This window comes from Agromyces fucosus, assembly GCF_004134865.1.
Classification (GTDB): Bacteria; Actinomycetota; Actinomycetes; order Actinomycetales; family Microbacteriaceae; genus Agromyces; species Agromyces fucosus.
The window spans coordinates 855,833-969,317 of sequence record NZ_SDPO01000001.1 but is presented as its reverse complement, the minus strand read 5'-3'; the positions used below and the strand labels follow the sequence as shown (position 1 = coordinate 969,317).

At 68.8% G+C, this 113,485-nt stretch carries 108 protein-coding genes, 2 tRNA genes and 1 other RNA gene (2 of these 111 cut by a window edge); 66 read left to right on the top strand and 45 right to left on the bottom strand.

Annotation, left to right across the window (positions count from 1 at the left end):
- The 4 genes in view from ESP57_RS04470 to ESP57_RS04455 are tightly spaced (at most 2 nt apart) and all read left to right on the top strand, a layout consistent with a single transcriptional unit that may run on beyond the window.
- A protein-coding gene (locus ESP57_RS04470; RefSeq protein ID WP_129230672.1) for a class I SAM-dependent RNA methyltransferase crosses the window boundary here: on the top strand, positions 1-987 show its 3' portion. Its footprint begins 354 nt before the window's first position; only the last 987 of its 1,341 coding nucleotides appear in the window; its start codon lies beyond the left edge, outside the window; the stop codon is at positions 985-987.
- A 2-nt stretch (positions 988-989) separates the two neighbouring features.
- Positions 990-1,697 carry a response regulator transcription factor gene (locus ESP57_RS04465; protein ID WP_115958411.1) on the top strand — a complete coding sequence of 236 codons (708 nt, stop codon included), beginning with the start codon at positions 990-992 and terminating at the stop codon, positions 1,695-1,697.
- Positions 1,684-2,916 carry a sensor histidine kinase gene (locus tag ESP57_RS04460; protein ID WP_129230671.1) on the top strand — a complete coding sequence of 411 codons (1,233 nt, stop codon included), beginning with the start codon at positions 1,684-1,686 and terminating at the stop codon, positions 2,914-2,916. Before ESP57_RS04465 ends, ESP57_RS04460 begins: the two co-directional genes overlap by 14 nt.
- Positions 2,913-3,917 carry a hypothetical protein gene (locus tag ESP57_RS04455; protein ID WP_056012906.1) on the top strand — a complete coding sequence of 335 codons (1,005 nt, stop codon included), beginning with the start codon at positions 2,913-2,915 and terminating at the stop codon, positions 3,915-3,917. The genes ESP57_RS04460 and ESP57_RS04455 overlap by 4 nt, the downstream gene beginning before the upstream one ends.
- Before the next feature lie 391 nt (positions 3,918-4,308).
- Here ESP57_RS04455 and ESP57_RS04450 read toward each other — a convergent pair whose 3' ends face one another.
- Positions 4,309-4,536 (bottom strand): acyl-CoA carboxylase epsilon subunit, encoded by a 228-nt coding sequence (locus tag ESP57_RS04450; RefSeq protein WP_129230670.1) that lies wholly within the window; start codon positions 4,534-4,536, stop codon positions 4,309-4,311.
- Between the two features lie 11 nt (positions 4,537-4,547).
- Positions 4,548-6,146, bottom strand: a complete 1,599-nt coding sequence (locus ESP57_RS04445) for an acyl-CoA carboxylase subunit beta (RefSeq protein ID WP_056012903.1) — start codon at positions 6,144-6,146, stop codon at positions 4,548-4,550.
- Between the two features lie 122 nt (positions 6,147-6,268).
- Here ESP57_RS04445 and ESP57_RS04440 point away from each other — a divergent pair, with 122 nt between their 5' ends.
- From ESP57_RS04440 to ESP57_RS04430, 3 genes are all read left to right on the top strand, one after another.
- Entirely contained in the window at positions 6,269-7,201 is a 933-nt protein-coding gene (locus ESP57_RS04440; RefSeq protein WP_129230669.1) for a biotin--[acetyl-CoA-carboxylase] ligase, read from the top strand.
- 6 nt (positions 7,202-7,207) lie between these two features.
- A complete protein-coding gene (locus ESP57_RS04435; protein WP_115957326.1) occupies positions 7,208-7,771 on the top strand; it encodes a PH domain-containing protein in 564 nt (187 codons plus the stop codon).
- Between the two features lie 190 nt (positions 7,772-7,961).
- Positions 7,962-8,708, top strand: coding sequence for a DarT ssDNA thymidine ADP-ribosyltransferase family protein (locus tag ESP57_RS04430; protein ID WP_129230668.1), 747 nt, complete (start codon positions 7,962-7,964; stop codon positions 8,706-8,708).
- Positions 8,709-8,715: 7 nt separating this feature from the next.
- On the opposite strand, the gene ESP57_RS04425 is transcribed toward ESP57_RS04430, so the two are convergent.
- A complete protein-coding gene (locus tag ESP57_RS04425; protein WP_243648394.1) occupies positions 8,716-9,294 on the bottom strand; it encodes a GtrA family protein in 579 nt (192 codons plus the stop codon).
- Between the two features lie 60 nt (positions 9,295-9,354).
- On the opposite strand from ESP57_RS04425, the gene ESP57_RS04420 reads away from it, so the two are divergent.
- From ESP57_RS04420 to ESP57_RS04405, 4 genes are all read left to right on the top strand, one after another.
- Positions 9,355-10,512 (top strand): 5-(carboxyamino)imidazole ribonucleotide synthase, encoded by a 1,158-nt coding sequence (locus ESP57_RS04420; protein WP_129230667.1) that lies wholly within the window; start codon positions 9,355-9,357, stop codon positions 10,510-10,512.
- 103 nt (positions 10,513-10,615) lie between these two features.
- Positions 10,616-11,083: a 5-(carboxyamino)imidazole ribonucleotide mutase gene (gene purE, locus ESP57_RS04415; RefSeq protein ID WP_199470589.1), complete on the top strand. Its 468-nt coding sequence runs from the start codon at positions 10,616-10,618 to the stop codon at positions 11,081-11,083.
- Positions 11,080-12,450 (top strand): LCP family protein, encoded by a 1,371-nt coding sequence (locus ESP57_RS04410; RefSeq protein ID WP_129230666.1) that lies wholly within the window; start codon positions 11,080-11,082, stop codon positions 12,448-12,450. Before purE ends, ESP57_RS04410 begins: the two co-directional genes overlap by 4 nt.
- Positions 12,451-12,715: 265 nt before the next feature.
- Complete coding sequence (locus ESP57_RS04405; RefSeq protein WP_129230665.1) at positions 12,716-13,312, top strand: hypothetical protein; 597 nt, start codon at positions 12,716-12,718, stop codon at positions 13,310-13,312.
- Between the two features lie 81 nt (positions 13,313-13,393).
- On the opposite strand, the gene ESP57_RS04400 is transcribed toward ESP57_RS04405, so the two are convergent.
- Positions 13,394-14,542 carry a glycosyltransferase family 4 protein gene (locus ESP57_RS04400; RefSeq protein WP_129230664.1) on the bottom strand — a complete coding sequence of 383 codons (1,149 nt, stop codon included), beginning with the start codon at positions 14,540-14,542 and terminating at the stop codon, positions 13,394-13,396.
- Between the two features lie 218 nt (positions 14,543-14,760).
- Here ESP57_RS04400 and ESP57_RS04395 point away from each other — a divergent pair, with 218 nt between their 5' ends.
- The 3 genes from ESP57_RS04395 (at position 14,761) to ESP57_RS04385 (ending at position 18,667) form a co-directional block, all read left to right on the top strand.
- Complete coding sequence (locus tag ESP57_RS04395) at positions 14,761-16,737, top strand: DUF6541 family protein (RefSeq protein WP_341539071.1); 1,977 nt, start codon at positions 14,761-14,763, stop codon at positions 16,735-16,737.
- Between the two features lie 125 nt (positions 16,738-16,862).
- The gene (locus ESP57_RS04390; RefSeq protein WP_129230662.1) at positions 16,863-17,813 is read left to right on the top strand and encodes a glycosyltransferase; all 951 of its coding nucleotides are present in this window, start codon (positions 16,863-16,865) and stop codon (positions 17,811-17,813) included.
- Positions 17,813-18,667, top strand: a complete 855-nt coding sequence (locus tag ESP57_RS04385; protein WP_341539070.1) for a glycosyltransferase — start codon at positions 17,813-17,815, stop codon at positions 18,665-18,667. The genes ESP57_RS04390 and ESP57_RS04385 overlap by 1 nt, the downstream gene beginning before the upstream one ends.
- On the opposite strand, the gene rfbD is transcribed toward ESP57_RS04385, so the two are convergent.
- Together rfbD and rfbB are read right to left on the bottom strand one after the other, a co-directional pair.
- Positions 18,638-19,489: a dTDP-4-dehydrorhamnose reductase gene (rfbD, locus tag ESP57_RS04380; RefSeq protein ID WP_129230660.1), complete on the bottom strand. Its 852-nt coding sequence runs from the start codon at positions 19,487-19,489 to the stop codon at positions 18,638-18,640. The two genes, ESP57_RS04385 and rfbD, sit on opposite strands and share 30 nt — an antisense overlap.
- The gene (gene rfbB, locus ESP57_RS04375; protein WP_129230659.1) at positions 19,489-20,475 is read right to left on the bottom strand and encodes a dTDP-glucose 4,6-dehydratase; all 987 of its coding nucleotides are present in this window, start codon (positions 20,473-20,475) and stop codon (positions 19,489-19,491) included. Before rfbB ends, rfbD begins: the two co-directional genes overlap by 1 nt.
- 71 nt (positions 20,476-20,546) lie before the next feature.
- Here rfbB and rfbC point away from each other — a divergent pair, with 71 nt between their 5' ends.
- Both rfbC and rfbA read left to right on the top strand, forming a co-directional pair.
- Positions 20,547-21,152 carry a dTDP-4-dehydrorhamnose 3,5-epimerase gene (gene rfbC / locus ESP57_RS04370; protein WP_129230658.1) on the top strand — a complete coding sequence of 202 codons (606 nt, stop codon included), beginning with the start codon at positions 20,547-20,549 and terminating at the stop codon, positions 21,150-21,152.
- Between the two features lie 5 nt (positions 21,153-21,157).
- Entirely contained in the window at positions 21,158-22,021 is an 864-nt protein-coding gene (rfbA, locus tag ESP57_RS04365) for a glucose-1-phosphate thymidylyltransferase RfbA (protein ID WP_129230657.1), read from the top strand.
- Here the strand turns inward: rfbA and ESP57_RS04360 are convergent.
- The 3 genes from ESP57_RS04360 to ESP57_RS04350 form a co-directional block, all read right to left on the bottom strand.
- On the bottom strand, positions 22,008-22,970 hold the full coding sequence (locus ESP57_RS04360; protein WP_243648422.1) for an NAD-dependent epimerase/dehydratase family protein: 963 nt from the start codon (positions 22,968-22,970) through the stop codon (positions 22,008-22,010). The two genes, rfbA and ESP57_RS04360, sit on opposite strands and share 14 nt — an antisense overlap.
- Positions 22,971-22,984: 14 nt before the next feature.
- Positions 22,985-23,992 (bottom strand): glycosyltransferase, encoded by a 1,008-nt coding sequence (locus ESP57_RS04355; protein ID WP_207904473.1) that lies wholly within the window; start codon positions 23,990-23,992, stop codon positions 22,985-22,987.
- Positions 23,993-24,053: 61 nt separating this feature from the next.
- On the bottom strand, positions 24,054-24,917 hold the full coding sequence (locus tag ESP57_RS04350; RefSeq protein WP_129230655.1) for a glycosyltransferase family 2 protein: 864 nt from the start codon (positions 24,915-24,917) through the stop codon (positions 24,054-24,056).
- Positions 24,918-25,002: 85 nt separating this feature from the next.
- On the opposite strand from ESP57_RS04350, the gene ESP57_RS04345 reads away from it, so the two are divergent.
- The 5 genes from ESP57_RS04345 to ESP57_RS04325 all read left to right on the top strand — a co-directional run bounded on the left by ESP57_RS04345 (position 25,003) and on the right by ESP57_RS04325 (position 35,028).
- A complete protein-coding gene (locus ESP57_RS04345) occupies positions 25,003-27,231 on the top strand; it encodes a glycosyltransferase family protein (RefSeq protein ID WP_129230654.1) in 2,229 nt (742 codons plus the stop codon).
- A 49-nt stretch (positions 27,232-27,280) separates the two neighbouring features.
- A complete protein-coding gene (gene glf, locus ESP57_RS04340; protein ID WP_129230653.1) occupies positions 27,281-28,438 on the top strand; it encodes a UDP-galactopyranose mutase in 1,158 nt (385 codons plus the stop codon).
- A gap of 43 nt (positions 28,439-28,481) precedes the next feature.
- Positions 28,482-30,464 (top strand): glycosyltransferase, encoded by a 1,983-nt coding sequence (locus ESP57_RS04335; RefSeq protein ID WP_129230652.1) that lies wholly within the window; start codon positions 28,482-28,484, stop codon positions 30,462-30,464.
- 165 nt (positions 30,465-30,629) lie between these two features.
- Complete coding sequence (locus ESP57_RS04330; RefSeq protein ID WP_129230651.1) at positions 30,630-32,978, top strand: hypothetical protein; 2,349 nt, start codon at positions 30,630-30,632, stop codon at positions 32,976-32,978.
- A gap of 94 nt (positions 32,979-33,072) precedes the next feature.
- Positions 33,073-35,028 carry a DUF7657 domain-containing protein gene (locus ESP57_RS04325; RefSeq protein ID WP_129230650.1) on the top strand — a complete coding sequence of 652 codons (1,956 nt, stop codon included), beginning with the start codon at positions 33,073-33,075 and terminating at the stop codon, positions 35,026-35,028.
- Between the two features lie 183 nt (positions 35,029-35,211).
- On the opposite strand, the gene wecB is transcribed toward ESP57_RS04325, so the two are convergent.
- From wecB to ESP57_RS04305, 4 genes are read right to left on the bottom strand one after another with little or no spacing between them, the layout of a single operon-like run.
- The gene (gene wecB, locus ESP57_RS04320) at positions 35,212-36,342 is read right to left on the bottom strand and encodes a non-hydrolyzing UDP-N-acetylglucosamine 2-epimerase (RefSeq protein WP_243648393.1); all 1,131 of its coding nucleotides are present in this window, start codon (positions 36,340-36,342) and stop codon (positions 35,212-35,214) included.
- 2 nt (positions 36,343-36,344) lie between these two features.
- Entirely contained in the window at positions 36,345-37,373 is a 1,029-nt protein-coding gene (locus tag ESP57_RS04315; RefSeq protein WP_129230648.1) for a polysaccharide biosynthesis protein, read from the bottom strand.
- 19 nt (positions 37,374-37,392) lie between these two features.
- The gene (locus tag ESP57_RS04310) at positions 37,393-38,280 is read right to left on the bottom strand and encodes a dTDP-4-dehydrorhamnose reductase family protein (protein WP_165877367.1); all 888 of its coding nucleotides are present in this window, start codon (positions 38,278-38,280) and stop codon (positions 37,393-37,395) included.
- A gap of 10 nt (positions 38,281-38,290) precedes the next feature.
- Positions 38,291-39,412, bottom strand: coding sequence for a glycosyltransferase (locus tag ESP57_RS04305; RefSeq protein ID WP_243648421.1), 1,122 nt, complete (start codon positions 39,410-39,412; stop codon positions 38,291-38,293).
- A 128-nt stretch (positions 39,413-39,540) separates the two neighbouring features.
- Between ESP57_RS04305 and ESP57_RS04300 the strand changes: the two genes are divergently transcribed.
- Together ESP57_RS04300 and ESP57_RS04295 are read left to right on the top strand one after the other, a co-directional pair.
- Complete coding sequence (locus ESP57_RS04300; RefSeq protein WP_207904472.1) at positions 39,541-40,278, top strand: glycosyltransferase family 2 protein; 738 nt, start codon at positions 39,541-39,543, stop codon at positions 40,276-40,278.
- A complete protein-coding gene (locus ESP57_RS04295) occupies positions 40,275-40,646 on the top strand; it encodes a DUF2304 domain-containing protein (protein WP_129230645.1) in 372 nt (123 codons plus the stop codon). Before ESP57_RS04300 ends, ESP57_RS04295 begins: the two co-directional genes overlap by 4 nt.
- An 87-nt stretch (positions 40,647-40,733) precedes the next feature.
- Here the strand turns inward: ESP57_RS04295 and ESP57_RS04290 are convergent, their stop codons facing one another.
- The 3 genes from ESP57_RS04290 to ESP57_RS04280 are packed head-to-tail and all read right to left on the bottom strand — an operon-like array spanning position 40,734 to position 43,618.
- Complete coding sequence (locus tag ESP57_RS04290) at positions 40,734-42,026, bottom strand: lipopolysaccharide biosynthesis protein (RefSeq protein ID WP_129230644.1); 1,293 nt, start codon at positions 42,024-42,026, stop codon at positions 40,734-40,736.
- Positions 42,019-42,771, bottom strand: coding sequence for an ABC transporter ATP-binding protein (locus ESP57_RS04285; protein WP_243648392.1), 753 nt, complete (start codon positions 42,769-42,771; stop codon positions 42,019-42,021). The genes ESP57_RS04290 and ESP57_RS04285 overlap by 8 nt, the downstream gene beginning before the upstream one ends.
- Positions 42,755-43,618, bottom strand: a complete 864-nt coding sequence (locus ESP57_RS04280; protein WP_129230642.1) for an ABC transporter permease — start codon at positions 43,616-43,618, stop codon at positions 42,755-42,757. Before ESP57_RS04280 ends, ESP57_RS04285 begins: the two co-directional genes overlap by 17 nt.
- A 204-nt stretch (positions 43,619-43,822) precedes the next feature.
- Here ESP57_RS04280 and ESP57_RS04275 point away from each other — a divergent pair, with 204 nt between their 5' ends.
- Positions 43,823-44,449, top strand: a complete 627-nt coding sequence (locus tag ESP57_RS04275; protein ID WP_129230641.1) for a class I SAM-dependent methyltransferase — start codon at positions 43,823-43,825, stop codon at positions 44,447-44,449.
- Between the two features lie 20 nt (positions 44,450-44,469).
- On the opposite strand, the gene ESP57_RS04270 is transcribed toward ESP57_RS04275, so the two are convergent.
- The 3 genes from ESP57_RS04270 to ESP57_RS04260 all read right to left on the bottom strand — a co-directional run bounded on the left by ESP57_RS04270 (position 44,470) and on the right by ESP57_RS04260 (position 48,234).
- On the bottom strand, positions 44,470-45,756 hold the full coding sequence (locus ESP57_RS04270; RefSeq protein ID WP_243648391.1) for an O-antigen ligase family protein: 1,287 nt from the start codon (positions 45,754-45,756) through the stop codon (positions 44,470-44,472).
- Between the two features lie 61 nt (positions 45,757-45,817).
- Complete coding sequence (locus ESP57_RS04265; protein WP_129230639.1) at positions 45,818-47,182, bottom strand: O-antigen ligase family protein; 1,365 nt, start codon at positions 47,180-47,182, stop codon at positions 45,818-45,820.
- A gap of 59 nt (positions 47,183-47,241) precedes the next feature.
- Complete coding sequence (locus tag ESP57_RS04260) at positions 47,242-48,234, bottom strand: glycosyltransferase family 2 protein (RefSeq protein WP_129230638.1); 993 nt, start codon at positions 48,232-48,234, stop codon at positions 47,242-47,244.
- 168 nt (positions 48,235-48,402) lie between these two features.
- Here ESP57_RS04260 and manA point away from each other — a divergent pair, with 168 nt between their 5' ends.
- Positions 48,403-49,659 (top strand): mannose-6-phosphate isomerase, class I, encoded by a 1,257-nt coding sequence (gene manA, locus ESP57_RS04255; protein WP_129230637.1) that lies wholly within the window; start codon positions 48,403-48,405, stop codon positions 49,657-49,659.
- Here the strand turns inward: manA and ESP57_RS04250 are convergent.
- Positions 49,656-50,612, bottom strand: a complete 957-nt coding sequence (locus ESP57_RS04250; RefSeq protein ID WP_129230636.1) for a GlxA family transcriptional regulator — start codon at positions 50,610-50,612, stop codon at positions 49,656-49,658. The genes manA and ESP57_RS04250 overlap by 4 nt on opposite strands.
- Before the next feature lie 84 nt (positions 50,613-50,696).
- Between ESP57_RS04250 and ESP57_RS18375 the strand changes: the two genes are divergently transcribed.
- From ESP57_RS18375 to ESP57_RS04230, 5 genes are all read left to right on the top strand, one after another.
- Positions 50,697-50,846 carry a hypothetical protein gene (locus tag ESP57_RS18375; RefSeq protein ID WP_157377055.1) on the top strand — a complete coding sequence of 50 codons (150 nt, stop codon included), beginning with the start codon at positions 50,697-50,699 and terminating at the stop codon, positions 50,844-50,846.
- A gap of 77 nt (positions 50,847-50,923) precedes the next feature.
- On the top strand, positions 50,924-51,892 hold the full coding sequence (gene galE / locus ESP57_RS04245) for a UDP-glucose 4-epimerase GalE (RefSeq protein ID WP_115957378.1): 969 nt from the start codon (positions 50,924-50,926) through the stop codon (positions 51,890-51,892).
- Between the two features lie 154 nt (positions 51,893-52,046).
- Positions 52,047-52,367: a WhiB family transcriptional regulator gene (locus ESP57_RS04240; protein ID WP_082571351.1), complete on the top strand. Its 321-nt coding sequence runs from the start codon at positions 52,047-52,049 to the stop codon at positions 52,365-52,367.
- A gap of 154 nt (positions 52,368-52,521) precedes the next feature.
- On the top strand, positions 52,522-55,647 hold the full coding sequence (locus ESP57_RS04235) for a glycosyltransferase family 2 protein (RefSeq protein WP_129230635.1): 3,126 nt from the start codon (positions 52,522-52,524) through the stop codon (positions 55,645-55,647).
- Positions 55,637-57,109, top strand: coding sequence for a DUF5719 family protein (locus ESP57_RS04230; RefSeq protein ID WP_056009934.1), 1,473 nt, complete (start codon positions 55,637-55,639; stop codon positions 57,107-57,109). The genes ESP57_RS04235 and ESP57_RS04230 overlap by 11 nt, the downstream gene beginning before the upstream one ends.
- Positions 57,110-57,168: 59 nt before the next feature.
- On the opposite strand, the gene ESP57_RS04225 is transcribed toward ESP57_RS04230, so the two are convergent.
- Positions 57,169-57,612 (bottom strand): hypothetical protein, encoded by a 444-nt coding sequence (locus ESP57_RS04225; protein ID WP_056009931.1) that lies wholly within the window; start codon positions 57,610-57,612, stop codon positions 57,169-57,171.
- Positions 57,613-57,674: 62 nt separating this feature from the next.
- Between ESP57_RS04225 and ESP57_RS04220 the strand changes: the two genes are divergently transcribed.
- The 3 genes from ESP57_RS04220 (at position 57,675) to ahcY (ending at position 60,866) form a co-directional block, all read left to right on the top strand.
- Positions 57,675-57,890 carry a DUF3499 family protein gene (locus ESP57_RS04220; protein ID WP_082571350.1) on the top strand — a complete coding sequence of 72 codons (216 nt, stop codon included), beginning with the start codon at positions 57,675-57,677 and terminating at the stop codon, positions 57,888-57,890.
- Positions 57,887-59,320, top strand: coding sequence for a phosphomannomutase/phosphoglucomutase (locus tag ESP57_RS04215; protein WP_056009929.1), 1,434 nt, complete (start codon positions 57,887-57,889; stop codon positions 59,318-59,320). The genes ESP57_RS04220 and ESP57_RS04215 overlap by 4 nt, the downstream gene beginning before the upstream one ends.
- A gap of 64 nt (positions 59,321-59,384) precedes the next feature.
- Positions 59,385-60,866: an adenosylhomocysteinase gene (ahcY, locus tag ESP57_RS04210; protein ID WP_056009927.1), complete on the top strand. Its 1,482-nt coding sequence runs from the start codon at positions 59,385-59,387 to the stop codon at positions 60,864-60,866.
- A gap of 96 nt (positions 60,867-60,962) precedes the next feature.
- Here ahcY and ESP57_RS04205 read toward each other — a convergent pair whose 3' ends face one another.
- On the bottom strand, positions 60,963-61,805 hold the full coding sequence (locus ESP57_RS04205) for an RDD family protein (protein WP_115957388.1): 843 nt from the start codon (positions 61,803-61,805) through the stop codon (positions 60,963-60,965).
- A gap of 17 nt (positions 61,806-61,822) precedes the next feature.
- Between ESP57_RS04205 and ESP57_RS04200 the strand changes: the two genes are divergently transcribed.
- Positions 61,823-62,818: a stage II sporulation protein M gene (locus ESP57_RS04200; RefSeq protein ID WP_129230634.1), complete on the top strand. Its 996-nt coding sequence runs from the start codon at positions 61,823-61,825 to the stop codon at positions 62,816-62,818.
- Positions 62,819-62,893: 75 nt separating this feature from the next.
- Here ESP57_RS04200 and aqpZ read toward each other — a convergent pair whose 3' ends face one another.
- The 6 genes from aqpZ to ESP57_RS18365 all read right to left on the bottom strand — a co-directional run bounded on the left by aqpZ (position 62,894) and on the right by ESP57_RS18365 (position 69,412).
- Positions 62,894-63,649: an aquaporin Z gene (aqpZ, locus tag ESP57_RS04195; protein WP_115957390.1), complete on the bottom strand. Its 756-nt coding sequence runs from the start codon at positions 63,647-63,649 to the stop codon at positions 62,894-62,896.
- 183 nt (positions 63,650-63,832) lie between these two features.
- Complete coding sequence (locus ESP57_RS04190; protein WP_129230633.1) at positions 63,833-65,170, bottom strand: DUF58 domain-containing protein; 1,338 nt, start codon at positions 65,168-65,170, stop codon at positions 63,833-63,835.
- Positions 65,171-65,188: 18 nt separating this feature from the next.
- Positions 65,189-66,178, bottom strand: a complete 990-nt coding sequence (locus ESP57_RS04185) for an AAA family ATPase (protein WP_056009914.1) — start codon at positions 66,176-66,178, stop codon at positions 65,189-65,191.
- Positions 66,175-67,488 (bottom strand): DUF4350 domain-containing protein, encoded by a 1,314-nt coding sequence (locus ESP57_RS04180; RefSeq protein ID WP_129230632.1) that lies wholly within the window; start codon positions 67,486-67,488, stop codon positions 66,175-66,177. The genes ESP57_RS04185 and ESP57_RS04180 overlap by 4 nt, the downstream gene beginning before the upstream one ends.
- Positions 67,485-68,171 carry a DUF4129 domain-containing protein gene (locus tag ESP57_RS18370; protein ID WP_056009910.1) on the bottom strand — a complete coding sequence of 229 codons (687 nt, stop codon included), beginning with the start codon at positions 68,169-68,171 and terminating at the stop codon, positions 67,485-67,487. The genes ESP57_RS04180 and ESP57_RS18370 overlap by 4 nt, the downstream gene beginning before the upstream one ends.
- Positions 68,162-69,412 (bottom strand): hypothetical protein, encoded by a 1,251-nt coding sequence (locus tag ESP57_RS18365; protein ID WP_165877366.1) that lies wholly within the window; start codon positions 69,410-69,412, stop codon positions 68,162-68,164. Before ESP57_RS18365 ends, ESP57_RS18370 begins: the two co-directional genes overlap by 10 nt.
- A gap of 158 nt (positions 69,413-69,570) precedes the next feature.
- Here ESP57_RS18365 and mtrA point away from each other — a divergent pair, with 158 nt between their 5' ends.
- From mtrA to secA, 6 genes are all read left to right on the top strand, one after another.
- Positions 69,571-70,251 carry an MtrAB system response regulator MtrA gene (mtrA, locus tag ESP57_RS04170; RefSeq protein WP_056009906.1) on the top strand — a complete coding sequence of 227 codons (681 nt, stop codon included), beginning with the start codon at positions 69,571-69,573 and terminating at the stop codon, positions 70,249-70,251.
- 8 nt (positions 70,252-70,259) lie between these two features.
- Positions 70,260-72,014, top strand: coding sequence for an MtrAB system histidine kinase MtrB (gene mtrB / locus ESP57_RS04165; protein ID WP_115957399.1), 1,755 nt, complete (start codon positions 70,260-70,262; stop codon positions 72,012-72,014).
- Positions 72,004-73,698, top strand: coding sequence for an LpqB family beta-propeller domain-containing protein (locus ESP57_RS04160; RefSeq protein ID WP_162248739.1), 1,695 nt, complete (start codon positions 72,004-72,006; stop codon positions 73,696-73,698). The genes mtrB and ESP57_RS04160 overlap by 11 nt, the downstream gene beginning before the upstream one ends.
- 94 nt (positions 73,699-73,792) lie before the next feature.
- A complete protein-coding gene (locus ESP57_RS04155; protein WP_165877365.1) occupies positions 73,793-74,644 on the top strand; it encodes a ComF family protein in 852 nt (283 codons plus the stop codon).
- Between the two features lie 23 nt (positions 74,645-74,667).
- The gene (hpf, locus tag ESP57_RS04150; protein WP_056009898.1) at positions 74,668-75,375 is read left to right on the top strand and encodes a ribosome hibernation-promoting factor, HPF/YfiA family; all 708 of its coding nucleotides are present in this window, start codon (positions 74,668-74,670) and stop codon (positions 75,373-75,375) included.
- Positions 75,376-75,564: 189 nt separating this feature from the next.
- The gene (secA, locus tag ESP57_RS04145) at positions 75,565-78,351 is read left to right on the top strand and encodes a preprotein translocase subunit SecA (RefSeq protein WP_056009896.1); all 2,787 of its coding nucleotides are present in this window, start codon (positions 75,565-75,567) and stop codon (positions 78,349-78,351) included.
- Between the two features lie 100 nt (positions 78,352-78,451).
- On the opposite strand, the gene ESP57_RS04140 is transcribed toward secA, so the two are convergent.
- Positions 78,452-78,904, bottom strand: coding sequence for an Rv3235 family protein (locus ESP57_RS04140; protein WP_129230629.1), 453 nt, complete (start codon positions 78,902-78,904; stop codon positions 78,452-78,454).
- Positions 78,905-79,087: 183 nt separating this feature from the next.
- Here ESP57_RS04140 and ESP57_RS04135 point away from each other — a divergent pair, with 183 nt between their 5' ends.
- Complete coding sequence (locus ESP57_RS04135; protein WP_129230628.1) at positions 79,088-79,687, top strand: hypothetical protein; 600 nt, start codon at positions 79,088-79,090, stop codon at positions 79,685-79,687.
- 11 nt (positions 79,688-79,698) lie between these two features.
- On the opposite strand, the gene ESP57_RS04130 is transcribed toward ESP57_RS04135, so the two are convergent.
- Positions 79,699-79,992 (bottom strand): helix-turn-helix domain-containing protein, encoded by a 294-nt coding sequence (locus ESP57_RS04130; RefSeq protein WP_056009892.1) that lies wholly within the window; start codon positions 79,990-79,992, stop codon positions 79,699-79,701.
- A gap of 122 nt (positions 79,993-80,114) precedes the next feature.
- Between ESP57_RS04130 and ESP57_RS04125 the strand changes: the two genes are divergently transcribed.
- Genes ESP57_RS04125 through ESP57_RS04115 form a run of 3 tightly spaced genes read left to right on the top strand, consistent with a single transcriptional unit; the run spans position 80,115 to position 83,512 of the window.
- A complete protein-coding gene (locus ESP57_RS04125) occupies positions 80,115-80,744 on the top strand; it encodes an SAF domain-containing protein (RefSeq protein WP_056009890.1) in 630 nt (209 codons plus the stop codon).
- A 1-nt stretch (position 80,745) separates the two neighbouring features.
- Positions 80,746-81,990 carry a CpaE/TadZ family protein gene (locus ESP57_RS04120; protein WP_129230627.1) on the top strand — a complete coding sequence of 415 codons (1,245 nt, stop codon included), beginning with the start codon at positions 80,746-80,748 and terminating at the stop codon, positions 81,988-81,990.
- A gap of 28 nt (positions 81,991-82,018) precedes the next feature.
- On the top strand, positions 82,019-83,512 hold the full coding sequence (locus ESP57_RS04115; protein ID WP_056009886.1) for a sensor histidine kinase: 1,494 nt from the start codon (positions 82,019-82,021) through the stop codon (positions 83,510-83,512).
- A gap of 73 nt (positions 83,513-83,585) precedes the next feature.
- Here the strand turns inward: ESP57_RS04115 and ESP57_RS04110 are convergent, their stop codons facing one another.
- Positions 83,586-84,503, bottom strand: a complete 918-nt coding sequence (locus ESP57_RS04110; RefSeq protein WP_200941704.1) for an RNA polymerase sigma-70 factor — start codon at positions 84,501-84,503, stop codon at positions 83,586-83,588.
- A 108-nt stretch (positions 84,504-84,611) separates the two neighbouring features.
- Between ESP57_RS04110 and ESP57_RS04105 the strand changes: the two genes are divergently transcribed.
- Both ESP57_RS04105 and ESP57_RS04100 read left to right on the top strand, forming a co-directional pair.
- Positions 84,612-85,547, top strand: a complete 936-nt coding sequence (locus tag ESP57_RS04105; protein WP_129230626.1) for an NAD-dependent epimerase/dehydratase family protein — start codon at positions 84,612-84,614, stop codon at positions 85,545-85,547.
- Positions 85,548-85,685: 138 nt separating this feature from the next.
- Positions 85,686-86,606: a cation diffusion facilitator family transporter gene (locus tag ESP57_RS04100; protein ID WP_056009882.1), complete on the top strand. Its 921-nt coding sequence runs from the start codon at positions 85,686-85,688 to the stop codon at positions 86,604-86,606.
- A 94-nt stretch (positions 86,607-86,700) separates the two neighbouring features.
- Here the strand turns inward: ESP57_RS04100 and ESP57_RS04095 are convergent, their stop codons facing one another.
- Together ESP57_RS04095 and ESP57_RS04090 are read right to left on the bottom strand one after the other, a co-directional pair.
- Entirely contained in the window at positions 86,701-87,441 is a 741-nt protein-coding gene (locus ESP57_RS04095; protein ID WP_199470591.1) for a DedA family protein, read from the bottom strand.
- Positions 87,442-87,615: 174 nt separating this feature from the next.
- On the bottom strand, positions 87,616-88,269 hold the full coding sequence (locus ESP57_RS04090) for a biliverdin-producing heme oxygenase (RefSeq protein ID WP_129230625.1): 654 nt from the start codon (positions 88,267-88,269) through the stop codon (positions 87,616-87,618).
- 122 nt (positions 88,270-88,391) lie between these two features.
- Between ESP57_RS04090 and ESP57_RS04085 the strand changes: the two genes are divergently transcribed.
- Positions 88,392-89,258 (top strand): LLM class flavin-dependent oxidoreductase, encoded by an 867-nt coding sequence (locus tag ESP57_RS04085; RefSeq protein WP_129230624.1) that lies wholly within the window; start codon positions 88,392-88,394, stop codon positions 89,256-89,258.
- An 86-nt stretch (positions 89,259-89,344) separates the two neighbouring features.
- Here the strand turns inward: ESP57_RS04085 and ESP57_RS04080 are convergent, their stop codons facing one another.
- The 4 genes from ESP57_RS04080 to ESP57_RS04070 all read right to left on the bottom strand — a co-directional run bounded on the left by ESP57_RS04080 (position 89,345) and on the right by ESP57_RS04070 (position 91,331).
- On the bottom strand, positions 89,345-89,524 hold the full coding sequence (locus ESP57_RS04080; RefSeq protein ID WP_129230623.1) for a hypothetical protein: 180 nt from the start codon (positions 89,522-89,524) through the stop codon (positions 89,345-89,347).
- Positions 89,525-89,730: 206 nt separating this feature from the next.
- Positions 89,731-89,880, bottom strand: coding sequence for a hypothetical protein (locus tag ESP57_RS18360; protein WP_157377054.1), 150 nt, complete (start codon positions 89,878-89,880; stop codon positions 89,731-89,733).
- 76 nt (positions 89,881-89,956) lie between these two features.
- Positions 89,957-90,038: transfer RNA gene (locus tag ESP57_RS04075), tRNA-Leu, on the bottom strand.
- Between the two features lie 15 nt (positions 90,039-90,053).
- Positions 90,054-91,331, bottom strand: coding sequence for an acyltransferase family protein (locus ESP57_RS04070; protein WP_129230622.1), 1,278 nt, complete (start codon positions 91,329-91,331; stop codon positions 90,054-90,056).
- A gap of 141 nt (positions 91,332-91,472) precedes the next feature.
- On the opposite strand from ESP57_RS04070, the gene ESP57_RS04065 reads away from it, so the two are divergent.
- The 9 genes from ESP57_RS04065 (at position 91,473) to ESP57_RS04030 (ending at position 96,837) form a co-directional block, all read left to right on the top strand.
- On the top strand, positions 91,473-92,705 hold the full coding sequence (locus ESP57_RS04065; RefSeq protein ID WP_424219217.1) for a TadA family conjugal transfer-associated ATPase: 1,233 nt from the start codon (positions 91,473-91,475) through the stop codon (positions 92,703-92,705).
- Entirely contained in the window at positions 92,702-93,571 is an 870-nt protein-coding gene (locus ESP57_RS04060) for a type II secretion system F family protein (RefSeq protein ID WP_129230620.1), read from the top strand. Before ESP57_RS04065 ends, ESP57_RS04060 begins: the two co-directional genes overlap by 4 nt.
- Complete coding sequence (locus ESP57_RS04055) at positions 93,559-94,512, top strand: type II secretion system F family protein (RefSeq protein ID WP_243648390.1); 954 nt, start codon at positions 93,559-93,561, stop codon at positions 94,510-94,512. The genes ESP57_RS04060 and ESP57_RS04055 overlap by 13 nt, the downstream gene beginning before the upstream one ends.
- Before the next feature lie 54 nt (positions 94,513-94,566).
- A complete protein-coding gene (locus ESP57_RS18355) occupies positions 94,567-94,737 on the top strand; it encodes a hypothetical protein (protein ID WP_165877364.1) in 171 nt (56 codons plus the stop codon).
- A gap of 29 nt (positions 94,738-94,766) precedes the next feature.
- Entirely contained in the window at positions 94,767-95,147 is a 381-nt protein-coding gene (locus ESP57_RS04050; protein WP_279387788.1) for a TadE/TadG family type IV pilus assembly protein, read from the top strand.
- A complete protein-coding gene (locus tag ESP57_RS04045) occupies positions 95,122-95,598 on the top strand; it encodes a hypothetical protein (protein WP_056009864.1) in 477 nt (158 codons plus the stop codon). Before ESP57_RS04050 ends, ESP57_RS04045 begins: the two co-directional genes overlap by 26 nt.
- Positions 95,595-96,044 carry a pilus assembly protein TadG-related protein gene (locus tag ESP57_RS04040; protein WP_129230618.1) on the top strand — a complete coding sequence of 150 codons (450 nt, stop codon included), beginning with the start codon at positions 95,595-95,597 and terminating at the stop codon, positions 96,042-96,044. The genes ESP57_RS04045 and ESP57_RS04040 overlap by 4 nt, the downstream gene beginning before the upstream one ends.
- A gap of 95 nt (positions 96,045-96,139) precedes the next feature.
- The gene (locus tag ESP57_RS04035; protein WP_056009859.1) at positions 96,140-96,538 is read left to right on the top strand and encodes a PPOX class F420-dependent oxidoreductase; all 399 of its coding nucleotides are present in this window, start codon (positions 96,140-96,142) and stop codon (positions 96,536-96,538) included.
- Entirely contained in the window at positions 96,535-96,837 is a 303-nt protein-coding gene (locus ESP57_RS04030; protein ID WP_129230617.1) for a hypothetical protein, read from the top strand. Before ESP57_RS04035 ends, ESP57_RS04030 begins: the two co-directional genes overlap by 4 nt.
- Before the next feature lie 37 nt (positions 96,838-96,874).
- On the opposite strand, the gene ESP57_RS04025 is transcribed toward ESP57_RS04030, so the two are convergent.
- Positions 96,875-98,188 carry an MFS transporter gene (locus ESP57_RS04025; RefSeq protein WP_115957454.1) on the bottom strand — a complete coding sequence of 438 codons (1,314 nt, stop codon included), beginning with the start codon at positions 98,186-98,188 and terminating at the stop codon, positions 96,875-96,877.
- A 68-nt stretch (positions 98,189-98,256) separates the two neighbouring features.
- Here ESP57_RS04025 and prfB point away from each other — a divergent pair, with 68 nt between their 5' ends.
- Positions 98,257-99,363: a peptide chain release factor 2 gene (gene prfB / locus ESP57_RS04020; protein ID WP_115957456.1), complete on the top strand. Its 1,107-nt coding sequence runs from the start codon at positions 98,257-98,259 to the stop codon at positions 99,361-99,363.
- Positions 99,364-99,485: 122 nt separating this feature from the next.
- On the opposite strand, the gene ESP57_RS04015 is transcribed toward prfB, so the two are convergent.
- The gene (locus ESP57_RS04015) at positions 99,486-100,178 is read right to left on the bottom strand and encodes a TetR/AcrR family transcriptional regulator (protein WP_056009851.1); all 693 of its coding nucleotides are present in this window, start codon (positions 100,176-100,178) and stop codon (positions 99,486-99,488) included.
- A gap of 121 nt (positions 100,179-100,299) precedes the next feature.
- On the opposite strand from ESP57_RS04015, the gene ESP57_RS04010 reads away from it, so the two are divergent.
- From ESP57_RS04010 to ESP57_RS03985, 6 genes are all read left to right on the top strand, one after another.
- The gene (locus ESP57_RS04010; RefSeq protein WP_129230615.1) at positions 100,300-101,955 is read left to right on the top strand and encodes an amidohydrolase; all 1,656 of its coding nucleotides are present in this window, start codon (positions 100,300-100,302) and stop codon (positions 101,953-101,955) included.
- Positions 101,956-101,978: 23 nt separating this feature from the next.
- The gene (locus ESP57_RS04005) at positions 101,979-103,481 is read left to right on the top strand and encodes a Na+/H+ antiporter NhaC family protein (RefSeq protein WP_129230614.1); all 1,503 of its coding nucleotides are present in this window, start codon (positions 101,979-101,981) and stop codon (positions 103,479-103,481) included.
- Positions 103,482-103,570: 89 nt separating this feature from the next.
- Positions 103,571-104,611, top strand: a complete 1,041-nt coding sequence (ftsE, locus tag ESP57_RS04000) for a cell division ATP-binding protein FtsE (RefSeq protein ID WP_056009845.1) — start codon at positions 103,571-103,573, stop codon at positions 104,609-104,611.
- Positions 104,608-105,519, top strand: a complete 912-nt coding sequence (gene ftsX / locus ESP57_RS03995; protein WP_056009843.1) for a permease-like cell division protein FtsX — start codon at positions 104,608-104,610, stop codon at positions 105,517-105,519. The genes ftsE and ftsX overlap by 4 nt, the downstream gene beginning before the upstream one ends.
- Positions 105,520-105,615: 96 nt before the next feature.
- Positions 105,616-106,092 (top strand): SsrA-binding protein SmpB, encoded by a 477-nt coding sequence (smpB, locus tag ESP57_RS03990; RefSeq protein ID WP_056009841.1) that lies wholly within the window; start codon positions 105,616-105,618, stop codon positions 106,090-106,092.
- A gap of 77 nt (positions 106,093-106,169) precedes the next feature.
- A complete protein-coding gene (locus ESP57_RS03985; RefSeq protein ID WP_056009839.1) occupies positions 106,170-106,907 on the top strand; it encodes a tyrosine-protein phosphatase in 738 nt (245 codons plus the stop codon).
- 32 nt (positions 106,908-106,939) lie between these two features.
- On the opposite strand, the gene ESP57_RS03980 is transcribed toward ESP57_RS03985, so the two are convergent.
- Positions 106,940-107,617: an SIMPL domain-containing protein gene (locus ESP57_RS03980; protein ID WP_165877363.1), complete on the bottom strand. Its 678-nt coding sequence runs from the start codon at positions 107,615-107,617 to the stop codon at positions 106,940-106,942.
- Between the two features lie 193 nt (positions 107,618-107,810).
- Here ESP57_RS03980 and ssrA point away from each other — a divergent pair.
- Positions 107,811-108,181: a transfer-messenger RNA gene (ssrA, locus tag ESP57_RS03975) on the top strand.
- 104 nt (positions 108,182-108,285) lie between these two features.
- On the opposite strand, the gene ESP57_RS03970 is transcribed toward ssrA, so the two are convergent.
- Entirely contained in the window at positions 108,286-109,197 is a 912-nt protein-coding gene (locus ESP57_RS03970; protein WP_129230612.1) for a LysR family transcriptional regulator, read from the bottom strand.
- Between the two features lie 82 nt (positions 109,198-109,279).
- On the opposite strand from ESP57_RS03970, the gene ESP57_RS03965 reads away from it, so the two are divergent.
- On the top strand, positions 109,280-110,203 hold the full coding sequence (locus ESP57_RS03965; RefSeq protein WP_129230611.1) for a DMT family transporter: 924 nt from the start codon (positions 109,280-109,282) through the stop codon (positions 110,201-110,203).
- 46 nt (positions 110,204-110,249) lie between these two features.
- On the opposite strand, the gene ESP57_RS03960 is transcribed toward ESP57_RS03965, so the two are convergent.
- The 3 genes from ESP57_RS03960 to ESP57_RS03950 all read right to left on the bottom strand — a co-directional run bounded on the left by ESP57_RS03960 (position 110,250) and on the right by ESP57_RS03950 (position 112,718).
- Positions 110,250-110,774, bottom strand: a complete 525-nt coding sequence (locus ESP57_RS03960) for a septum formation family protein (RefSeq protein ID WP_115957470.1) — start codon at positions 110,772-110,774, stop codon at positions 110,250-110,252.
- Positions 110,775-110,914: 140 nt separating this feature from the next.
- On the bottom strand, positions 110,915-111,838 hold the full coding sequence (locus tag ESP57_RS03955) for an LLM class F420-dependent oxidoreductase (protein WP_129230610.1): 924 nt from the start codon (positions 111,836-111,838) through the stop codon (positions 110,915-110,917).
- A gap of 10 nt (positions 111,839-111,848) precedes the next feature.
- Entirely contained in the window at positions 111,849-112,718 is an 870-nt protein-coding gene (locus ESP57_RS03950) for an inositol monophosphatase family protein (RefSeq protein WP_129230609.1), read from the bottom strand.
- Positions 112,719-112,865: 147 nt separating this feature from the next.
- Here ESP57_RS03950 and ESP57_RS03945 point away from each other — a divergent pair.
- Positions 112,866-112,938 (top strand) — tRNA-Lys (locus ESP57_RS03945).
- Between the two features lie 94 nt (positions 112,939-113,032).
- Here ESP57_RS03945 and ESP57_RS03940 read toward each other — a convergent pair.
- Positions 113,033-113,485 carry the 3' portion of an energy-coupling factor transporter transmembrane component T family protein gene (locus ESP57_RS03940; protein ID WP_056009825.1) on the bottom strand. 141 nt of this gene lie beyond the right edge of the window, so the window shows 453 of its 594 coding nt (coding positions 142-594); its start codon lies off the right edge, out of view; its stop codon occupies positions 113,033-113,035.

Genomic DNA, 113,485 nt, shown 5'->3' with positions numbered 1-113,485 from the left:
ATCCGCATGGAGCGGCAGCGAGCGCTGAAGGGCGAGGTGCTGCGCGACGCGCTCGCGCGCATGGCGGGCGTCGAGGTCGGTGTCGAGGTCGCCCCGGTCGATCCCGCGCTCGCCGAGGGCGTCTCGGTCGACGACGGCACCGGATGGCGCACGCGGATGCGCCTCCATGTCGGTGCGGACGGCCGTGTGGGACCGTACGCGGCGCGCAGCCACTCGATCGTGCCCGTGACGTCCGTCCCCCTCGCAGTGGCCGAACTGGCGGCGCTCGCGCCCCTCGGCGACCGATTCCCCGGCGCGACCGCCATCGACCTCGTGGCACCGAGCGCGGGCGATCCCGCGATCGTGATGGTCGAGGGCGACCGCCCGGCACGCGGTTCGCGTCCGACGATCGAGGAGCGCGTGGGCGATCGCAGCTTCCGGCTCGACCGGGACGGCTTCTGGCAGGTCCACCGCGGCGCCGCGGCCACGCTCACGCGCGCCGTGCAGGAACTCGTCGACGACGACCTCTTCGACCCCCGTGCAGCCAACCACGACCTCTACGGCGGAGTCGGGCTGCTCGCGGCAGCCGTCGGCGACCGGTTCGGCGAGACCGTGCGCATCACGACGGTCGAGTCCGACGCGCGTGCCACCGAGCACGCGGGGGCGAACCTCTCGGAGTGGCTCGGCGCCCGCGCCGTGACGGCTCGCGTCGACCGGTACCTCGCCGAACTCGAGGCCGGATCGGGTGCCGCTGAACGCGCGCGCCTCCGCGACGCGACGATCGTGCTCGATCCACCGCGTGCCGGAGCCGGCCGAGAGGTCGTCGAACGGCTCGTTGAGCTGCACCCGCGGCAGCTCGTCTACGTCGCCTGCGACCCGGTCGCCTTCGCCCGCGACGTGGGCCTGTTCCGCGAGCGCGGCTACGAGCTCGACGAGCTGCGTGCCTACGACCTGTTCCCGAACACCCATCACGTCGAGGCGGTCGCCCGCCTCCGCGCTATCGTGTGAACGTGAACGAGGGGGACGTCGGAGCTGCAGCACCGACACGAGAAGCGGATGCCGCGGCGACCGTGGCGATCGTCGACGACCACGAAGCCGTGCGACTCGGCCTGCGCGCGGCCTGCCGCGACGCGGGCTACGACGTCGTGGTCGACGCGGCGAGCGTGCCAGAACTGCTCGACGGCCTCGCCGGCCGTGCGTGCGACGTCGTCGTGCTCGACCTCTCACTGGGGGACGGCACGACGGTGACCGACAATGTGCGGGCCGTGCTCGCGACCGGCAGCGCCGTGCTCGTGCACAGCATCGCCGATCGGGTCGCCGCAGTGCGCGAGTCGCTCGCGGCGGGCGCCGCCGGCGTGATCCCGAAGGCCTCGCCGATGTCGGCCGTGATCGCCGCGATCGCCACGGTCGCTCGCGGCGAGGTGCTCAACAACGTCGAATGGGCGAGCGCGATCGAGGCCGATCGCGACTTCGCGAAGGCGCAGCTCGGACGACGCGAGCACGACGTGCTGCACCTCTACGCCTCGGGACTCCCGCTGAAGCTCGTCGCCGCCCAGCTCGGTATCGCCCACTCCACGGCACGCGAGTACCTCGACCGCATCCGCGCGAAGTACATCGAGGTGGGTCGACCCGCGCCGACGAAGGTCGACCTCCTGCGCCGCGCCGTCGAAGACGGGATCCTCCCCGGGCTCGACGATGGCGGAGATGCCCGCCGTTGACTGGCGGGTGACGCGACTCTCGCGTCGCCGCTCAACGGTGACCCGAGCGCAGGTCGAGACCGTCACGGGCCGGGCGCTCGGACTCTTCGGCCTCGTGTTCGGGGCGCAGACCGTGCCGATCGCGCTCGTGCAGGCCGATGCCCTCCTACCCGGCGCCGGTGCCGCGCTCATGGCGGTGCTGTACGGCGCCATCGTGGGCCTCGCAGTCGCCACCGTGACGAAGGTCGCGGTGCGCACGGCGTGCCTCGCCTTCGCGCTGCTGTACGCGCTCGCGCTCGTGGCGTGGCCGTTCCTCGTCGACGACCCCGCAGCCCTCCACGGCGCGGCGCCATGGCTGTACTACCTGTGCACCGTCGCGACGACGGCCGCGGTCGTCGCGGTGCTGCCGGTGTGGGCCGCCGCCTACACGATCGTCGTCCCCGCCGTGTACGGGGTCATCCGCCTGCTCCCGTCCGGCGGGGACGCCGGTCCGCTGCTCGCGGTGCTCGACGCGCTGTACGCCGTCGTGCTCGGTGTCGTCGTGCTCGTCATCGTGACGATGCTGCGGCAGACCGCCGGAGCCGTCGATGCCGCGCAGGAGGCGGCCCTCGAACGCTACGACGTCGCCGCGCGACTCCACGCCAACGAGATCGAGCGCGTCAAGGTCGACGCGCTCGTGCACGACAGCGTGCTCACGACCCTGCTCTCGGCGGCGGCGGCCTCGACGCCCGAGCAGCAGCAGCTCGCGGCCCGCATGGCGCGCGATGCCGTGCAACGCCTCGACGAGGCCGGAGCGACCGGCCCGCGGGCGCTCGACCGGGTGGGCCTTCCGGTGCTCGTGCGGCGGCTGCGGGCAGCCCTCACGACGTTCACCACCCCCTTCACGGTGCGGGTCGTGAACGCCGGCGGCGTCGAGCTGCCCGTCGAGGCGGTCGAGGCGCTCTACGCGGCTGCCGTGCAGGCGATGGTCAACAGCCTCCAGCACGCCGACGAGCCGGGCCTGTCGACGCGACGAGAGCTCCGCATCAGGGGCGTGCGCGCCGGCGGCTGCGTCATCGAGATCGCCGACAACGGCCGAGGGTTCGCGATGGACCGAGTGCCCGCCGAGCGGCTCGGGCTGCGCGTCTCGATCGAGGAGCGCATGGCCAACGCGGGGGGCATGGCGCACATCGAATCGAGGATCGGACACGGCACGACCGTGACGGTGGCATGGCCGCAGGGAGCGGGTGGCGCGGCATGATCTCGATTCCCCGCTGGCTCCTGCTCGTGCTCGGCGCACTGTTCTCGGCGTACCACGTCGTGCTCGGCATCTACTCGCTGGGCCAGGCGGCGTCGCCATGGCCGGCGGTCGTCGCCCTGCTGCTCTACTCGACGGCGACGACGCTCAGCCTGTGGCCCGCCAAGCGAGTGCGCATGCCCGACTGGCTCGCGGCCTTCGACCTCGCCGTGTCGATCGTGCTCCCGCTCCTCGTGACGAGCCAGCTCGACCCCGATGCCGAGAACGGGTACGCCACGTGGTACGTCGCGGCGGTGGGCACGCTCATGACGATCACCGCGGCTCGGCGTCAGCTGACCGCGGCATGGCTCGGCGTCATCGCGCTCGCGGTGCAGAGCGTCGTGTGGGCGGGCCCGTTCTCGCTCGGCGGGCTCGGCGTCATCGGCAGCATCGTCTGGGTCGGCATCGCGCACATGCTGACGACCGCGTTGACGACCGCGGCACGCGAGACGCGTCGCTACGCGCAGGCTGAACGGGAGGCCGCCGCGTGGCAGGCCGCGCAGGACGCGCACCTGTTCGAGGGCCGCATGCGCCTCGCCCACACGAACCGGCTCGCAGCGCCGATGCTGCGCCGCATCGCGGATCGCGGCGGGGCGCTCACCGAGGAGCAGCGGACCGAGTGCCGCATGCTCGAAGCGGCGATCCGCGACGAGATCCGCGGTCGCATGCTCCTGACCGACGCGGTGCGTTTCGAGGTGCAGCGCGCCCGCGCCCGCGGCATCACGGTGACCCTCCTCGACGAGGGCGGCATCGACGATCTCGACGAGGCGACGCGGAACCGAGTGCTCTCACGCCTCGCCGACGCCGTGGCGGAGTCGTCCGCCGATCGCATCATCGTCCGCACCGCCGCGGAGGCATCGCCGGTGGCGGTCACCGTCGTCGGGCTCCGCGAGTCGAGCACTTCGTCGTCGGACTCCGACGAGGCCGAGGTCGAGTTGTGGCTGGAGATCCCGCGCGTGCTCTGAAGCGGCGGGCGACGCCGCACGCGAGCTGCGCTCGAGCGTGACCGGTCGGGATCTCGAGCACCGTCGGTGCCCGACATGAATCGGGGCTCACCTGAATCGGTGCCTGACATGAAGGTGGGGGGTCGATCTGAGATCGACCCCCCATCAAGCCCGAGTCACCGCGACAACCCGAATGTCGCCCTGACTCGCCCCCAACTGCCATCGGTTACCCGACCGATGACGGTGGCGACTCCTGTGGAGCCTGCACTGACAATATTGGTGCACGATCCCACAGAAGCAAAGTCATCATTTCGGGGGACAAGGCGTGTCCCCCTTTCCCGGAATCCGTGGCGTTCCGGGCCGAGCATGCCGAGCGGCGACGCCGTCCCCACGGATTTCGGGGGACATCCGCTCAATTCCCGGCGCGCACCCAGCGGCCGGGCCCGACCTCGAGCGGACGGCGCATCGCCCCGCCGCTGCGGATCCAGGCGCTGCGGCCGGGGTCGACGGATGCCTCGCCCGCCGTCTGCTCGTCGAGTGCTGCGAGCAGCACCGCCGTCACCGCGGCTGCGCCTTCGGGCGTGACCACTCGGGTCTCGAAGCGCAGCGCGGCCGCGCGTTCGTCGATGTCGTCGCTCATGTCGTTCGCCCCTACAGCGGGATGTTCCCGTGCTTCTTGGCGGGCAGGCTCGCCCGCTTCGTGCGGAGCGCGCGAAGCGCCTTCACGACGGCGACCCGGGTCGCTGCCGGCTCGATCACGCCGTCGAGCTCGCCGCGCTCGGCGGCGAGGAACGGGGAGGCCACGTTGTACGTGTACTCGTTCGCGAGCTGAGTGCGCACGGCCGCGACGTCTTCACCTGCCAGCTCGGCGGCCTTGATCTCGGCCCGGTAGAGGATGTTCACCGCACCCTGGCCGCCCATGACGGCGATCTCGGCCGTCGGCCAGGCGAGGTTGATGTCGGCGCCGAGCTGCTTGGAGCCCATGACGATGTACGCGCCGCCATAGGCCTTGCGCGTGATGATCGTGACGAGCGGCACGGTCGCCTCGGCGTAGGCGTAGAGCAGCTTCGCGCCGCGGCGGATGACGCCGGTCCATTCCTGCTCGGTGCCGGGCAGGTAGCCCGGAACATCGACGAGCGTGAGGATCGGGATCGAGAACGCGTCGCAGAAGCGCACGAACCGCGAGGCCTTCTCGCCGGCCGCGATGTTCAGCGTGCCGGCCATCTGGCTCGGCTGGTTGGCGATGATGCCGACGGTTCGCCCGTCGACCCGCGCGAAGCCGACGATGATGTTCGGCGCGAACAGCGGCTGCACCTCGAGGAAGTCGCCGTGGTCGACGATGCCCGCGATGACCGTGTGCATGTCGTAGGGCTGGTTCGGCGAATCGGGGATGACGGTGTTCAGCCGCCGGTCGTCGTCGGTGATCTCGAGTTCGGCCTCGGCGTCGTACACCGGGGCATCCGTCATGTTGTTGTCGGGGAGGAACGAGATGAGCGTGCGCGCGTAGTCGAGCGCATCGGACTCGTCGCTCGCGAGGTAGTGGGCGACACCCGAGACCGAGTTGTGCGTGAGGGCGCCCCCGAGCTCCTCCATGCCGACGTCTTCGCCCGTGACGGTCTTGATGACGTCGGGGCCGGTGACGAACATCTGGCTCGTCTTGTCGACCATGATCACGAAGTCGGTGAGTGCGGGGGAGTACACCGCGCCGCCGGCGGCCGGACCGCACACGATCGAGATCTGCGGGATGACGCCCGAGGCCTGGGTGTTGCGGCGGAAGATCTCGCCGTACTTGCCGAGGGCGACGACGCCCTCCTGGATGCGGGCTCCGCCCGAGTCGAGGATGCCGATGATCGGGACGCCCGTCTTCAGCGCGAGCTCCATGACCTTGATGATCTTCTCGCCGGCGACCTCGCCGAGCGATCCGCCGAAGATCGTGAAGTCCTGGGAGTACACGGCGACCTGGCGACCGTGGATGGTGCCGGTGCCCGTGACGACGGCGTCGCCGTAGGGCCGCTTGCCCTCCATGCCGAACGCGTGGGTGCGGTGCCGCACGAACTCGTCGAGTTCGACGAACGAGCCGGGGTCGAGCAGCTCGGCGATGCGCTCGCGCGCCGTCATCTTGCCTTTGGCGTGCTGCTTCTCGATCGCCGCCTCACCCGACGCCGTCACGGCTTCGTGGTAGCGCAGCTTGAGGTCGGCGAGCTTGCCGGCGGTCGTGGAGAGGTCGGGGCCGTCAGTCGCTTCGGTCACGCCGTTCACTCTACCGCTGAGCTGTTGGCCGACTTCGTTGACGGATTCCTACAAGATCGGACGCGCCACTGGTGGCAATCGCCATGCGAGTGGGCAGGCGCCCGGCTGGATAGGGTGATCGCATGGATTGGGAGCGATCGCGCGCCGCGGTGCCGAGGTTCGAGTTCCGCGACGAGGTCGGGTCGACCAACGACGAGCTCAGGGCGGCGGCGAGCGGTCCGGATGCCGCCGAGTGGGGCCATGGCGCCGTCATCGTCACCGACAACCAGACGCACGGGCGAGGCCGCCTCGGCCGCGTCTGGCTCGCCCCGACGGGCAAGACGCTCGCGATCTCGGTGCTGCTGCGCCCGGAACTCGAGGGTGGCGGCCCGCTGCCGTCCGACGCCTATGGCTGGATCCCCCTCATCGCGGGGGCCGCGATGACCGTCGCCGTGCGGCGTGCGGTCGAACCGCACCTCGCGCAGGCGGCGGAAGCCGAGCCGTCTTCCTCGGCGCTCGACGCGAGCGGCCCCGCGCCATCCGCTCGTCGCAGCCGTCGCCGCTCCCAGGTCGAGGAGGCCGAGGCGCAGGACGACAGCGGCGGGGTCGAAGTGCTGCTCAAGTGGCCGAACGACGTGCTGGTCTCGGGCTACAAGATCTGCGGCATCCTCTCCGAGCTCCTGCCGGAGTCCGGGGCGGTCATCGTCGGCGCGGGCCTCAACCTCACGCTCGACGAGCACGACCTGCCCACGCTGACGTCCACGTCGCTGCTGCTCGTCACGGGCGCCCAGCCCGACGCCGACGCCGTGCTCGCCGACTACCTCGGCACGTTCCTCGAGATGTTCGACGCCTTCGTGCGATCGGGTGCGGATGCCGCGGCGAGCGGCATCTCCGCGAGGGTCGCCGAGCTCTGCGGCACGATCGGCAGCGAGGTGCGCGTGGAACTGCCGGGCGACCGCGAGCTCCTCGGGCGCGCTGATCGGCTCGACGTCGACGGTCGACTCGTCGTGATCGACCGCGAGAACGGCGAGCCGTGGTCTGTCGCCGCAGGAGACGTGACGCACCTGCGGTATTAATGTCGTATGAGGCCTGCCGTGACACCCGAGTCGGCCGTGCCGGCGGCGCAGCCGCCCGAGCGCGTCGTCGCGCGAGTGCGCCGGCACGCCCGCATCCTGATCCTCCCGGCGATCCTGCTCATCCTGGTGGCCGGGGCGACGGCCTACGGCGTCGGCATCGTGCCCGAGACCTGGCAGGTGCTCGCGGTCCTCGGCGGTGCGGTGGTCGTCGTGCTCCTCGGCTCGTTCCTGCCCTTCCTGGCCTGGCTCACGCGCCGCACGACGATCACGACCCGACGGGTCATCGTCCGCAGCGGCGTCGCGATCCGCGTGCGACAGGAGCTGCTGCTGAGTCGAGGCCACGACGTCACGGTGCGGCGCACCTGGGGTCAGAGTGCGTTCGGATCGGGCGATGTGCGCATCGAGACGGGCCATGAGAAGCCGCTCGTGCTGAAGGACGTGCCGAATCCCACGCTCGTGCAGGGTGCTCTGCATGAGCTCATGGGCGAGGAGCAGGCTCGCCTCTCCGAACGCCGACGCGTCGAGCAGACGATGATCGACGGCGACACCGTGGCGTGGGGCGGACGCTGAACCTGAGCGATCGTGCAGCGGGACGTCGATAAAGGACGTAACGTGGACAGGTGGTCTCGCGTCGCCCGAGCGCGAGCCGCACGATGAAGGGTTTCTCTTGGCCGACGAATGCAAACACGGTTTCGATGACGGCCTCTGCGCCATCTGCTTCCCCCCGCCCGAACCCGAGGCGAAGCCTGCGCCCGCCCCGGTGGCACGCTCCGCACGGTCGACGACGACCCGCAGCGGACGGCCTCCGGCGCGCGTTCCCGGCGCCTCCCGGCCGACGATCGCATCGGACGCACCGCGTCTCGACCTGAAGGCGATGCGCATCTACCACGTGACGCACATCGACAACCTGCCGCCGATCCTCGATGCCGGCGCCCTGCTCGCCGACGCAGCCGGCGCAGTTCCGGTCGTCGACCTCGCCGCCCCGCACGCACGCGAGTACCGGCGCGGCGCCGCGATCGACGGCACCGATGCCGTCGTGGCCGACTACGTGCCGTTCCTGCTCACGACCGACGCGCACGTCTGGAACGCGGTGCGCACGGCGACGCCCGACCCTCGCCTCGGCGAGGAGGCCGTGAATCGCGCACCCGCCGATTTCGTCATCTTCGTCAGCTCGCTCACGAGCGCGCAGGCGGGCAAGGCCGAAGTGGCGGGCACCATCGTCGTGACCGAAGCGGATGCAGCGGTCGCCGGCGCGGCCGTCGCGACCGAGTGGGTCGACGTGCAGCGTCTGCTGCAGCGCCTGCACCGCGAAGAGGATGGTGCGGGCCTCGACGGTGCCGAGCTGCTCGTGCGCGAATGCCTGCCGCTCGACGACGTGGCGCTCATCGCGGTCGCCAACGAGCCCGTCCGCGACCGTGTGCGGGCCGAGCTCGCCGGTGCCGGCGTCCGCGCCCGCGTCGCGGTCTACCCGCCCTGGTTCCAGCCGACCGCCGAACCGGCGGAGTAGGCCGCGTTCAGGGGGTGTTCGTCGGCGACGACGCCCCCTCGGGTTCCGCAGGCGCCGCTTCGTCGGGCTCCTCGAACAGGGTTCGCTGCGCCTCTTCGACGCGCGCGAGGTTCGAGAGCCCGTCGGCGCGGTGGTGCCCGAACACCCAGTACCGGTACAGCACGAAGCGGAACGCCGTGCCGAGACCGAGGCCGACCACGTTCGTCGCGACGTTGTCGGCCAGGAGGCTCGTGTACCCGAGCCAGTGATGGCTGAGCCAGAGGCATCCGAGCGCGATCGCCATGCCGCCGAGCGAGACGATCGCATACTCGGCGAACTCGCGCACGTAGTTGCGGCGGCGGTGCTTGCGGAACGTCCAGTAGCGGTTGCCCAGCCAGTTGAAGACGATCGCGACGCTCGTGGAGATCGTCTTCGCGCCGATCGCCGACTGCGCCCAGTGGCCCTCTCCGAAGACGCCGAGTCGCAGCATGTTGAAGAGGGCGACGTCGATCACGAGGCCGATGAGGCCCACGACCCCGAACTTCACCGCGTAGGCGAGCAGGCCGTCCCAGAGTCGTCGGAGGGCGCTCGCGAAGCGGGTGGACACCGGCACATCCTATGCGGTCGGGCGCGGCCTAGACTGAACTGGGCGCCCGCGCGGGCGCCGATGGCGGCGGCGAACGGAGTGCATGGCGTGCGGGTCGGAGTGATCGGTGGAGGGCAGCTCGCCCGGATGATGATCCCCGCGGCGATCGAACTCGGAGTCGACCTCCGAGTGCTCGCCGAGGCCGAGGGCATGTCGGCGGCGATCGCCGCCGACCGCGTCGGCGACTACACCGACACGGCCACCGTGCTCGAGTTCGCGCGAGAGGTCGACGTCGTCACCTTCGATCACGAGCACGTGCCGCAAGACGTGCTGCGCGCCCTCGTCGACGCGGGTGTGCCCGTGCACCCCGGGCCCGACGCGCTGCGCGTCGCGCAGGACAAGCTGGTGATGCGGGAGCGCCTCTCCGAACTCGGCCTGCCCGTGCCCGACTGGGCTCGCGTCGAGACCGTCGCCGACCTCGACGACTTCATCGCCGACCACGGCGGCGTCGCGGTCGTGAAGACCCCGCGCGGCGGCTACGACGGCAAGGGTGTGCGCGTCGTGCGCAGCGCCGCCGAGGTCGCGGAGTGGTTCGCCACGATCGCCGAAGACGGCGGCGCCGGAGCACTCCTCGTCGAGGAACTCGTCGACTTCCGCCGCGAACTCGCCCAGCTCGTGGCTCGTCGCCCGTCGGGCGAGGTCGTCGCCTGGCCCCTCGTCGAGACCGTGCAGGTCGGCGGGGTCTGCAGCGAGGTCATCGCGCCGGCGCCCCGATCGGCGGGCAGGCTCGCGGATGTCGCGGCCGACGTCGCCATCACGATCGCCGAGGGCCTCGGGGTCACCGGGGTGCTCGCCGTCGAGCTCTTCGAGACGAGCGACGAGCGGATCCTCGTCAACGAGCTCGCGATGCGACCGCACAACAGCGGCCACTGGTCGATGGACGGCTCGACCACCGGGCAGTTCGAGCAGCACCTGCGTGCCGTGCTCGACCTGCCGCTCGGCGCCACCGGCAGCCGCGACGACTGGTCGGTCATGGTCAACGTGCTCGGCGGGCCGGCCGAGGGTTCGCTGACGGACCGCTATGCGGCGGCCCTCGCCGACCATCCCACCGTCAAGGTGCACAACTACGGCAAGGCGCCGCGCCCGGGGCGCAAGATCGGACACGTCACCGCGACGGGCGACGATCTCGACGCCGTCGTCTACGAGGCGCGGGCCGCGGCGGCGTTCTTCCAGGACTGACGTCGGCTCCGCCGGCCGCGTGCCCTGCGGTCATCTCACAGCGCACGGCCCTACACTCGATCAAGTGATTGAGACGAACACCGCACCCCTCGTCGGCGTCGTGATGGGTTCCGACTCCGACTGGAACGTCATGCGCGAGGCATCCGCCCTGCTCGACGAGTTCGGCGTCGCCCACGAGGTGGAGGTCGTCTCGGCGCACCGCACGCCCGAGAAGATGATCGCGTACGGCAAGGAGGCGGCCGGACGCGGGCTCAAGGTCATCATCGCCGGCGCCGGTGGCGCAGCCCACCTGCCCGGCATGCTCGCCTCCGTCACGACCCTGCCCGTCGTCGGCGTGCCAGTGCCGCTGTCGCGCCTCGACGGCCTCGACTCGCTGCTCTCGATCGTGCAGATGCCCGGCGGCATCCCCGTCGCGACGATGGCCATCGGCGGCGCCAAGAACGCCGGCCTCTTCGCCGTGCGCGTGCTCGCGGCATCCGACCCCGACCTCGCCGGCGCGCTCGACGCGTATGCGACCGACCTCGCCGCGCTCGTCGAGGAGAAGAACGAACGGCTCAAGCAGAACCGATGACGCTCGCCGCCAGCCCGATCCGCTACCCGGACGTCGCCTCGCGCACGGTCATGACCCGCCGCGCGTGGTGGCTCGTCGTGCTCAACTTCCTGATCCCCGGTGCGCCGCAGGTGCTCGCCGGCAGCCGGAAGCTCGGCAGGTTCGGGCTGGGGTCGACGCTCGTGCTCTGGACCCTCGTCGTCCTGGCGATCGTGGTCTGGTTCGTCTGGCCCGCAACGCTCTTCACGGTCTTCTCGATGTCGATCACGCTCTGGATCGTCGCCATCGTGCTCGCGTTCTACGCGGTGCTCTGGGTGATCCTGACGCTCGACACGCTGCGCCTCGTGCGCCTCGTGAAGACGGCGCCCTCCGCACGCATGTGGGTCGCGGGCCTCACCACCATCGCGATGATCGGGATCTCGGGCACCGCCGCCTACGGCGCCTACTTCGCGACGACCACGAGCGGTTTCATCGCATCCGTCTTCGCCCCGGGGCCGAGCGAGCCGCCCGTCGACGGCCGCTACAACATCCTGCTCCTCGGCGGCGACTCCGGTCCCGATCGGGAGGGCATGCGACCCGACAGCATGACCGTCGTCTCGATCGACGCCGAGACCGGGCAGGCGGTCACGATCGGCCTACCGCGCGACCTCGAGTACGTGCCGTTCCCCGAGGACTCGCCGCTCGCGGCCGTCTACCCTGAGGGCTACGGCGCGATCGACGGCTGCGAGGTCGACGTGTGCCAGCTCAACTCGATCTACACCGAGGTCGAGCTGAAGAGCCCCGAGATGTACCCCGACGCCGTCGCCGAGGGCAGCGAGCCCGGCATCGAGGGCGTCAGGGACGCGGCGGAGGGCATCACCGGCCTCGAGATCCAGTACTACGCGCTCATCGACATGCAGGGCTTCCAGCAGCTCATCGATGCGCTCGGCGGGGTCGACATCAACGTCGACACCCGAATCCCCATCGGCGGCGACGAGAACAACGAGGGCGTCGACGGGTGGATCGAGCCGGGTCAGCAGCACCTCGACGGCTACCACGCGCTCTGGTACGGCCGCGCGCGCTACGGCACCGCCGGCGGCGACTACGAGCGGATGGCGCGCCAGCGCGTACTGCAGGAGGCGGTCCTCCAGCAGTTCACGCCGGCGAACGTGCTCTCGAAGTTCCAGGAGGTCGCGTCGGCGGGCGCCGACACCGTGAAGACCGACATCCCGCAGTCGATGCTCGGCTACTTCGTGAACCTCTCCATGAAGACCAAGGAGCTGCCGATCACGACCGTCGAACTCGTGCCGGCGAACGGCGTCGATCCGACGGATCCCGATTGGGACTACATCCGATCGCTCATCGAGCCGGCCGTCGCCCCCGCCACGGAGGAGCCGGCGACGGAGTGAGGACGCCATGAATCTGATTCAGCGCGCCCGCGTCATGTTGACCCCGTTCGAGAGGGGTGCACGACGTGTGCTGCGGCCCGCCAGACGTGCAGTGCGTGGCGCGGTCGTGCGGTTCTACGCGACCGGCCGGTTCCGTCCGAGGGCGCTGCGCGGCGTCCCCTCCGAGTCGGGACTACCGCTGATCGTCTGCCTCTGGAACCGACCAGGGCGCATCGAGGCGATCCTCGACGAGCTGGTTGCTCAGAGCGGAGTGTCGGACCTGCGAGTGCTCTTCTGGAACAACGCCCGCCGGCAGAGCCGCCACTATCGGAACGCGATCGCCCGGCATCCGCTCGGAGGCGCGATCGGAAGCGTCGAGTTCGTCGACAGCGTGATGAACGTCGGCGGTCTCGCGCGGTTCCTCGTGTTCCGTCGACTCCGTCGTTCAGGTTATGACGGCCCGGTCATCATGCTCGACGATGACCAGGTGATCGGACGAACGTTCCTGGCCGAACTGGTCCGGCGATACAGCGCGCGATCGTACGTGGGGGTGTGGGCCTTCCGCCAGTTGGGTGGTTACTGGCATCGCGAGGAGTTGGGCGACGGGGAGACCGCCACCTATGTGGGGACAGGCGGCTCGATCTGCGATGCGAGCATCGTCGATCGCGCCGATTTCTTCAGCGCGCTCCCTGCGCGCTACCTCTTCATCGAAGACCTCTGGTTGAGCCATCGTGCGCGAGAAGCGGGATGGCGTCTCGAGAAGGCCGACCTGGAATTCCGATTCGTACTGTCGGAAGCCGACCAATACCACGGACTCGGCGACCTGAAGGAAGAGTTCCACCGCTACCTCGCGGAATCTGCGCACACCGCTTCCGAACGCTGAGGCCGGCCGGTGTGGCGGTCGCCTCCGGGTCGAACGTTCCACGGCAACGGCCGTCGACCGATGCGGGCCCGAAGGCCTCGATCAGAGGTCGGCGTGGAGCTGCCAGACGCGCTCCGCCGAGTCGCGCCAGCTGAAGGCATGAGCCCGGTCACTGGCGGTCACCGAGAGCCGCTCGGCCACGCTGGACTGCTCCACGACGGCCGTGACGGCCGCCGCGAGGCGTTCGGTGTAACCGCCGCCGATGCCGATCGGTACGACGAGGCCGCTGTCGGCCGCCACTTCGACATACGCGGCCGTGTCGGAGTGGATGACGGGCAGGCCGAAACTGAATGCTTCGATGAGCGAGGTGCCCGAACCTTCTTCGTGACTCGGGGCGACGAAAGCCGTGGCACGCGAGAGCACCACGGCGAGGTCCGCGGGGTCGTCGACCTCGACGGCGTGCACGCGCCGAGGGTCGACCCCGGACTCGTCCGCGACGGTCGCGAGGTGCAGTTCGCCCCAGGTCGCGGGACCGATGACGACGAGGTCGATGTCGGGCACGCCCGGGCGGCCGAGGGCTTCGAGCAGGTCGACGATTCCCTTGCGCGGTTCGAGGGTTCCCGTGACGACGAGGTAGGCCGGTGGAAGCGCCAGACGCGCGGCCCTCGCGGCGGTCTCGGCCTCATCGGCCGGAATCACGAGCCCCGGTCTCGGCGCCGTGCCGATGACGCGCACGCGGTCACCGAAATCGGCGATGTCCGCGAGACGCTCGGCGAGGGCATGGGTGGGGACGACGACGGAGTCGGCATGCTTGCGTGCGCGCCTCAGCATTCCCTTGTGCCACGCGACGGACGCGGTCGTCAGGGTCTCGGGATGGGTCCAGGGGAGCAGATCGTGCACGGTGACGACGACCTGGTCGCCGCTCTGCGTGCGATCGTGGCGGCGCAATGGAGCGAAGAGACCGGGGGAGTGGATCATGCCGCCGCCGGGCGACGTGGTGAGGCCGAGCTGCCACGCGGCGGCCAGCTCACGGCGAGCGAGCGTCGTCTTGTAGAGGGCCGAGAGACCGGGGAACCTCGCCTCGATTCGTTCGTAGTCGGCGGGTGACGAAGCGGACACGATGCCCTCGACCTCGCAACCGTGGGGAACGCTCTTGAGGAGCGAAGAGGTCAGGGCGTCGGTGTAGACGCCGATGGAGCCGGGCACCGGAGCGATGACCTGATCGAGGATGATCCGGAGGGTTGTGGGCATTGGGCTCCTTCGTGCGGCAGATGCTCGGCAGCGACGGTCGGACAGGAACCTCGTCGCGGTGGAAGGCGGCTCGAGCGCTCTCGGCAGTCTAGTTGGTCTGGGTTTCGTCACCAGCGCGCCACGTGTCTCAGGTCGGATCACGGCCTTGTTGCAGGGTTCTGCCATCCGACGTTGGCTATGGTGGAGGCCGATGTTCTGACGATGTGAGGAGCGCATCGATGAGTTGGGCCGGTGCTGTCCTTCCACTTCTCTTCGGAGCCCTGGTTCTCCTGGCTCCAGGGGCGGCTCTGCTTCTCGTGCTCAGGCAACGGGGAATGGTCGTGGTCGCGGCGGCACCTGCGGTGAGCCTCGGGATGCTCGCGATCGCGACGCTCGCGCTACCGGCGATCGGAATCCAATGGTCGCCGGCATCCGCAGGGATCGTCTGCATTCTCCTCGTCTGCGCGGCGGTCGGCGTTCGAGCCTGGTTCCCCGCGTTCCGGGAGCCGAAGGGAGGACCCGACGGCCGAGCCACGATGTTCGGGTTCGCCGTCGGGGCCGTCATCGCCGCCGTGTCGATCGGCTGGAGGCTCACGGCCGCGATCGGGCAACCCGAGAACCTCTCCCAGACGTTCGACAACGTGTTCCATTTGAACGCCGCCGAGTACATCGTGATGAGCGGGGATGCCTCACCGCTCACGTTGAGCAGCCTGACCTTCGCGGTCGACGGTGGCGGTTCGTTCTATCCCGGCCTCTGGCACGCGATCGTCGCACTCGTCGCGGAGGGCACCGGGGCGAGTATCCCTCTTTCGGCCAATGCCGTGGATGTGCTGCTCGCCGCGCTCGTGTGGCCGCTCTCCGCTGCGCTGCTCGTTCGAATACTGTTCGGGTCCTCATGGGCAGGCCAGGTCGCGACCGGTCTCGTCACCGGGTGCTTCGCGCTGTTCCCGTTCCTCCTGCTGGACTTCGGCATCGTGGCACCGTATGCGCTGTCGGTGGCAGCACTGCCCGCAGCGCTCGCATGGATGGTTGCCCTGTTGGGCCTGGGGAACGCGGCGCCGGCGGAACGACCTGCACTGTGGATCGCCGCCGGTCTCTCGTCGATCGGCGTGGCCTTGGCTCACCCGGGCGGGGTGATTGCCCTGCTCGTCCTCATCGCGCCCGCCGCCGTCGTGGCATTCGGCGCATGGTGGCGGCGAACTCGAATGAGTGGGACTCCGCTCCGCACTCGGGTTCTCGCACTCGTCGGTGCGTTGGTCCTCTTGGTCGGCGCGGCGGCCGTGTTCGTCGTCGTCCGACCCACCCGCGAAGCCGCGTTCTGGGGGCCGCCGATGTCATTCGACGCCGCGTTCACCTCGATCCTGCAGAGCTCCGAGGCGTTTCGCGCGCCGGCGCTGTTCCTGAGCGTCGCGATCGCGGTCGGCCTGATCGCGGTCTGGGCGCTGAAGCAGCAACGGTGGCTCAGCGTCTCCTTCCTGTTGGTCCTCTTCATCTACGTGATCGTCGCCGCTCTCCATGTCGGACGTCTCCGGTACCTGCTCACTGGAACCTGGTACAGCGACATCTATCGAATCGCCGCACTGATCCCGGTCGTCGCCGTACCGCTGCTCGTCGCGGGTTGCCTGTGGGGCGGGCATCTGCTCGGTCTCGGCATCGAACGATGGAAACGGAAGATGCCGTCGCTCGGGCCGATCCGACCGGGCACCGTCTCAGCGGTCACGGCCACCGTGCTCGCCCTCGTGGTCGCAGTGCTCGCGCAGACCGGGGCGGCACTCGCCTCGGCCTCATCGTCGATCACGGCCGTCTACGCGACGACCGATGACTCCGCGCTGCTGTCAGCCGACGAACGTGCGCTCCTCGATCGAATCGCCGACGAGGTGCCAGCCGACGGCGTGGTCGTTGGGAACGCGTGGACCGGTGCATCGCTGAGTTCCGCGATCGGCCAGCGGCGTGCGCTCGTTCCACATATCTTCGCAACGCTCGACCCCGACACTCGACTGATTCTGGACCAGCTGGACACTGCCGAACCGGGCTCGGAGGTCTGCGAGGCGGTGCGGCGGCAGAATGTGACGCACGTGTTGGATTTCGGCGCACGCGAGGTCCACGGTGGTCTGCACGAGATCGGGGGTCTCGACGACCTCGACAGCTCGTCCGCGGTCGAGCTCGTGGATGAACAGGGCGAGGCGAGGCTGTACCGGGTCGTCGGCTGCGGATGAACGCCGAAAGACCGGGTCCACGGAGGTGCTGCGATGCCGAAATGAGTGCTGCAGCTCGTTCGCGGCGTCTCCGCACCGACTGACAAGGCAAGATGGAGTGTTCCTCCCTGAAAAAACGAGAGTCAATGAATTCGCCCACAATCCGTCCCCGCGCCGTCGTCGCCGTCGTCGTTGCCTACAACCGTCGTGAGCTCCTCGCTGAAGTGCTCGAAGCGCTTCGAGCGCAGCGACATCCACTGGCGCGCATCATCGTCGTCGACAACGCTTCGACGGATGGCTCGGGCGAGGTCGCACTCGCGGCCGGCGATGCCGTCGATCTCGTTTCGCTGCCGCGGAACACGGGGGGAGCTGGTGGATTCGCCGCAGGAATGGCCGTTGCGGTCGACCGCTACGAGCCCGAGTGGCTCTGGCTCATGGATGATGACACGGTGCCGACTCCCGACGCTCTTGCCGCTCTGCTCGATTCGGTCGCCGGCACCGACCTCGTGGTGGCCGGTTCACGGGTCGTCTGGACCGACGGCACCGAGCACCCGATGAACACGCCGAGGGCGAAGGCGTTCGCGTCGAAGTCGGAACGCATCGACGCTGCCCGCCATGGCGGCATCGCGATTCGGAGCACTTCCTTCGTCTCGATGCTCGTGCGGTCCGACGTCGTTCGCGAGGTGGGACTGCCCATCGCCGACTATTTCATCTGGAACGATGACTTCGAGTACTCCACCCGGGTACTGCGAGGCCGGCGGGGGATCCATGTGCCGGCATCTGTCGTCGTGCACAAGACGAAGGTGCTCGGTTCGACCGATGCCGACCCGGGGGCGCGGTTCTACTACGAGGTGCGCAACAAACTGTGGATGTTCCGACGCTCGCGGAGCCTGTCCGCCTTCGAGAAGCTGCTCTACGGTGCCTCGAGTGTTCGACGATGGATTCTGACGTTCGCTCGCTCGAGTGACCGTGCCGTACTGAGGGACGGCTGGAAGCGCGGTTACCGAGACGGTACGCGCACCAGGCCCCGCCCCAACGCCATGTCCATGGCCGGACTCGGCGGTGCGAGCGAGGCGATCGCCCGAGTGGATCGCTGATGGCGGATCAGTTCACGCTGCTCATCCCGGTCTACCGAGGCGACGACGCCGCACATTTCACGAAGGCGTTCTCGTCGAGTGTGACGGCCCAGACGCGACGGCCGGATGAAGTGGTGCTGGTGCAGGACGGCCCGGTTCCGGAGGATCTCGCGGCGGCCATCGAACTCGCCATCTCCACTTCGCCGGTACCTGTCGTGCACCACAGGATTCCAGTGAACGCCGGCCTGGCACTGGCCCTCACGGAAGGGCTCGCGGCGTGCAGCCACGACATCGTGGCGCGAATGGACGCCGACGACATCTCGCTGCCTGACCGGTTCGCGAAGCAGGTGCCGCTCGTCGAGAGCGGTCTGGACCTCGTGGGAACCGGCATGCTGGAGTTCCTGGACGAGGTCGGCTCGATCGTCGGGCAGCGGGTGCCCCGCACTGACGCAGCAGACATCGCTAGTTACGCGAGGTTCCACGATCCCTTCAGCCACCCGACGGTCGTCTATCGGAGGTCCGCCGTCGACCGGGCAGGCGGCTATCTTCCGCTCGGCCTCATGGAGGACTACTGGCTGTTCGCGCGCATGATCGACAGCGGCGCCCGAGTTGGCAACCTCGCCGACCCGCTCGTCATGTATCGCGTCGGAGCCGGAGCATACGCTCGAAGAGGAGGCCGCGCACAGTGGCGCAGCGAAGTCGCGCTTCAGCGTGCACTGCGCGGCATCGGCTTCACGAGTCGATGGCAGTACGTCCGCAACGTCGTCGTCCGGGGTGGCTATCGATTCGTACCGGAACCGGTGCGGAAAGCGGCATATCGACGGTTGATCGCTCGGGGCGGCGCGCTACCGGAACGCACCCTGGACGAAGGCTGAACTCAGTCCTTCCCGCCAATGCCGAATCGGTGCGAGGCCGGAACGCTCCCATCCCGCATGCCCGAGCACGGAGTACGCGGGGCGGGGAGCGGGACGGACGAAGCCGCTGCTGTCGGTCTCGGTGATCCGATCGGGGTCGAGGCCGGCCTGCTCGAGGACCGCCCTGGCGAATGTGTACCAGTTCGTCTGGCCGCTGCTCGTGCCATGGTAGATCCCGGCCGGCGCATCCGTGTCGACGAGCTCGACCAGTTTCGCCGCGAGATCTCGCGACCAGGTCGGCTGGCCGACCTGGTCGGTCACCACCGACCAGGTCTCACGCTGCGCGGCGAGAGCGAGCATGGTCTTGGCGAAGTTCGGGCCGTGCTCGCCGTAGAGCCATGCCGTGCGCACGATGTACGAACCAGCAGGATGTGCCGCGCGCACCATCCGCTCACCGGCGGCCTTGGTGCGGCCGTAGGCCGAGATCGGGTGCAGTTCGGAGTCTTCTGCGTACGGCGCCGTGGCGGAGCCGTCGAACACGTAGTCCGTCGACACCTGCACCATTCGCGCGCCGATCGCAGCAGCGGCCGATGCCAGGTTCTCCGCACCCACCGCGTTCACGGCATATGCATCCGCCTCGTGCGTCTCCGCATCGTCGACCCGCGTGTAGGCGGCAGCATTGAACACCACGTCGTGCCCGGCGACAGCAGCGGCGACTGCGGCGGCATCGGTGACATCCAGTTCACTGCGTCCGAGAGCCGTGACCCTCCGACCGTCGAGGGCACTGACCAGGTCGCGGCCGAGCATGCCGGATGCACCTGCGACGAGGTAGCGGGAAGCCATCAGACGAGTGCCGCGCGCGCCTTGAGCGGCTCCCACCAGTCGCGGCGTTCACGGTACCACTGCACCACGTCCGCGAGGCCCTGCTCGAACGGCACCATCGGCTCGTATCCGAGTTCAGTGCGGATCTTCGTGATGTCGACGGAGTAGCGGAGGTCGTGTCCCTTGCGGTCCTCGACGCGGTCGACGGACGACCAGTCCTTTCCGGTCGCATCGAGGAGCAACTGCGTCAGTTCGCGGTTGGTCAGCTCGGTGCCGCCGCCGATGTTGTACACCTCGCCGGCGCGTCCGCCGACGAGCACCATCGCGATTCCGCGAGTGTGGTCGTCGACGTGCAGCCAGTCGCGTACGTTGAGGCCTTCGCCGTACAGCGGCACGTGCTTGTCATCGATGAGGTTCGTCACGAAGAGGGGGATGACCTTTTCGGGGAAGTGGTACCTGCCGTAGTTGTTCGAGCAACGTGTGATCGAGACGTTCAGGCCGTGGGTGCGGTGGTAGCTCCGGGCGAGCAGGTCGCTGCCGGCCTTCGACGCCGAGTAGGGCGAGTTGGGGAGGAGTGGTCGCTCCTCATCCCATGAGCCCTCGGCGATCGAGCCGTACACCTCATCGGTCGAGACATGCACGAACCGGGCAACGTCGTTTCGGAGCGCTGCATCGAGGAGCTGCTGGGTGCCGAGCACGTTGGTCTCGACGAAGATGCTCGCGTCGCGGACGGAACGATCGACATGCGATTCAGCGGCGAAGTGCACCACCGCGTCGACCGAAGGCATGAGTTCGTCGAGAAGGCCCGCGTGCCGGATGTCGCCCTGAACGAAACGGTACCGGCTCGAACCTGCGACCGGGGCGAGGTTCTCGAGGTTGCCCGAATAGGTCAGCGCGTCGAGCACGACCACCTCTGCGCCTTCGAGACCGGGATAGGCATCCTCGAGCGTACGACGAACGAAATTGGAGCCGATGAACCCGGCCCCGCCGGTGACGAGGATCTTCATTCCGTGGATACCATTCCCTTTGCGATCGGACCACGTGATTCTACCGTCATGCGGATTGGTAGACTCTCCGGGTGCAAATCCGCGAACTCGGGATTCCCGACAGCTACGAGATCACCCCACAGCAGTTCGGCGACGATCGCGGAGTCTTCCTCGAGTGGTATCGCCATGACCTCCTCGAAGAGGCCATCGGGCACTCCCTCGATCTTCGGCAGGCGAACCTCTCGTCCTCGCGCCGCGGCGTGGTGCGCGGAATCCACTTCGCGGCGATTCCGCGCGGGCAAGCCAAAGTCGTCACCGCGGTCGGCGGTGCGGTCCTCGACATCGTCGTCGACGTCCGCGTCGGCTCCGAGACGTTCGGTCAATGGGAGGCGGTCAGGCTCGATGACGTCGACCGGAAGGTGCTCTACCTCGCCGAAGGACTCGGACACGCATTCATCGCCCTCACCGACAACGCGACGGTCGCCTACCTGACGAGCGACGTCTACCGCCCTGATCGGGAGTTCGGCATCAATCCGCTCGACCCGGCGCTCGGGATCGTGTTTCCGGAAGAGGCTGGTGAGCCGCTGCTCTCCGCGAAGGACCTGGCGGCCCCTACCCTCGCAGAGGCTCAGGCTGCCGGCATCCTGCCCACGATCGGTGCAGCGCGCGCTTGGTACTCGGAACTCGACAGGAAGTAGTCAACATGCGCGGAATCATCCTCGCCGGCGGATCAGGCACTCGGCTCTGGCCGATCACAAAGGGCATCTCGAAGCAGTTGATGCCGATCTACGACAAGCCGATGATCTACTACCCGCTGTCGACGCTCATGATGGCGGGCGTGCGGGAGATCCTCATCATCACGACGCCGGAGTACAACGCGCAGTTCCGCGCCCTCCTCGGAGACGGCAGCGAACTCGGCATTCGTCTGGAGTACGCCGTGCAGCCGTCCCCCGACGGCCTGGCACAGGCATTCATCATCGGCGAGGAGTTCATCGGGGATGAGAGCGTCGCGCTCGTGCTCGGTGACAACATCTTCCACGGGGTGGGCCTCGGCACGTCCCTCCGGCGCAACGCGGCCGTGGAGGGCGCGTTGATCTTCGCCTATCACGTGTCGAATCCGACGGCGTACGGTGTCGTGGAGTTCGATGCCGAACGTCGCGCGGTCTCGATCGAAGAGAAGCCCACGGCTCCGAAGAGCAACTACGCGGTACCCGGTCTCTACTTCTACGACAATCGAGTCGTCGAGATCGCGAAGACGATCGAGCCGAGTGCGCGGGGCGAGCTCGAGATCAGTACGGTCAACGAGCGCTATCTCGAGCAGGGTGCACTTCGGGTCGAGGTACTCGATCGAGGAACCGCGTGGCTCGACACGGGCACCTTCGAGTCGATGATGCAGGCGAGCGACTACGTGCGGGTCATCGAGGAACGACAGGGTTTCAAGATCGGATGCATCGAGGAGATCTCGTGGCGCGCCGGATGGATCGATGATGCGCAGCTCGCCGAGCTCGCAGCACCGCTGGTCAAGTCCGGCTACGGCGCATATCTGAACCAGCTCACCGCGGACTGACTCGACCGGGTTCCTGCAGTCGGAAACGGATGTCGTCGATGGTCGCGTGTATCCCGACGGGAAGCGGCGTCAGATCTCGCCGGTCGAGATCCGGCCACACTTCGGAACCGAGGCGAAGATCCCGCGCCTGAAGCGACGACGCGGGTGAGTTGCCGAGCATGACGTGCGGGTGGCCCTTGGAGAGCAAGCGGAAGTAGCCGAGAAGGTCGGCGATCGTGACGGCACGACCACTGGCGAGGTTCTTCGTGATGACGAGGCCTCGGCGTTCGGCGGACTCGATTCGGAGACGGTCGAGCGCGTCGAGGATGAGCGCGGCGCAGTCATCGACGTAGATGTAGTCGCGGAGGGTGTCGAGCGAGACGAAAATCGACGCGGGTTGCGGTGAGAGCTGGGCGAGAGCCAGGTGGGAGATGAGTCCTTGCATCTTGTCGAGACGTTGGCCCGGGCCGAACAGGTTTGCGATTCGGCCGTTGAGCACGGCAACACCCGAGGACTCGGCGAACGCTGCGGTCGACGCTTCGCAGGAGAGCTTGTACCAGCCGTACGGGGCGATCGGCGCGGGCACCGTCGACTCGGTAAACGGCGGATGCTCGGATCCGGCATAGATGCCGCCTGCGGAAGACGGGTAGAAGAAGGTGCCGCGCCCGGCGAGACCGAGATCGTTCGCGACTGCCGCGATCGTTGCGAGGACGAGTTCGAGCTGGTGGCGTTCTGACGCGAGCGACTCGGGGCTCGAGGCCGTCACGGATGCACCCGCCGCCCAGATGATCGTCCAATGGTCGTTCTCGCCGACCCGGTCCAGCAGGTCGTGGGTCGAATCGCGTGCGGCGGACACGAGCGATGCGTCGTCGTGCCACGGGAGAGGTGCTGCGCCCGCGTCGGTCCAGCCTCGCCTGCCGTCGATCGCTCGGCGCAACGCGGAACCGAGAAGGCCGCGAGCGCCGATCACGCGCGCGTAGGTCGTCACAGGCGTGACGTCGGTCGCCGCCCGAGTGGACCAGCATCGGGGTCGGATGTGATCAGGTACGGAGGCCGTCCCATGGCCATGTTCACATTGATGCCGATGTACTCGGCGACGATACCGAGGCTGAAGAGCAGGGCACCGATGCCCAGCAGCAGCACCACCATGGTCGACGCCCATCCTTCGATGGCGATGTCGCCGGTGAGGCGCTGGATGATGATGATGATGGCGAACAGCACCCCCATCACTGCGACCGCGATGCCGAGGAATGTGATCAGCCGGAGCCCACGTGTGCCGCTTGTGAGCACCATCCTGAGGAAGTGCGAGATGAGCCTGCGACCGGAATAGCCGGACTGCCGGTCACCTTCCGATCGAAGCTCGACGGGGGAGGTGACGATTCGGCCCGCCACCCACCCGAGGGCGACATCGAGGTAGACGCCCGACCCGGCATACGCCGCAACGCTGCGTGCGACATTGCCGAGGATGAGGCGGTAGCTCTGGAAGTCGCTCGCCCCCTTCGCGCCGGTGAACCGCTCGAGCATGCGCTTGGAGAGCTTCGAGGCGGCGTTCCGTACCGGACCGTGAGGCGCGGGATTCGTCGGCTTCGCGTAGACGAGGGAGGCGTGCTCTCGCATCGCCGTGTCGAGGAGGCCCGCGACCGCCGCGGGATCGTGCTGGCCGTCCTCGTCCATGGTCACCACCCAGTCCGATCCCGCGGACGCCATGCCGGCGAGCGTCGCCGCATGCTGTCCGAAGTTCCGGCTCAGCCAGATCGAGCGGACGAACGGATACCTGCGCGTGAGTTCGCGAATCACGGTGTCTGACCGGTCGGGGCCGTAGTCGTACACGAGCAGTGCCTCTGCGACGACGAACGGATTGCCGTCGGGGGTCACGCCCGGCGAAGTGTACGGCTCGAGTTCCGCGATGAGGGCGTCGAGGGTCTGCTCGCCCTGATAGACCGGGATGACGACGGAGATCGTGTGGGTAGCCGGCTCGGACGTGGTCGGCATGTCGTTCACGGAAGTGGAATCTATCACAGGACCCTCCGGCGGAGTTGGGTTGTCACGCGCCTCACGAGCCCTCGGCGACTGCCGTGGATGTGCGGGACATCCGGCGTCCGAGATAGAGGTAGCTCGCCTGCCGGACACGCGCCATGAGTCGAGCGCGGAGGTCGCCGAGAGAGAGGTCGACTCTCCGCACCACATCGGGTCGTTCAGCACGAAGCGATCGGTTGAATCCGATCGTCTGCGAGGCCTGATCGCGCACCAGGCGCACACTCCACTGGCTTTCGGAGACGCGGAAGGAGGCGAGCGATTCGTCGAGGGCGACCACGTCGCCTTGGAGCATCACCCGAACGTAGCTGGCCACGTCGATGAGATAGGGGAAGCGGTTGTCCCACCAACCAGCGGACTCGAGGGCGTCGCGTCGCATGAGGACGCATGCCGGCTCGCCGAAGATGTTGGTCCCGGCGCGAACGGTTGCGCGTGCCGCCGCCGCGCCTGAGACGCGTCCGCGGAGTCGGCCCAGGCCGCGTCCGCGCACGAATGGCCGCCCATCCGCATCGACGATGTCGCGCTTCGTCGCGGCCAGGACGGAGCCCGGTGCGGCCTCGAGCGCGGCGACCTGACGTTCCACGAGTTCGGGTCGGATGATGTCGTCGCCGCAGACGAGCTTCAGGTACTCGCCGGTCGCAGCCTGGCTGACCCGGTTCCAATTGCGGAGCGCCCCGCCACCGGCTTCGGTCGACAAGAGGGTGACTCGCGGGTCGTTCTCATACCGCTTCATCACGGCGAGGGTCTCGTCCGTCGATGAGTGGTCGGCTACGATGACCTCGATCCGCTCGTACGTCTGGGCGAGGACGGAGCGCATGGTCTCGTCAAGGTACTCGGCATTGTTGTACGCGGGAATCACGATCGAGACGAGGGGCTTCACCATTCGATTGTCCCAGACGGTGGCGGTGCAGCGGTCCACCGCGTCGTGGCCGTGTTCGCCGCCCTTCTGATTGGTGGATAATCCATTGGTGCGTTCCCGTCTCTTCTGGCCAGCCGTCGCCGTGATCTCCACGATCATCGGCGCAGCGATTCCGTTGATCTTCGACATCGGTTTCTACTACGTCGACGACACCCAATCGGGGGCGATCGGCCAATGGTGGAAGATCGGCGAACGCATCCTCGCCTGGGACTGGTCCTTCGTGAACCCGACGGTCTGGCAATCCGGCAACTATCTCGCCGAAGGCGCATGGGGCCTGTTCAGCCCGGTGATCTGGCTCGTCGGAGTGGGCAGCCATGTGTTGCCGAACATGCTGGTCTACGTCGTGCTCGTCAAGTTCGCGTGCTTCGCCGTCGCAAGCTTCGGCGTCTGGCTGCTCGCGCGCACGTTCGGTGCCGATCCTCGATGGGCCGCCGTCATCGCGACCGCATCGACACTGACCGCATTCACCCTGTACATGGACGCGGCATCGTGGGTGAACGGCTTCATGGCGTGGAGTCTCTGGCCCATCGCGTGGGCGCTGATTCGCCGCGCGGTCCGATCGCATCGCTCGCCGCTCCTCGCCGTGGTCGCGAGCTGCCTGGTCGTCGGCATCGGGTACGTGCACGCCACCCTCGCCCTGGCATTCACCCTGCTCGCGACGATCATCGAAGTGATGATCGCGCGAGATCGAGCCGGGATCCTGCGCGCGTGGGGCATCGCCATCGCGGCCGGGTGCTTCGCGATCATCGTCCATATCCCCGGACTCCTGACCGCTCCGGTCTCCGGACGAAGCCTCGGGATGGGCAACACCGGTCTGCTGACCGTGGACCTCTCCGACCTCGCCACCAGTCCCATCGCCCTCGGCGACCCGCAGTTCATGCTCTTCAGCCAGTCGTACCCGAATGAGCCCCTGTTCTACATCAGCTGGTTGCTCCCGCTGTTCGCGCTGATCGACTGGAAGCGCTTCGCCACGCTGCTGAGCCAGCGCACGAGCCTGCTGATCGTCGGGGGCATCGCACTGGCCGCGGTGCTGCTGCCCAGTGATTTCGGCCCGTTGAGGTTCCCGATTCGGGTGCTGCCGTACGTGGCGGTCTCGAGCCTCGTGATTCTCGGACTCGGACTCTCGCTGGCGCGCGCACGGATCTCGCGGCCTCGCTGGGTCGTGACGTTCTCGGTGCTGGGCGCCAGCGCGTTCATCGCCGCGGCTGCGCAACCGACGGCCGTGCTCGGAATCGCGGTGACAGCTCTGGTCGCCGCCGGCGGGCTCTTCGCCGTTCTCTTCCTGCTGGGCAAGCACGACCGCGAGACCACCGAACGTATGCCCTCGACGGGGTCGGCACCAGCGGGTCACGAGGGCGGTCGACGGAGAATGCCGGTCGTCGTCGCCACGGCGATGGCGGTGACCTTCGCCCTGCTCGGGATACAACATTCGGTTGCGAGCTCGCCGGCGCTGCGCGACTACCAGATCCCGACCTGGGTCGATGCACTGAGGTCGCCCCTGTCCGAGACGGTCGGCGACACGATCGTCGTGGGCGTCGTGCCGACGGAAGACGGCATCCAAGAGGAATACTGGGCCGACACCCTCGTCGGCAACCTCTTCTACATGACGGATGCATCGGTGCAGAACGCGTATACCTCGGTGTACTACCCCGAATACCAGAACCGCGTCTGCATGCTGTACAACGGCTACACATGTCCTGAACTGTACGGCGCGCTGTTCACCGAGCAGGCGCAGACAGGTGAGGAACTCGCCACGCTCATGGGCGTGAGCACGATCCAGGTGCTGAAGTCTGCGCTCCCAGCGGGGGAGTGGCGAGATGTCCCGTCAGGCTGGCATGTGATCGAGGACACGCGCCTCACCCGATCGATCGCGCGCGACGAGCCGATTCCGGGCGCCGGCGGCGTCGTGTGGTCGTCCGACGGTCTACGCGTCACCGAAGTTTCGAGGGACGCGAGCAGCGTTCGGATCCGGGTGGACTCGGTGCCAGCCGATGGCGGCACGGTTGCACTCTCCAGGATCGCGTGGCCGGGGTACGCGGTTTCGGGTCCGGCGGCAATCACCGATCCCACCGACGGTTTCCTGATGAGCCTCGAGCTCGAGCCCGGTGCTGAAGGGCAGGAGATCACCGTTTCCTTCGCCGCCCCGGGCTGGCAGCTGCAGGTGCTCGCGGCGATCATCCTGGTCGGCCTCGTCGTCGCGCTCGAGATTCGTCGCCGCCGCACGCGGCCGGATGCCTCCTCCGATGCCTCGCAGATCGCCCACAAGCACACCGACTAGTCTGATGTATCGGTCGCGCTTCGGCGGCCGGAAGTAAGGAGCTTTGCACATGACCAATGCCGACCTCGTGGTGGTCGGGTCCGGATTCTTCGGACTCACAATCGCCGAACGATGCGCGAGCGAGCTCGGGCTACGCGTACTCGTGATCGATCGCCGGCACCACATCGGCGGCAACGCGTACAGCGAAGCGAACCGCGAGACCGGCATCGAGGTGCACCGGTACGGAGCGCACCTGTTCCACACGTCGAACCCCGCCATCTGGGAGTACGTCAACCGGTTCACGTCATTCACGAACTACGTGCACAAGGTGTACACGAACCGCGGCGGCGAAGTCTTCCCGCTGCCGATCAACCTGGGCACCATCAACCAGTTCTTCCGTTCCGCGTACAGCCCCGGCGAAGCTCGGGCTCTCATCGCCGAGCAGGCGTCGGAGCTCGACACGGGTGCCGCCGGAAACCTCGAGGAGAAGGCCGTCTCCCTCATCGGGCGGCCGCTCTACGAGGCGTTCATCCGTGACTACACCGCCAAGCAGTGGCAGACGGACCCTCGCGAACTCCCGGCGGAGATCATCAGCCGGCTTCCAGTCCGGTACACGTACGACAACCGCTACTTCAACGACACCTACGAAGGGCTGCCCGTCGACGGGTACACCGCGTGGATCGAGCGGATGGCCGATCATCCGAACATCGAGGTACGACTCGACACGGACTTCTTCGACCTCGAGCAGGAGATCAACAAGACGGCGACCGTCGGGCAGGTTCCCGTCGTCTACACGGGGCCGATCGACCGATACTTCGACTACGCAGAGGGCGAGCTCTCGTGGAGGACGCTCGACTTCGAGGAGGAGGTTCTGCCCATGCGGGACTTCCAAGGAACCCCGGTGATGAACTACGCCGACCTCGACGTGCCGTACACGCGCATCCACGAGTTCCGTCACTTCCATCCCGAGCGCGAGTATCCTGCGGACAAGACGGTGATCCTGCGTGAGTTCTCACGATTCGCGACGCGCGAGGATGAGCCGTACTACCCGGTCAACACGCCCCAGGACCGCGAGGGCCTGCTCGCCTATCGCCAGTTGGGCGATGCGGAGCGAGACGTCTACTTCGGCGGTCGCCTCGGCACGTATCAGTACCTCGACATGCACATGGCGATCGGCTCCGCACTGTCGATGTACGAGAACAAGCTCAAGCCCCGCTTCACGCGCTAGGCGCCGACCGGCCGCCTGACGAGATCGAACGAGACCCCACATCATGAGTACTGACCAGACCGTCCTGCAGCGCGTGATATTCCCCGAGCACGGGGATCCGCAAGCGCTTCCGTTGTTCCTCGACCCCGAAACGTGGTCGTGGGCTTACATCCCCGATGACGAACAGGACCAGCTGGCCAAGATCCGCGGCGTTTTCACCGAGGGACACAACAAGCTGGCGACTCGTCTGACGAACAAGACCGGCCTCAGCTGGTTACGAGGCCGGCGCGGCATCGAATTGCCGTCGTTCAAGACGGTGTCCTTCGCGAGCTATTTCAATGCCTTCCCCGCGAGCTACTGGAACGCCTGGACGAATCTCGACGGGGTGAGGCTGCGCGTTCGTACGAACGGTCCGGGCAGGATCCTCGTGTTCCGATCGAACGCGCGTGGCGTCATCCAGCGCATCGACAGCGCCGAAGTCACCGGCGAGACGACGACCGAGTTCGAACTCTCGTTCGCCTCGTTCCTCGATGGCGGATGGCTCTGGTTCGACCTCGTCGCGGGGGATGCCCCGTTCGAGCTCGTGCAGGCGGACTGGTTAGCTCCCGAGGGGGCAGCGCCCCGCGTTCACGGCACGGCCACGGTGTCTATCACGACGCTCAATCGCGGCGATTACTGCACGACGCTGCTGCGAGAGATCGGCGAAGACAAGACGGTCCTGGCCTCGCTCGACCGAGTGCTCGTCGTCGACCAGGGCTCCGAGAAGATTCGCGAGAACGCGGGTTACGCCGCCGCTGAGCAGAGCCTCGAGGGCAAGCTCCGGCTGATCGAACAGGCGAACCTCGGCGGATCCGGCGGCTTCTCGCGCGGGATGCTGGAGACCAGCCGAGCTGGGGAGTCCGACTACATCGTGCTCCTCGACGACGATGTGGAGATCGAACCGGAGAGCCTCCTTCGTGCGCTGACGTTCGCCAACTTCTGCGTGGAGCCGACGATCGTCGGCGGGCACATGTTCGATATGTACGACAAGGCGAAGCTGCATGCCTATGCCGAGGGCATCCACTGGTCGCCCTTCATGTGGGGGCCGTTCACGCCGGGCAGGCACGACTTCGGTGAGTCGAACCTCCGGCAGACCGCGTGGCTGCATCGCCGGTTCGACGTCGATTACAATGGCTGGTGGATGTCGCTCATCCCGGTGTCGGTGATCAACGAGATCGGCGCATCGCTGCCCGTCTTCATCAAATGGGATGACGCGGAGTACTCGCTGAGGGCGAGGGAACACGGCGTCGCAACGGTCAGCCTGCCGGGTGCGGCAGTGTGGCACGTCTCGTGGGTGGACAAGGACGACTCGCATGACTGGCAGGCGTTCTTCCATGCTCGGAATCGCCTCGTTGCGGCCCTTCTCCACTCGCCCGAGCCTCGCGGGGGTCGGCTCAGTCGGTCGAATCTCGCCGGCGACGTGAAGAACCTGTTGACCATGGACTACTACACGGTCGCGATGCGCCATGAGGCCATCCGGAATGTGCTTGAGGGGCCGGAACAACTGCACACGGACATGCGCGACAGGCTTGCGCGGGTTCGAGCAATGGCGGAGGGATTCACCGAGGCGAAGGTGATCCGCGACACGACGCAGATTCCGCACTTCCCCGCCCGCGAGATCATGGCAGTGACGACCGGGCGCTCGAATCCCGGTCCGCATGGATTCGCTTTCGCCCGGTGGATGTGGTCGCAGGTGTTCAGGCACGCGTTCCGCGCACCGGCCGCCGGAGCGGATTCGCGCCCGCAGGCTCATCTCTCATTCCAGGATGCTCGGTGGTTCGAGGTGCCCAACTACGACAGCGTGCTCGTCTCGAACGCTGAAGGGTCCGGAGCGACCCTTCACGCGCGCAGGCCACCCATGTTCCGGAAGCTGCTGCGTGACTCGATCCGACTGAACCGAGCGTATCGTCGGCGCTGGACCGAACTGAGTGGGGAGTACCGGCAAGCGCTCCCGGGAATCACCTCCCTCGAACGGTGGGAACAGTCGCTGTTCCCTGATCAGCAGTGAGCGTGACACCCTGCATCTGACTCGGCAGTGTGGCAATCCGGCTGGTACGACGATCATTCCGCTACCTTGGAACGGACGAGGTCACTGTCCTGATCGGTAGCGCGCCCGAGGGTACCGGTCATTGCGTGGCATCACTCTCGTCTTCGTCGAACGAGGAGCGCGCACGTGATCACCGTCCCCAAATTGTCGAGAACCGGGTTCGGCCGGCGTTCGCTCGCACTCGCGGCCGCCATGATTCTCGCGGCCGGCACGCTCGTCGCGTTCAGCGTGACGGTGTCGCCGGCGCCACCTTCGGCGCAGGCGGCATCCGGTGCGGACTTCAACGCGGGCAACATCATGTCGGATGCCGTGTTCTACGATGCCGGCACCATGAACGTGAGTCAGATTCAGGCGTTCTTGAACGCCCGCGTTCCGAGTTGCCGTGCGGGGTACACGTGCCTCAAGGACTTCAGGCAGAACACGACGAGCCAATCGGCGAAGGCCGCCGGTTGCGCAGCCTACGGCGGTGCTCCCAGCCAGACGGCCGCCCAGATCATCGCTTCCGTCGCGAGCATCTGCGGAATAAACCCGCAGGTGCTGATCGTGTTGCTCGAGAAGGAGCAGGGACTCGTCACCGACACATGGCCGACGGAGCGACAGTTCCGCTCAGCGACTGGATACGGGTGTCCCGATACCGCTGATTGCGATGCGCTGTACTACGGCTTCTTCAATCAGGTGTACAACGCGGCGTGGCAGTTCAAGAAGTATCAGGCCTCGCCCGACGGACGGGGGTACCAGGCCGGTCGCTGGAACACGATCCAGTGGCACCCGAACAGTGCGTGCGGCAGCTCTCAGGTCTTTATCGACAACCAGGCGACGGCGGGGCTCTACCTCTACACTCCCTATCGTCCCAACCAGGCTGCGCTGAACAACATGTATGGCACCGGGGACGGCTGTTCTTCGTACGGGAACCGCAACTTCTTCCGAATGTTCACCGACTGGTTCGGCAGTACGACCGGGGGCTCGTATTTTGCGCGCACCTCGGCGAATCCGACGCTCTACCTCCTCGCGGGCACCGTGAAGTATCCGGTCCCGTCGATGGAGGTGTACGAGAGCCTCAGCCCACTCGGCACATATCGTGTCGTTTCGCAGAGCTACCTCGACACCTACTCGACGTCGGCGAAGTGGGCGACCACGGTCGTCCGCGATCCGACCTCGGGAGCGGTGTACCTCGCGCAGCGCTGGGGGAGCAAGAACCAGTTCCCTTCGTGCGAGCTCATGGCCCAGTACGGCTACTCCTGCGGCGATGCGATCGACCTGACGCCGGGCCAGCTGGCTCGATGGTCGACCGGTGGCATGATCACGCCGTTCTTCGTCGTCCCCGGTTCCGCGGATCTGAATTACTTCGTTCCGGGTGGACGCGTACACGTCTATGACTGGGCGGCGGCCGTGAAACTGAATGGCGGAAGCGCACCGTATGTCGTCACTATGCGTGCCGACGTCGTTCCGCGCTATCCGCTCCTGAAGACGATCCTCAATCCGCAAACGCTCGTCAAGTCCTCCAGCAGTGACGCCGTCTTCTTCGTCGACGGGTTCGACCGCAAGATCCAGATCACATCGTTCGCCGTCGCGTCGGAGTTCGGCGCGAATGGGTACCTGACGGTGCCGCAGGGCATCCTCGATGGCTACACGACGGGTCCGGGCTTCTTGTCCCTTGCAGTCCGCTGCAACGGCGCGACATACGTAACTGCCGGTGCTCGCCTCCATTCGTGGACGGGCTCGGCGGCGAATGGAGGACTGTCGGTCGCCGAGGTGTCCGCCGACACCTGCCAGCGAATGCCCCGTGGCGGAGCAATCACGGGCGAACTCTTCATGAAGAGCGCGACCTCGTCGACGGTGTACCTCGTGACGGGTGGAAAGCTGCGCGCCATGTCGAGCTGGGACGAGCTGCTCGCCAACAACAACGGTGCCGTGCCGACCATCATGACAGTCACGGCGGCGACGCTCATGAGCCTTCCCCTCGTGCCCACGCTCGAACCCGCGAGCGTCGTGAAGTCGTCTTCGGACCCGATGCTCTATTTCATCGACGGCGCCGAGAAGAGGATCCCGGTGTCCTCCTTCGTTTCAACGACTGAGCTCGGCCGCGCGAGCTGGTCGACGGTCCCTGCAAATGCTCTGTCGAGCTACTCGGTCGCCAGCGGTTACTTGACGCGTGTCCTCTCCTGCAATGGTCGGTTGCTGTTGGGCGTCAACGGCACCTTGTATCCGATCACGGCGAGCAACCCCACAGGGATCGCGGTCACGAACGTCGCATCGGATACGTGTGCGCGTCTGAAGATCTCGAGCGCTTCCGAACTGGGAAGTGTCTTCGTGAAGACGGTCGACTCGCCGACGGTCTTTTTTCTCTCGGGAGCTGTGCGTCGTCCTGTCCCGAGTTGGGACCGCCTGCTCGAGTTGGCCGGGGGCTCCGCGCCCGTCATCCTCACCACGGGCGCCGGCGGCCTCGGTGACATCCCGCTCGGTACGGGCGCCTAGAATCGTGAGGGCCTCGTAGACCGTCGCGGCCGTTTATCATGTGACCGCCGCCCCGGGACGAGCACGCCCGGTGGGCACTGAGGGAGTAACTTCGATGCCGAGCCTCGAGGAGAGCCGTTTTCAGCGCGCAACGCGCCGTGCTGGCGCATGGCTGATAGCGAACGACAATTGGATGACCGTTGCGGCCGCCGCTCTCTTCGCTGCGTTCATCCTGACGGGGATGACCACTTCATCGATCGGGATGGCGTGGTTCTCCGAGAACCCATCTGACCCGGACATCACCCAGATCGGCATGCCTCAGTGGATCCGTTCGGACGAGTACAATGTGAACTCGCCGCTTTGGATGTCCATGATGACCACGGGCGGGCCTCCGACGCTCAGCCCCCTCGGTGCGCCGGCGGACATCGCGCACCGCTTCTCGTCCGGTGGATTCTTCGAGACGATCGTCTTCTTCCCGACGGCACTGCTCTGGATGACGAGCTTCCTCCCCGACACCATGGTCTTCTCGCTGGTGTGGTGGCTGCCGATGATCTTCCTGGTGTTCAGCCTGCCGTTCTGGGTCGAGCGCATGGGTGGAACACGCCGAATGGGGTGGCTCGCCACCCTGTTGATCGCGTTCTCGCCGTCGGTCGCCTGGTGGTCGCTCGGCCCTGTGGGCGTGCTGGCGTATGCGGTAGCCGGCAGCTTGGCTCTGGCGATCGCCGCTGAGCTCTTCATCTCCCGTCGTTTCGTCCGTGCGGGCATCGTGATGGTCGTCGCAGGAATCCTCCTTGCGTCCATTCCGACCGTGTACGCACCCTGGTCGATCATCCTCGGCGTCCCGGTACTCCTTGCCACGGTGCTTCGCATCGTCGCGACGAAGACGACATGGCCGCAACGGATCGTCCCCATCGCGGTGAGCGGGTCCATCGCCCTCATTCTGGCGGCAGGCGTCTTCCTCGAGAATCGCGAGGGCCTCGAGTCGATGGTTGGAACGGTCTACCCCGGCTCGCGTCGATCAGGGAGCCTCGCCCAGTCGTTCGCGATGCTCTTCGGCGCACCCGGGTACGACGCCCTCTCTCGGCACGACCCGATCGTCTCGAACGCAAGCGAGCTCTCAGCATCCTTCACAGTCTGCGTGTTCTGGGCAGCGATTTTGATCGTGGCGTACCGGAATTTCGGGCGCGTCCGTGACAACCTCCCACTCATCGTCCTCGGCGCGTGGACGCTGACCTGGCTCGGCTGGTGTACGGTCAGCACTGGTGCTCTCGGCGAACGGATCCCCGTGTTGAATCTGGTGCCACCGTACCGAGCGGCCCAGGTCATCGGCATTCTCGCGATCATCGTCGTCGCACTGATCCTCTCGAAGGCTCCGCTGCGGCGCGACTACACGGCCGCGATCGTCTCAGCGGTGACGGTCGGCTTCGTGACGGCATACGCCGTCTCGTTGTTCCGCGAAGAGGCGGCTCCTACGATGCAGAGCTGGCAGATCCTCGCCGCTGCGGGCGGCGCGGCGATTGCAGTCTTCTTCGTGACGCTCTTCCCGCGCAAGTTGTGGCCTGTTCTTCTGGCGGGCGTCCTCGCCCTTCTGCCGGTCGTTCGCTCCCAGCCGATCCTCTTTGGACTTGGTGAATTCCGTTCGTCCGATGTGGCGCGCACACTCCAGGATCTCGGTGCCGAGTCCCGTGCCGACGGCACCTATTGGGCCACTGATGCGCCCGGATTCGAGAGCCTCATGCTCGCCAATGGTGTGCCATCGCTGTCCGGCTTCCAGCGCTCCGGACCTGACGTGGCTCAGTGGGAGCGACTCGATCCCGACCACGAGTTCGAGTTCGCGTGGAACCGCGGCGGCGGGTACATTCCGTTCGTCTTCGCACCGGGAGAGGAACTCGAGATCACGACGTCGGGCTTCGATACGACGTGGGTTCGGATCGATCCCTGCGACCTCAAGGAGCGATTCCCGGAACTCGGCCACATCGCATCGGCGGAAGCCATCGACTCCTCGTGTCTCGTCGATGCCGGAACCGCGAACTGGTCAGGTCGCACTGTCTACCTGTACGAGACCCCGTGAACGATGTAGTCGGATGGGCTCGGGCATCTCGCGTCGTCCAAGCGGCTCGAGGGATCCTGCGTTCGTGAGGACGGCTCCGTCGAGTGGGCGGGCAAGACGTTACACCTCTATGAGGTGCGTCCATAGAACTCACGCGACAGGTGGCGATCGCGTGATGCCCGCCCACTGTCGGACGCGGTCCGCTCAGGACAGCGAGCGGATCCCAGCCCATTCGTGATGCCGGCCGATGGTCGACAGGATGAACCGCACGACACGCCGAGAGGTGTCGGGAGCGAGATAGTCGAACGGTGCGAGCTGAGGCAGGGATGAATCCCGCGTGACTTCGTCGATGCCGGCGATGACTTCCGCGGCGTGCAGACCCGTCATCACGATCGCGCCCGTGTCGAGGGCTTCCGGGCGCTCCATCGAGTCGCGAATGGTCACGGCGGGGAAGCCGAGGATCGCAGACTCCTCACTGATCGTTCCGCTGTCGGAGATCACGCACCGAGCATTGCTCTGCAGCTTGCAGTAGTCGAGGAACCCGAACGGCTCGTGGAAATTCACGCCCTCGATCTCGGCGCCGCCCTGTGTCTCTTCGAGGCGCTTGCGCGTACGCGGATGGGTCGACACCAGCACCGGAAGGCCGTATCGCTCGCGAACCGCCTTGAGGGCCTTGAGGAGTCGCTTCAGCCGCTCGGGGGAATCGACGTTCTCCTGACGGTGGGCGCTGACGACGAAGTACTCCCCGGGGGTGAGATCGAAGTGCTCCAGGACGCGGGACGCCTCGATGTCGGGACCGTAGTGGTCGAGTACCTCCCGCATCGGAGATCCCGACACCATGATGCGCCGCGGCGACAATCCTTCGGCGAGAAGGTTGCGTCGAGCATGCTCGGTGTACGCGAGGTTGAAGTCTGCAACGTGATCCACGAGGCGACGGTTGGTCTCTTCGGGCACGTTCTCATCGAAGGAACGGTTTCCCGCCTCCATGTGGTACGTCGGAATGTGCATGCGCTTCGCCATCACGACGGAGATCGCACTGTTCGTGTCGCCGAGCACCAGGACGCCGTCGGGTTTGACGGTGTTGAAGATCGCTTCGCTCTTGCGCAGCACATCGCCCATGACCGTGCCGAGACTCGACGTGTCGACGTTCAGGTAGTGGTCCGGCTGCCGGATGCCGAGCTCTTCGAAGAACACCTCGTTCAACTGGCGGTCGTGGTTCTGACCGGTGTGGACGAGGACGTGGTTGCTGGACCGGTCGAGGTGCTCGATGACCCGTGAAAGTCGGATGATCTCGGGTCGGGTGCCGACGATGGTGACGATAGTGGGGCGCGACACCATCAGCCTCGGTCCCTCACGAATTCCTGAATCTCGGGCAGGGTCATCAGAAGGTCCTCGACCTCCTGGACATCGAGCCTGGTCGTGTTGTGGGAGGTGTACGACTCGGCGGGCGGCGCTTCGGGGCTGCCTTCCTCGAAGTACGGACGGTAGTCGAGTGAGCGCGTGTCGAGTGGCACCCGGTAGTAGCCGCCGCGGTCTTCTGCGTTGGCCGCCTCCTCGGAACCGAGGAGGGACTCGTAGAGCTTCTCGCCGTGCCGGACGCCGATGACCTCGACGGACGGGTTCGCGACGCCGGCGATGTTCGCGACCGCGCGAAGGAGGGTCTCAACCGTGCTGGCCGGAGCCTTGCGCACGAACAGGTCGCCTGTCTTGGCCTCGGTGAAGGCGTACTGGACGAGGTCGACCGATTCTGCGAGCGACATCAGGAAGCGCGTCATGTTGGGATCGGTGATCGTGAGCGGCCGACCTGAGGTGAGCTGATTCAGGAAGAGCGGAATGACGGAACCCCGCGAGTACATGACGTTGCCGTAGCGGGTGACCGAGATCGTCGTATCCGAGTCGATGAAATCGCGGGCCATCGCCATCGCGGTCTTCTCCATGAGCGCTTTCGTCATGCCCATCGCATTGATGGGATAGACCGCCTTGTCGGTGCTGAGGCAGACGACGGACTTCACGTTGCTATCGACGGCGGCGCGGATGACGTTCGCACTTCCGTGGATGTTGGTCGCAACGGTCTCCATCGGGAAGAACTCACCGGAGGGCACCTGCTTCAAGGCGGCAGCGTGGAAGACCAGGTCGCTGCCGCGGACGGCACGTGCGACACTCTGCGCGTCTCGGACATCGCCGAGGTAGAAACGCATCCGAGGGTCGGCGACGGCATGGCGCATCGCGTCCTGCTTCGATTCGTCGCGGCTGAAGATCCGCACCTCGGCGACGCCCTGGGTCAGGAGGTGCTTCGCCATCGTCGAGCCGAAGGAGCCGGTACCGCCGGTGATGGTGACGGTGGCGTCGTTGAGCGTTGTGGTCATGCCTGTCTCTCTTGAGGGTCTACGCGTGGACCGTCGCCGTGGCGCCGACCATTTCCGCGATCGTGGGAGGGTGGTCGTAGTCGGCGTCGCTCCACAACTGCCGGCTGATATCCGGAGAAATGGTCGAAAGCGTCCGGTCGACCCCTGTGCCGGTCGACACCGGACGGATGTCGAGGTCGTCCCGTCCGAATGCCTCGGCGATGACCTGCACCAACTCGTCTTTCGTCAGCGCATCAGCGGGAATGAGATGTTGCACACCGCTCAGGGTGGAACCAGAACGGACGAGTCCGACCGCGACATCCGCGAATGCGTCTGTCGTCACGCCGTTCCAACGGTGGTCGGTGAAGCCGTTCAGCGTCGCGCCGATGGGCTGGGAACGCACCCACTCGAGCAAGGATGTGGCAGAGCCGAGCTCCGTGCCGATGATCGAACAGCGAAGGTGCAGGACCTGCGGGCTGGGCGTCTCTCCGAGGCTTTTCGTCTTGCCGTAAACGTCATAGGCGTCGTGCACGGCCGTCTCATCGTAGGCGCCCTCGAGTCCTGAATACACGCAGTCCGTTGCGATCTGAAGGACGCGGAAGCCCTGTGTTTCAGCAGCGGCGGCGAGGGCGTACGGGAATTCCGCATTGACTCGAATGGCTCGCAGGCGGTCGGCCACGACATCGTCCTTCATGAGATGACGGATCACGCCGATGCAATTGATCACGGTGTCGCCCACACCGAAGTCGGCGACGATCGATGCGATCTCGTCGTGTTCGACGTCGAAGGTCCGGAGCGCTATCCCGTCGGGGAGGTCTGCCGTGCGCCGTGCGGTTGCCGTGACGTCGAAACCCGCCTCGTGAAACCGGCGCACGATGGTACTTCCGAGCATCCCCGTAGCTCCGAGGACGAGAACGCGCGAACTCATGGGTTCCATGCTAGCCGACCGATCCGATGGTCCGTTCGAAGCCCGAGACGGCGAGATCGAGTGAGAATGTCGCGTCGACGAACGCTCGTTGCCGCGCGGAAATCGACGCACGAAGCTCCGCATCCTGTTCGGCGAGCGACACCGCCGCCTCGATGACCGTCTGCGGCCCGTCGGCCCACGTCACGCCGGAGTCGTCACCCAGAACCCCGCGCAGACCGTCGAGCGAGGTCGACACAGCCGGGACCCCGGCTGCCATGTACTGGAGCACCTTGTGCGGGAATGCGACATGCGTCACCTGGAGTGGGAGGAAGGGGTTGATCGCCACGTCGGCGGCCCGGAGATGCTCGGGCAGCTCCGCATACGGAACCACGCCGGTGAAGATGATCCGATCGGACAATCCATGGTGCTCGGCGAGATCTCGCAGTCGCTGGTCGAGCGTTCCCCCTCCGATCAGCAGAAGCCGGAGGCGCTCGTCACGTGCCATGAGGGGCGCGATCGCCGGAATGACGAGATCGAGGCCCGAGAATTCGAAGAAGCTCCCCATATAGGCGATGACTCGGTCGTCGTCGCGCAGACCGTAGCGGGAACGAACCGGTTTGGCGGCACGCTCGAAATGTTCCAGGTCGACGGGTGGGAGATCGACGCTGACCGGCCCGCGCCTCGCCGATGCCGTGACGCAGTAGTCCGCCATCGCGGGGTTGTTCGCCGAGATCAGGTCCGCGTTGCGGTAGACGTACTTCTCGGCGCGGCGAATCAAGGCATTGAACGGCGTCTCCCTGATGGCATGCGAGACATCGAGAGCGCGGAAGATGACGGGGACGCCGGCTCGTCGAGCGAACGCCACGGTCTGCCATCCGGTCGTCGGAACGGCGTAGAGAACGATCGCGTCATAGCCGCCGTGACGAATCTCGCGTCGCAAGGCGGGCGCATCGATCAGGGGCGCGAGCACTCGTTCGGCCGGCGCGCCGCCGAACGTCGGAGGCGTGATCAACTCGAGTCGGGCATTCGAGTAGGCCCGGCCGGCGATGCGTTCGCGGCGTGTGCGAGCCGAACGTCGCCCCGAGCCTTCGGGATAGTGGAAGAACGTCACGTCGTGTCCACGGAGCGCGAGCAGCTCGGGGAACTCGTGCATCTCGTAGATGACCTTCGCCTCGTAGTTCACCTCGTGGATGAAGAGCAGACGCATGGAGTTCCTCCTGATTGACGCGACCACCAATCCTATGCGACGGCCCGGTCCGAGCGAGTTGCTACGATCGATGGGTGATTCCCTCCGCCCCACGCGTCCTCGTCGTGCTCCCTGCCTTCAACGAGGAAGCATCGGTGGTCGGGGTCGTGAAGGAAGTGCGTGCCGCCCTGCCGGACGCGGGTTGTCTCGTCGTTGACGACGGCTCGCGCGATCGAACCGCCGCTGTTGCGAACGATGCGGGTGCCGCAGTGCTCAAGCTCCCCTTCAACCTCGGAGTCGGCGGGGCGATGCGGGCAGGATTTCGCTACGCGCTGCAGAACAACTACGACATCGTCGTGCAGATCGACGCAGACGGTCAGCACGATCCCGCCAACGTGCCCGAGCTCCTTGCCGCACTCGACACGGCTGATCTCGTCATGGGAGCCCGGTTCGCCGGCCAAGGGGAGTACGAGGTTCGCGGGCCTCGCCGCTGGGCCATGCGTGTGCTCGCTCGAGTGCTCAGCAGGGTCGCGAAGTCGAAGCTCACGGACACGACCTCGGGGTTCAGGGCGTCCGGTCCGAGGGCGGTCAGGCTCTTCGCCGAGCACTACCCGGCCGAGTACCTGGGAGACACCATCGAAGCACTCGTCATCGCTGCTCGTGCGGACTGCACGATCCGGCAGGTTCCCGTCGCGATGAGACCGCGTGCCGGAGGCGTGCCGTCCCATGATCCGGTGAAGTCCGCCGTGTACCTGGGACGAGCCGGACTCGCGCTCGTCTTCGCCCTGATCCGCCCCAAGTCCACTTTCCAGGTCGGGAGTGCCGACGCGTGACCCCTACGAGCCATATCTTCGCCGTCGCTGCGGCGCTCGCGATCCTGCTGGTCGTCGTCGAGATGCTCCGGCATCGTCGTCTGCGGGAGCGGCATGCGCTCTGGTGGCTCCTCGCCGGGACGCTCGCGCTCATCGTGGGCATCTTCCCCGGGACGCTGGAGTGGGCGGCGAATGTGATCGGCATCGAGGTGCCGATCAACCTCGTGTTCTTTGTGAGCATCGCCATACTGTTCCTGGTCTGCTTGCAGCACAGTTCCGAACTGACGAAGCTCGAGAGCAAGACCCGACGGCTCGCGGAGGAGACCGCCATGCAGGATCTCCGAATCCGTGAGCTCGAGCGACGCCTCGCCGGTCACTCCGGCGACTGATCCGACCGTCACGGTCGCGTTGATGCGGGCGATCGTCGGGGTCTGAGCGGGCGATCCGTCGGCCACCGCCGGATCATCAACGCTGTGTCAGGCGACTGCCTCTTCAGGCTCGCGTTCGCGTCGAGCCGCCAGAAGCGCACCGAGGTGGACCGCGAGACCGGTCGCCGGTCCGGCGACGAGCGCGAGGATGGTGCGAGCCTCGAGTGGCAGGGGGATCAGGAGGCAGCCGATCGTCACGACTGCCGCAACGACCCATCCGGCAGTGAACGCGATATGGCGAGACCGCGAGAGCACTGCGGGCGCAGTGATGCAGAGCGCGCCCACGAGGGCGGACGATCCGACGAGCGTGGCGATAAGGGCCCCGCTCGGTTCCGGCTCACCGGGGTAGAGGAACCCGAACACGGCCGGGCCGAGCCACCATCCGAGCAGCGCAAGGAGCGCGCCGACCACCAGCACGAGCCCCTCGAGAAGCATGAGGATCTTCCAGAAGGAGTCCTGCCGATTTCGGAAGAGCACGACCAGGTAGCTCTGCAGCGCCATTCCGACGACGATGAGCGGCGCCCTCACCAGCGTTGCCGCCAACACGAGCAACCCGAACTGCTGAGGATCCGCCCGTGGTACCGCGAGGCTCAGTAAGAGAGGGAATCCGCTGACGAGAGCTCCCATCGCGGTCGCAGCCACGATCGTCCGGGCGACGTTCCACACGAGTTGGCGATATCCCACGTCGAGGACGGTCCTGCCGGTCAGACGACGTCGAGTCGCCGGCCACATGATCGCGACGGTGGCAGCGAACGGAGCTGCCACCGCCCATGCGAGCCAGACATGGTCGTGCGTCAACGTGAGCACCGCTGCGATAAGCGCCAGACGGAGGACGCCCTCGATCAAGATGACCCAGAAGAGCGGGCGCCACGCCGTCGTCCCGTACAGCGAGCCAGTCAGGACGGCCAGCAGTGTGTACGAGGCGGCACCGGTCGCGAGGGGCCAGACCAGTGTCCAGCCGTCGGAGGGGAACACCACATCGACCCACAGCGGTGCGGTACCGAGGATGACGACGAACACGATGACGGCTGTCGTGACGGCGAAGCGGCCGGCATGGGCCCGTCCGTGATCCGCGTCGGAGGGCGAGGTCCTCGGCCGAGTGGCTCGTGAGACCTCCTGCTGGATTCCGGAGAGTCCCGCTGCGACGAGGAAGGTGAAGGCCCAGAAGATCGCGAAGATGGAGTATTCGGCGACGCCGACGATCCGCGGCACGAGCCACGTGATGACGTATCCGGCGATTCCGACGATCGCCGTGGCGACGAGGACCGGAAGCGCACCTGCACCGGTGCTGTCGCCGGTAGCCTCCTCGAAGGGGCCATGCAACTCGGTCGCGTCAGACATCCTGTGCTCGGAGCGCGGAGACGGCCTTGTCGATTTCGCCGTCGAAGACGACATTTCCGTGCCGAAGGAGGATGCCGCGTTCGCAGAGTGCCGTCACCATGTCGATGTCGTGACTGACGACGAGCATGGTCTTTCCCTGCGATGAGAGTTCGGCGATCTTGGCCTTGCACTTCTCACGGAACGGGGCATCGCCGACGGCGAGGACCTCATCGACGAGGAGGATGTCGAGCTCGGTGTGGATCGCAACGGAGAACGCCAGGCGCACGAACATGCCGCTGGAGTAGTGCTTGACCTCCGTGTCGATGAACTCTCCGATCTCGGAGAACTCGACGATCGCATCGAAGCGCTCGGTGATCTCCCGCTTCGACATGCCGAGGATCGCGGCGTTGAGGAAGACGTTCTCCCTGCCGGAGAGGTCGGGATGGAACCCGGCGCCGACCTCGATGAGTCCCGCCACGCGTCCGCGGGTGAGCACTCGACCCGAGTCGGGCTTGAGGACGCCGGAAATGAGCTTCAACAGGGTGGACTTGCCCGAGCCGTTGAAACCGAGAAGGGCGACCGATTCGCCTTCGCGCACCGCGAAGTCGACGCCGTCAAGTGCCTTGAAGACCGTCGAGATCTTCTTCCGTCGCAGCACTGCGATGAAGGCCTCTTTGAAGGAGTGCGTGTGGCGAAGGACGAAGGTCTTTCCGATGCCGTCGACGATAATTCGGGCGTCGCCCTGGGTGCTAGAGATCTTGCGCAAAGCGACCCTCCAAGCGACGGAAGACCAGCTGTCCGACGAACAGCAGTACGAGTGACAATCCCAGCCCGAGCATCGCATTGAGCCAAAGCATCGGTGGCCGGTCGGAAACGTCGACCAGCGGCGCCCAGAATCCTTCATGGAACAGCTCGACCGCGGAGGTGATCGGGTTCAGCATGTACAACTCGAGCACCCACGGCTCCACCACGTCTCGCACCATCGTCCAGCTGTACAGCACGGGCGAGGTCCACGTGGCGAAGAGGAGGATGAGCTCGACGAAGTTCTGTGCGTCGCGGAAGGAGACGTTCACGGCGCCGAACAGCAAACCGAGTCCTGTCGCGAGCACGATGATGATCAGTGCGCCGGTCAGGATCCCCGCAATTCCGACCAGGGTCGGTATCCATCCGACGAATACGCAGACCACGGTCAGGATCGCAAGTTGTGGCAGGAAGTGGACGAACGCCACAATGACCGCGGCGGCCGGGAACAACTCGCGCGGGAGGTAGATCTTCTTCACCAATGGGGCGTTGTCTACGATCGACTTCGTCGCGTTGCTGAATGCCTCTGTGAAGAGGTTGATGACGATGATGCCGGAGAACAGGTAGATCGGGAACGCCGGTATTCCTCGGTTCAAGTCGAGGAATATGCCGAAAACGAAGTAGAACACGAGAAACTGAGCGGCCGGCTTGACATACGACCACGTCCATCCGAGCACCGAGCCGTGGTACCGGGTCAGGATGCCCTTTCGGACGAGGAGACGCAGGAGATAGCGGAATCGGAAGACGTCGATAATGCCACGGCTTCGGCCGGGTACAACGAATCCGGCCGCCTCGGCCTGGGCAGTACTCAATGAAACCCGCCTTCATCACTTCTGGTACGCCACGCGCACGATCCACAATTCTAGTGCGGTTCGCCGGAACGTCACGCCGCCGATCGCGTTCATCGAGATTCGATCGCACCTGCGCTTCCATGTCCGCCGACGCAAGACCCCGGAACCGGGACATGTGGTGACTCCGAGTATCGCATCGACTGCGTGTATTGGTAGCTTCGACGCATGGCGGACGAGCTTGGTGGTGGAGTGTCTGCTGAGGGTGCGCCGCTGACGTCGACCGAGGCGTACGCCGAGCGGCTCCGCCGTCGGCAGTCGAAGTGGTGGAAGAAGATCCTCCCCGTCCAAGCGCCGTACCGATGGAACCTTCGTCGCGTGCTCATCGGTCGTACACTCGATGTCGGCTGCGGTATCGGGCGAAATCTCGCGAATCTCGAACACGCCGTCGGCGTCGACCACAACGCGGCTTCCATCGCCATCGCGAAGAAGCGTGGCCACGTCGCATTCACCGTCGAAGAATTCCAGGCGTCGTCGTACGCGGTGGCGGACGCGTTCGATTCGCTCCTGTTCGCACATGTTCTCGAGCACATGCCTCGCGGGGAGGCGATCGAACTCGTGCGCCGGTACCTTCCGTATCTGCGCTCGGGCGGACGGGTCTGCTTCGTCACACCGCAGGAGCGCGGGTACGCGTCCGACCCGACGCACATCGAGTTCGTGGACTTCGAGGGCCTTCATGAGATCGTTCGCGCGCTCGGCCTGCGTCTCGAGCGTTCCTACTCGTTCCCGTTCCCGCGTTGGAGCGGCTCCATGTTCATCTACAACGAGTTCGTCGTCGTCGCGACGCTCCCGTGAGCTGCCCGACCAGAACAGTCTCAGGCCGGTGAACCCGGCTCCGCCGGCGAACGCGCAGCATACAATGCGTCTCGCCAGCTCATGTCCCTGGCCGCCTTCACCGCGCACACCACGAGCAGCATCCAGCCGCCTTCGACGAGCGCGAAGCTCTCTGCGAACGAGGTGACGGCGATCGCGACGAGCATGAGCGCCGGCCACACGTAGACGACGCTGCGTCGCGTCGACGCGAGGAGCCACGCACGAACGAGTGCGACGCCGAGCAGGGCGATGAAGAGCAGCGCCCCGATGACGCCGACTTGGAAGTACGCATCGATGTAGGCGTTCAGCGCGGAGCCGTGCGGCCGCCCCGTCGCCAACTCGATCCACGTATACGGCGGCGCGTCGGGCCACGGCCCGACCCAGCCCCAGCCCTGAAGCGGGTTGAGGTTCAAGTAACGGGACAACTCGCGCCAGACGTCGAGTCGCACATCGAACTCGCTTCGGGCGTCGAGCAGTTCGATGATGCGCATTCGGAGGAGCCAGCCCGCCACGAGCACCACGACCCCCGTGACGAGCAGACCGATCTGCCAACGCCACCTGGTCGGCGCAGAGGCACGCCTCAGCCCGTACAGCGCGAGGAGGGCGACGAGAGCGGCGCCGAGCGCGAACCAGGTCGTCGGCGACCCTGACAAGACGAGGCAGATTCCGGCGAGTGCGATCGACGCGAGCGCGCGAGGACGCTGCACGATGCTCGTGCGCCACTCGACGATGAAGGTGAGCAGGGCGATGAGGGCGACGAAACCGAGCATGTTTCGAGAGCCGAAGATGCCCTGGATGGGACCGAGCTGCGTGAGGTTCGCCTGGATGCCGAGTACCTTGATCGGCACGTCGAGGATGATTCCGGACAACACCTCGAGCGCGAGCGAGACACCGAGCAGCATCCGCAGGACATCGCCGAACGCCCGCACGATCTGGATGGTGTCCCGCATCAGTGCGATGTAGATTCCGACCAGGGTGAAGGCCAGGAGATAGCCGACCCGAGTGATCGAGGTGAGCGCGGGCAGGGTGCTCCAGATGACGGAAGCGGTGCACCAGGCGACGAACACGAGGATCGTGAGCGGAAGGATGCCGTACCATTCGACGGCTCGCCACCGGGCGACGAGAGACGCGGCGCACAGCACGAGCAGGCCGGCGAGGGCCGCAACGAGCCCGGGAACACCGATGAGGACCCGGACCGCATGAGTCGAGAACGAGAGCCCGACGGCGACGAGCGTCAACGCCTGCGCGAAGCGCGCAGACCCGATGAACGCTCTGACCGCCTGGCGCATGGCGGACTCTCCGGCAGGATTGTTCATCGACGACTGTCCGGAGCCCACGGCTGGACGAGGGTCATCGGATGACATCCGGTGGCAGCATCCGCGACCCCAGAACAGGCGCAGGCTCGGCGGGGAGCGGCTCGGGCGCCCATTGGCGGCGCTTCGTCGACCATGCGATCGCGATGAGCAACACCCAGCCGCCTTCGACGAGGATCCGACTCTCGGCGAAGCTCTGACCGACGAGGGCGACGAGCACGAGCAGCGGGACGAGGGAAGCGGCCGAATAGGGGAGCGGCTCGCCCATGGGGTCCCTCGGCCGGTCGACGGCGAGGAACCACGCCCGCCAGAGCGCACCGATGACGATCGAAGCGAATGCGATGAGGCCGACGATGCCGAGCTGCATCCATACGTCGAGCCATGCGTTGTGCGCCTGAAGGTAGGTGACACCCTTTCGCACGGCGAGGTCGTCGAACGGTTCCACCCATGGCGCCCAGTAGCCGACCCAGCCCCAGCCGAACCACGGACGCTCGACGGCGAGGCCGATCACGGCATTCCAGATGTCGAACCGGCCCGTGAGGTCCTCGCTCTTGCCGAATAGATCGAGTAGCCCGTTCCAGAACACGAGCAGGAGAGTGACGGATGCCGCGAGCGCGCCCGTGGCCGCCCAGTACACGCCCCGACGGCGCTCAGGTCCGACACGGCGTGCCCAGATCACGAATGCGAATGCGACGGCGACGACGGCTGCGACGAGGATGACGGTCGCGGACCGCGTCAGCACGAAGACGAGCGCCGAGACGACGAGCCACCCGATCCCGGATGCCCGACGCATACTCCGCGTCGCGAGCATCGAGCCGAAGACGATGAGCCCGAGCAGGGCGACCATCGCGAGGAGATTGCGGCTCGCGACGATTCCCTCGATCGGGCCGCCGTCGAACAGCAGCCCGCGGGACCAGTAGAACGCCATCGGCAGCTTCTCGCCGGTGACTTCGAAGTCCGGAAAGTTCGGGAGTACCGGGCCGCGGACGTAGATCGCGACCCAGAGCTCGAATGCGAGCGACAGACCGAGCACCCACTTGATCGCCCCGCCGAGCGCTCGGACGAAGCGCGTCCACGGCAGGCAGTACACCAGGGCGAGTGCGACGACCGAGGTGACGAGCAGGAGGCAGACGCCGAGGGCGGATGCTCCGGGATAGAAGGACCAGGCGACGGAGAGCGTCGCAAGCAGGAGGAAGAACATGGTCGACTTCGGCGTACGCCGCCAATTCCACGACGGTTTCGACGACACGAGGAGTGCAACAGCGCCGCCGACGACGAGGAGGGCGATCATGCCGAAGCCCCACCAGCCGAGGAGGTTGCGCCAGAACTGGCCCGCGAGCACCGTGAACAGCGCGAACGTCGCGTATGCGCCGGTAAGGGTTCGGCTCGGGCCGGTGATCATGGCTCCAAGGCTATCGCGCGCGATGCGCGCCTTCACGGCCCGAGATGGCGTGTGCTCGCTCAGTTCTGAGGGTCTGGCGTTCGAGTGCCGGAGAGCCGGCGACGCAGGGCCCAGTACTTGCGACGCAGAATAGGAATGAAGCCGTCGTCGGCGATCGCCTGGAGACGATCGATCTGATCGCGGAGCGGCCCGAGTTGCGCATGCAGTTCGTCTCGCATCGCCGCGCGGGTTTCGTCGACTGCGAGTCGTCGCTGCTCGTGGAGGAGGTGCGTGAGATACAGAGGCAGGCCGCTCCCGTACTCTCGCACGTAGGCCACGAGACGCTCGTCCCTGACCAGGCGGTCGTATCGGTCGTGCAAATGGTCGAGATCGATCACGCTGTTGCCCGCAGCGCCCACGGTTCCGGGACGTTGGTGCCAGAAGGCCAGGCCTTCGTCGGGGAGGAAATCGATTCTCGCTGCTGTCAGGGCGCGAATGTGGAATTCCCAGTCGCCCACGACCTGCAGCTCCTCATTGAATCCGCCGAGCTCGCGGTACAGGCTGCGCCGATAGAGGAAGGAGATCGGCACGAAACGGTTCTTGTAGAGGTGGTCTGCGAGGAGGAGGTCCGTCATGGACGGGTGGAACACGTCGCGACCGAGCTCGGTGATCCGGTCGCCCTCGATGCTCTCCCAGATGATCGTCGTGCGCACGCTGACGCCGGCGGACTCAGCATGCGCATCGAGGTGAGCGACCGTCGTCGCGAGGAAGTCGGGACCCCACGTGTCGTCGTCATCGTGGATGACGATGAACTCCGAGTCGACGGCGTCGACACCTGCCGTCGCGCTGGGCCAGCGTCCGAGCGATCGTGCGTGGCGGACGGGATGCAGCCGCTCGCCGAGCAGCGGTCGGAACTCGTCGAGCACCGATGCGAAGTCCGACTCGTCGCCGCCGTCGTTCACCACCACGACGACGTAGTCGTCGTGGCTCTGAGCCAATATGGAGCGCAATGCCCGACGAAGCAGAAGCGGACGATCCTTGGTCCGTACCACCACGGCGACTCGCGCGTTCATGCCATTCCTCGATCCATCGTCTACCGGCGGACCGGGCCCGGACACAGATGCTACACGTTCACACGTGGCGTCGAATCCAGGATGCGCCGGTGGGGACGCGGTGCTCCAGGCCGACGAAAGTCCACGGCTTGGTAGCTTGGAGCCTGACGACCGGGAGGAACCTCGAGCATGTTCATTGCCATCGGCAACACCCCGCGCGACTACGCGTGGGGCTCCACGACGGCGATCGCGGAGTTCCGCGGAACCGAGTCATCCGGAGCGCCCGAGGCCGAGCTGTGGCTCGGCGCCCACCCGGGGTCACCGGCGCAGCTGCTCGACGCCGCATCCGTCGGACACGCCGACCTCGCGTCGTGGATCGCCGCCGCACCCGAGCAGGCGCTCGGTCCTCGTCTCGCCGCCGAGGGGGCTCGGTTGCCCTTCCTCCTGAAGGTGCTGGCGGCGGCCGCGCCGCTCTCGTTGCAGGCGCATCCGACGCCCGCCCAGGCGCGTGCCGGCTTCGCCCGTGAGGAGGCCGACGGCGTGCCGCTCTCGGCATACGACCGCAACTACAAGGACGAGTTCCACAAGCCCGAGCTGATCGTCGCCGTGAGCGACACGTTCGACGCGCTCTCGGGGTTCCGTCCGCTCGACGAGGTGCGCGGCGTGCTCGAATCGCTGCGGGCAGCGGATGCCGCGGCGCCCGAGCCCGATCCTTCCGCACTCGACCTGCTCGAGTCCCACCTGTCGGGAGCCGACCCGCTGCGCGACACCGTCGAGTGGCTGCTGCGCGACGGTCGCGGCGGCGACACCGGCGAGGCGTCGTGGGTGATCGACCGCGTCGAGGAGCTCGCGACCTCCGAGCTTGCGCTGGCCTCTCCGTACTCCCGCTCGTTCGAGACGGTCGGGGCACTCGCCGCGGCGTACCCGGGCGACCCGGGGGTCGTGATCTCGCTGCTGCTGAACCGGGTGCGCCTCGTGCGCGGCGAGGCGCTGTACCTCGCCGCCGGCAACATCCACGCCTACCTCGACGGTCTCGGCATCGAGCTCATGGCTGCGAGCGACAACGTGCTTCGCGGCGGCCTCACGCCGAAGCACATCGACGTCACGGAGCTCCTCGACGTGCTCGACTTCACGCCGATCCCCGCGCCGTACCTCGCTCCGATCGAGGTCTCGCCCGGGGTCGCCGTGTTCCGCCCCGACGTGCCCGATTTCGAGCTGTACCGGGTCGAGCCTGCGGCCGAGCCTGCCCGGGTCGCCCTCGACGGGCCTGCGATCGTGGTCGTCGAACGCGACGGCGTCACGATCGGCGGCGGCACCGGGGCATCCGTCTCGCTCGGTCGCGGCGGCTCGGCGTACGTAACGCCGGATGAGGGCGAACTCTCGATCACCGGCCCCGGCATCGCCTGGATCGCGACGACGGGGACGCCGGAGCTGGTCTCCGCCTAGGAGGCGACCCGCATGCCGAAGAGACGGCGGTAGGCGGTCGGCGTCGTCTGGAGCACCTTCACGAAGTGGTGCCGCATGACGGCGGCGGCCCCGAACCCGGTGTCGCGGGCGATCTCCTCGAGCGTGAACGAGGTCTCCTCGAGCAGCTGCTGGGCGCGCAGCAGCCGCTGGCGATTGAGCCACGCATTCGGCGTCGTGCCCGTCTCGGCCCGGAACCGGCGGGCGAACGTGCGGGGCGACATGAGCGCCTTGCGCGCGAGAAGGTCGACCGTGAGGTCTTCGTCGAGGTGCTCTACCATCCACTCCGTGATCTTCGCGAACGAATCGCTCCGGCACTCGGTGACCGGGGTCTGGATGAATTGCGACTGACCGCCATCTCGTTGCGGCGGCACGACCATGCGGCGGGCGATCATGTTCGCGGCACTGGCGCCGAGCTCGGTGCGCACGATGTGGAGGGCCGCGTCGATGCCGGCGGCAGTGCCTGCGCCGGTGACCACCTTGTCGTCCTGCACGAAGAGCACGTCGGCGTCGACGTCGGCACGGGGGAACATGCCGGCGAGCCGCTCCGTGTACATCCAGTGGGTCGTGGCTCGGCGGCCGTCGAGCACGCCCGCGCGGCCGAGCGTGAAGGCGCCCGAGCACACCGAGAGCACCCAGGCGCCGCGCTCGACCGCCTCCCGCAGCACCTGGGAGACGCGCTCGTCGACCGGTTCGTCGATCAGGGCGGCCGGAACGGCGACCAGGTCGGCGGTGCGGGCGAAGTCGAGCCCCTCGTGCACGACGATGTCGAAGCCGAGCTTCGTGGGGATGGGCCCGGGATCGGCCGCGACGACGTGGAAGTCGAAGGTCGGGCCCCCGGTGTCGCTGCGGTCGATGCCGAACACCTCGCAGATCACGCCGAATTCGAACGGCGCCATCTGTGGCATGGCGATGCAGGCGATGGTCTGGAGCACGGCGGCCTCCGTTGGCAGGAATCGGTCGTTTGATGTCCACTCTGCCACTTTCGGCAGTATCTCTCAAGTCATAGATTTACTGCCATGACCACGATCATCTTCCTCGTCCTCGCGGGACTCGCCGTCTGGGGCGTGCTCGCCACCGTGCTCCGCCTCGACACCGATGGCTACGGTCGACCGGAGATCCGCGACCGCACCCGCCACGCCGAGCACCAGCCCACGCGGCCCGCCTGATCGGACCGGAGCGGGCGAGCGCCGCTCCCGGATACGATCGACTCCGGCGGGGAGACACCCGGCCGGAAGGTGGGAACATGAGCTGGCTGGTCACCGGGGGAGCGGGCTACATCGGCGCGCACGTCGTGCGCGCATTCGAGGCCCAGGGCATCGGAGCCGTCGTGCTCGATGACCTCTCGTCGGGAAAGACCGACTTCGTTCCGAAGGCGACCCCGTTCGTCCACGGCAGCATCCTCGACGGCGCCGCGATCGAACGGGCCATCGAAGAGCACGGCGTCACGGGTGTCGTGCACCTCGCCGGGTTCAAGTACGCGGGGGTCTCGGTCGAGCGCCCGCTGCACACCTACCGCCAGAACGTGACCGGCACCACGACGCTGCTCGCGGCGATGGAGTCGAAGGGCGTCGATCGCATCGTCTTCTCGTCGAGCGCCGCCGTGTACGGCACGCCCGACGTCGACCTCGTGACCGAGGCGACTCCGAAGCGCCCGGAGTCGCCCTATGGCGAGTCCAAGCTCATCGGCGAGTGGTTGCTGGCCGACCAAGCGAAGGCGTCGAGCCTCCGTCACACGAGCCTGCGCTACTTCAACGTCGTCGGCTCGGGCACGCCGGAGGTCTACGACGTGAGCCCGCACAACCTCTTCCCGCTCGTCTTCGACGCCCTCCTCGCCGGGCGCACCCCGCGCATCAACGGCGGCGACTACCCGACGCCCGACGGCACGTGCGTCCGCGACTACATCCACGTCGCCGATCTCGCCGAGGCCCACGTCGTCGCCGCGCGTCGCCTCGACGCCGGCGACGGCCTCGAGCCGGTCTACAATCTCGGCTCCGGAGACGGCGTCTCGGTCGGGGAGATCATGCGAGCGGTCGCCGACGTCACCGGCATCGAGTTCGCTCCCGAGGTCGGCCCGCGCCGCGGCGGAGACCCCGCTCGCATCGTCGCCTCGGGTGAACTCGCGGCCCGTGACCTCGACTGGCGCATGCGTCACACGCTCACCGAGATGGTCGAGAGTGCGTGGCGCGCCCGCCGCGCGGCATCCGCTTCATAACGTCTGCTCAACGTCCCGGCGTGTCGAGACGGCCATCAAGCCTCGATGGCCGCATGAGGGTTTACGATCTGCGACTTGACTCACGGGAATTACACCGGTGTAATTGGTCATGACACACCCTCTGGGTGGTCGGTACAACTGGGTGGGAGACGATATGAGCAATCCTGAATATCGTTCTGGAGTACCTGACGATTGGTTCATCGATCCTGTCAGGCTGGGCGTTCCGGGGGTTCGCGCAGTCTCAGACGATGACAATCCGTTGGCATGGCAGAGCGACGCGCTGTGCGCGCAGACCGATCCCGAGGCGTTCTTCCCCGAAAAGGGCGGATCGACCAGGGATGCGAAGAAGATCTGCACCGGATGCGAGGTGCGCAACCAGTGTCTCGAGTACGCGCTCGGCAACGACGAGCGGTTCGGCATCTGGGGCGGACTCTCCGAGCGGGAGCGGCGCAAGCTCCGCAAACGAGCGGTCTGAGTCGCGGAGCTCGCCACGGCGAGCTCCGCACTCGCGACCTCCCGCGGTCTCGGCGGTCTCGCCGTGTCGGCGCGTCCAGACTTTCGACCGGATTTTCGAGGCACGCCCGGATCGGTGACGGATCCTGCCGGATGTGCCGCCTAGGCTGACCCCGATGTTCCCCAGAGTCACCGCCGTCCTCGTCGCACATCACGGTGGCGACCACCTCAGGCACTCGCTCGAAGCGATTCGAGCGCAGAGCCGTGTTCCCGATGCCCTCGTCGTCGTCCTCACGGAGGCCGACGCCGAAGCGCGAGAGATCGCGGCGGCTTCGTCTCCGACGCACATCGTCGAACTCTCGCAACGCCTCTCCTTCGGCGAGGCCGTGCGTGCCGCGGATCGCGTGCTCGACGCGCCGACGTCCGACGGCGACGCCCTGTGGCTGCTCGCAGAGGACACCGCGCCGGCGCCCGAAGCGCTCGAACTCCTCGTCGCCACGCTCGAGACCGCCAAGTCCGTCGCGATCGCCGGACCCAAGCTCCGCGAATGGGACGATCCCGACCGGATCGCGACGTTCGGCCGGACGATCACCCGTTTCGGTCGCAGCGTCTCGCTCGTGTCGGGTGAACTCGACCAGGGCCAGCACGACGGACTCAGCGACGTGCTCGGCCTCGACCCTGCTGCCATCCTCGTGCGGCACTCGGTCTGGCGCGCGCTCGACGGATTCGACCCGGCGCTGCCGACGGTCGACGACGCGCTCGACTTCTCGATCAGGGCACGTCTGGCCGGCCACCGGGTCTCCGTGGTGCCGGGCGCCCATGTGCGGTTCGCCGGCGACGGAGTCGTCGGGCAGCCGGCGGATCCGCGCGCCAGGGCTGCCAGGCGACGCACCCGTGCGGCCCGAGCGGCGGCCCTCCATCGGCGGCTCGTGTACGCGCCCGCCGTCGCCGTTCCCGTGCACTGGCTGAGCTTCCTGCCGCTCGCGATCCTCCGATCGGTTCGGCTGCTGCTCGTGAAGTCCCCGGGGGCGATCATCGGGGAGTTCGCCGCAGCGCTCGGCACGATGTTCTCGGGAATGCGCGTCGCGCGCGCCCGGCGGCAGCTGAAGACTGCGCGCACGACCGGGTGGTCGGCGATCGCTCCGTTGCGGATGCCGCCCGACGAGGTGCGCCGCCGCCGCCAGCACGCCGCCGAAGAGCGGCGCGAGCGGGCGCGGGGCAGGAAGCACGAACTGCAGTTCATCGGAACGGGTGGCGGTTGGGTGCTCCTCGTCTCGATCGTGGCGAGCGTCGCGCTCTTCTCCTGGTTGCTCGGCGCAGGCGGGCTGAGCGGCGGCGGCATCCTGCCGCTCTCGAGCGGCCTCGGCGAGCTGTGGCACAACGCGGCCTACGGTTGGCGCGACATCGGCGCGGGATTCGTCGGCGCCGCCGACCCGTTCGCGGGAGTGCTCGCGGTGCTCGGTTCGATCGCCTTCTGGGCGCCGTCCTTCGCGCTCGTCCTGCTCTGGCTCCTGGCGGTGCCGGTCGCGACGCTGGGCGCGTGGTTCGCCGCCTCTCGACTGACGGAGCGCGGTTCGGTGCGCGCCGTGGCCGCACTCGTCTGGGGTCTGGCCCCGCCGCTCCTGGTCGCCCTCGGCGACGGGCGCCCAGGCGCCGTGCTCGCTCACATGCTGCTCGGGTGGCTCGCGTTCGCCGTGTTCGGCGCGGCGACGTCGTGGGCCGCCGCGGCGACGGCGTCCCTGCTGTTCGCGGCGGTCATCGCGGCGGCGCCGAGCCTCGCGCCGGCGCTGCTCGTGGCGTGGCTCGTCGGTCTCGCGGTCAGTGGACGCGCTGCGGTGCGCCTCGCCGGACTGCCGTTGCCGGCATTCGTGCTCTTCGCGCCCCTCCTGTTCGAGCAGTTCGGTCGCGGCACCCCCATCGCCCTGCTCGCCGATCCCGGCCTGCCGCTGCAGAGCGTCGTCCCGTCTGCATGGCAACTCGCGCTCGGATTCCCCGGCGCTGCGTGGGGCGGTTGGCCGGAGTTCCTCGGCGACGGTTCGGTGATCGACGCGAAGCTCGTCGTGACCCTGCTCGTCGTGCCGCTCATCCTCGCGGCGCTCGCGGCCGTGCTCGCACCCGGCATCCGCGGGGCCGCACTCAGCCTCGGCCTCGCGCTGCTCGGCTTCGCGACCGCCGTGGCCGCCGGGCACGTCGCCGTGGCGGTCGCCGGACCCGAAGCGGTGCAGCTCTGGACGGGCCCCGGGCTGAGCCTCGCCTGGCTCGGGTTCGTGCTCGCCGCGGTCATCGCGTTGAACGCGGTGCGGCGCGGCGGTGCCGTCCTCGCATGGGTCGTCGCCGCGACGACGATCGCGGCGGTCGTGCCGACGGGGCTCGCCATCGCGACCGCCTCGACCGCGATCGCCCCTGCCGCCGAGCGCACGCTGCCGGCATTCGTCGGCGCCGAGGCCGAAGCCGACCCGCGCGTGACGACGCTCCGCATCCAGCCCGAGGTCGACGGCAGCATCAGGTCGACCCTCGAACACGGAACCGGCACGACGCTCGACGAGCAGTCGACGCTCGAGCAGACCCTCGACGAGATGAGCGAGTCTGAGGAACAGCTCGCCGAGGTCGCCGGAAACCTCGCCTCACGCAGCGGATTCGATCCGGATGCCGCGATCCGCGAGTTCGGCGTCTCGTTCGTGCTCCTCGCCGCGCCCGCCGGAGACGACCGCGAGGCCGCGGCGACCGAGGCCCGCGCGCGCACCGCCCTCGACGGCAACGCCGCGCTCATCGCCGTCGGCGAGACGGACTTCGGCACGCTCTGGCGGTTCAGCGCCGCCGAGCCCGACGCGCCGGCCGCGCAGATCCCGCCGAACGCCGGCGGTGCGCTGACGGGGCTCATCACCGCCGTGCAGATCATCGTGCTGGCCGCGACGATCCTGCTGTCCATTCCGACCGGGGCGGGTCGTGAGGCCGACCGTCGACCCCAGCGGCGCCGACCGCCGCGGCGCCGGCCGTGGCCTGCCGCGAAGGCTCGGAAGGATTCCGCCGAGGAGGCCGCGGGGGCCGACGCATCCCCGGAGCCGGTCCTTGCGGATCAAGAAGCCGGCGATTCCCCAGCGGCAGGAGAGTATGCCGACGCCGTCGAATCGGATGACGCGGCCGAGCCTGCCGATGCGGCCGAGCCTGCCGACGCGGCTGAGCCGGCGGCGGCCGATGAACCAGCGGGTCCCGACGAACCCTCGACGGACGAGCAGGAGCCGCCCGCGGCATCCGACCGAGCCGAACCGACCGAGACGAAGGGAGACGACGATGCGAGCTGAGCGCGCACGCACCCTGGCCCGCATCGGCGGCCGGGCCGCCGGACTCCTCGTGGCGGCCGCACTCGCCGTCGCCGTGCTCGGAGCCGCCGCCCTCGTGCCGTGGCCGGAGCACCGCGTCACCCCGCCGTCGCTCGTCGTCCAGCCCGCGGAGAGCCGACAGCAGCGCGTCTGCCCCGGCCCACTGCTCACGCTCGCCGACGACGCGGCTGCCGCGACGACCGCATCCTCGATCGGCGGGGCGGACGCGACGCTCGGCGCGGAGCCCGACGACGCCGAGATCGCCGAGACCCCGCTCGACGCGCCCGGCAATCCGCAGGCCGACCGCGACGGCACCCCCGTCGTGATCGAGGTCGAGCCCGGCACCGTCGACGCCGGCATGATCGCCGGGGCGCAGTCCCAATCGGCCGACACCGAGACGATCGCGGGATTCGCCGCCACCGCCTGCACCGAGGCCACCGCCGAATCGTGGCTCGTGGCAGGGGCGACGACACTCGGCCGCACGAGCCTCGTGATGCTGGCGAACCCCACCGACGTCGCAGCCACGGTCGACGTGCGGGTGACGGGCGAGACCGGTGCGGTCGAAGCCGGCTCGGCGCTCGGCATCATCGTCCCGGGCGGCAGCCAGCGCGTGGTCTCGCTCGCCGGACTCGCCCCGAACCTGGCCTCTCCGATCGTGCACGTCACGAGCACCGGCGGCACGATCGCGGCGGCGCTCGAGCAGTCCGCCGTCGACGGGCTGGCGCCCGCCGGGGTCGAGCTCACCGGTCCGGCGGCGATGCCCGCCAGCACGCAGATCATCCCCGGATTCGTGGTCGCGGAGTCGGGCGGCATCGACCCCGCCGATGACCACGCCGAGGGCGATGCGTTCCCAGCGGTGCGGCTGCTCGCCACGGGCGACGAGCCCGTCGACGTGACGATCGGGCTCGTTCCCGAAGCGGGCAGCACCTCGGGCTCCACGATCGAGGCGACGCTCCAGCCGGGCCGCGCGACCGACGTTCCGCTCGGGGTGCTGGACGCGGGTGCGTACACCGTGCGTATCGAGGCCGACGGCCCCGTGCTCGCGGCCGCCCGCGCCTCGGTCACCGCCCCGGGCGACGCCCAGCAGCCTGGATCGGCGGATGCCGCGGCTGCGGGCGACTTCGCGTGGACGGTGTCGACCTCCCCGCTGCTCGAGGACGCGGTCGTCGCGGTCCCCGACGGACCCTCGCCCGTCCTCCACCTCGCGAACGAGGGGGAGGACGAGGCCGAGGTGCAGGTCACGATCGACGGCGAGACGCGTGCCGTGGCGATCGACGCGGGCTCAGCGGCATCCGTCGAGGTCGACGCAGGCTCGATGGTCACGCTCGCCGGAGTCTCCGGGGTGCACGCCTCGGTCTCGTTCGGCGACGAAGGCGAACTCGCCTCGTTCGGCGTGCAGCCGCCCGGACCGCTCGACGCGCCCATCCGCGTGTTCCCGCGCTAGGCGTCCGACAACAGTCAGGCCGTCGCGAGGCGCGCCGTGCCGCGCTGCCGCCGACGTGCTCAGAGGTGGCGGTAGCGGCCCGGCGCGAGCTCCCACGGGTCCTTGCCGAGCAGGTCGGCGATGGCCCGGAAGACGCAGCTCTCGATGAGCAGCTTCTCCTCGCGCTCCTCGCCCTCCTGCAGCCGGAGGAACCGCACGATCGGCAGCCGGTAGAACACGATGCGACGCTCGTCGTGGAAGACCTTCCAGCGATCGACGTGGTCGTCGTGGATCGCCTCGGCCGGCCCCTGCGCGACTTCGAAGACGACGCCGTCGAGTTCGGGCCAGAGCCCGCGCAGGTACGCCGCGGTCGTGCCGACCGTCACGTCGAATTCGTCGAGCCGGTTGTGCAGCATCGGCAGGTGGGGCCCCGTCACGGCTGAGCGGAGCCCGCGGCCGTGACGGTCGCGGGCGAGGCGCCGTGGCGATCGCGGCTCTGAGACGGCACGACGGGAGCGGGGCATGCTCTCATCGTACTGAGTCGTGCCCACCGATCCGCTCCGATGCTCGCTACTCTGGTGGAGCCATGAGACGTTGTTCGCGCACTGCCTGCGCTGCCGAAGCGGTTGCCACGCTGACGTTCGACTATGCCGATTCGATGGCCGTGCTCGGTCCGCTCGCGGTCACCCGCGAGCCCCACGGCTACGACCTCTGCGCACGGCATGCCGAGCGCACGTCGGCCCCCGTGGGGTGGCAGGTCGTGCGGCACGTCAGCCTCGGTGAGGTAGGTTTCAAGGCATGAATTCCGCAGCATCCTCCGAGGCACGAGCGCGCCTCGACGCCATCGTGAAGGCCTACGACGTCCGCGGAATCGTCGGCGACGGGCTCACCGCCGAAACCGTCCAGGCGCTTGCAGCGGCCTTCGTCGACGAGGTCGGCGCAGGCGGCGGCACGGTCGTCGTCGGGCATGACATGCGCGACTCCTCGCCCGGCTTCGCCGAGGCGTTCGCCAGGGGGGCCGTTGCGCGCGGTGCCGATGTCGTCTCGATCGGGCTGTGCTCGACCGACGAGAGCTACTTCGCCTCCGGCTCGATGAACGCGCCGGCGGCCATGTTCACGGCGAGCCACAACCCTGCCGCGTACAACGGCATCAAGTTCTCGCGTGCAGGCGCGCAGGGCATCTCGCTCGACACGGGCCTCGCCGCGATCCGCGATCGCGCAGCCGACTACCTCGAGCAGGGCGTCGCGCCCGTCGCCGTGCCAGGCACGGTCTCGACCGTCGACGTGCTGGCGGACTACGCGGCGTACCTGCGCTCGCTCGTCGACCTCAACGGCATCCGCCCGCTCAAGATCGTCGTCGACGCCGGCAACGGCATGGGCGGGCTCACCGTGCCGGCCGTGCTGGGCACCGCTGCCGGGCTTCCTGCCCTTCCGCTCGAGATCGTGCCCCTCTACTTCGAGCTCGACGGCACCTTCCCGAACCACGAGGCGAACCCGCTCGAGCCCGCGAACCTCGTCGACCTGCAGCGGGCGGTCGTCGAGCACGGCGCCGACCTCGGGCTCGCCTTCGACGGCGACGCCGACCGTTGCTTCGTCGTCGACGAGCAGGGCGGTGCGGTCGACCCCTCGGCGGTGGCCGCCATCGTGGCGCTCCGCGAGATCGCCCGCGTGCAGGCGATGGGCGAAGCGGATGTCGCGGTGATCCACAACCTCATCACCTCGCGCTTCGTGCCCGAGGCGATCGAGGCCGCAGGCGCGACTCCCGTGCGCACCCGCGTCGGCCACTCGCTCATCAAGGACCAGATGAAGGCGACGGGCGCCGTCTTCGGCGGCGAGCACTCGGCGCACTACTACTTCCGGGACTTCTGGGGCGCCGACAACGGCATGCTCGCGGCCATGCACGTGCTCGCCGAGTTCGGCGCGCAGGAGGCCCCGCTCTCCGCGATGTCGACGCGCTTCACCCCGTACGCGCTCTCGGGTGAGATCAACTCGGTCGTCGACGACGTGCCCGCCGCCTACACGCGCATCGTCGAGGCGTTCACCGATCGCGCCGAGTTCGACGAGCTCGACGGCCTCACGGTCACGGGCATGACCTCCGGCGACGAGGCGTTCTGGTGGTTCAACGTGCGGCCCTCGAACACCGAGCCGCTCCTGCGCCTGAACGCCGAGGGCGAGGATGTCGCGACGATGGCGGCCATCCGCGACGAGGTCCTCGCGCTCATCCGCGCCTGAGTCCTGCGAGGCCGTGCACACGCCTGCGCATCGGCACTCCGACGCGAGCTGGCAGAATGGGCGCATGACCACGCTGCCCGCGACCACCGCCCTCCCGTACAAGGTCGCCGACCTCTCCCTCGCCGAGGCCGGCCGGCACCAGCTGCGGCTCGCCGAGAACGAGATGCCGGGCCTCATGGCCCTCCGCGCTGAGTTCGGCGCGTCCAAGCCGCTCGCGGGCGCCCGCATCGCCGGCAGCCTGCACATGACGGTGCAGACCGCCGTGCTCATCGAGACCCTCGTCGCGCTCGGCGCGCAGGTGCGCTGGGCGAGCTGCAACATCTTCTCCACGCAAGACGAAGCGGCCGCCGCGATCGTGGTCGGCCCCGAGGGCACCGTCGACGCCCCCGCGGGTGTGCCGGTCTTCGCCTGGAAGGGCGAGTCGCTCGAGGAGTACTGGTGGTGCACCGACCGCATCTTCGACTGGTCGGCGGAGGCCGCGGCATCCGGTGCCGACTGGATCGGCCCCAACATGATCCTCGACGACGGCGGCGACGCCACGATGCTGGTGCACCACGGTCGCGACTTCGAGGCAGCGGGCGCGGTGCCGGCGGCCGCAGATGACGCCAGCCACGAGTACCGGGTGGTGCTGGACACGCTGCGCGCGAGTCTCGAGCTCAGCACCGACCGCTGGACGCGCATCGCCGAGGAGCTCAAGGGCGTCACCGAGGAGACCACCACCGGCGTGCACCGCCTCTACGAGCTGCACGCCGAAGGCGCCCTGCTCTTCCCGGCCATCAACGTCAACGACTCGGTCACGAAGTCGAAGTTCGACAACAAGTACGGCATCCGACACTCGCTGCCCGACGGACTCAACCGCGCGACCGACGTGCTCATGGGCGGCAAGGTCGCCTTCGTCGTGGGCTACGGCGACGTCGGCAAGGGCGCTGCAGAAGCGCTGCGAGGCCAGGGGGCCCGGGTCATCGTCTCGGAGGTCGACCCGATCTGCGCGCTGCAGGCTGCGATGGACGGCTACCAGGTCGCCCGCCTCGACGACGTCATCGGCGAGGTCGACATCCTCGTCACCTGCACGGGCAACAAGGACGTCGTGCGCACCTCGCACATGCTCGCCATGAAGCACCTCGCGATCGTCGCGAACGTCGGCCACTTCGACAACGAGATCGACATGGCCGGACTCGAGTCGCTCGCGGGCGCCGAGCGCATCGAGATCAAGCCGCAGGTGCACGAGTGGCGGCTGCCGACGGGGCGCTCGATCCTCGTGCTCTCCGAGGGCCGGCTCATGAACCTCGGCAACGCCACGGGGCATCCGTCGTTCGTCATGTCGAACTCCTTCACGAACCAGGTGCTCGCCCAGATCGAGCTGTGGACCAGGCCCGAGCAGTACCCGGTCGGCGTCTACGTGCTGCCGAAGCACCTCGACGAGAAGGTCGCGCGCCTGCACCTCGACTCGCTCGGCGTCGAGCTCACCGAGCTCTCGCCCGAGCAGGCCGCCTACATCGGCGTTCCGGTCGAGGGCCCGTACAAGGTCGACCACTACCGGTACTGATCTCGTTGGTCGAGTGGCGACGAAGGAGCGTATCGAGACCCGTCACGTCGGTCTCGATACGGCGCTGGCGCCTACTCGACCAGCGGGAGGGCTGACTCAGCGCTCGGGGAACCCGGGCGGCGTCGCCGTGAGCACCGGCGCGAGCGAGGCCATGCGGGCGTCGACGAGCGAGAGCGCCACTGCGTCGCGTTCGCGGCGGAGCGCCGCGACGCCGGCGAGGAAGAGCTCGGGCGGCGCATCGGGCAAGGGCGAGACGAACGGCGCAACCTCTGCGGCGAGCGACGCTGCGACGCGGGCGCGACTCTCGGGCACCAGGTGCGCGGCGTTCGTGAAGAAGGAGGCGACCCGGCGCGCGAGCGGGTCGGGCAGGCGCGCGACATCGGCGATGGCCGCCCAAGCGACGAGCTGGGGCGGCACGCCGAATGCGGTCGACGGCAGCTTCGGCACGCGCTCCACCTGGCCGTGAGTACCCGCCAGGAGGTCGCCGAGTCGCTTCGACGACGGGTTCAGGAAGCCGACGAGGACGGCGAGGCCGCCGAAGGTCAGGTAGATCTCGACGACACCGGTGAGCGCCCTGATGAACGCGTGCCGGAACCCGATCGCCCCGCCGTCGTCGCGTACCACGCGCAGACCCAATGCGAGCTTGCCGAGCGAACGACCGTGCGTGGCTGTCTCGACTGCGGTGGGCACGATCACGATGCAGGTCACGATGCCCGCGATGAGGATGGCCTGGAAGCCCTTCTCGTCGATGCCGAGCCCCGAGAGCGCCAGCAGCAGGCCGAGGATGAGGAGCACGGACACGAGGACGTCGATCATCGCGCCGCCTGCTCGGATGATCGCGCTCGCGGGTCGCACGTCGAGCGTCACGGCCTCGCCGGTGACGACGCCCTCGTCGTCGAATCGGGCCGCGCTCGGGGCGACGGCGGGGGCATCTGCCATGGGTAGTATTCAAGCAGATGGACCTCGATGCGCTCGCCTCCGCCCGTCATGACGACTGGCAGCGGCTCGACGCGCTCGCACGACGTCGACGGCTCGACGGCGCCGAGGCCGACGAGCTGATCGAGCGGTACCAGAGCGCGGCCTCCGACCTCTCGCTCGTGCAGGCGACAGCGGGTTCGACCCCCCTCGGCGACCGGCTGTCCGTCACGCTCGCGAGGGCTCGACTCGCCTTCACGGGTGCACCCGAGAACCCGATGCGCCAGTTCACCCGGTTCGCGATCGTGAGCCTGCCGGCCGCGTTCTACCGCTTGCGGTGGCTGACCCTCGCCATGGCGATCGTCACGGTCGTCGTTGCGGCCCTCTACGCGTGGTGGATCAGCGCCGACCCCCGCGTGCTGGCGGCGATCGGCAGCGAGGATGAGCTGCGCCAGCTCGCCGAGGAGGGTTTCGTCGCCTATTACTCGGAGAACCCGGCGGCTTCGTTCGCGGGCGCCGTGTGGACGAACAATGCCTGGATCGCGGCGCAGTGCGTGGCCTTCGGCATCCTCGGGGTGTGGGTGCCGTGGGTGATCCTGCAGAACGCGCAGAACCTCGGCGTGAACGCCGCGGTCATGTTCGCCTACGACGAGGCCGACACGTTCTTCCTCTACATCGCACCGCATGGACTGCTCGAGCTCACGTGCGTCTTCGTCGCGGCGGCGGCCGGCCTCCGCATCTTCTGGGCCTGGGTGGCGCCGGGCGCCCGGTCTCGGGGCGTGGCACTCGCCGAAGACGCCCGCGCGCTCTTCAGCGTCGCCATCGGCCTCGTCTTCTTCCTCTTCGTCTCGGGAATCATCGAGGGCTTCGTCACCCCCGCCCCGTGGCCGTGGCCGGTGAAGATCGGCATCGGCGTCGCGGCGCTCGGCGGGTTCCTCGCGTACATGCTCGTGCTGGGCGGCCGCGCGAGTCGCGCGGGCGAGACGGGCGACCTCGTCGAGTTCGACGCAGGGTCGCAGCGCATCGTCGCCGGCTGACCGTCGCGTGTCCACGGCCGTGGAGACGACGATGGCGGATGCCCCGTGGGACATCCGCCATCGTCGTCTGAGAGGTTACGCGGCGAGCTGCTTCGTGCGGTCGAAGACGAGCTTGTAGATGAGCGCTGCGATGACGGCGCCGAGGATCGGGGCGACGATCGACACCCACAGCTGGCTCCATGCGATGCCGCCGCCGTAGAGCGCGGTGGCGATCGAGCGGGCCGGGTTGAACGAGGCGTTCGACACTGGGATGGCGATGAGCGCGAGCAGCGTCAGCGTGAGGCCGATCGCGAGCGGGGCGAAGCCGACGGCCGCGCGGGTGCTCGTGACGCCGAGGATCACGAAGAGGAAGATCGCCGTCGCGACGGTCTCGATGAGGAAGACCGAGCCGAGGCCGTAGTTGCCGGGGGAGAGCTGGTCGTAGCCGGTCGATGCGCCGGTGAAGATGACGATGTCGAACTTCGGACCGGCCGAGAGGATGCCGAGGAGCACGGTCGTCGCGAGGATGCCGCCGAGGATCTGCACCGCGATGTAGGGGCCCACCGCCTTCCAGGAGAACTTGCCGGCGACGGCGAGACCGATGCTCACGGCGGGGTTGAAGTGTCCGCCCGAGATGGGCCCGAACGCGTATGCGCCGACCACGACCGTGAGGCCGAGGGCGAGGGAGACACCGAGGAAGCCGACGTTCAGGCCGCCTTCGCCGCCATTGAATCCGGCGGCGAACACGACGGTGCCGATGACGCCGAAGACGAGGATGAAGGTGCCGATGAATTCGGCGGTGAGCTTCTGGGCGGTCGAGGGAGCCTCGACGGCCGTGGTCGCATCAGACACAGGGGGTCCTTTCGTAGGGGAGACAAGACGGAATCGGCACCAACCCCCTGGCGCCTGAAGCGAACCTATCGAGCGGCAGGCGCGGCGAGCGTGAACCGCGCGCGAATGTTGTGAATCCGCTGGGGATCGATGCCGCGCCGCGTCACCTGCCGTCGTGCGAGGCCCGAAACCGTCATCCGGCCGTCAGAGCCGGCCGGTCGCCTTCAGCTCCAGGTAGAGATCGGCGAGGGCGGGCGGCAGCTCGAGCGGCGCTGCGCTCACCGTCAGGCCGCCGAGTCGCCGTACCGCGGCGCCCACGCGTTCGCCGTCGAGAAGGCCCCGTTCGGCGGCGGCGGCGGCGTAGACCTGCTCGAGGTCGTCGCGCCCGCGCGCGGCGTCGAGGAGCGACGGGTCGGCGACGGAAGCGACCACCACGGTGTGCCGAGCGGTCAGCTGGGGGAGGACCGAGAGGAGTCCACGTGCCGTTCCGGGTGAGTCGGCGGCGGTCAGCAGCACGACGAGTGCGTGCCGACTCGTGATGCGGCGCACCTGCGCCGGAACGGCCGCCCAGTCGGCCTCGATCAGTTCGGCCTCGATGCCCGCCATCGTGTCGACCATTCGGGCGAGGAGCGCCGGACCGCTGGCGCCGTGCACCCGCCCGCGGAGCCGACGATCCCATGCGAGGAAGTCGACCTTGTCGCCGGCGTGCGAGGCGAGCGCGGCGAGCAGGAGCGATGCCTCGAATGCGGTGTCGAGGCGCGGTTCGTCGGCGATCCGGGCTGCCGCGGTGCGCGAGGTGTCGGTCACGATCACGATGCGGCGATCGCGCTCGGGACGCCAGGTGCGCACCATGAGACGTGTACTCCCGGGCACCTCGGGGTCCGCGTGCCTCGCCGTGGCGCGCCAGTCGATCGAGCGCACGTCGTCGCCGCGCACGTACTCCCTGATGGAGTCGAACTCCGTGCCCTGACCGCGGATGAGCAGTGGTGTGCGGCCGTCGAGCTCGCGCAGCCGGGTGAGCCGCGACGGCAGGTGCACGCGCGAGTGGAAGGGCGGGAGCACGCGGACGCGGCCCGGCGCCGAGAGCGTCGCCTGCCGGGGCCAGAGCCCGAGGGGGCCGGCGGAGCGGATCGTGACCTGGTCGCTGCGCCGGTCGCCCCGTCGCCACGGGGTGAGCTCGAGCGTCATGCGACGGCGCTCGAACGGAGGGATCCGGAGCGGGGTGCGATTGGGGCCGGCGACCCCGGCCGACGGTTCCCAGCCGTCGCGCACGGTGGCGCGGAGCATCCGCTGCCCGAGGTTCTCGACGCTCAGCACCGAGGTCACCGGTTCGCCGAGCCGCACGCGGTCGGGCAACTCGCGGCGCAACGCCACCCGACGCGGTGACGCGGCGAGCGACAGGTCGAGCGCGCCCGCGCCGATGACGAACACGAGCCACCCCACGAGCGCGAGCCAGGCCTCGGGCGCGCCGACGGCGCCCGCCGCGACGACGGGCACGACGCCGAGTGCGACGAGGAGGACGAACCGACCGGTCAGAGCCATCAGAGGATCCGGGTCATCTCAGAGCGGCACCTGCACCTGTTGCACGATCGACTGCAGCACCGCGTCGATCGAGACGCCCTCGAGCTCGGCCTCGGGTCGGAGCTGCACCCGGTGGCGCCAGACGGGCAGCAGCATCGCCTGCACGTGGTCGGGCGTGAGCGACTCGTAGCCCGTGAGCCACGCCCACGCCTTCGCCGCAGCGAGCAGGCCCGTCGTGCCGCGAGGGCTCACGCCGAGCCGCATCGACGGGCTGCGGCGAGTCGCGCGAGCGAGGTCGACGAGGTAGCCGAGCACGTCGTCCTCCACACGCACAGCGGATGCCGCAGCGCGAGCCGCCGCGAGTTCGGCCGCGCCGAGCACCGGGGTGACGCCCGCTGCGGCGAGGTCGTGCGGGTCGAATCCGTCGGCGTGGCGACGGAGGAGCGAGAGCTCGGCGGTGCGCTCGGGCACGTCGAGCACGAGCTTCAGCAGGAACCGGTCGAGCTGCGCCTCTGGCAGGGAATAGGTGCCCTCGTACTCGATCGGGTTCTGCGTCGCCGCGACCATGAACGGGTCGGGGAGCGGGCGCGTGACGCCGTCGGCCGAGACCTGGCGCTCCTCCATCGCCTCGAGCAGTGCCGACTGCGTCTTCGGCGGCGTGCGGTTGATCTCGTCAGCGAGGAGGATGTTCGTGAACACCGGCCCCTCGCGGAAGGCGAACTCGCCCGAGCGGGGGTCGTAGGCCAGCGATCCCGTGACGTCGCCGGGCATGAGGTCGGGGGTGAACTGCAGGCGGCGCGTATCGAGCTGCAGGGTGCGGCTGAGCGTGCGCACGAGCAACGTCTTCGCGACGCCGGGCACGCCCTCGAGCAGCACGTGACCGCGCGTCAACAGGGCGATGATGAGGCCGGTCACGGCGCCGTCCTGACCGACGACGGCCTTGCCGACCTCGGTGCGCACGCGATTGAGCGCGGCGCGCAGCTCGTCGTCGGTGGCAGCGATCGCCGGAGCGGGGATGGGGTCGGTCATGGTCGCCTTCCTGTGGGGTCGTCACGATCGGTGGGTTCGGCGCTGCGCGGATCGAGCGAGCGCTGCACCGCGGCCTCGAGCTCTGCGAGCCCGGCGGCGAGGTCGACGAGTGCGCGATCGTCGGCGGGCAGGTCGTCCGCGAGCAGGCGGTGAACGGATGCCCCGTCGCGGCCGGTCGCCCGCGCCGCGGCATCCGTGACCTCGTCGACGCCGGCGGATCGGGGGAGTCGGAGCACCCGTGCGATCCGCACGACGGCGCCGATGCGCAGTTGGTCGACGGCGTGGGTGCGAGCCGAGGTGCGCGCGTAGAGCCTGGCCCGGCCCCGGCTCGTCTCGCCGGCGGGCACGTGCACCGGGAGGCGCTCGACGACGAGCGGTCCGAACCGACGGCCCTGCCAGACGCCCGCGACGATGACGACCACGAACGCGAGCACCATCACGGGACTCACCCAGCCCGGCGTGAGCTCGGCCAGGCTCGGTGCGTCGGCGGCGTCGGCATCCCCCGGGCCGGGGAGGTACCAGACGAGTTCGTCGCTCGCGCCCGTCAGTCCGATCGCGAGGGCGGCGTTGCCCGCCTCGGTGATCGTCTCGTTCGCGAACACGCTCGTCAAACCGACGATCGTGAGCTCGGCGCCGCCCGCGGTCGGGCCGCTCGCGACCGCGAAGCCGAAGTCGCCGTCGCGGAAGCAGCCCTGCCAGCCGGCATCGGCCGCTTCGTCGTCGACGGTGACGAGCCGCTGCCCGTCGGAGAGCGAGCCGGCGCGGACCGCGGGGCCCAGGTCGCACGCGACCTCGTCGATCGGGCCACTCGCGGCGCCGGCGAACCGGACACCCGGCGCGAGCGTCTCGAGGGCCGTGAACCCGGGCTCGACGAGGATCAGCCGATCGGTCGCCTCGGAGAGCTCCGTCAGCCGGCGGTCGTCGAGGATCGCGTACTCGTCGTAGACGAGCACCGTCGCCGTGCCGTCGGCCGCGTCCAGCGCGGCGTCGAACGAGCGCGCCTCGGTGACGACGACCCCATGATCGCGGAGCACCTCCACGAGTGCCTTTGCGCCCGCAGGGGCGGGATTGTCGGCCGCGAGCGGGGCACCCGGCGCGCGTGCGCCGCCTTGGATCGCCATCACGATGAGCGCACCCAGCACGAGCACCGCGGCGATCACGATCCAGGTCCGACTGCGGCGCAGGAACGCCCGGACGGTCGGCGTGACGGCGGGCGCCGAGGCGTCGCCGCCGACGTCGAGATCGGTGCCGGGGCCCGAGGCATCCGCCGTCGCCGGATTCGCGCTCGAGCCGTCGATCAAGGCCCTCATCGAGCGGCCTCGACCGGGTCGCGGTCGTCAGCGGATGCCTCGTGCCCGTCTCGCCTCGTCGGCCGCGCCTCGGCGATGCGGCGCTCCAGCTCGGTCACCCGCGCGTACTCGTCGGCGGATCCGGCGCGGCCGAGATAGCGAACGCCGTCGAACCCGGCCGCAGCTGTGCGCAGCTCGGCGGCCAGGTCGGGGAACGAGCCCGCCGCGGCATCCGCGAAGGCCCGTGCCGTGGTGCCGGGGTGCACCGTGACGACCTCGCGCTCGACGAGACCGCGGACGAGGGCACGGAATCGCTCCTCGATGGCGAGCGGCCAGTCGCCCGCGCTCGCCGCCGCGATCGCGGCCCGACGCAGCGTCTCGAGATCGCGGCGGTCGTGGTCGTCGAAGAGCGCCACCTCGCTCCGGCGGCGGCGCCGGAGCCGTGGCAGTCCGAAGACGAGGAGGCCGACGACGACGAGGGCGACGACGAGGAGCACGAGCAGCAGCGTCAGCACCGGACCAGGAAGCCCGGTGGCACCGTCGAAGAGCCCGAGGAACCAGTCGCGGATCGCCTGCATCGCGACATCGAACGGACTCGGCTTCGCCGCCTGGTATTCGGGCCCGGTCAGCTCGTCCTCGAGCCACCGACGCGCCTCGGGGGCATCGGGGTCGAGCGGGGTGCCGCGCAGCCGGATCACGGCCACGCGGGGCCGGCGGCCGTCGCGGCAGGGGCCGTCGCCGTCGCCGGGGCGGCATACGGATCGGTCACCGGGACGCCGGCGTCGCGCTGCTCGATGTGGCGCACGAGCTCGAGGTCGAGGGCCTCGGTGCGCATGCGCAGGTCGATGTAGATGACGGCGACGAGGGCCGCTTGCACGACGGCGGTGATCGCACCGATCAGGAGGGACAGGATGACGGTCACGATCATCGTCACCACGGTGATCGCGATGGCGGCACCCGTGCCGGTCGGGTCGATGATCGCAGCGATGATCGTGCCGATGAGGGAGACCGGCTGCACCACGACCTGCGCCGCGAGGTTGAGGATGAACCCGACGAGCAGGAGCGTGCCGAAGGTCCGCCAGAAGAAGCCGTCGGTGAGCCGCCACGACCGCTTCATCGCCGTGCCGATGCCGACGCCCTCGAGCACGATGACGCTCGGCACGAGCGAGAGCTTCGTGCCGAGCCATGCGGCCACGACCGCCGCACCGAGCCCGGCGAGGATCATGACGAGGATCGTCACGATGACGGTCACCGGGTCGAAGAAGGTGGCGACGACGATGATCGCGATGAAGAACGCGAAGGCCACGACGATGGCGCCGGTGACCATCGCGGTCCAGCCGAGGAGGGGCCAGAAGCGCTTCGCGGCGCGCTTCCACAGCGCGGCGAAGCGGAGTCGTTCGCCGAGGGTGCCGCTGGCGACCTCGATGACCATCACGCCCTGCAGGAATGCGCCCGCGATGAGCGAGAGGGCGATGGGCACGAGCATGAGCAGCAGGAAGCCGCCGATGGCGCCCGACATCAGTGCATCGGCGTCGGCGGAATCGGTTGCGCTCTCGACACGCGAGACGACGAACACCATGAACGGGATGAAGACCGCCAGCATCGCGACGACCGAGACGAGCTGCACCACGAGACCGGTCCCGAAGGTCGCCGCAGGGTTTCGCCGGAGCACCTTGAACGGAGCCCAGAGCACCGTGCCGAATCCCAGCGGATGCAGCGGGAGCAGGCCCGGCTTCGGGGGCGGCGTCCAGCCGAGCGGCGAACCGTACGGAACCTGGCCGTACATCGGCGATGTCGGAGCGGCCGGAGCCGGGAGGGCCGGCGGCGACGCTTCGACGCTCGGGGGAGGGAAGGCAGACGGGTCGAATCGGGGCGCAGGAGCGGCATCCGGAGCGGGGCCCGGAGCGGGAGCACCGCCGGGCGCCTGCCAGTCGTGGTCTGACACCTGTGGGGCTCCTTCCGGCGGATTCCCACCATGCTCGCACATATCGCCGACGCGCCGGGCACGCGCCGATCGGCCTTCCGGTGGTCTTCCCGCCCCGACCGACTACGCTTTAGGCACTGGTTTCGGCCGTGATCCGGCGGTGCTGACAGGAATGAACGATGAACCCACGCGTACTCGTCGTCGATGACGACACGGCCCTCGCCGAGATGATCGGCATCGTGCTGCGCACCGAAGGGTTCGAGCCCTTCTTCTGCGCCGACGGCACGGGAGCGCTCGCCGCCTTCCGCGAATCGAAGCCCGACCTCGTGCTGCTCGATCTCATGCTGCCGGGCATCGACGGCATCGAGGTGTGCGGTCGCATCCGCGCTGAGTCCGGAACGCCCATCATCATGCTGACCGCGAAGACCGACACGTCCGACGTGGTCAAGGGCCTCGAGTCGGGTGCCGACGACTACATGGTCAAGCCCTTCAACCCGAAGGAGCTGGTCGCGCGCATCCGCACGCGCCTGCGGCCCACGCCCGACCAGGCGGTCTCGACCCTCAGTGTCGGCGACCTCACGATCGACGCGGCCGGCCACGAGGTGCGACGCGGCGACACCCGCATCAACCTCACGCCGCTCGAGTTCGACCTCCTCCTGACCCTGGCGTCGAAGCCGCAGCAGGTCTTCACGCGCGAGATGCTGCTCGAACAGGTGTGGGGCTATCACTACAAGGCCGACACCCGGCTCGTGAACGTGCACGTGCAGCGCCTCCGTGCGAAGGTCGAGCACGACCCCGACAACCCCCGCATCGTCATGACGGTGCGCGGCGTCGGGTATCGAGCCGGCGCGACCACCTAGGGGCCCGGATGTCGCAGGCGGAGGCCCCGGCCCGGTTCGGGGTCGGTTCGTGGCGCGAGATCCGGCGCGCCCTGGCCGCGCTGCCGCGCCGCGCCCTCGAACTGTGGCGGCATTCCCTGCAGTTCCGCACCGTCCTCATCACGTTCGCGCTGTCGTCGCTCGCGATCTTCGTGATCGGGCTGTACATCTCGTTCAGCATCGCGTCGAACCTGTTCAAGACGCAGCTCGACAGCGCCCTCGGCGACGCCAACCAGGCGACGCTCGCTGCTCAGAGCATCCTCGACGGCGCCGACGCCGCCGACCCGGCGTCGATGCAGGGGGTCATGGCCGACATCGTGACCACGGTCAGCAGGGTCTCGGGCAGTCCTGCGATCGCCTACATTCAGCCAGGCGTCGTGTCGACCTCGACCGCTCCGCCGACGCGCATCGCGCCGATCCTCCAGGGGGGCGTCATCACCCCCGAACTGCAGGGTCACGTGCGTGCAGACCCCGGCGGGCAGTACTGGCAGTCGGTTGCGCTCGAGGATGACGACGGCGCCGTCGGCCCCGGGATCGTCGTCGGCAGCTCGATCGGCGTGCCAGGGGTCGGGGACTACGGGCTGTACGTCGGCTACAGCTTCGCCGCAGCCCAGGAGACGCTCGCATTCATGCAGCTGGTCGGCACGATCGGTGCGGTGGCGCTGCTCGTGCTGCTGAGCGCGACCACACTGCTCGTCGTGCGCTGGGTGATCGAACCGATCCGTTCGGCGGCGACGACGAGCCGCCGACTCGCGGCCGGCGACCTCGGCGTTCGCATGCCCGAGAAGGGCGAGGACGAGCTCGCGACGCTCGCCGCATCGTTCAACGGGATGGCCGACAGTCTCCAGGCCCGCATCCGTGAGCTCGCCGAGCTCTCGGTCATGCAGCAGCGGTTCGTCTCCGACGTCTCGCACGAACTGCGAACACCTCTGACGACGATCCGACTCGCCGGCGATGTCCTCTACGGGCAGCGCGACGACTTCCCCGGCCCGACCTCTCGAACCGTCGAACTGCTGCACACGCAGACCGAGCGCTTCGAGACGCTGCTCGCGGACCTCCTCGAGATCAGCCGCTACGACGCGGGTTCGGTGGAGCTCGCGACCGAGGCGACGAACCTCGTGCACCTCGCCGGCGATGCGATCGAGTCGATGCACGAACTCGCACGCAGCCGGGGCAGCGAACTCCGACTCGAAGCGCCGGGCGGTCACCTCGACGCGAGGGTCGATCCCCGTCGCATCCGCCGCATCGTGAGAAACCTGCTCGGCAACGCGATCGAGCACGGCGAGGGTCGGCCCATCGTCGTCGCGGTCGACAGCAACGAGGAGGCGATCGCACTGTCGGTGCGCGACTACGGTCTCGGCATGACCGCCGACGAGTCCGCCCGCGTCTTCGATCGGTTCTGGAGGGCCGACCCCAGTCGCACTCGCACGATCGGCGGCACCGGGCTCGGACTCGCCATCGCCCTCGAAGACGCCGTCGCCCACGGCGGCACGCTCGACGTCTGGTCGCGACGCGGATTCGGTACGGTGTTCCGCCTCACCCTGCCCCGATCCGGCGACTTCGCCGACGAGCTCGTCGAGTCGCCTCTACCGCTGGAACCCGAGGACATCGATGCCACCGGTCCGCCTGCGACGGGAGTGGTACGCGCCGTCGATGCCGACACGAGCGTCGAGACGGATGCAGCAGGGCGCGCCGCATCGACGAAGCAGGTCGGCAACGGGGGATGGGAGGCGCATGATGCGTAGAGGAGTGCTCGCCGCATCCCTCGTCGCCGTGGTCGCCGGCCTGCTCGGCGGCTGCGTGTCGATTCCGAGTTCTGGCGGCGTCAACGCCGGATCACCACCCATCGTCGACGAGTTGCCCGAGTTGGACACGATCGTCGCGCCGCCGGCGAAGGACGCCTCGCAGCTGGACATCGTCAAGGGCTTCATCGACGCCGCGGCGAGCCCGCGCAACAAGTACCAGGCGGCCCGTGAGTTTCTCACGCCGGCCTTCGCCGACGAGTGGAACCCCTACGCCGCCGCGACCGTCGACGTGCTCGCCGACCGTGAGTTCACGCAGGTCGGCACGACAGCGGTCGTCGCGGATGCGACGCCCGCTGCGCAGCTTTCGGCGACGGGCCAGTACGACATCTCCGACTCGATCGCGCCGCTGGAGCTCGGCTACGAACTCGAGCAGGACGACGAGGGGCAGTGGCGAATCTCGGTCGCGCCTGACGGCCTGTTGATCGACCAGACGACGTTCGTGCAGAGTTTCAGCAGCTACCCCCTCTACTTCTATTCGTACGACTTCGACTATCTCGTCCCAGACCTCCGGTGGTTCGCCGGTCGCGACTCGGCGCAGACGAGCATCGTTCGGGCGCTGCTGGTCGGTCCGTCGGAGTGGCTGAAGGCGGGGGTCCGCTCGGCATTCCCCGAGGGAACGCGTCTCGATTCGGCGTCCGTGCCCATCGCAGGGCGCGTGGCGAGCGTCGACGTCACCGGGGCGACTGACGACGATGTCACGAGCGTGCAGCGCATGCAGTTCCAGTTGGAGGCGAGCCTCGACGGGGTGAGCAACGTCGATTCCGTGTCGCTTTCACTGAACGGCGCCGAGCAGGACGTGCCCGAGCTCTCGCCCGAGCCGGTCAGGAACCCCCCGGTCGATCCGCGGCCCGTCGTCTTCGACGGCACGACCTTCGGATACCTCGCCGCCTCCGGGGCCGGCATCGAGCAGATACCCGACCTCTCACCGCAAGTCGAGGCGCTGGCCCCGATGGGGGCGGCGCTCGGCGCCGGCGCTGAGGCCGCCGCGGTGCTCGCGGCCGATGGAGTCTCGGTCGTCCGGGCAGGGGAGGAAGCGGAGTCGCTCGATCCTCGAGGCGGACTCATCGTGCCCGCGATCGACGGCACGGGCGCCGTCTGGTCGGTGCCCGCCGGACTTCCGGGGCAACTCGTCGCCTACCCCGCCGACCGGTCGCTCGAGCCGATCCAGCTCGCCGTGCCGTGGACCGGAGCGTCGATCGCCGCCCTCGAGATCTCACGGGACTCGACGAGGCTCGTTGCGCTCCTCGGCGATGGCACCTCGACGCAATTCGTCGCCGCCTCGATCCAGCGGGATGCCGCGGGTACCCCGGTCGCGCTCAGCGCGGTCACGCTCGGGCTCTCCGATGTCGCCGGCGTGCCGCGCGACGTCACCTGGCTGGATTCCCGCACCGTCGCTTCGCTCACGGCACTACCCGACGGGAGCACGCGCGTGATCACCCAGGAGCTCGGCGGCTTCGCCGTCCCGCGGGCGGGGCCCGACGGCGGCGTCGCGATCGACGGTGGCAACAGCGTGCACGATCTCCGGATCCTGACGGGCGCAGGCGACCTCGAGGCGCCCAGCGGCGTCGGCTGGCAGGCGAGAGCGACGGGCATCCGGCTCCTGGCCTCGCAGCAGCCCGACTGACCCACCCGCCCTCCCCAGCCCCTCAAGGGGCGGGATCCGCCCGCCGAGGATCCGCCGGAGGCCCGTCTGCCTCGACCCCTGCGAGGCTGCGGGAGTGTCCGAGAGCCACGCCGACGATCGCGAGGCCGACTCAGTGCTCCGCACGCGTCTGCTGCGTGGGGCGCGCGAGTCCCTCCACGATGCGCTCGCGGTGCTGTTGCCTGTCTCATGCTCCGGCTGCGGTGCTGTCGATCGCGCCGTGTGCGCGCTGTGCCGGGCTGCACTCGTGCCGGCACCGCGGCGCGTCGATCGCCTCGGCCTCGAGATCTGGGCCGGCGTCGAGTACGCGGGAGCCGCGGCATCCGTGATCGGTGCCTTCAAGGACGGGGCTCGAACGGATGCCGCGCCGGCCCTCGTGCCGGCACTGCGGGCGGCGCTGTTCGCCGCGCTCGTCACGGTGCGCATCGGCGTCCCGGTCGAGGTGTGCACGATCCCGTCGACGTCGGAGGCACGGCGGGCACGGGGATACGTGCCCGTCGAGGTGCTGCTCGGGCGGTGCGGCATCCGAACGGCGCCCGTGCTCGCGCTTGCGAGGGATCGCGCCGACCAGGCCGGACTGGACGCCGAGGAGCGTCGACGGAATGCGGCCGGCGGGCTCGTCGCCGGGCCGCTCGTGCGCTCCCGCCGCTGGTTCGGGCGACCGCACGGCGAGCACCCCGCTCCGCTCGCCGGGCGCCGCTTCCTGCTCGTCGACGACATCGTCACGACGGGGTCGACGCTCGCCGAGGCGGTGCGCGCGCTCGCCGCCTCCGGTGGCGAGACGGTGGCGATCTCGGTCCTCGCCGAGACGCCGCGCAGGTTCCCGCGACATGCAGGCACCTCACGGGAAACACTCCGTGACATCGCCGCGCAAGGGGGCTACGGTGGCAGGACAGGCGTGGTCGATCCACCCTTCAGAACCGGGTGACACGTCGGTGAACGGAGGTCGTCATGGAACTGAACATCGTCGGACGAAACCTGGGGATCACGGACCGATTCCGCGCCTACGTGGCGGAGAAGTCCGAGAAGGTGTCTCATCTGGCAGAGCGCGCGATCTCACTCGACGTGAAGCTCAGTCGGCACAATGAGAAGAACGGAAACCCCGGGCCCGACCGCGTCGAGCTCACCCTCGTCGGCAAGGGACCCGTGGTCCGTGCCGAAGCCGACGGCTCGGACAAGTACGCGGCGTTCGACGTCGCACTCGGGCGATTGCTCGAGCGCGTCCGGCGGGCGAAGGATCGCCGGAAGGTCCACCGTGGAGGATCCCGACGACCGACCTCCCTCCGGGAGGCGACCGACGCCGGATTCTCCGATGTCGGAGTGCACGCCGCAGCTCCCGAGGTGCTCGCGCAAGTGCGTACCGGCAGCATTCCCGTCGTCGACGAGTTCGAACCGCACGTCGATGAAGACGAGGTGTACACGCCGGTCGTCATCCGTCGCAAGGTGTTCACGGCGACGCCCATGACGGTCGACGACGCGCTCTACTTCATGGAGCTCGTCGGGCACGACTTCTACCTCTTCGTCGACACCGAGTCGGGCCGGCCGAGCGTCGTGTACCGCCGGAAGGGCTGGGACTACGGGCTCATCGGGCTCGACGAGCGAGCGGAGGGACGCTCGCCGACGACGTCGCCCGTCGAGCTGCAGCGCGCCACCGCGTGAGGGCGATCGCCTGAGTCGTGTGCTCGCCGACCCCGCCGGGTCGTTCGGTTCCGGCCGAGCGTCCGACGGGGTCGGGAGCGGGCAGCCCGTTCACCGCTAGCATGGCTAAGATAGCCGTCTGCATGGCGGCAGCGGGCGTGCCCGGACTGCATCCGCGGCCGTGCGCCCAACGACAACAGGAGAACATTCGTGGCTTCGATTCTGGAAAGGGTCCTCCGCGTCGGCGAGGGCCGCACCCTCAAGCGGCTGGAGAACTACGCAGCGGCGATCAACGCCCTCGAAGACGGATTCCAATCGCTCAGCGACGACGAGTTGCGCAATGAGACCGTCGAGCTCCGCGAACGCTACTCGAACGGCGAGTCGCTCGACGACCTCCTGCCCGAGGCATTCGCCGCGGTGCGCGAGGCGAGCCGCCGCACGCTCGGCCTCCGGCACTTCGACGTGCAGCTCATGGGCGGGGCCGCGCTCCACCTCGGCAACATCGCCGAGATGAAGACCGGTGAGGGCAAGACCCTCGTCGCGACGACCGCCGCGTACCTGAACGCCCTCACGAGCCGTGGCGTGCACGTCATCACGGTCAACGACTTCCTCGCGAGCTACCAGTCGGAGCTCATGGGCCGCGTCTTCCGCGCCCTCGGCATGACCACCGGATGCATCGTCGCCGGCCAGAACCCGCAGGTGCGCCGTGAGCAGTACGCCGCCGACATCACGTACGGCACGAACAACGAATTCGGCTTCGACTACCTGCGCGACAACATGGCGTGGCAGGCGAGCGACATGGTGCAGCGCGGCCACCACTTCGCGATCGTCGACGAGGTCGACTCGATCCTCATCGACGAGGCCCGCACGCCGCTCATCATCTCGGGCCCCGCCTCGGGCGAGGCGAACCGCTGGTTCACCGAGTTCGCGAACCTCGCGAAGCGGCTCGTGCCCGACGTCGACTTCGAGGTCGACGAGAAGAAGCGCACCGTCGGTGTGCTCGAGCCCGGCATCGAGAAGGTCGAGGACTACCTCGGCATCGACAACCTCTACGAGTCGGCGAACACGCCGCTCATCTCGTTCCTCAACAACTCGATCAAGGCGAACGCCCTGTTCAAGCGCGACAAGGACTACGTCGTCATGAACGGCGAGGTGTTGATCGTCGACGAGCACACCGGCCGCATCCTGGTCGGTCGCCGTTACAACGAGGGCATCCACCAGGCGATCGAGGCGAAGGAGGGCGTGCAGGTCAAGGCCGAGAACCAGACCCTCGCGACCGTCACGCTCCAGAACTACTTCCGCCTCTATTCGAAGCTCTCGGGCATGACGGGTACCGCCGAGACCGAGGCATCCGAATTCATGTCGACCTACAAGCTGGGCGTGGTGCCGATCCCCACGAACAAGCCGATGGTGCGCATCGACCAGCCCGACCTCGTCTACAAGAACGAGGAGGCGAAGTTCGCCCAGGTCGTCGAGGACATCGTCGAGCGCCACAAGCAGGGCCAGCCCGTGCTCGTCGGCACGACGAGCGTCGAGAAGAGCGAGTACCTGTCGCGCCTCCTCGCCAAGAAGGGCGTGCGCCACGAGGTGCTGAACGCCAAGAACCACGCTCGTGAGGCCGCGATCGTCGCTCAGGCCGGCCGCCACGGTGCGGTCACCGTCGCGACGAACATGGCCGGTCGTGGTACCGACGTCATGCTCGGCGGCAACGCCGAGTTCATCGCCGTGCAGCTCATGCACGAGCGGGGGCTCAGCCCCGTCGACACTCCCGACGAGTACGAGGCCGCCTGGGACGAGGTCTTCGAGAAGGTCAAGGCCGAGGTCGCCGTCGAGGCCGAGAAGGTCCTCAGCGCCGGTGGCCTCTACGTGCTCGGCACCGAGCGTCACGAGTCGCGTCGCATCGACAACCAGTTGCGCGGTCGTTCCGGCCGTCAGGGCGACCCCGGCGAGAGCCGGTTCTACCTCTCGCTCACCGACGACCTCATGCGTCTGTTCAACGCCGGCGCCGCCGAGAGCCTCATGTCGCGCGGCGTGCCCGACGACGTCGCCATCGAGTCCAAGGTGGTCTCGCGGGCCATCCGCTCAGCCCAGTCGCAGGTCGAGGCGCGCAACGCCGAGATCCGCAAGAACGTGCTCAAGTACGACGACGTGCTGAACCGTCAGCGCGAGGCGATCTACAGCGACCGCCGGCACATCCTCGAGGGCGACGACCTGCACGAGCGCACGCAGAAGTTCCTCGAAGACGTCATCGACGAGGTGCTCGACTCGCACACGGCCGAGGGCAACCCCGACGAGTGGGACTTCGACGCGCTCTGGACCGAGCTGAAGACGCTCTACCCGATCGGCATCACGATCGACGAGGTCGTCGCAGAGGCCGGTGAGAAGGGCCGGGTCAACCGCGACTTCATCCGCCGTGAGATCCTCTCCGATGCCAAGGTCGCCTACCGCCGCCGCGAGGAGCAGCTCGGGTCGCCCGCCATGCGCGAGCTCGAGCGCCGCGTCGTGCTCTCGGTCATCGACCGCCGTTGGCGCGACCACCTCTACGAGATGGACTACCTGAAGGACGGCATCGGCCTGCGCGCCATGGCGCAGCGCGACCCGCTGGTCGAGTACCAGCGCGAGGGCTACGCGATGTTCCAGCAGATGATGGGCTCGATCCGCGAGGAGACCGTCGGCTTCCTCTTCAACCTCGAGGTGGAGGTGGCGCCGCAGGCAGGTGCCGCCGGAGCGAAGATCGAGGCGAAGGGGCTCGGCCGCCAGGGTGCGACCGACGACAAGCTCAGCTATTCGGCGCCGAGCGACGCAGGCGGCGTGGAGGTGCGCAACCAGCGTGGCCAGGTGCAGCAGGCCGCGACGCAGCGTGCGCGCCGTGCCGTCGCAGAGAGCCAGGCTCCCGCTGCCGAAGAGTCGCGCGGAGCCTTCGGTCAGCGCACCGGGGGCGAGGTCGCGCCGCAGAACCGCGCCGAGCGTCGGGCACAGGACCGCAAGGGCAACTGACACGCGTCTCGAGACCCCGGCCGGTGCAGTGCACCGCCGGGGTTTCGCGTGTCCGGTCGAGGGCAGTCGATGGCGATCGCGCCAGCGCTGATCGAAGGGTCTAGAGCACGCCGATTGCGCTCGCGCGCCAGCGCTGATCGAAGCCCTCGATGCGGATCGCGACTGCTCGGGAGCGCGCTCGCTGGTGCACCATGACGACGGCCTCGATCACGCCGTCGGTCGGCTCGTACAGGTGCACGCGACCGACGGAGAACGCGGGGCGCTGCGGCGCCTGGCCTTTGGCCCGACGCGCGCGCGCCGCAAGCACGACCCGCTTCGACAGGTTGCGGTAGACGTCGTCGTCGACCCACCTGGCGAGTTGCTCGAGGTCGCGTGCGCCGGCCAGGGCCTCGATCACGCAATGCGTGAGGCTGCGCAGGAGCGGCTCGGGGTCGGGCAGCTCGGTGCGGCGTGCAGGCTGGCGTGCGAAGAACTCGTCGTCATCGGCGAGGATGCGCGCCGAAGAGCTGCGGCTGACGGCGGTTCGGGCGCCGATCGCGTCGCGTGCGGTCATCTGTGCTCCATGGGGGAGGAGTGGCTCGCATGGTCTTTCGACCGTGCGACAGGATCACCCCCGTGTGGGGGACATGGGTGATTCCTGAGTGAACCGTAAATGAGCGGTGGAAACGGTGTCAAGGAATTTCGCCGCCTGTGGATAACGTTTCGGGCCGGCAACGTCGCGGGGTAGCGTCACTGCATGCGCTGGGACCTCCTGTTCGACGACCTCGAGTCGCAGCTCGACCAGGAGCAGCGTGATGAGGAGCGCGCCCTTGCGATCGAGGAGGAGCGACTCCGGCTGGGCAGGCTGACCCTGCGCGACCGCCTCACGGCGATCGCGCGATCGGACTCCGACGGCGCCGGTGCATCCGTGCGGATCGAATTGCACGGAGGGCGCACGATCTCGCTTCGCCCGCAGGTGTTCGGCCGGGACTGGGTCAGTGGTCGGTCGGCGGCGCCGTCGCAGCTCGAGCTGCAGTGCGTCGTGCCCATCGCGGCGATCGCGGCCGTGCTGCCCTCGCATTCGCAATTGGAGCCGAGCCTCGAGTCCGTCCCCGAGGCATCCGCTCGCATCGCTGAACGCATCGGGCTGCCGTTCGTGCTGCGCGATCTCTGCCGGCGCCGAACCCCCGTGCGTCTCTGCACCATCGACGGCGAGGTGCACGGCACGATCGACCGAGTTGCGCGCGACCATCTCGACCTCGCTCTCCACGACGCCGATCGGCCGCGTCGCGACAACGCGGTTCACGGCTACCGCATCGTTCCCTTCGCCCGGCTGCTGGTCGTCGACTTCCGCTGACGAAGCGCCGATCAGTCGACCGGCCGCAGCCGTCCGGTGCGGGCGCCGGAGAGTTCGGTGATGTTGGAGAACTCGCCCTCGTTCCAAGCGGAGATCTTGCGGGTCTCCTCGTATTGGATCTCGATCCAGACCTCGAGTTGCACTCGTTCGATGCGCCACGGCCCGGCCGAGCCGACTCGGATCGCCGGCAGCTCACCGGACCGGATCAGCTCGTCGACCGCCGCGACGTCGACGGCGAGGATCTCGGCCGCGTCGGCGAGCGTGAGGAACCGGCCGATCTCGTCGCCCGAACCTGGAGAGGTCATGTCTCGATTATCGACCGGCCGGCACCCGGCGGAGACGATTGTGGATAACTTCGGACCCGTGTCGCGGCTTCAGGCGACGATGGACGACGGCGCGACCCGGCGCCATTCCGAAGGGAACGCACATGTCGGCAGATCGCCAGCAGCGCGCCGAGCGAGGAGCGGTCCGCCTCGACCCGCGCCTCGTCATCGGCATCGTCCTCATCGCGGCGTCGACGTTCGGCGTCTGGACACTGGTCTCCGGCCTCGACGACGGCGTGGAGGTCTACGTCGCGCGGGAGACCCTGACACCGGGCACGCACATCCGGGCCGACGATCTCGCCACCGAGTCGGTACGCCTCGGTACGAGCACATCGCGGTACCTGACCGAGGGCGACTTCCCCGAGGGCGGGCTGGTCGTCGCGCGGACGATCGATGCCGGCGAACTCGTGCCCGATGCCGCCGTCGACGAGACCGATCGCACCGGACTCGCGACCGTCGTCGTGCCGAGCAGGGGGCCGTTGCCCGCCGATGTCGCCGCGGGGACGCGGGTCGACGTCTGGACGGCGAAGGAGGCGGAGCGCGGGTACGAACCGCCCACCGTGCTCGTCTCGGGCGCCGAGATCGCCGGCGTCATCGAGGCCGAGGGCATGGTGTCGACGGGCGGCACCTCGGTCGAGCTCCTCGTGCCCCGCGAGAAGGTCGCTGCGCTGCTCGGCGCGTTGGCCTCGGGTGACGCGATCGACCTCGTGCCCGCCCGATCGTCGGGGGAATGACGTGGCACGACTCGCGCTCGCGCTCGACGGCGCCACCGAAGACCGCATCCTCGCCGACATCGTCGAGCACGGCCACACGATCGTCGCCCGCCTCGCGAGCTGGCGTGCCGTACTCGACAACCTCGATGTGCTCGTTCCCGACCTCGCGGTCGTCAGCGCGGCCCGCACCACGCTGACTGCCGAACTGCTCGCCGGCTGCGACGAGCGGGGGATCCGTCTCATCGCGCTCGCGGCGAGCGACGCAGAGCGCGCCCACGCGACGCAGCTCGGGCTGCACGAGGTCGTCGACCACTCGGCGCCGTGGGCGGAGATCGAACCGCTCGTGAGCGGGGGCGTGCCGGTGCCGTCGCGCGTGGGCGACCTCCTCGCGCGACAGGAGCGCGCGGCATCCGTGATCGCCGTCTGGGGGCCGAGCGGAGCACCCGGCCGCACCACCTTGGCCGTGAACCTCGCTGCCGAGATCGCGGCCGCGGGCCACACGGTCGCGCTCGTCGACGGCGACCCGTACGGCGGGGCGATCGCGCCGGCCCTCGGGCTCCTCGACGAGGCGCCGGGGTTCGCGTCGGCGTGCCGGCTCGCCGGCTCCGATGCGCTCGATCGCGTCGAGCTCGAGCGCATCGCGCAGCGGTACTCGGCACCTCGCGCCGCCTTCAACGTGTTCACGGGACTCGTCGGACCGAGCCGCTGGCCCGAACTCGCGGGCGAGCGGGTCACCGCGGCGATCGGGGCGATGCGGGCGTGGGTCGAGTACGTCGTCGTCGACACCGGGTTCAGCCTCGAGCGCGACGAGGAGCTGACGAGCGATCAGTTCGCACCGCGTCGCAACGCGGCGACCTTCTCCGCACTCGCCGCGGCCGACCGCGTCGTCGCCGTCGGCCTCGCCGACCCCGTCGGGCTGTCGAGACTGCTCCGCGGACACGTGGACCTCGTGGACCTCGTGGATCCCGAACGGGTCGACGTGGTCGTGAACCGCGTGCGGACGAGCGCGCTGGGCATCGACGCCCACGCCCAGGTGCGCCAGACGCTGCGCCGGTTCGGCGGACTCGGCGACGCGACGCTGTTGCCGCACGACTCCAAGGCGACGGATGCCGCGATCCTCACGGCCCGCACACTGCGCGACGCCGCGCCGCGGTCGCCGTTGCGCACGGCCATCCGCGACTACGCCCTCGACGGGCTCCTTCCCACCCCGAAGCCGGTGCGTCGTCGCGGCCTCGCGATTCCGGCCCTGCGGCGGGCGGCGACCTGAGACGTGGCACGGGCAGTACGCTTGAACCGTGTCGACCCTCAGTGATCTCGTCCTCGCCCAGGGCCGCAGCAGTCAGGCCGATGTCGACTGGCTGCACATGCTCGTCGGCGACCTGCAGCTGCTCGCCGATCTCGCGTTCGCCGACATCGTGCTGTGGGTGCCCTCCGGTGACGACGCGTTCGTCGCCGTCGCCCATTCGCGCCCGTCGAGCGCCGCGACGCTGTTCTACCGGGACTTCGTCGGCCAGGAGATCAAGCCGCAGTGGCGCGAGCTCGTCGGCCAGGCCTACTCGACCGCTCGCATCGTGGACTCGTCCGCTCCCGACTGGTACGAGGAGATGCCGACCCGGGTGCGTGCCGTGCCCGTCATGCGCCGTCTCACGACGACCGGCACGAGCGTGGCGCCCGAGCCCGTCGCGGTGATCACCCGCCACACCAACCTCGGTGCCACGCGAACGCCGAGCCGGCAGGAGCTCACGTTCAACGAGTGCGCCGAAGAGCTCTTCCAGATGATCGCGTCGGGGGACTTCCCCGATCTCGGTGCGCCGACCGGGCCGCGTCGCGGCGCCCCACGCGCCTCCGACGGCCTCATCCGCCTCGACGTCGACGGCATCACGACGTTCGCGAGCCCGAACGCCCTCTCCGCGTTCAACCGAATGGGCTTCGACGACGAGCTCGAGGGCGAGTCGCTCGCCGAGGTGACCACGCGCCTCCTCTCCGGCAAGCTCGTGGTCGACGAGTCGCTCCCGCTCGTCGTGACCGGACGCGCACCCTGGCGCACCGACGTCGAATCGCGCGGGGTCACGGTGTCGCTCCGGGCGATCCCGATCCGCCACCGCGGTGAGCGCATCGGCGCGATCGTACTGAGCCGCGACGTCACCGAGCTCCGTCACCAGGAGCAGGAGCTCATCACCAAGGACGCGACGATCCGCGAGATCCACCACCGGGTGAAGAACAACCTGCAGACCGTCGCGTCGCTCCTTCGCATCCAGGCCCGCCGCACCCACTCCGACGAGGCGCGTGAGGCGCTCACGCAGGCGATGCGCCGCGTCGGGGCGATCGCCGTCGTGCATGACACCCTCTCAGAGGGTCTCTCGCAGAACGTCGACTTCGATGCGGTGTTCGACCGCACGCTGCTGCTCGTCGCCGAGGTCGCCGCAGCCCACAACACGACGGCCCACCCCAAGCGCTCGGGTTCGTTCGGCGTGCTGCCGAGCGCGTACGCGACGCCGCTCGCGCTCGCGCTCACCGAGCTCGTCACGAACGCGGTCGAGCACGGCCTCGCCGGTCAAGAGGGCGACGTCGAGATCTCGGCCGACCGCTCGCAGACGACGCTCAGCGTGACCGTGCGCGACACCGGCTCGGGCATGCCCGAGGGCAAGGTGGGCGAGGGGCTCGGCACGCAGATCGTGCGCACGCTCATCCAGGGCGAGCTGAGCGGCACGATCGACTGGCACACGGTCGTCGGGCGCGGCACCGAGGTCACGATCGAGGTTCCGCTCCGCTGGATCGCGCCGGCCTGATCGAGCGGATGCCGCGGGTGGCCGTGCCGACTGCGGCCGCGGTGTTCCTACGGCGGCCTCGGAACACGCCTCCTCAGGCCTCGGGACGGCCGCCGAAGAGCGCGACGGTGTCGCCGACCGGGCCGAGGTGCGCGAGCTTCTCGGGGTTCAGTTGGTTCGCGACCACTTGCGCGGAGCCGTCGGCGAACTCGACCATCAGCACGCTCAGCAGTGCGCCGTCGGGCGCGCGAACCCACAGTGCGGGAGCGCCGTTCACCGAGCGCCGCTCGAATCGCACACCGACCCGGGAACCTCGTCGAACGAGGCCGGCGAGGAACCGCGCCACGGCGAGCGCGCCGTGCATCGGGTGCTGGATGGCCGGTGCCTTGCCGCCGCCGTCGCCGTAGAACACGACGTCGTCGGCGAGACGGTCGACGAGACCGTCGACGTCGCCAGCCTCGAGCGCGGCGAAGAACGCATCGGCGAGCGCGGAATCTCGTTCGTCGACCCCGTCGAACCGCGGCCGCCGCTCGGCGAGCCGGGCCTTCGCCCGGTGCAGGATCTGTCGGCAGGCCGCCTCGTCACGATCGACGACGTCGCCGATCGCCCGATAGTCGTAGGTGAACACCTCGCGGAGCAGGAACACGGCCCGCTCCACCGGGCCGAGTCGCTCGAGTACGGCGAGGAAGGCGAACGACAGCGTCTCGTCGCGTTCGATGCGGTGGGCGGGATCCGCATCGTCGTCGGGCAGGGGCTCGGGCATCCACGGTCCGACGTAGACCTCGCGAGTGCGCCGCGCCGATCGCAGCACGTCGATGGCGAGCCGGGTGGTGACCGTGACGGCGAAGGCGTCTGGATTCCGGATCTCCTCGCCCGACACCGTTCGCTCCTGCAGGCGCACGTAGGCGTCCTGCACGACGTCCTCCGCCTCGACCACGCTTCCGAGCATGCGGTAGGCGACGGAGAACATGAGTGGTCGGAGCGCCGCCTGCGCCTCGTCGGTCATCGACATGCTTCGAGGATGGCACAGCGCACAGCAGGCGGCGACGGATCTCGGATGCGGTGTCACAGATGCGGCGGCATCCTCGTCGGAGGTGGTGAGAGAGTAGAGGAGACCGAGATGCGAGTGTTCATCGCCGGCGCCACGGGCGCCATCGGAACAAGGCTCGTGCCGCTGCTGCTGGCCGACGGCCACGAGGTGTTCGGCACGACGACCAGGCCCGAACGAGTGGCCGACCTCGAAGCGGCCGGGGCGCGCGGGCTCGTGATGGACGGCCTCGATGAGGCATCCGTGCGCGCCGCCGTGCTCGAGGCGCGACCCGACGTGATCGTGCACGAGCTGACGGCGCTCTCGGGCGGCGTCTCCGACCTCAAGCACTTCGATCGCACCTTCGCCACGACGAACGAGCTGCGCACGCGCGGCACCGACCACCTGCTGGCGGCGGGCACCGAGGTCGGTACGGCGCGATTCATCGCGCAGAGCTATGCGGGCTGGCCGAGCGAACGCACCGGCGGCGCCGTGAAGACCGAGGAGGATCCGCTGGATCCTCACCCGACGGATGCCTCGAGGGAGACGCTCGCGGCGGTCCGGCACGTGGAGGAGGCGACGTCCGCTGCCGGCGGCCTCGCGCTGCGCTACGGCGCGCTGTACGGCCCCGGGCAGGCGCTCGGACGTGGCGGCGAGATGGTGACGATGCTCGAGGCGGGCAAGCTGCCCCTCGTGGGCGGCGGCACGGGCGTCACCTCGTTCTGCCACATCGACGACGCGGCATCCGCAACCGCCGCAGCCGTGCTTCGAGGCCCTGCCGGCGTGTACAACATCGTCGACGACGAGCCGGCGCCCGTCTCGGAGTGGCTGCCCGCGCTCGCCGAGGCGGTCGGTGCGAAGCCGCCGATGCACGTGCCCGCCTGGGTGGCGAAGCCGCTCATCGGCGAGCACGGGGTCTCCATGATGACGCAGGTGCGCGGGGCGTCGAACGCGAAGGCGAAGCGCGAACTGGGCTGGACACCGATCTGGCCGAGCTGGCGGGAGGGATTCCGCACCGGGCTCGGGTGACGCGTCGACCTGGTCGACGAGACCGCCTGCGCCGGTGGGCGCGCGCGGTCGCCGGCATCGGCGCGATCGCACGCCTGAGAACGCGACTCATTCCTATCTTGAGCCGAACGCCGATTCCCGGCCTACGCTGGACGTGACATGGCACACGATCACGACCACGCAGCGACCGCGAACCGCACCCGTCTCTGGATCGCGATCGCGATCATCGGCGCCTTTCTCGTCGTGCAGGTGATCGGCGCCGTCTTCAGCGGCTCCCTCGCACTGCTCGCCGATGCCGGACACATGGCGAGCGACCTCATCGGGCTCGTCATCGCGCTCGTGGCCGCCTTCGTCGCGGCCCGGCCGGCGACCGATCGCCAGACCTACGGGTACCGGCGGGCGGAGGTCCTCGGGGCGCTCGTGAACGGCGTGATCCTCGTGGTCGTCGCCGTCTCGGTTGCGATCGGCGCCGTCGGCCGGCTGATGAGCGGCGCGGAGGGCGAGGCCCACGAGGTGCAGGGCGTGCCGATGCTCGTCGTCGCGGCGATCGGCCTCGTCGCGAACGTCGCGGCGATGCTCGTGCTGCGGGGCGGAGCCAAGGAGTCGATCAACCTCCGTGGCGCCTACCTCGAGGTGCTCGGAGACATGATCGGCTCCGCGCTGGTCATCGCCGCAGCCCTCGTGATCGTCTTCACGGGCTGGGATGCCGCCGACCCGATCGCATCGCTCCTGATCGCGGCGCTCATCGTGCCGCGAGCACTGTCACTGCTCCGCGACGTCGCACGGGTGCTCTTCGAGTCGGCGCCGGCCGACACCGACGTCGCGGAGATCCGGGCGCACATCCTCCGCACCGACGGCGTCGTCGCGGTGCACGACGTACACGTGTGGGCGATCACCTCGGGTTCGCACGTGTTCAGCGCGCATGTCGAGGTCGCGCCCGAGGTGTTCGCCTCGGGCCGCACGGGCGAACTGCTCGACGAGCTCGGCGGATGCCTCAGCGATCACTTCGACGTCGAGCACTCGACGTTCCAGCTCGAGCCGGCGGGCCGGGCGGAGCAGGAGCGATCGCGACATCCGTGACGTTCGGATGCCGCCGGGCAGCCGTTACTTGTCTTCGGGGCCGCGCTCGAAGACCTCGGGGTCGAGGTGACGTTCGGATGCCGCCGGGCAGCCGTTACTTGTCTTCGGGGCCGCGCTCGAAGACCTCGGGGTCGAGCACGAGCTGAGCGGCTTCTTCTTCGTCGGTGATGACGTCGGCGCCGGCCTGCTCGGCCTTCTTCGCCTTGCGGGCCGAGGCGAAGTAGTGCCAGAGCGTGGGGATCAGTGTGAGGACGACGGCGCCGAGGAGGATGACGTCGATGTACTCCTGCACGAAGTCGGCGATCGGCGGGATGTAGCCGATGAGGTACCCGAAGTACGTGAGGCCTGCACCCCAGATGAGTGCGCCGACGAGGTTGTAGAGGGTGTACTTCTTGTAGTTCATGTGGCCGACGCCTGCGGCGACCGGGGCGAAGGTTCGAACGATCGGCACGAAGCGCGCGAGGATGATCGCGAGGGCGCCGAAGCGCTCGAAGAAGGCGTTCGTGCGTTCGACGTTCTTGATGCTGAACAGGCCCGATTCCTTGCGTTCGAAGACGCGTGGACCGAACTTGTGGCCGATGAGATACCCGACCTCGCCGCCGATGAACGCCGCGATGCCGATCGCGAGGCACACCCACCAGATGTCGACGCCGAAGACGAGCGACGTGTGGGTGAGCAGTCCCGAGATGACGAGCAGCGTGTCGCCGGGCAGGAGGAAGCCGACGAGCAGCCCGGTCTCGGCGAACACGATCGCGCAGACGACGACGAGCGCCCATGGGCCGGCGCCCGAGATGATCGTCTCGGGGTCGAGCCAGGGGATGAGCGAGGTGTGGATCACTGGGGGATCTCCTGTCGTCGTCGAGACACGGCGATTGCCGGGTCAGCAGCGGCGTGGTTTCGTTGCAGTCTACCGAGGGCGATTGCGTGCGGCATCCGACTCGAGTATGACGACGGCTCACCCCGTGGGGTGAGCCAAGTCGCGGAGCGGTCGGCCGAGCGGCCGTCGAGGTCAGGCCGAGAGCGCCTCGAAGATCGCGCTGTTCATGCGGAAGGAGGTGCGGACCTCGGCGATGAGCAGATCGACCTGCTCGGGCGCGAGTGCGAGATCGTTCATCGCCTCGCGGTAGCCGCGCTTGTAGCGCACGACCCCGTCTTCGGCGATGTCGAAGCGGTAGAAGTTGAGTTGCTCCGGGGTGGCGCCGTAGTGGCGGGCCACGAGCCGGGCGATCGCCTGGCCGCCCGAGAGGTCGCCGAGGTAGCGCGTGTAGTGGTGCGCGAGGTAGCGCACGTCGTCGTCGGAGACGGCTCGCAGGTGCGCGGCGTACTCGACGGTCGCCGGCAGCGCGGGGTGCGAGGTGCGCCAATCGGCGGCGCCGAGCGCGGTCAGGTCGGCCTCGATGGCGCCCATGCGGGCGAGTTCGGGGTCGAAGATCGCCGGGTCGCCGTCGCGGCTGCCGCGCTCCTCGAGCGCTTCGTACACCCAGCCGAACTGTGCGAGGTAGCGGGTGTACTCCTCGAGCGAGAGCTCGCCGCCCATGAGCTGCACGATGTAACCGCGGGACTCCGCGGCCTTGTGGTCGTCGGCGGAGGCCGCGCGCACGAGCGCCGCGACGTCGAGGGGCTCGGCGTCGGTGCGGGCCGGGGCAGTGGGGGCGATCGTCATGAGGCGACCCTTCGGTTAGGTTAGGTTTGCCTTACATCATAGGGGGCGATGCAGAACGGCGCTCGGTGTTCGTCGCACAGGGACGCCAACGGATGTCGGTGGCCGGCCCTACTCTCGGTCGCATGCGACACGGCTTCATCTACACGGGCAGCGATCCGAACGTGGCGGTCGAACTGGCGCAGCTCGCCGAGGCATCCGGTTGGCAGGGGTTCTTCGTCTGGGAGGGCATCTGGGCGACCGACCCTTGGGCGACCCTCGCAGCCGCGGCGATGGTGACTGACCGCATCAAACTCGGCACGATGCTGACGCCGGTGCCGCGGCGCCGGCCCTGGGAGCTCGCCGGCCAGACCATGACGGTCGACCGACTCTCGGGCGGTCGCGTCATCCTGTCGGCGGGGCTCGGGGTCTCCGAGGCCGAGCCGCGCTTCTGGATCTTCGAAGACGACCCGGGGCGCAAGCACCGTGCCGAGCTGCTCGACGAGTCGCTCGAGCTTATGCAGCAGCTGTGGCGCGCCGAGCCGTTCGAGTTCGAGGGGCAGCACTATCGGGCGAAGCGCACCGACTCGATGCTGCCACCCACGATCGTGCAGCAGCCGCGCATTCCGACGTGGGTCGTGGGGCTCTGGCCGCGCATGAAGTCGATGCGCCGCGTCGCCCGATTCGACGGGTGGATCCCGAACTACGCGCCGCCGGGCAACTCACCCGAGAGCGCCGACGAGCAGGCGCGCCTCTTCACCCCCGAGATCGCGGCAGAGGCGATCGCGTGGATCCGCGCGGAGCGTGAGCGTCTGGGGCTGGCCGACCGACCGTTCGACGTGATCCAGGAGGGCACCACCACCGGTACGGATGCCGCGGCTGACGCTGCGATCGTCCGGCCGTGGGCCGAAGCCGGCGCGACGTGGTGGCTCGAGTCCGACTGGAGCGTTCCCGCAGACCGGGTCGCCGATCACTCACGCGACCGACTGCGCGCAGGCCCGCCGCTGGCGTGATCATGGCGCGGGCCGGTGTCGCGACGCACGTCTCCGATTGCACGGGCTGAGGCCGCGGCGCTCGACCGCGGCGTCGCCCCGTGCCGCTATACGAGGCCGTCGAGCGGTGCGGTGTCGCCCAGCCTGTCGTCGGAGTCGTCGGTGGTCGCCTCGCGATCGGCCTCGGCCGAATCGATCAGGTCGTCGTCGAGGTCGGGATCGAAGGGTGCATCGGGATCGCGGTCGAGGTCGAGTGGCTCTTCCAGCGGATCGACGAAATCGGTCATGATCGGGTCCTCTCCTGCGGTTGCTGCCGGTGATCCGACGCTAACGCGTCGGGCGAGCGCGCAGAAGGGGCTTGCGCGGCACGAGGATCGTGCTGCGACTCCCGCTACGTCGGCATCTATTGGCACGAGCGGGCGCGCATCACGACGGGCCGCAACCGGTCTGGTCTCTCAGACCTGCCCGAGTGGTTTGCGACGGTCGCCGAGCTTCAGGCCGAGGTGTCGTCCTTCTTGATCTCGTTGCCGTCGGCGTCGTACTCGACCCATTCCTCGCTGATCAGGGGATCGAGCGATGCGGGACGGTTGGGGTCGCGGTCGAGGCTCAGCGGCTCTTCGAGCGGGTCGACGAAATCGGTCATGATGTTCCTCCTGAGACGTCTGTGGTTCGACGTTACCGCGACTACCGACGGTTCGACAGGATCGCGCGCAATCGAGTGCGGAAGGTGGGACTTGAACCCACACGCCCGAAGGCACAGGAACCTAAATCCTGCGTGTCTGCCGATTTCACCACTCCCGCGAGTGCCCGATCATTCTAGGCGTTGCGGGTGCGCCGGCTCTGGAGCAGCCAGAGGGCGATCGTGAGTGAACCGGCACCGATCAGCGCGATGGGCAGGTCGAGGAAGAACTGCATGACGGCGAAGGCCGGGAGCAGCGTGAGCGCCGCTGCGCTCCAGGTCGACGCGGCATCCGGGCGCCGGAAGCCGTCGGGGACGGCCGTCGGAGCCGTCTCGAACCGCGCAAGCGGCATGGAGACGAGCAGCACGAGCGCGAGCACGACGACGAAGACGACGATTCGTGTCAGCCACCAGGCGGCGCTGCCAGGGGCCGGCGACAGGGGCGGGGCGAGGAGGGCGAGGCCGGCCACGGCGATGATCACCGGGAGGTGCCAGAGGTAGATCGTCATGGCGCGGGCACCGAGGAAGAAGACGCCCGCCTGCATGCGCCTGCCGCGCATGAGGGCGGCGAGCGGCCGGTGCACGAGGGTGAGCAGGCTCACCTGCGCGATGCCGAGCAGGGCGAGGGGCACGGTCGGCGGGTTGAGGTTCACGAGCATGTCGGGGGAGTACCAACCCGCAGCTACAAGCCCGGCGAGCACTGCGTAGGCGACCACGATGAGCCCGACGAGCTGGGCCGGATGCCTCGCCCTGAACCATCCGTCGGCGTACCAGAATCCGAGCTGCTGGACGAAGAGCCAGACGAAGACGAGGTTGGCGAGGCCGATCTCGTCGATGCCGGTCGCGATGCGCGCGGCGTCGACGACGACCGCACCCGTGAACAGCACGAGCATCGTTCGGGCCGGAGCGACCTCGTGCAGCCGCACCATCGTCGGGGCGAAGGACTGTGCGAGCAGGAATGCCCCGAGGAACCAGAGCGGACTGCCGACGCCCGTCGCCACCGTGTCGAGCAGGGCGGGGTCGACGCCGGCCAGCGTCGCGGTCCCGAGGGCTATCGAGAAGAAGAGGAAGAGCGGCAGCGCCGGCCGGGCGAGTCGCAGCACGCGGCCCCGCACGAAGTCGACTTGGTCGCCGCCGCGCCGTTCGAGGCTGTGCCACGCGGTGAGCGCGGTGAACCCGCCGAGGGCGAAGAAGAGCGGCATGATCTGCCCCGCCCAGGTCGCGGCGGCGAACCAGGGCTGGGCCTCGAGCGGGCGCGAGGCGATGATCGCGCCGTCGGCTCCGATGCCGACGCCGATCATGAGCAGGTGGATGACCACCACGAGCAGCACGCAGGCCACACGTGCGAGGTCGACGACGAGATCGCGCTTCGCGATGGCCGCGCGCGCGACCTCCGAGTCGAGTGAGATGCTCATGCTGCCTCCGCTTCGAGTGAGCCGATTCTAGTGAGCGGCGCGAGCGGCTCCGGTGCGCGTGGACGTGTCCGGATCCACGGCCCGCGCGGGCTTGTGGATAACTTCGGAGCGCGGCATCCGTTGCATCGCATGATGGGTGCCATGACCGACCCCGTACGCACCATCGCCGACCGGGTGCGCACCCGAGTGCTGCGCGACGGCGTCGATCTCTCCCGCGACGGCTCGGCTGCGGCGAGATACGCGCACGAAGAGGTGAGGCGCTACAGCGAGCGAGCACTCTCAGGGGCGCACGCCCAGCTCGGCGACGAGGTCGGCACGACGCGCGATGTCGTCGCCTCGATCACGGGCTACGGACAGCTGCAGCCGTTCTTCGACGACCCCGACGTCGAGGAGATATGGATCAACGCGCCGACGAAGGTGTTCGTCGCGCGCCACGGCATCGCAGAACTGACGACGGTCGTGCTGTCGGACCGCGAGGTGCGAGAACTCGTCGAGCGGATGCTGCAGCACTCGGGCCGACGCGTCGACCTCTCGTCTCCGTTCGTCGATGCGACCCTGCCCGATGGCTCACGACTGCATGTCGCCATCCCCGATGTGGCGAGGTCGCACTGGTCGGTGAACGTCCGGAAGTTCCAGCGGCGCATCCGCTCGCTCGCGGCGCTCGTCGAACTCGGCTCGCTCACGCCGCATGCCTCGGAGTTCCTCCGTATGAGCGTGCTCGCCGGAGCGAACATCCTCGTCTCCGGCGCCACGCACACCGGCAAGACGACGATGCTGAACGCACTCGTGTCGGGGGCGCGCACGGGGGATCGCGTCGTCACCGTCGAGGAGACGTTCGAACTCGACCTCGATGTGCGCGACCTCGTCGCGTTGCAGTGTCGCCAGCCGAGCCTCGAGGGAACCGGCGAGATCACGCTGCGCCGCCTGATCAAGGAGGCGCTCCGCATGCGGCCCGACCGCCTCATCGTCGGCGAGGTGCGCGAAGCCGAGAGCCTCGACCTGCTCATCGCGCTCAACTCGGGGCTTCCCGGGATGTGCACGATCCACTCGAACTCGGCGCGGGATGCGCTCGCAAAGCTGTGCACGCTGCCACTCCTCGCGGGTCGGAACATCGACTCCGCGTTCGTCGTGCCCACGGTCGCGAGCTGCATCGACATCGTGGTGCACCTCACGATCGATCGCGACGGCCACCGACGGGTCGCCGAGATCGTGGCGCCGACCGGCGAGTGCACCGGCGCTGCGGTCGACGCCGAGGCGATCTTCGTGACCCGAGGGGGCATGCTCGTGCCGACGGGCACCGCACCGGCCCGGCTCGAGAAATACCGCGCTGTCGTGCTCGACCCCGACATCGTGCTCTCGGCGGCGACCCGATGAACGCGAGCCTCGTCTTCGGCGCACTCCTCGGTCTCGGCCTGCTGTTGACCGTCTCTCCATTGCTCTGGCCGGCGAAGGCCGAGGCGGGGCGTCGCCCCGGTGCAGCCACGAGCCGCATCTCCGATGAGCTCGCGCTCGCAGGTCTCGCCGGCGTGCCGATCGCCGTGATCGTGATCGTCGCAGTGCTGTTCGCGCTCGTGGCGGGCGCGGTCGCACACGCGGTCTTCCTTGTTCCCGTCCTCACGATCGTGGCGACGCTGCTCGGCGCCGCGCTCGTGCCACTCCTCGTGCACGCCCGCGCCACCCGGCGGCGGGCGGCCAATCGAGCGGTCTGGCCCGACGTCGTCGATCACCTCGTGTCCTCCGTTCGCGCCGGCATGTCGCTCCCCGACAGCCTCGGCGCACTCGCCGAACTCGGTCCGGCGTCGACGAGGGCGGCATTCGCGTCGTTCGACGACGAGTACCGGCGCACCGGCAACTTCGGCGCGTGCCTCGATCGATTGAAGGGCGTGCTCGCCGATCCCGTTGCCGATCGCATCCTCGAGACCCTCCGCATGGCCCGAGAGGTCGGCGGCAGCGACGTGACGGCAGTGCTGCGAGGCCTCTCGGGATACCTGCGGGAAGACGCGGCGCTGCGTGCGGAGGTCGTCGCCCGGCAATCATGGATCCGCAATGCCGCGCGGCTCGGCGTGGCGGCGCCGTGGCTCCTGCTCCTGGTGCTCGCATCCCGCCCCGAGGCCATCGTCGCCTACGATTCCGCGGCCGGTGCTGCCCTGATCATCGCTGGCGTGGTGGTGACGATCGTCGCCTACCAGGCGATGGTGGCCCTCGGACGTCTCCCCGAGGAGCGCCGATGGTTCCACTGAGCAGCGTCCCCGCCCTCGGGCTCCTCTGCGGCGCCGTGCTCGGTCTCGGCCTCTGGCTCGTCGTGTCGGCGGTGCCGCGAATCGGTCGCGCCCGGCTCATCGACCGCGTGGCGCCGTACGTCGCCGACATCTCGGCCGAGGCGCGCTCCCTGCTCGCCCATCGCCCCGCCGACCCCACGCCGGTGCTCGGCATGTTCGTGCGACCGATCCTCCGAGCCCTCCGCACCGTCATCTCCGAATGGCTGGGTGGCGCGGACACCGTCGCACGACGCCTGCGACAGGCGGGTTCGACCGCCTCGGTCGAGCGATTCCGTGGCGAGCAACTCGCGTGGGGCGCTGCGGCCTTCGCGATGACCTCCGCGCTCGCGATCCTCGCCCCCTCGTTCGGCTCGCTGCCGACGGTCGTTCGCATCGCCATGCCGTTCCTCGCTGCGGCGCTCGGCGCCGTCGTGCGCGACTGGATGCTGCAACGCGCAGCTCGTCGCAGGCTCGCCCGCATCTCGGCCGAGCTGCCGACGGTGCTCGAATTCCTCACGCTGAGCCTCACCGCGGGCGAGGGCATGCTCGACGCGATCCGCCGGGTGGCTCGCCTCGGCAGCGGGGCGGGCGTGCTGCCCGAGGAGTTCGCCGCGACCGTTGCGTCCGTCGGCACGGGAGTGCCGCTCGGGCAGGCGCTCGCTCGGCTTCGCGACGACCTCGATCATCCTGCGCTCTCGCGCGCCCTCGATCAGGTGCTCGGCGCACTCGAACGGGGTGCGCCGCTCGCCTCGGTGCTCAGATCGCAGGCCGGCGATGCCCGCGACGAAGCCAAGCGCACGATCATCGAACAGGCCGGCCGCAAAGAGGTCGCGATGCTCGTTCCGTTGATCTTCCTGATCCTGCCGGTGACGATCGCGTTCGCGCTCTTCCCGGGATATCTCGTACTTCAGGCGGGCTTCTGATGGGGCGCAGCCGCACCGAACGCACGGCTCCGTGCACCGACGAAGGGGAATCACATGCGCAATCTGCTGAAGCAGCGGTTCGAGGACGAACGAGGAGACGTACCCGGCTGGGTCCTGATCACGCTCATGACGGCGGGACTCGTGATCGTGATCTGGGGCCTCGCCGGCCCCGCCCTCTCCGGCGTCTTCGATCAGGCGATCAGTCGGGTGCTCGGCGGCGTCTGAGTACGTCGCTGCTGGCGCGCACCCGCGCCCTGGCGCACGAGGAGCGCGGCTCGGCCGTCGCAGAGTTCACCATGGTGGGGGTTCTGCTCACGGTGCTCGCGCTCGCCGTGGTGCAGCTCGCCCTCGCCTTGCACGTGCGCAACACGGTGCTCGACGCCGCAGCGGAGGGCGCTCGATATGCGGCTCTCGCGGGGTCGAGCGAGGCAGCCGGCATCTCGCGCACCCGGGAGTTGATCGGTGCGGCGATCTCCGCGGAGTACGCTGACGAGGTCGTCGCCGGCCTCGGCTCGGTGGGCGGCGTTCCGATGGTTTCGGTGACCGTGCGTGCGCCACTGCCGGTCATCGGCTTGCTCGGCGTGGAGCATGCGCTGGAGGTGACCGGGCATGCGGCGCTCGAAGTGGTCGAGTGAGGCGGGGTCGGCCTCGCTCGAGTTCCTGACGGTCGGCGTCATCCTGCTCGTGCCACTCGTCTACCTGGTGCTCGCGATGTCGGCCATCCAGGCCGGCGCGCTCGCCGTCGAGGGTGCGGCCCGCCAGGCTGCCCGTGTCGCGGTGCAGGCGATCGACTCGGGCGCTGCGGACGTCGCGGTCGAGCGCTCCGTGCGAGTGACACTCGAGGACTACGGCATCGACGCCGACGCGGCATCCGTCGTCGTCTCCTGCACCCCGACCGGCGACTGCCTCGCTGCCCAGGAGCGTGTGCGGGTGACAGTCTCGGCGAGTGTGCCGCTGCCGCTCGTGCCCGAGTTCCTCTCGCTCGATCGGGCGACGAGCGTGCCCCTCGAAGGCACGGCGACCCAGACGGTGTCGCGCTTCGCGGCGAACACGAGCACGGCCGTCGAGGGTGGAAGCGGTCGATGATGCAGTGGATCCGCACGCGCCTCGACCGCGACGAGCAGGGGTCGACGCTGCTCCTCACGATCTTCTACTGCGTGCTCGGACTCTCGCTGATCATGGTCGTCGTGTCGGCGACTTCGCTCTACCTCGAGCGAAAGCGCCTGTTCACGGTCGCCGATGGTGCCGCGCTCGCCGCAGCGGAGGCATGGAGCCTCGATGCCGTGCAGGTCGAGGGCGACCACCTCTCGCTCGAGCTCGACTCGGTCGAGGTCGGGCGGGCGGCGAGCGCCTACCTCGCCGACGCCGTGCACGAGCTGCACGACGTCGAGCTCGTGCGGGCGGCATCAACCGATGGCCAGAGCGCCACGGTCACTATGCGGGCCGTCTGGTACGCGCCGATCCACACCGAGCTGCTGCCGCTCTCGGTGCCGATCGAAGTGACGGCGACGGCACGCTCGGTGTTCCACTGAGGGCGCTCGACCGGTGACCGGTGCTGGTTGACGCTGTGGTCGCACTCTCGGCGCCGGAGTTCCGCCGAACCGGCGGCGTGCGATTGACTGGAGTCATGACCGTCGAGATCTCAGACCACTTCGCCCGCATCCTCTCGTCGCCGGTGTTCGCCCACCTCGGCACCGTGCGCCCGAACGGCGAAGTGCAGGTGAACCCCATGTGGTTCGAGTTCGACCCCGAGACGCAGACGATCCGCTTCACGCACACCTCGAAGCGTGCGAAGTTCCGGAACCTCCAGGCGAACCCGCACATGACGCTCGAGATGACCGACCCCGAGAACCCGCTCAAGTACGTCGAGGTGCGTGGCCGGCTCGCCGAGGTGCTGCCCGACCCCGAGGGTGCGATGTACGTACGGCTCGGCCAGCGCTACGGCAACCCGAACGAGCAGGCGCCCGCCGACAAGGCCGACCGGGTCGTGCTCGTCATGGCGATCGAGAAGGTCAACGGGCGATGAGCGGCAGCGCCGGGCGCGGCACCAGCGGCGGCACAGGCCGGGCCGACGGCCGCCGCTACGCCTGGATCGCGATCATCGGGGTCGTGCTCTCCGTGCTCTCCCTGCTGACCCCGGCGCTCGCCTCGCTGCCACTGTCGGCGCTCGCCGTGGTGCTCGGGCTCCGCGGGCGACGCGAGGTGAGGAAGGACCCGACCCTCGTGGCCGGGTGGCTCTGGATCGGCGCTGTTGCGGTCGGCGGGTTCGTGCTCGTCTTCCAGCTCATCCTCATCGTGCTGTCGTTCGGCACGCCGACGAGCTGAGCGGCGCGACGACCGGCTGAGCGGCTCCTGGCGCCCCTCAGCGCCGCCGGTGCGGCACGTAGCGGGGAATCCACCGCCAGAGCATCGCCGCACCGGCCAGGCCGAGCACGCCGACGACCACGTTCGCCGCCATGATCGACGCGATCGAGGTCACGGCCGCGATCAGGAGCGGCGCCCCGGCGCCGCCGGTGTCGCCGATCATGCGGAAGGCGCCGAGGAACGGCGCTGGGTTCTGCTTCGGCGCGAGGTCGGCGCCGAGGGTCATGATGATGCCGCTCGTGATGCCGTTCGCGAGGCCGAGCCACACGGCGATGACCGTGAACCAGAGCGCGTTCGACGGCAGGTCGTGCGTGAAGGCGAGCGCGATGTGCCCTGCAGCCATGCCGATCATGCCGGGGATCGCGCTCCAGAGGCGCCCGAAACGGTCCATGAGCTGACCGCTCGCATAGAAGAGGGCGAAGTCGAGCGTTCCCGAGATGCCGATCACGAGCGCCGCCTGCTCGGCCGGCATGTCGATCGAGACCGACCACAGGGGCAGCATGACCGTGCGGCTCACGCGGATCGCGGCGAGCAGCCCGATGCCGGTGCCGATGCGGGCGAGCACCCCGCGGTTCTCGCGGATCGCCCGGAACACGCTGGGCGACGACTCGGCCGCCGCCTCGGCCTCGCCGGCGGTGAGCGGCGCGCCTGAGGCATCCGTCGCGCTCGAGGCATCCGGCGCAGCAGGGCTGGACGCAGCGGATGCCTCGCGCGCGAGCCGAGCGGCACCGAACACCTGCTCGGGATCGGGCAGCAGCACGAGCACGCCGACCACGGCGAAGCACGCGCCGACGAGCACCCAGAAGACGGCCTCGCTCGACCCCGTCGACGCGATGATCGCGGCGGCGACGAAGGGGCCGACGGCCCAGCCCGCGCGGAACACGCCGCCGAGCGTCGAGAGCGCCCGAGCCCGCGTGCGCACCGGCACATAGCTCGTGAGGAACGCATGCCGCGCCAGCCCGAACACGGCGGTCGCGATCCCGAGGAGGAAGACGCCGATCGCGAGGGCGGGCAGCGTGGGGGAGACGATGGCGATGAGCACGCCGATGACGGCGAGCATCGCCGCGCCGATCATCGCGTTCCGCTCGCCGATGCGGGCGACGAGCCATCCGGCCGGCAGGTCGCCGGCGAGCTCGCCGACCATGAGCATCGCGGCGATGAGGCCCGCGAGGGCGAGCGAGGCGCCGCGCTCGGTCGCCACGAGCGGCACGATCGGGATCATCGCGCCTTCACCCAGGGAGAAGACGAGGGTCGGCAGGTAGACCGGGAGGACGATCGAGCGCCACGAGAATCGGGGCGCGGAATCGGTCATCGAATCGACGCTACACCCGCGCACGCGGTGCACCACGTGGGCGGGCGACTCGCGTAGGCTGGGAGGTCATGTTGGATCTTGACCTCTCGCAGGAGATCGCCGCGCTGCGCTCCACCTTCAGCGACATTCGCGCCGTCGTCGACGTCGACGGCATCAAAGCCGACATCGAGCGGCTCTCCGAAGAGGCGGGTGCTCCCGATCTCTGGGACGACACCGCGAACGCCCAGAAGGTGACGAGCGCGCTCAGCCATCGCCAGTCCGAGCTCGCGCGCGTCACGAGCATCGACTCGCGGCTCGACGACCTTGAGGTGCTCGTCGGGCTCGCCAACGAGATGGGCGACGAAGACAGCGCCGCCGAGGCCCGCACCGAGCTCGAGTCGCTGCAGAAGGCGATCGGCGACCTCGAGGTGCAGACGCTGCTCGACGGCGAGTGGGACGACCGGCCTGCGGTCATCACCATCCGCGCCGGCGCCGGCGGCGTCGACGCGGCCGACTTCGCCGAGATGCTCATGCGCATGTACCTGCGCTGGGCCGAGAAGCACGGCTACAAGGCCACCGTCATGGACACGAGCTACGCCGAAGAGGCGGGCATCAAGTCGGCGACCTTCGAGATCGACGCGCCCTACGCGTTCGGCACCCTGAGCGTCGAGGCCGGCACGCACCGCCTCGTGCGCATGAGCCCCTTCGGTGCGGCGGGCAAGCGCCAGACGAGCTTCGCGGCCGTCGAGGTCATCCCGCTCATGGAGGAGGCGCAAGAGGTCGAGATCCCCGAGAACGACATCCGCGTCGACGTCTTCCGTTCGAGCGGACCCGGCGGCCAGTCGGTCAACACGACCGACTCCGCCGTGCGCATCACGCACCTTCCGACCGGCACGGTCGTCTCGATGCAGAACGAGAAGTCGCAGATCCAGAACCGTGCAGCCGCCATGCGCGTGCTGCAGTCGCGACTGCTCCTCATCCAGAAGGAGCAGGAGGCGGCCCAGAAGAAGGAGCTCGCGGGCAACATCACCGCGAGCTGGGGCGACCAGATGCGCTCCTACGTGCTCGCGCCGTACCAGATGGTGAAAGACCTGCGCACCGAGTACGAGGTCGGCAACCCGAGCCATGTCTTCGACGGCGACATCGACGGCTTCATCGCCGCCGGTATCAAGTGGCGCAAGCGCCCCGCCGAGTAGACATCGAGCCGAGCAGGCACCTGAACGAGCGGATGCCTCCGGCCGCGGCCGACTGAGCCGCGGCCGCTTGAGCTGCGCGCCGGCGAGCCGCGCAGTCGGTCGAGCCGCCCGCGTCGGCGCGATCAGACGCGCTCGGCTTCGACCGCCGCCGCGAGGGCTGCCGGCAGCCCGCCGATGAGGGCCGCGAGCCCGAGGTCGAACGAGCGGTCGGTCGGATGCACGCCGTGGGCTGCAGCCTTCACGCTCCGCAGGGCCTCGGCGCGGCTGAACGTCGGCGCGAGGGGCGCAGCGGTGCCCGGTGACATGATGTCGTCCGGTGCGAGCGTGTCGAGCGCCGAGCCGATGATGAACGATTCGAGCGCGACGATCGCGTCGACGGCGCCCCCGACGGGCCACCCCTCCGCCACGAATCGCTTGGTGATCGACTCGTAGTTCGCGACGGATCGCTCCTGGCCGTCGATCGCCGTGGTCGCGAGCAGCGCGATCGCGGCGGGGTGCGTGGCGAACGCCGACCGGTAGGAGTGCGCCCAGCGCAGCACCGCGTCGACGAGCGTGGTCTCGGGGGTGTCGAAGCCCGAGACGTCGAGCAGCTCGGCGACTCGGCCGCGCATGGCCCGCACGACATCGGCCTTGCCGCCGAAGTAGTGGTACAGCGCCGGGGGATGCACCGACAGCGATCGGGCGAGCGCCGCCATCGTGAATCCGTCGGGCCCGGCCGTGCGGGCGAGGCTGAACGCGGCGTCGACGATCTGGTCGGCGCTCAGCACCGGCGTGCGCGGGCGGCCCGCGCTGCGCTTGGCCGGGGAGGGACTCACAGGGCTCCTTCGAGTGGTCGACACGGGATTTGTCGATGAGCGTATTCGGGAGTAGCGTGTGCCCGAATTTAACCACATTAAATTGTGCCGCCGAAGAAGGCGGGCGAGAGAGCGAGCACACATGCACGGGGTCGTCGCGGACACCATCCTCATCGGCGCGCGCGTGATCACGATGGACCCGCGCCGGCCCGAGGTATCCGCCGTCGCGATCCGGGCCGGCCGCATCCTCGCGGTCGGCGACGCCGCCGACCTCGCCGACTACCGCGGAGCGCGCACCGTCGTGCAGGATCTCGCCGGGGCATCCGTGACCCCGGGGCTCATCGACGCGCACATGCACCCGATCCAGGGCATCGAGCTCGCGGTGGGCCTCGACTTCGGGGGAGTGCGCGAGCCCGAGACCTTCCTGCGCATGCTCGCCGACGAAACCGCTCGCGTCGCCGACGGCACGGCGGGCGGCTGGGTGCGCGGCTGGAACGTCGACTACGACCTCTTCTCGACCCTGCCGATGACCGCTGCAGCGATCGACGCGGCCACCGCCGCCGCTCCGGCGTTCCTGATGTTCTTCGACGGGCACACCGCCCTCGCGAACACCGAGGCACTGCGCCGCTCGGGCATCACCGGCGCCCGTCGCTTCGGCGACACCTCCGAGATCGTCGTCGACGAGGCCGGCCGGCCGACCGGATGCCTCCGCGAGGACTCGGCGTTCGACATCGTGCTGCGCACCGCCCCCGAGTACACCCGCGCGGAGACCCTCGAACGGGTCCGAGGCATCCTCGGCGGCCTCGCGGCATCGGGCATCACCGGCGGATGCATCATGGACGGCAACCCCGCGACCCTCGACCTGCTCGATGAGCTCGACGGCGGCGCATCCGCCGACCACGAAGCCCCGAGCGGGCTGCCCGTGCGGATCGTCTCGGCCATGGCGCACAACCCCGGCTACGACGAGGAACGCACACGCCATCACCTCGCGCAGCGCGATCGCCGGGGCAAGCGCTGGCGCGGCGGCCTCGTGAAGCTCTTCGCCGACGGCGTCATCGACACCGGCACCGGATGGCTCTACGAACCCGACACCCACGGCGACGGCGGCACCTCGTTCTGGGCCGACGCCGACGAGTTCGAACGCGTCGTGCACCGCTACGCTGCGGCCGGATTCCAGATCGCGACGCACGCGATCGGCGACCGGGCGATCGGCGAGACGATCGACGCCTACCTCGCCGCCGGCGTGCACTCGAACGGCACCGCCCCGCACCGCATCGAGCACCTCGAGTTGCTCGCCGACCGCGACCTCCGCCGCATGGCGCACGCCGGCATCACCGCGTCGGTGCAGCCCCTCCACATGCAGTGGCGGAAGGCCGACGGCTCCGACTTCTGGGCCGAACGCCTCGGCCCCGAGCGCGCCGCCCTCGGCTGGCGAGTGCGCGACATGATCGACGCCGGCGCCCCCGTGGCGCTCGGCTCCGACTGGCCCGTCGCGCAGACCGATGCGCGCATCGGGCTCGCCTGGGCGCGGCTCCGCCGCGAACCCGGCAACCGCGACGCCCCGGTGTTCGAGCCCGACCAGGTGCTCACGCCGTACGAGGCCCTACAGGGCTACACCGTCTGGGCCGCAGAGGCGCAGGGCGACCGCGATCTCGGCGTCATCGCGCCGGGCTACCGCGCCGACCTCGTCGTCTGGGCCGACAGCCCGCTCGACGTCGGTGCGGACGAATTGCTGCACCTCCCCGTGCTGACGACGATCGTCGACGGGCAACCCGTGTTCGCGGCATCCGCCGCCTGACCCCCTTCGAATCAGAGGCAACCATGCAAGACGTCGGCGCGCTCGCGCTCCTCCCCGTCGTCATCATCCTCGTCGTGGCCGTGCTCACACGGCGCACGCTGTTCGCGATGCTCTGCGGCACCCTCGCCGGTGCCGTGCTGCTCGGCGGCTGGGAGTTCTTCGACTCCTGGATCGGCTACTTCGGCACCGCCATGGCCGACGAGACCCTGCAGTGGCTCATGCTCGTCGTCGTGCTCTTCGGCATCCTGATCACGCTCTTCGAGCGCTCGGGCGCCGTCCGGGAGTTCGCGGCCTGGGCCGAGCGCTTCGTGAACTCGCGTCGGAAGTCCACCATCCTGAGCTTCCTGCTCAGCATCGTGCTCTTCGTCGACGACTACCTGAACGTGCTCACCGTCGGAACGTCGATGAAGGCCGTGACCGACCGCTACAACGTGCCGCGCACCGAACTCGGCACGATCATGAAGATGACGGCGGCGCCGATCGCGGTCATCGTGCCGTTCTCGACGTGGGCGCTGTTCTTCGCGGGCCTCCTCGAGGCGCAGGGCGTCACGGCCAACGGCTCCGGCTTCGGCGCCTACCTCCAGGCCATCCCGTTCATCTTCTTCGGCTGGATCGCGATCGCGATCGCCGCACTCGTCGCGTTCGGATGGTTCCCGAAGCTCGGCGCACTGAAGAAGGACATCGCACGAGCGGATGCCTCGGGCGACGTCTTCCCCGTCGGCACGACCGCCGAGGAGCGCGAGGCCGAGGGCGGGTTGCCCCTGCACGCCGAGGTCGGCGAGTTCGCGGCATCCGGCGACGGGGGAGCCCGGGCCGTCGCGTCCGCTCACGTCGAGACCGAGGCCGCTCCCGTCGCAACCGGGTCGACCGCCACGGCCGTCGCGACCCGTTCCCCCGAGTACGCGAAGCCCGGCCCGTGGAACTTCCTCGTGCCGATCGCCGTCATGATCGCCGTGACGATCCTCACCGAGGTCGACGTGCTGAAGGGCACGGTCGCCGCCCTCATCGTCGCCATCGTCATGTACACGGTGCAGCGACGCCTGAAGGTCAAGGGCGTGCTCGAGGCCGCGTTCGACGGCGTCGGGAGCATGCTCTTCGTCATCGTGCTCACGGCACTCGCGTTCATGGTGCAGCACATGAACATCGACCTGCACCTCGCCGACTGGGTGATCGAGTCGACCCAGCCCGTCATGAACGGCGCGCTGCTGCCCGCGATGGTGTTCCTCGTCTGCGGCGTGTACGCCTACGCGACCGGATCGTTCTGGGACCTCGCGGCCGTCATCACGCCGATCGTGATCCCCCTCGCCTTCGCGATGGACGTGAACCCGATCATCGCGGGCGCGGCGGTATTCTCGGGCGCTGCACTCGGGTCGACGACCTGCCTCTACGGCGACGGCATCATCCTCGCGTCGCGGTCGACCGGCATCAAGCCGCTCAACCTGATGACGGCGATCCTGCCGTACGCCGGCATCGCGGCTGCCGCGTCACTCGTGCTCTACCTGATCGTCGGATTCGCCGGCGTGTAGAGCCGGTCGTCCCTGAATCAGTGGGCGGCGACCCGGTTTTCCGGTGTCGCTGCCCACTTTTGCCTCGCCCTTCCTTAGGCTCGATGGCGATGATCCGCTTCGACTCCGTCACCAAGACCTACCCCGGCCAGGCGAGGCCCGCCCTCAACGACATCGGGGTCGAGATCCTCCGCGGGGAGTTCGTCTTCCTCGTGGGCGCTTCCGGCTCCGGCAAGTCGAGCTTCCTCCGGCTCATCCTCAAAGAGGAGAAGCCGTCGAAGGGCGCCATCCACGTGCTCGGTCAAGACCTGGGCTCGATCTCGACGCGCAAGGTGCCGTACTTCCGGCGCGACCTCGGCGTCGTGTTCCAGGACTTCCGGCTGCTGCCGAACAAATCCGTCTACGAGAACGTGGCCTTCACGCTGCGCGTCATCGGCAAGTCGCGCGGCTACGTGCAGTCGGCGGTTCCCGAGACGCTGAAGCTCGTCGGGCTCGACGGCAAGGGCAAGCGGATGCCCCACGAACTCTCGGGCGGTGAGCAGCAGCGCGTCGCGATCGCGAGGGCGATCGTCAACAAGCCGCAGATCCTGCTCGCCGACGAGCCGACCGGCAACCTCGACCCCGTGACGAGCGCCGGCATCATGACCCTGCTCGAGCGCATCAACGCGAGCGGCACGACGATCGTCATGGCGACCCACGAGGCCGGAATCGTCGACCAGATGCGCCGCCGCGTCATCGAGCTCTCGGCCGGCGACATCGTGCGCGACGAGCGCAGCGCCGGCTACGACGGGCAGACCGTGCGCGACGTCGACTACGTGCCGGAGCAGGCCTCCGGAGAAGCCGGAGAGTCGGCCCAGGCCGAGACCGCCATGGCCGCGGTCGCCGCTCCGAAGGTCACGCCCGAGGTCATGCGCGACGCCGAGCCGCTCTACGTCGAACCCGAGGCGACCGACGCCGTGACCGACGCCGCCGCCGAGATCACCGCGGCCGCGACGGGCACAATCCAGGTCGACCCCGAGAAGCTGAAGCCGAAGCAGGCCGGCGGTGCCGCGGCATCCGAACACCTGACGCTCGCCGAACGGCTCGGGCTCAGGGCCCCGGGAGGCCCCCGGGAAGGCGACGACGACCAGGAAGTGGGGCCGACGAAATGAGGCTCGGTCTCGTGCTCTCCGAGGCGGCGAACGGCCTTCGCCGCAACGCCTCGATGGTGGTCTCCGTCGTGCTCGTCACGTTCATCTCCCTCACCTTCGTCGGCACGGCCGCCCTCCTGCAGCTGCAGATCGGCCAGATGAAGAACTACTGGTACGACCGGGCGCAGGTCGCCGTCTACCTCTGCACGAGCGTGTCGACGACCGCCGGCTGCACCGACGGCGAGGCGACCGAGGAGCAGAAGACGGCGATCGAGGACCAGCTGTCGTCGGACACGCTGTCCAAGTACATCGACGAGTTCTACTTCGAAGACCACGATCAGGCCTTCGCGAACTTCCAGGAGCAGTTCGAGGGCACGCCCGCGGCCGACTACGTGACGCCCGAGGTGCTGAACGAGACGTTCTGGGTGAACCTCGTCGACCCGTCGCAGGCCGCGGTGCTCGTCGAGAGCTTCGCGGGCATGGCGGGAGTCGAGGGCGTCGTCGACCAACGTCGCTACCTCGATCAGATCTTCGACGTGCTGAACGCGGCGAGCTACACCGCGATCACCGTCGCGGCGATCATGCTCGTGGCCGCTGCGCTGCTCATCGCGACGACCATCAGGCTCTCGGCGTTCTCACGGCGGCGCGAACTCGGCATCATGCGCCTCGTCGGGGCATCCAATCGCTTCATCCAGACGCCGTTCATCCTCGAGGGGGTGTTCGCGGGGCTCATCGGCTCCCTGCTCGCGGGCGGGGCGGTGGTGGCGATCGTGCACTTCTTCGTGCAGGGCTATCTGGCGGAGAACCTGTCCTTCACGTTCGTCGATCTCACCGACGCGCTGATCGTCGTGCCGCTGCTGATCCTCGTGGGCGTGGTGCTCGCGGCGGTCTCGGCGGGCATCGCCATCACGAGATACCTGAAGGTCTGACCGGCCGGGTTTCGACAGGCCCGGCCGCGAGCGGCTAGACTGAACGGCTGCCTCGGATGCCCCGGGGCATCCGCATTCGACGCAAGGAGCAGGCACGTGCCCAGGGAGACCGGTCAGAAGGTCGTGGCGACCAACCGCAAGGCACGCCACGACTACACGATCGAGGACACCTACGAGGCGGGCCTCGTGCTCACCGGCACCGAGGTGAAGTCGCTGCGCGAGGGGCGTGCGTCGCTCGTCGACGGCTACGCCTTCATCGAGGGCGGCGAGATGTGGCTCGACGCCGTGCACATCCCCGAGTACACCGAGGGCACGTGGAACAACCACGCGCCGCGCCGCAAGCGCAAGCTCCTGCTGCACAAGCAGGAGATCGTGAAGATCAGCCACCGCACGAGCCAGGGCGGCTACACCCTCGTGCCACTGCAGATCTACTTCTCGGGCGGGCGCGCGAAGGTCGAGATCGCCGTCGCGAAGGGCAAGCGCGAGTACGACAAGCGGCAGGCACTGCGCGAGCGTCAAGACAAGCGCGAAGCCGATCGCGCCATGGCGAGCCGGAAGAACCTCGGCGACTGAGCTCCGCGGCGGGTTCGAACACGGGCCCGAGCGGCCGCTCCAGCCGAGGCTCGGCGGCCGCGTGTAGGCTCGGCACGATGGAGACTTCGACGCGCATCCCGGTTCCCGGCACCTACAATTTCCGCGATGTCAGCGGCCTGCCGGCGCTCACCGGCACCGTCCGCAGCGGCGTGCTGTTCCGCTCCGACGGGCTCTCCCGCCTCGGCGACGCCGGGCAGGCGAAGCTCCGCGAGCTCGGGGTCGGCATCGTCATCGACCTGCGCGACGAGAACGAGGCGGAGATGATGCCCGACGACCTCGGCGAACTCGACGTCGAGGTGCTGCGCCTGCCCGTCTTCGAAGGCTCCGGCGCGTCGCAGGGCATGGCGGGCATCTCGCTCGAAGCGCTGTACGAGCGCATCGTCACGCAGCACGCCTCGGTCGTGGTCGATGCCCTCCGCGAGATCTCGACCGCGGGCGACCGTGCGGTCGTCGTGCACTGCACGGCGGGCAAGGACCGCACGGGCGTCGTCGTGGCGCTCGCACTGCTCGCCGTCGGCGTCGACCGCGATGCCGTCGTGGCCGACTACGCCTCGACGGAAGAGAATCTCGCGGGCGAGTGGCTCGAAGGCATGATCGCGCGCATCGCGAGCTACGGGGTCGCCGATTCGCCCGCGCTGCGCACCCTCATGGGCGGCAGCCCGCGTGAAGCCATCGAGGGCGTCATCGACCTCGTCGAACGGGACCACGGCTCGGTGCGCGAGTACCTCCTCGCGTCAGGCCTCGAACTCAGCGCACTCGCCGCGCTCGAGACCCTGCTCGTCGAGCCCGCCTGAGTCGCTTCGCCCAGACGAGCATGAGCGATCGCTCACGCAGCGTCGGCCGCGAACCGGGCCTCGACGGATGCCGTGATCACGAGCAGGGCCGGCGTGAACTGCGACGGGCCGCCGCCACCGCCCGCCATGTCGGCCGAGGCGCGCATCGCGAACATCCGCTCGGCCGGGGCGCCGGGCGGCACCGGCTGAGCAGTGAGCAGCCCGGTGTCGGCGAGCTCGACCGGAGACGGCGAGCCGAGTCCGAGCGCGGCCGCGTAGACGGCGGCCTTCGCCACCGCGTCGGCGACGGCACCGCGCTGGGCGGACTCCTGGGTGCGCTTGCGCGAGGCATCCGTCAACCGCCAGTCGATGCCGCCGATGCCGACCGAGTCGCCGAGCGAGACGGTGCTCACCCAGTCGCCGAGGCGTTCGAGGTCGGTGAACACGACCTCGAGGTCGGCGCTCGCCTGGTGCACGACGGGCAGCTGCTTGCCCTCGTTGTTCCAGGGGCGGTGCGAGGAGACGCGCAGTTGGCCGGCGGACCAGGTGTCGAGGGCTCCGGATGCCTCGAGCTCGCGCACCTCGGCGATGAGCTGTTCGTGGGCGGTCGACGTGCGCGCGAGCGTCGCGTCGCGTTCGGCTCCGGATGCGCTCACCGTGAGTGAGACGGCGCCGAGCTCGGGGGCGATGCGTTCTTCGGCGGTGCCGCGCACGGCGATGACGGTAGCCACATGGACCTCCAGGTGAATCCGCTCGGGAATGGCGGAGCGGCCGCGCCTGTTCTAGACTGTAAGGCCGGGTACTCAGCGTTTCAACGATGCGCACCCGGTTCGGACTCAGGTCCATTGGAAACTCCACAGTGCGACAACGGCCCGCCAGGCTGCATGTCCAGTTCCGACTGGGCGATCGGCCACGGCGATTCATGGGGATGATCGGTTTCGACATCGTCTGCGAACCCACGAGAAGCGGGCCGAGGATCCAGGGTTATCTCGTAAACGATCTCTGGAAAACAATAAGTGCCAATGCAAAGCGCACTGACTTCGCCCTCGCTGCATAAGCGAGCTCGATAGTCCGTCAGCCCGCGGGTGTGTTCCCGCCCCGGTAGCTGGCGTCATCTAGGGAACTTGCTGCGTGTCGTCGCCTGAGCGGCACGCGGGACTTCATCAGGCTGGGCCTGTCGACCTAGATGCCTGTGGCAAAGGTCGGGGCCGAGTAGAACGCATGTACAGGCTGCGCCCGGAGAAGGCGTGGAATCACAGCGATGGACGGGGGTTCAATTCCCCCCATCTCCACACATCGGCCGTTGTCGCACAGTGAAGTCGGATGCCCGGCACCGTGTTCTCACGGTGCCGGGCATTTCCGTTGTGCCCGATCGGGGCCGCTGCACGGTTGGGACCGGTCAGGACCGGGCGGCGTCGCGCAGCAGTGCGGTCATACGACCGACGGCCGGGTGGGTGCGCATCGAGCGCTTCACCCGGAGCATGATGCGGCGTTGCACGTCGGGGTCGTCGAGGGAGACGAGGGCGACGCCGTCGGGCAGCCCCAGGGCTCCGAGCCTCGGCAGCACCGTGATGCCGACGCCGGCCGCGACGTAGTCGAACGCGGTCGCGTAGTCGGGCGCATCCAGGCGGAATCGGGGGACGAAGCCCCGCGCCGCGCAGGCCGACAGGGTGATCTCCCGGCAGGGGCCGCGTGCGTAGTCGTTGTCGACCCATGGTTCGTCGGCGAGCTCGGCGAGGCTCACCGATTTCCGCAGTGCGAGCGGATGCCGCTGCGGAACGACGACGACGTAGCCCTCGGTGCGGAGGGGCTCGATGTCGTAGCCGTCGGCGACGCCGTCGGCGACGGCCGGGTCGCGATCGCCGCGAACCGATTCCGCGACGTAGAGCTCGACGTCGGGTTCGCCGGTGAGTTGTCCGTGCTGTTCGACGAGGCTGAGCTCGAGTCTCAGGTCGGGGAACTCGGCGAGCATGGTGGCGGCGATCGCGGGCATCCACGAGCGGTTCGAGGAGGAGAAGCAACTGATGCGCAGCGTTCCGCTGCGACCGGAGCGGAGGTCATCGGCGAGCGAGTCGAAGTCGGCCAGTTGGTCGAGCACTCGCGTCGCACGATCGGCGACGGCGAGGCCGGCGGCGGTCGGCACGATGCCCCGCCCGCGCTTCTCGATGAGCGTCAGCCCCGTCTCGCGTTGCAGCGTGCTGACGTGCTGGCTGACGGCCGACGGCGTGTAGCCCAGCCGGGCAGCGGCACGGTGGATGGAGCCGGACTGCACGACGGCTCGGAACACTCGGAGGCGATGCGGATCCACCATGACCCAGATCGTACAGTGCTACTGAACGAATCGGTAGGATTGTTCGCTTGTGCTGTGGTGTTCTCGCCAGCAGGCTTGACTCATGCAACAGTCCTCGAGCGCCGCCCTCACCCAGACGCACGTCACGAAGCCTCGAGAACCGATCGGCTGGCGGGTGCTCACGGCGATGGTCGTGGTGCTCGTGCTGTGGGCGTCGGCGTTCATCGCGATCCGCGCGATCGGCGAGTCGATCTCGCCGGGCCCGCTCGCCCTCGGGCGCCAGCTCGTGGGGGCCGTGGTACTCGTGGCGATCGCCGTGGTGCGCAGGCCGCCGCTGCCCCGCCCGCGGGCGCTCGCACTCATCGCGGCATACGGGGTGCTCTGGTTCGCGGGCTACACGCTCGTACTGAACCTCGCCGAGCGTCACCTCGATGCCGGGACCGTCGCGATGCTCGTGAACATCGCACCCCTGCTCGTCGCGCTCGCCGCCGGCGTGCTGCTCAAGGAGGGATTCCCGCGACGACTCATGATCGGCATCGCGATCGCCTTCGCGGGCGTGGTCATCATCGCGATGGGCGGAATCGGGGCCGACAGCGAACCGATCGGAATCGTGCTCGGCATGCTCGCCGCGGTGCTCTACGCGGCGGGAGTGCTCGTGCAGAAGGTCGCCCTGCGCTCCGCCGACGCACTCAGCGCGACCTGGATCGGCTGCGTGGTCGGAGCGATCGTGCTGTTGCCGTTCCTGCCGCAGGCCGTCGTCGAGCTCACCGACGCTCCGACCCCCGCCGTGCTCGGAGTCGTCTACCTCGGCGTCTTCCCGACCGCTGTCGCCTTCCTGCTCTGGGCCTACGTGCTCAAGCGCAGCACGGCCGGCGCCACCGCATCGGCGACGCTGGCAGTGCCCGCGATCGTGGTGCTGCTCTCCTGGCTCCTGCTCGGCGAACTGCCGACGCTGTTCGGCATGATCGGCGGCGCGCTCTGCCTCGCGGGCGTGGCGTGGAGCCGGCGCACGCCCCGGCGGGCATGAGAATGCCGCGTGGCGCCAGGACGGCGCGCCACGCGGCATCCGTTCGTCAGCGGGCCGCGCCCGCCAGCGTGCCGGTGACCTGACCGGCGGGGTCGTAGATCACGCACGAGACGACTCGGTCGTCCATCTGCTCCCAGCTCTCCTGCGAGGGGCGGTAGGCGTAGAAACCGAGCGCCGACGAGTCGTAGGCGAGGCCGACGAAGGGTTCGAACTGCGCGAGGCAGGCCTCGTCGGACTGCGTCTGGATGACGTCGTCGCCGGGGTACTCCTCGCCCTCGAGCGTGAGGTCGAAGTACACCTCTTCGTCGTGCGGCTGGTCGCACGGCACGACCGGCACCTCGGAGACGAGCTCTTCGGAGACCTCGTTCATGCAGTCGCCGACCATGAGTGCGAAGACGTCGGCGTCACCCTCCTCGACGATCTCCTGGGTCGTCTCGTCGCGCTCGGGCTGCGGCGCCGGGCCTCCGGTGAGGTCTCGGAGGATGCTGCAGCCGCTGAGCGGGATCACGACCGCGACGGCGGCGATGGCGACGATGGCGCGCGTCAGGGTGCGGCGCTTGTGGATGTTCACGAGGTAGGGCCTCTCGGTTCGAATGGGGTCGGGATACGGGGTCGGATGACCGGGAGGGCGCACCGATCGACCGGCGCCCCCGCCCCATCCGGTTGATTTCGACGTCAGCCTATCGGGAGCCGGCGACGCGCTGCACGCCGTCAGCGCAGATGCGGAAGCACGTCGGCCGCGATGAGCTCGAGGTGCTCGAGATCGCGCAGGTCGACGAGCTGCAGGTAGACGCGCTCGGCCCCGAGCTCGCGCAGTCGCAGCACCTTCTCGACGGCGGCCGCGGGAGAGCCGGCGATGTTGACGCCGGCGAACGTCGCCGGGTCTTCGCCGATCGCCGCGAGCCGGCGCTGGTAGTCGGCATCGGAGGTCGCGACCACCGTGGGCAGCGCGACGCTCATGCGCATCGATTCGGGGTCGCGGTCGATGTCATCGCATGCCCGCCGCACCCGGTCGAACATGCCGGCGACGACGGCCTCGTCGCGGAACCCGATGTTGAACTCGCTCGCGAACCGGGCGGCGATCGCCGGGGTGCGCTTCGGCCCCGAGCCGCCGATGATGATCGGCACGACGGTCTGCGCCGGCTTCGGAAGTGCGGGGGAGTGCGCGAGGCGGTAGTGCTCGCCGGCGAAGTCGTAGTGCTCGCCGACGGGAGTCGACCAAAGGCCCGTGACGACCTCGAGCTGTTCCTCGAGCATGCCGAAGCGCTTGGCGGGGAAGGGGATGCCGTAGGCCTCGTGCTCCTCGGCGAACCACCCGGTGCCGAGCCCGAGCTCGACCCGGCCGCCCGACATCGCGTCGACCTGTGCAACCTGGATCGCGAGCACCGACGGGTGCCGGAACGTCGCCGAGGAGACGAGCGTGCCGAGCCGGATGCGCCGGGTCTCCCGGGCGAGCCCGGCGAGAGTGGTCCAGGCATCCGTCGGACCGGGGAGGGGATCGCCGTCGCCCATCGCGAGGTAGTGGTCGGAGCGGAACCATCCGTCGAAGCCGAGTCGCTCGGCGGCGCTCGCCTGCGCGAGCTGGTCGTCGTAGCTCGCGCCCTGCTGCGGCTCGGTGAAGATGCAGATCTCCATTCCGCGCCGCCTACGCCTCGTCGCCCAGCGCCGCGAGCACCTCGTCGTGGAGGGCGCCGTTGCTCGCGAGCGCGCTGCCGTGCCACGGCCCGGGCTCGCCCGTGATCGCCGTGAAGCGGCCGCCGGCCTCCTCGACGATGGGGATGAGTGCGGCGAGGTCGTACGGCTTGACGTCGAACTCGCCCGTGATGTCGATGAGCCCCTCGGCGAGGAGCATGTACGACCACAGGTCGCCGTAGGCCCGGTCGCGCCAGACGCGCTCGGAGAGCGCGAGCAGGCGGTCGAGGTAGCCCGCGTCGCGCCACTGGGCGAGGCTCTGGAAGCTCAGCGAGGCGTCGGCGAGGGAGGCGACGCCGGAGACCTGCAGGCGACGGGCCCCGGGCACGGATGCCTCGCCGCCGGCGGTGTCGGCATCGCTCGTGCCGGCGTCGCTCGCTCCGGCCTCTGCCGCCGACGTCGTGGTCCAGGCGCCGAGTCCGGTCGCCGCCCACCAGCGGCGGCCCATGGCCGGGGCGGATGCCACGCCGACGACCGGCACGCCGTCGATCGCGAGCGAGATGAGCGTGCCCCACACCGGCACGCCCCGCAGGAAGTTCGCGGTGCCGTCGATGGGGTCGATGATCCACTGCCGCGCGCCGTCGCCCTCGGTGCCGAACTCCTCGCCGAGGATGCCGTCGTCTGGGCGGGCCGCGGCGAGGCGCTCGCGGATCGCCCGCTCGACGGCGAGGTCGGCCTCGGTGACAGGCGAGCGGTCGGGCTTCGTCTGCACGTCGAGGTCGATCGCGCGGAACCGCCCGATGGAGACCGCGTCGGCAAGGTCGGCCAGTTCGAGGGCGAGCGCGAGGTCGGAGGTGAGCTGGTCAGCGGAGTCGGCGGTCACTCGATCAGGCTATCGCGGGCGATCATGGAGAGCGGACCTCGTCGCGACGCGCCGATCTCCGGCTCGATTGGCGCAACAGCGCATTCTCCTGATACTGTGATTCCTCGGTTCGGGTTGTTGAAAATCCGGGCCGAAACAACGCAGTATGCACCTCTAGCTCAATCGGCAGAGCAACTGACTCTTAATCAGTGGGTTCTCGGTTCAAGTCCGAGGGGGTGCACGATAAAGCCTCGAACCTCTCGCCGGGTTCGGGGCTTTTTCATTTCCCGGGGTACCGCATCCGACAGGTACCGGTGGCGCTTCGCGTCGCCGTGTCAGTCGTCGAAGCCGCGTGCGGTCAGCGCGTCCCCGAGGTGCTCGGCGGTCTGCAGCGCCCGCACGATGACGGGTACGGCGAGCGCCACGACCGAACCCTCGGCGCCGCGCGCCTTCCTCGCCTCGAGCACCTCGCGCACGATGTCGGCGAGGAGCGGGACGCACCTGATCGTCAGCGCGAGCGTGAGCCCCACCCGGTCGGGGTCGATCCAGCGACGGAACGGGCGGAGCAGCGCCTGCATCGCGTCGAGGGTCGCCGTCACGGGCGTCGTGAGCGTGTACAGCGCCGCGAGGGCGACGGCGAGCACGAGACGCACCGCCATCGTCGCAGCGGCCTCCCAGCCGCCGAATACGACCTGCACGGGCACGGCGAAGGCCAGGAGCCAGAGGACCGGCACGATCTGCCGCCAGACGAGCCCCACGGGCAGCCATGCGACGAGGAAGAGGGCGAC

Coding starts and splice junctions, on each gene's coding strand:
- galE (WP_115957378.1), top strand. CDS start 50,924: ATGAGCTGGCTGGTCACCGGGGGAGCGGGCTACATCGGCGCGCACGTC.
- ESP57_RS04105 (WP_129230626.1), top strand. CDS start 84,612: ATGCGAGTGTTCATCGCCGGCGCCACGGGCGCCATCGGAACAAGGCTC.
- ESP57_RS04005 (WP_129230614.1), top strand. CDS start 101,979: ATGCAAGACGTCGGCGCGCTCGCGCTCCTCCCCGTCGTCATCATCCTC.
- ESP57_RS04025 (WP_115957454.1), bottom strand. CDS start 98,188: ATGACCGATTCCGCGCCCCGATTCTCGTGGCGCTCGATCGTCCTCCCG.
- ESP57_RS04455 (WP_056012906.1), top strand. CDS start 2,913: ATGATCTCGATTCCCCGCTGGCTCCTGCTCGTGCTCGGCGCACTGTTC.
- ESP57_RS04395 (WP_341539071.1), top strand. CDS start 14,761: ATGAGTTGGGCCGGTGCTGTCCTTCCACTTCTCTTCGGAGCCCTGGTT.
- purE (WP_199470589.1), top strand. CDS start 10,616: ATGGGTTCCGACTCCGACTGGAACGTCATGCGCGAGGCATCCGCCCTG.
- ESP57_RS04205 (WP_115957388.1), bottom strand. CDS start 61,805: ATGGCAGATGCCCCCGCCGTCGCCCCGAGCGCGGCCCGATTCGACGAC.
- ESP57_RS04290 (WP_129230644.1), bottom strand. CDS start 42,026: ATGTCTGACGCGACCGAGTTGCATGGCCCCTTCGAGGAGGCTACCGGC.
- ahcY (WP_056009927.1), top strand. CDS start 59,385: ATGACCACGCTGCCCGCGACCACCGCCCTCCCGTACAAGGTCGCCGAC.
- ESP57_RS04260 (WP_129230638.1), bottom strand. CDS start 48,234: ATGAACGCGCGAGTCGCCGTGGTGGTACGGACCAAGGATCGTCCGCTT.
- ESP57_RS04040 (WP_129230618.1), top strand. CDS start 95,595: ATGATGCAGTGGATCCGCACGCGCCTCGACCGCGACGAGCAGGGGTCG.
- ESP57_RS04100 (WP_056009882.1), top strand. CDS start 85,686: ATGGCACACGATCACGACCACGCAGCGACCGCGAACCGCACCCGTCTC.
- ESP57_RS04410 (WP_129230666.1), top strand. CDS start 11,080: ATGACGCTCGCCGCCAGCCCGATCCGCTACCCGGACGTCGCCTCGCGC.
- ESP57_RS04310 (WP_165877367.1), bottom strand. CDS start 38,280: ATGAGTTCGCGCGTTCTCGTCCTCGGAGCTACGGGGATGCTCGGAAGT.
- ESP57_RS04140 (WP_129230629.1), bottom strand. CDS start 78,904: ATGACCGCACGCGACGCGATCGGCGCCCGAACCGCCGTCAGCCGCAGC.
- ESP57_RS18375 (WP_157377055.1), top strand. CDS start 50,697: ATGACCACGATCATCTTCCTCGTCCTCGCGGGACTCGCCGTCTGGGGC.
- ESP57_RS04240 (WP_082571351.1), top strand. CDS start 52,047: ATGAGCAATCCTGAATATCGTTCTGGAGTACCTGACGATTGGTTCATC.
- ESP57_RS04055 (WP_243648390.1), top strand. CDS start 93,559: ATGGTTCCACTGAGCAGCGTCCCCGCCCTCGGGCTCCTCTGCGGCGCC.
- ESP57_RS04335 (WP_129230652.1), top strand. CDS start 28,482: ATGAGTACTGACCAGACCGTCCTGCAGCGCGTGATATTCCCCGAGCAC.
- ESP57_RS04010 (WP_129230615.1), top strand. CDS start 100,300: ATGCACGGGGTCGTCGCGGACACCATCCTCATCGGCGCGCGCGTGATC.
- rfbD (WP_129230660.1), bottom strand. CDS start 19,489: ATGGCTTCCCGCTACCTCGTCGCAGGTGCATCCGGCATGCTCGGCCGC.
- ESP57_RS04215 (WP_056009929.1), top strand. CDS start 57,887: ATGAATTCCGCAGCATCCTCCGAGGCACGAGCGCGCCTCGACGCCATC.
- ESP57_RS04030 (WP_129230617.1), top strand. CDS start 96,535: ATGAGCGGCAGCGCCGGGCGCGGCACCAGCGGCGGCACAGGCCGGGCC.
- ESP57_RS04390 (WP_129230662.1), top strand. CDS start 16,863: ATGAATTCGCCCACAATCCGTCCCCGCGCCGTCGTCGCCGTCGTCGTT.
- ESP57_RS04235 (WP_129230635.1), top strand. CDS start 52,522: ATGTTCCCCAGAGTCACCGCCGTCCTCGTCGCACATCACGGTGGCGAC.
- rfbB (WP_129230659.1), bottom strand. CDS start 20,475: ATGAAGATCCTCGTCACCGGCGGGGCCGGGTTCATCGGCTCCAATTTC.
- ESP57_RS04440 (WP_129230669.1), top strand. CDS start 6,269: ATGGATTGGGAGCGATCGCGCGCCGCGGTGCCGAGGTTCGAGTTCCGC.
- ESP57_RS04315 (WP_129230648.1), bottom strand. CDS start 37,373: ATGACCACAACGCTCAACGACGCCACCGTCACCATCACCGGCGGTACC.
- ESP57_RS04080 (WP_129230623.1), bottom strand. CDS start 89,524: ATGACCGATTTCGTCGATCCGCTGGAAGAGCCACTCGACCTCGACCGC.
- ESP57_RS04125 (WP_056009890.1), top strand. CDS start 80,115: ATGTCGGCAGATCGCCAGCAGCGCGCCGAGCGAGGAGCGGTCCGCCTC.
- ESP57_RS03985 (WP_056009839.1), top strand. CDS start 106,170: ATGGAGACTTCGACGCGCATCCCGGTTCCCGGCACCTACAATTTCCGC.
- ESP57_RS04085 (WP_129230624.1), top strand. CDS start 88,392: ATGCGACACGGCTTCATCTACACGGGCAGCGATCCGAACGTGGCGGTC.
- ftsX (WP_056009843.1), top strand. CDS start 104,608: ATGAGGCTCGGTCTCGTGCTCTCCGAGGCGGCGAACGGCCTTCGCCGC.
- ESP57_RS04230 (WP_056009934.1), top strand. CDS start 55,637: ATGCGAGCTGAGCGCGCACGCACCCTGGCCCGCATCGGCGGCCGGGCC.
- ESP57_RS04225 (WP_056009931.1), bottom strand. CDS start 57,612: ATGCCCCGCTCCCGTCGTGCCGTCTCAGAGCCGCGATCGCCACGGCGC.
- ESP57_RS04180 (WP_129230632.1), bottom strand. CDS start 67,488: ATGAGGGCCTTGATCGACGGCTCGAGCGCGAATCCGGCGACGGCGGAT.
- ESP57_RS04190 (WP_129230633.1), bottom strand. CDS start 65,170: ATGGCTCTGACCGGTCGGTTCGTCCTCCTCGTCGCACTCGGCGTCGTG.
- ESP57_RS04160 (WP_162248739.1), top strand. CDS start 72,004: ATGATGCGTAGAGGAGTGCTCGCCGCATCCCTCGTCGCCGTGGTCGCC.
- ESP57_RS04045 (WP_056009864.1), top strand. CDS start 95,122: ATGCGGCGCTCGAAGTGGTCGAGTGAGGCGGGGTCGGCCTCGCTCGAG.
- ESP57_RS04450 (WP_129230670.1), bottom strand. CDS start 4,536: ATGAGCGACGACATCGACGAACGCGCGGCCGCGCTGCGCTTCGAGACC.
- ESP57_RS03965 (WP_129230611.1), top strand. CDS start 109,280: ATGCAACAGTCCTCGAGCGCCGCCCTCACCCAGACGCACGTCACGAAG.
- ESP57_RS04400 (WP_129230664.1), bottom strand. CDS start 14,542: ATGCCCACAACCCTCCGGATCATCCTCGATCAGGTCATCGCTCCGGTG.
- ESP57_RS04070 (WP_129230622.1), bottom strand. CDS start 91,331: ATGAGCATCTCACTCGACTCGGAGGTCGCGCGCGCGGCCATCGCGAAG.
- ESP57_RS04135 (WP_129230628.1), top strand. CDS start 79,088: ATGCGCTGGGACCTCCTGTTCGACGACCTCGAGTCGCAGCTCGACCAG.
- ESP57_RS04325 (WP_129230650.1), top strand. CDS start 33,073: ATGCCGAGCCTCGAGGAGAGCCGTTTTCAGCGCGCAACGCGCCGTGCT.
- ESP57_RS04110 (WP_200941704.1), bottom strand. CDS start 84,503: ATGTCGATGACCGACGAGGCGCAGGCGGCGCTCCGACCACTCATGTTC.
- ESP57_RS04275 (WP_129230641.1), top strand. CDS start 43,823: ATGGCGGACGAGCTTGGTGGTGGAGTGTCTGCTGAGGGTGCGCCGCTG.
- ESP57_RS04220 (WP_082571350.1), top strand. CDS start 57,675: ATGAGACGTTGTTCGCGCACTGCCTGCGCTGCCGAAGCGGTTGCCACG.
- ESP57_RS04185 (WP_056009914.1), bottom strand. CDS start 66,178: ATGACCGACCCCATCCCCGCTCCGGCGATCGCTGCCACCGACGACGAG.
- mtrB (WP_115957399.1), top strand. CDS start 70,260: ATGTCGCAGGCGGAGGCCCCGGCCCGGTTCGGGGTCGGTTCGTGGCGC.
- prfB (WP_115957456.1), top strand. CDS start 98,257: ATGTTGGATCTTGACCTCTCGCAGGAGATCGCCGCGCTGCGCTCCACC.
- mtrA (WP_056009906.1), top strand. CDS start 69,571: ATGAACCCACGCGTACTCGTCGTCGATGACGACACGGCCCTCGCCGAG.
- ESP57_RS04060 (WP_129230620.1), top strand. CDS start 92,702: ATGAACGCGAGCCTCGTCTTCGGCGCACTCCTCGGTCTCGGCCTGCTG.
- ESP57_RS04305 (WP_243648421.1), bottom strand. CDS start 39,412: ATGCACGAGTTCCCCGAGCTGCTCGCGCTCCGTGGACACGACGTGACG.
- ESP57_RS04035 (WP_056009859.1), top strand. CDS start 96,140: ATGACCGTCGAGATCTCAGACCACTTCGCCCGCATCCTCTCGTCGCCG.
- ESP57_RS04130 (WP_056009892.1), bottom strand. CDS start 79,992: ATGACCTCTCCAGGTTCGGGCGACGAGATCGGCCGGTTCCTCACGCTC.
- ftsE (WP_056009845.1), top strand. CDS start 103,571: ATGATCCGCTTCGACTCCGTCACCAAGACCTACCCCGGCCAGGCGAGG.
- glf (WP_129230653.1), top strand. CDS start 27,281: ATGACCAATGCCGACCTCGTGGTGGTCGGGTCCGGATTCTTCGGACTC.
- ESP57_RS18355 (WP_165877364.1), top strand. CDS start 94,567: ATGCGCAATCTGCTGAAGCAGCGGTTCGAGGACGAACGAGGAGACGTA.
- manA (WP_129230637.1), top strand. CDS start 48,403: ATGTTCATTGCCATCGGCAACACCCCGCGCGACTACGCGTGGGGCTCC.
- ESP57_RS18360 (WP_157377054.1), bottom strand. CDS start 89,880: ATGACCGATTTCGTCGACCCGCTCGAAGAGCCGCTGAGCCTCGACCGC.
- ESP57_RS04350 (WP_129230655.1), bottom strand. CDS start 24,917: ATGGTGAAGCCCCTCGTCTCGATCGTGATTCCCGCGTACAACAATGCC.
- ESP57_RS04090 (WP_129230625.1), bottom strand. CDS start 88,269: ATGACGATCGCCCCCACTGCCCCGGCCCGCACCGACGCCGAGCCCCTC.
- ESP57_RS04420 (WP_129230667.1), top strand. CDS start 9,355: ATGGCGGCGGCGAACGGAGTGCATGGCGTGCGGGTCGGAGTGATCGGT.
- ESP57_RS04265 (WP_129230639.1), bottom strand. CDS start 47,182: ATGATCACCGGCCCGAGCCGAACCCTTACCGGCGCATACGCGACGTTC.
- ESP57_RS04385 (WP_341539070.1), top strand. CDS start 17,813: ATGGCGGATCAGTTCACGCTGCTCATCCCGGTCTACCGAGGCGACGAC.
- ESP57_RS03970 (WP_129230612.1), bottom strand. CDS start 109,197: ATGGTGGATCCGCATCGCCTCCGAGTGTTCCGAGCCGTCGTGCAGTCC.
- ESP57_RS04355 (WP_207904473.1), bottom strand. CDS start 23,992: ATGCCGACCACGTCCGAGCCGGCTACCCACACGATCTCCGTCGTCATC.
- ESP57_RS04270 (WP_243648391.1), bottom strand. CDS start 45,756: ATGCGCCAGGCGGTCAGAGCGTTCATCGGGTCTGCGCGCTTCGCGCAG.
- ESP57_RS04065 (WP_424219217.1), top strand. CDS start 91,473: ATGACCGACCCCGTACGCACCATCGCCGACCGGGTGCGCACCCGAGTG.
- ESP57_RS04435 (WP_115957326.1), top strand. CDS start 7,208: ATGAGGCCTGCCGTGACACCCGAGTCGGCCGTGCCGGCGGCGCAGCCG.
- ESP57_RS03955 (WP_129230610.1), bottom strand. CDS start 111,838: ATGGAGATCTGCATCTTCACCGAGCCGCAGCAGGGCGCGAGCTACGAC.
- ESP57_RS04200 (WP_129230634.1), top strand. CDS start 61,823: ATGGACCTCGATGCGCTCGCCTCCGCCCGTCATGACGACTGGCAGCGG.
- ESP57_RS04460 (WP_129230671.1), top strand. CDS start 1,684: ATGCCCGCCGTTGACTGGCGGGTGACGCGACTCTCGCGTCGCCGCTCA.
- rfbA (WP_129230657.1), top strand. CDS start 21,158: ATGCGCGGAATCATCCTCGCCGGCGGATCAGGCACTCGGCTCTGGCCG.
- hpf (WP_056009898.1), top strand. CDS start 74,668: ATGGAACTGAACATCGTCGGACGAAACCTGGGGATCACGGACCGATTC.